A 114,404-nucleotide genomic window follows, 5' to 3' on the forward strand; every position below is an offset into this window, starting at 1 on the left:
ATCTTCGTCGTGGACCTCATCGGGGTCAGCTAGGCGTCACCAGGGCAGGCCGTCGTCGGCGGTCTCGTCGGCGACGCGCGCCGACTGCGGGCCGAGCGTGACGACGTCGCCCAGCACCAGCTGGCGACCTCGTCGTGTCTCCACATCGCCGTTGACCAGCACCTGCCCGTCCTGGATGACCGGCTTGGCCTCCGCCCCGCTCTCCACCAGGTTGGCGAGCTTGAGGAACTGACCGAGCCGGATCGACTGGTCGCGGATGGCTACGTCGTACGGCTCGGGCATGGGGCCATTGTGCTCCGCCCGCACCAGGGTCAGCCGATCAGCACGCTCACCGTGTGGATCAGCACGCCCACCAGGCCACCGACGATGGTGCCGTTGATCCGGATGAACTGCAGGTCGCGGCCGACCTGGAGCTCGATGCGGCGCGAGGCCTCCTTGCCGTCCCAGCGGTCGACCGTGTGGGTGATGACGGCGGTGAGCTCGGCGCCGTACCGCTCGACGGCGAAGACCGCCGCGTCCGCGGCGAGGCCGTCGAAGCGGGCGCGCAGCACCGGGTCGGACACGACGCGCTGGGCGAACGCCGCGACCTCGTCGGTGATCCGGGCCCGCAGCGCGCCGTCCGGGTCGGCGAGGGAGGACTGGATGCTGCGGCGCAGCGCGTTCCAGAGCGAGACGCCGGAGGCGACGACCTGGGGTTGGTCCAGCAGCCGGGCCTTGAGCCGCTCGGTCCGCTCCTGGGTGTCGGCGTCGTGCAGCAGGTCCTGCGCGAGCTGGCCGAGCATCGAGTCGAGCGCGATCCGGGCGTGGTGACGCGGGTCGTGCCGGATGTCGTCGACCCAGCTGACCAGCTCGCGGTGCAGCCGTGAGATGACCGCGTCGTTGAGGCGGGTCGGCGCCCACCACGGCGCCCGCTCGCCCAGGATCTCGGCGACCGCCTCGGGGTTGGCGACCAGCCAGCCGTGCAGCTCGTCGAGGGTGAGGTCGACCAGGCCGTGGTGCAGGTCGTCGCGGATCGTCTCCTCGAGCAGGCTGCCGAGCAGCGGCGCGATCGGCTCCTCGTGGAAGCGCGGCACCAGCACGTCGCGCACCAGCTCCTCCACGTGCTCGTCGCGGATCCGGCCCAGCCCGATCACGGCGACGTCGGCGACCTCGTCCACGGCCCGCCGCGCATGCGCGGGTACGGCGAGCCACCGGCCGACCCGCATCGAGATCGTCGCCGCGTCGACCCGGTCGCGGATGATCTCCTCCTGGAGGAAGTTCTCCCCCACGAACTCCTCGAGCGAGCGACCCAGCTCGTCCTTGCGCCGCGGGATCAGGGCCGTGTGCGGGATCGGCAGCCCCAGCGGGCGCTTGAAGAGCGCGGTGACCGCGAACCAGTCCGCGATCGCGCCCACCATCGACGCTTCGGCGCCGGCGTTGACGAAGCCCCAGAAGCCGTGGCGGCCGAGGGTGGCGACGTACACCACTGCCGCCAGCAGCAGCAGCCCGACCGCGAGCGAGCGCATCCGGCGGAGCCCCCGTCGGCGGCGCTGGTCGGCGTCGGGGTCGGGCGTGATCATCGTCAGCGTGGCAGTCATGTCCCGCCCATCCTTCCCCATTCGGCCCAACCCAGGCCGGGGTGAGAGGATCCCCCTCATGCCTCGCACCGTCATCACCTTCGGCACGTTCGACGTCTTCCACGTCGGGCACCTCAGGGTGATCGAGCGCGCCGCCGCACTCGGCGACCGTCTGGTCGTCGGCGTCTCGGCCGACGAGCTCAACCTCCGCAAGAAGGGCCGCGAGCCGGTCTTCAGCCAGGCCGAGCGGCTCGCGATCGTTGCCGCGCTCAAGCCCGTCGACGAGGTCTTCGTCGAGGAGAGCCTCGAGCTCAAGCGCGACTACATCCAGCAGTTCGGCGCCGACGTCCTGGTCATGGGCGACGACTGGGAGGGCCGCTTCGACGAGTTCCGCGACATCTGCGAGGTCGTCTACCTGACCCGTACGCCGGCGATCTCGACGACCGCGCTGATCGAGAAGATCTCCGCCGGCAGCTGAGCTCCCACCGGGGTGCGAGTGGCCCAACCAGGCAGGGTCGGATTGGCCCTGCGCAGGGTGCCCCGCCGGCCCTAGGTTTGCCGCGTGACCACCGCTCTCACACCCGACCCGATCCCGGTCGACGACCCCGTGACCCGGGGCGGTCTCGGCGTCCCCCAGGGCGCCGCCCTGACCCTCGGAGCCGTGCTCGGCACCGGCGTGATCTCGCTGCCCGGACTGGCCGCGCACGAGGCCGGGCCGGCGTCGCTGGTCGCCTGGATCGCGCTGGTGCTGCTGTCGGTGCCTCTCGCGACGACCTTCGCCGCGCTGGGTGCGCGCTACCCCGACGGCGGGGGCGTCGCGACGTACGCCCGGCGTGCGTTCGGTGGCCGGGTCGCCACGGTGACCGGCTGGTGCTTCTACTTCGCGATCCCGCTCGGCGCGCCCGCGGCGGCGGGCTTCGCCGGCGCGTACGTCGCCGACAGCCTCGGCGGTGGCCGGCAGACCCAGCTGCTCACGTCGGGGCTGCTCATCGGCACCGTTGCGATCATGAACTGGTACGGCGTCCGTGTCTCGGGCCGCGTCCAGCTGGTCATCGCCGCCACCCTGGCCGTCCTCCTGCTGGTCGCCACCGCCGTCTCGCTCCCCCACGCGAGCACGGCCAACCTGACCCCGTTCGCTCCCCACGGCTGGGGCGCGATCGGCCCGGCGGCGGCGCTGCTGATCTGGGCGTTCGCGGGCTGGGAGGTCGTGACGTCGCTGTCCTCGGAGTACCGCAACCCAGCGCGCGACATCACCCGGGCGACCGCGATCGCCCTGGTGGTCATGGGAGTGATGTACCTCGGCGTCGCCTTCGCGACGGTGGCCGTGCTCGGCAACGACGCCAGCAAGGCCCCGCTCTCGGACCTGCTCGTGCTCGGCTTCGGCGAGCCCGCCCGCGGCGTGACCACGGTCGTCGCCGTCCTGCTCTCGCTCGGTGCCATGAATGCCTACTTCGCCGGCAGCGCCCGCCTCGGCGCGGCACTCGGGCGCGACGGCTCGCTGCCGGCCTGGTTCGCCCGCGGGTCGTCGGCCGGCGAGGTGCCCCGCCGGTCGCTGGCCGTCGTCACCGCGGGGTCGATGCTGACCCTGCTCGGCGTCGCTGTGACCGGGGTGGCCATCGAGCGCACCATGCTGCTCGTGACCGGCGCCTTCGCGCTGGTGTACGTCGTCGGCACGGCCGCCGCGCTGCGGCTGCTGCCGCGCGGCACCTGGGTGCGCCGTGGTGCGGTCGTCGCGTTCGCCTCGGCCCTGCTGCTGCTCGGCCTGGTCGGCCAGCACCTGCTGCCTCAGCTCGTCGTCGGGATCGCCGCCGTCGTCTGGACGACCTGGGCCAGCCGCTCCAGGCCCGCCGTGATCGCCCCGGTCGACGCGGCGCCGTAGCCGAGGACGAGGCCGGGCGGCACCCCGCTGCCGAGCGCGTACGCCGACAGCGCCTCCACCGCGACCCCGTCGGCCGCCGCAGCGGCCGCGACCTGCGCGTCGTCGACACCCGGGTCGCGGAAGACCGCGGTCAGGTGGAGACCGGCCGCCGACGGCACCACGTCGAGCCGGTCGCTCAGCAGCCGGTCGAGCCCGTCGAGCAGCAGGTGCCGGCGCTCGGCGTACACCGCGCGCGCCCGGCGCAGGTGTGCGCCGAGCAGGCCGTCGGAGATGAAGCGGGCCAGCGCGACCTCCTGCGCCGGTTGGCCGTAGCCGTCGGCGAGCTGGCGCGCGGCCCGCAGTGCCTCGCGGAGCGAAGGCGGCGCGACGAGGTAGCCCGCGCGGAGCGCGGGGAGCAGGGACTTGGAGAAGGTGCCGACGTAGATGACCCGTCCGTGCTCGTCGAGCGCGTGCAGCGGCTCGAGCGGCCCGTCGGTGAACCGGAACTCGCTGTCGTAGTCGTCCTCGACGATCGCCACCCCGCGCCGGTCGGCCACGTCGAGCAGCGCCCGTCGCCGGTCCCGCGAGAGCGGAGGACCGTAAGGGAACTGGTGCGACGGCGTCGTGAACACCACCCGCACGTCGTCGGGCAGCAGCTCGACGACCAGGCCGTCGCGGTCGACGGGCACCGGCACGACGCGCGCGCCGTACGACGCGAAGAGGTCGCGGGCGTAGGGGTAGCCCGGGTCCTCGACGGCGACCACGTCACCGGGCGCCACCAGCACGCGGGCGACCAGGTCGAGCGCCTGCTGGGTGCCGTGGGTGACGAGCACGTCGTCGGCCTCGGCCGTCACGCCCCGGGACAGCGCGACGTAGCGCGCGATCGCCGCGCGGAGGTCGGGGTGCCCGGCGGGGTCGGCGTACCGGCCCGGCGCGTGGGCACCAGCACGCAGCTCGGCGGCGACCAGCCGGCGCCAGGTGTCGAACGGGAACAGCGACGGGTCCGGGATGCCCGAGCGGAAGTCGTACGGCGGGGCCTCGCTCGTGCCGCTGGTCGGTGTCGGCGTGAAGGTCCAGCCCGCTCGCGGCCGCAGCGCGCCGGTGCGAGCGGTCCTGGGCGTGGGGGTCGCCTGGCCCGTCACGTAGGTGCCCGCCCCCACCCGCGACTCGAAGAAGCCCTCCGCCACCAGCCGCTCGTAGGCCAGCGCCACGGTGTTGCGCGAGACCCCCAGGTCCTGGGCCAGCGCCCGGGTCGGCGGCAGCCGGTCGCCGCGCTCCAGGCGTCCGGCCCGCACCGCCTCGAGCAGCGCCCGGTAGATCGCGCTCGCCCGGTCCCCGCGCTCACTCAGGTCCACCGCCAGGTCCACGCCGTCAGCGTGCCAGACCCCACCGACATCGGTGGTCGACGAAGGCGCGGTACGCCGCGCCGGTGGTTGAGGAGGCGCGCTAGCGCCGTCTCGAAACCCCCGCAGCCTGCGGGTCGGTCTGTGGTGGCGGACCGACAGGCTGGCAACGCGGGTACGGCGGCCTCGGGTCGCCGTCGCTTCCCGGCCTGCGGGTGGCCTTCAACGGATAGCGGGGAAGATCTGGTGCACCAGGTGGATCAGATCTTCCCGCCTATCCGCGATCGGTGGTTGAGGTGCGAGCGGAGCGAGCCTCGAAACCACCCCACGGGCAACCGCCCGGGACCACGGAAGATGGATGATAGAAGTTCCCAGATCCCTGTGAATATGGGGGTTCTGAGCCTCTCAGTGTCGGTGGTGCCTGGGAGAATTCTTCTCATGACGGCCCAGACCACACCCCAGACACCAGGTCACGGTGGCGACCGCGCGGATGCGCGACCTCGTCACCGACCTGGCGTCCGCGTCGGTGTGGTCGGTGATACGGACGTCATACGGATCGTGGTCTCTATGCCTCGATTCGTATGACGTCCCGGGCACGACCGCGCGCAGGACCGCGCTCAGAGGCGCGGCGTCCGGATCTGCCGAGAACGGATGGCTGCGGCTCGGAGCTCGGGTGTCGGCTTCGCACTTCCCCGATGAGCACGCATGATGAGCGGCGTGCGCCTGTCCCGACCGACTCGGTGCGTTGTTGCGGTGATGTTCTTGACCGCAGTCATCGCTGCCTGTGGCAACGACACTTCTGGACCGCTGGAGCTTCAGGGCCACGGCGGGATGACGGCCGACCCCGTCGCACGCGGCGTGTGGTTCAGGACTTCCGGCTGTTTGTCGACCGAGAGCGAACCGGCCGACGTGATGATCACGGGCATCACCACATCTCCGACCAGCGACCACGTGTCGACGCGGGTGACGTGGAACGATGGTTCACCGGTGGTGATCGCGAAGCACGGACAACCACCCGTCGCATACAAGCCGGTGACACAGACGACTCACACGGGCGGCACCCTCGACGGTTGTTCTCTCGACGTCGCCGTCGTCCTGTCCCCGGACACGGCACCGGTCGTCGTCCGAGACGTCACCGTGGACTACGAGGTCGATGGCAAGGCGTATTCGGCGCGAACCACGCTCGACGTCACCTTGTGCCCAGCGCGCACCCGCGCGAGCGTCTCGGGTGGATGCAGCGAACCAGCCAGTCCCTGACGGCTCCATCTGCCACTATCCGAGCGTGATTGCTGGCGCTGTCCGAGATGCCGCACCCGATGAGCGGGCGTCGTGACCCGCATCCGCTCATGCCGCTGACGGGGCGCATCGTGCCGCGCAGCGGATATCTTCGCTCCGTGGCCGCCTCGTCAACCTGAGAATCCCCGCGCAGCACGGGAGCACGTGGGACTCGATGCTGGCCGGCGTCGCGTGGATCCTGTTGGTCTGCTCCGCGGTGATCGCCCTCGTGAGTGGTCGACCCAGCGACAGGTCGGAGTAGCGGCCCGACCACCAGGGCCGCCACGACCGCTGCGACGCCGGCGAGGGTCAGCCCACTCGGAGGAGCAGCGCCAGCGCGAGCAGGCCCACCCCCACAGCGAGCAGGGCCAGATGGATCAGCTTGACGACGCGCACGTCGCGAGCGGCTCGGTTCGTCGCCGCGGCCGTCGCAGGGTCCGTCAGGTCAGGTTCGGGACGGTCCTCGTCGTCGTCCCAGCGGTGGTGCAGTCGCACCCTCCCAGTGTCGCCCCGAGATCAGACCCGCGCACCCCCTAGGGTCACCCCATGCCGACACGCTCGCTGCGCCCGCTGGCGTACGCCGCGGCGACGGCCGTGCTGTCGACCGGCCTGCTGGTGCTGGCGATCGGGCAGGGCTGGCTGGGGCCGGACGTCGGCCGTGGGGCGAACTTCTGCGAGGCGGCGCGCGACGGGTGGGTGAAGCAGCCGGCGAACTCGTGGTCGAACCTGGGGTTCGTGCTCGCCGGGCTGCTGGTGGCGTGGCGCGCGGGTCGGCGCGACCAGCTCGGCGACGTGCTGCCGCAGCACCCGCCGCTGGCGACGGCGTACGCGTGCGTCGTGGTGTTCCTCGGGCCGGCGAGCGCGGCGATGCACGCGACGCAGGCCGAGCGCGGGGGCGACCTCGACATGCTCAGCATGTACCTGGTCGCGTCCTTCGCCGCGGCGTACGCGCTGATGCGGTGGCTGCGGCAGGGGCGGGTGCTGTTCGCGCAGCTCTTCCTGCTCTTCGTCGAGGGCTGCGAGCTGGTCGGGTCGTACGACGGGCAGGTGCCGGTCGTCGACTTCGCGGGCAACGTCGCGTTCGCCGCCCTGCTGCTGACGGCGGTCGTCGTCGAGGTGCGGCTCTGGCTGCGGGCGGGCCGGTCCCCCGGCCTGATGCCGCGCACCGACCTGCGCTGGGGTGCGGCTGCGCTCGGCGCGATCCTGGTCGCGTTCGCGATCTGGAACGCCACCAAGACCGCGTGGTGCGATCCGCACTCGCTGCTGCAGGGACACGCGGCCTGGCACCTGCTGGATGCCGCCTCCGCCTACCTCCTCTTCCGCCTGTGGGCAAGCGAGTTGGCCGAGATGACAGACAAGATCAGCCGTTCGGACAGTTCCCGGTAAAGAAATGAGGCGGGACGAACACCGTCCGGATTCCCGGTGCTAGACCGGTCCAGCAACACCACGCGGCTCGGCGCGGACAGCAATTGGGGAGAGTCGCTGCATGCGTTTCGCATGCCGCGCTGGGGTGGCGGTCTTGCGAGACGTGTGCGTGCTCTCCGAAGGGTGCCCCGAGGGGGGCAACAACGAGAGGTACGCACCCAACATGTCCAAGCTCTTCCTCGCACTCGGCGCCGGTGGCGCCGTCACTGCGGCCGTCGTCGCCTCGGCGGCGAGCATCGGTTCGGTCAACTCGACCGACCTCGGCGCCGGCACGACCGTCGTCGCCAGCTGCGACAGCAGCGTCGACGTCGACTACACCACGTCGTACGACAGCACCGAGGGCGGCTACAAGGTCGCCACCGTCACGCTCAGCAACCTCGCCAACGCCTGCATCGGGCAGGACGTGACCCTGACGGTCCAGGGTCCGGGCGGCTCCAAGGCCTCCCTCGACGAGCTCGACGGCGTCGTCGCCGACGACGGCGCCGCGACCCCGGCGGCCGTCCCGCTGGTGTTCACGCTCACCGACACCGTGATGGCGTCGGACGTCACCGGGCTGGCCGTCGTCATCAGCGGCTGACGCGTAACGATCGGGGGGCGGCCCAGCAGGGCCGGGCATGGTCGAGCTCGAGATCCGGGCGAGGCGGCGCAGGACGTGGCTGCGCCGCCTCTTCAGCCTGCTCGGGTGGCTCGGCACCCTGGTCCTCCTGGCGCTCGCCGTCCCGACCCCGCTCGGGCCGCCGCCCCTGGGGGTCACCGTCGTCTCGGGGCCGTCGATGCTGCCCACCTACGACCCGCAGGACCTGCTGGTCACCTGGCGTGCGAGCGACTACCCGGTCGGCACGCCGATCGTCTACGGCATCCCGGCCGGCCAGGCCGGCGCGGGCCTGAACGTCGTGCACCGGGTGGTCAAGGTCCTGCCCGACGGCACCCACCTCACGCAGGGTGACAACAACGACCACATCGACCCGTGGGAGCCGGTCGACTCCGACGTCCACGGCAAGGTGGTCGTGCGGGTCCCGCACGGCGGGCGGATGCTGCGCATCTTCGGCTCGCCGATGGTGCTCGCCGTCCTCGCGGGCATCCTGACCGCGGCGGCCGTGCTCAAGCGGCCCGAGGAGGACGAGGACCCGCCGATCCCGCCGTGGTGGCGGTCGCGCCACCGCAAGCGGCACCGCAGGCACACCCGGCCTGTCGCACCCGCCGTGTCCCGGGCGGTCGCCCTCGCTGCGGTGACCGGGCTCGTGCTCGGCGTGGTCCCAGCGCGTGCCGCCGACCTCGGCCAGGTCCGGTCGGCCGACCTCTACGCGACGTCGGTGTCCGCGGCCGTCGCGGCGAACCCGGTGTCCTACGAGCAGACGCTCACGAGCGAGACCGCCACGCAGTACTGCGCGACCGTGGTGGTGACCAACCACTCCGACCAGGCCGTGCAGTGGGAGGTGACGCTCAACATCGCGGCTGCGCCGTACAACGCCGAGTCGATCGCGTCCTCCTACAACGTCACGACGGTGACCTTCAGCGCCAACGCGTGGCGGGTGCGCGGGGTCGACTGGAACGCCGCGCTCGGCGCCGGCCAGTCCTACACCTGGGGCTACTGCGCCAACCGGCCGGCGGGCAGCCTGGTCGACGCGACGACCACCGTGAACGTCACCCAGTCCGACGCGCAGTCCTACTGCGCGACCGTCACCGTCTCGACCACGTCCACCGCCTGGATCCGGTGGCGGGCGACCCTCAACCGCAGCACGCCCGGCATCACGGACAGCGCCTACTGGCTCGCGGCCCAGCCGACGAACACCAACAACATGACCAGCATCTCGTTCGACGCCGGGACCGGCACCTGGGTGGCCCGCGGCGTGTCCAGCAACGAGTACGTCCGGTCGGGCACCAACGCGACCTTCGGCTACTGCGCCCCCGCGGGTGCCGCGGCGCCGTACGTCGATGCGACGCTCGCCGTGTCGATCACCAGCCAGGACAGCCAGCAGTACTGCGCCAGCGTCACCGCCTCGACCACGTCGGCGACCTACGTGAAGTGGAAGGCGACCATCAACCACAGCACGACGACCCTGTCCGGCAACACCTACTGGCTGAACGCCGTGCCCACGAACTTCAGCAACGTCGCCACCGTCTCCTTCGACGCGAGCACGGGCACGTGGGTCGTCCAGGGGCTGTCCTACAACCAGCTGATCAAGTCGGGATCCCCCGCCACGTGGAGCTTCTGCGCCCCGACGAACCAGTCGGCCGCGCTCGTCGACGCGACCGTCTCGGTCCAGCTCAACGGCACCAGCAGCACGCCGGGCGGCCAGTACTGCGCGACCGTCACGGTCTCGACGACCTCGACGGACTTCGTGAAGTGGCGGGCCGTCCTCACCCAGAGCACGCCGAACCTGACGGGGCCGAACTACGCGCTGACCTCGCAGCCCACCAACTTCTGGAACTCGACGTCGATCGACTTCACGTCGGGGAGCGGGACCTTCCAGTGGCGACTGCGCGGCGCCGGCTACAACGACCTGATCAAGGCCGGCTCGCCGCAGACGTTCGGCTTCTGCCGGGGCTAGTAGAAGCCGAAGCGGGCCAGCGGCTCGACCAGCTCGCGCTCCTCGTAGGACAGGTGCGACGTCATGGTGTCGGCGAGCAGGTCGACGGCGTCGCGCAGGCGAGTCAGACCGTCCGGCTCCCCTGGATCCTGGGGAGACACCAGGGCGACCAGCGCCCGGTCGACGTCGTCGAGCACGTCGGCGATCACGTGGTGCTCCGCCTCGAGCCGGTCGATGACCGGCACCAGGTCGTCGTCGCTCGCGCGCAGGTGCGGGAACATCGACGTGTCCTCGATGGTGTGGTGCGTGGTGACCACACGGCAGTAGGACTGGCAGTAGGCGCCGAGCGCCCAGTCGTTCTGCCGCATCGTCATCGCGTTGATCAGCGAGCGCGCGGCACCGACCTCGAGCGTGCCGGCCTCCACCTGCGAGATCAGGTCGAAGAGCTGCGCGAGCTCCGAGCGCAGGTGGTCGTGCACGTCGACGAGGTGCTGACCCGCGGCCCGCTCGTGGGCGGTCCACGCCAACGGCGCACCCGAGGACGCGTACGTCGGCCGGGTCGACTCGTCCCACGGCGACCGCTCGCTGCGGCGTACGCCGTCGTCGGGCGTAGGCCGCACCGCAGCGCCGCCGGAGCGCACCTCGACGGGAGCGGGATCGGGCACGGCCGCTCGTGGCGCGCCGGTCCGCTCGGCGGCGACCAGCTCGCGCACGGCCGGCGCCACCTCGGTCCCGAACCGCTGGATGGTGCCCGGGTCGTCACCGCCCACGATGAAGGTGCTGGTCCCGTGCGTCAGGGTCAGCTCGGCCAGCCACTCCGGCCAGGCCCGGTCGTCGGAGGGGTTGACGTTGTAGAGCCGCCGCACCGTGCTCGGGTCGCGGCCCGCCTCGAGAGCCGCGGCGTCGATGCGGGCGTTGCGCTCGGCCAGCTCCTCCGGCGGCACGTAGGACTGGCTCGGCAGCCAGCCGTCGCCGACCCGGCCGGTGAGGGCCAGCATCCTCGGGCCGATCGCGCCGATCCAGACCTCGACGTCGTGCACGGGCGCCGGCCCGGACCGCCAGGCACGCCGGATCACGTCGATGCCGTCGTCGAGCGCGGCCAGCGCCTCCCCCGGCGTACGACGCGGTCCGCCGGCGGCCACGATGGCGTCCCAGAACGCCCCGGCGCCGATGCCCAGCTCGACCCGCCCGCGACTCAGGACGTCGAGGCTGGCGACGGTCTTCGCGAGCACGTACGGCGGTCGCAGCGGCAGGTTGCTGACGTTGGTGGTGACCCGCAGGCTCGACGAGCGCGCCAGGATCGTCGCGATCAGCGCCCACGCGTCGAGGAAGCGCTTCTGGTACGGGTGGTCCTGGACGGTCGCGAGCTCGAGACCGGCCGCCTCGGTCAGCAGCGCGAGCTCGACGACCCGATCGGGCTGGGCGGCGTCCGGCGTGAGGAACGTGCCGAACTGGAGGTCCTGGCCGTAGTCGGGCATGCGTCCATCCTGCCTGGTGGGTCCGTAGGGTTCAGGCATGAGCACGCGGAGCGCCTGGCTGAGCTGGACCACGTTGGCACCCCTGGCCGCGATCGTCGTGCTCGCCTTCGCGTGGGGACACCACCCGGGGACGTTCGCGGCCGTCGGCATCGGGATCTTCCTCGTCGGCGCGGTGCTCTCCGCCGTCCACCACGCCGAGGTCGTCGCGCACCGGGTCGGCGAGCCCTTCGGGTCACTGCTGCTGGCCGTGGCGGTGACGGTGATCGAGGTCGCCCTGATCGTCACGCTGATGCTCGGCGGCAGCGACACCTCCGCGCTGGCACGCGACACGGTGTTCGCCGCGGTGATGATCACGCTCAACGGCATCGCCGGGCTCTCGCTGCTGATCGCGGCCGTGAAGTACCGGATGGCCGTCTTCAACCCCGAGGGCGCGGGCTCGGCGCTGATGACCGTGGTCGCACTCGCGACCCTGACCCTGGTGCTGCCGCGCTTCACGACCAGCCACCCCGGTCCGGAGTTCTCGTCGGCCCAGCTCACCTTCGCCGCGGTCGCGTCCCTCGGCCTCTACGGCATCTTCGTCTTCACCCAGACGGTCAAGCACCGCGACTTCTTCCTGCCCGTCTCGACCGGCCCCGGGTCGGGCAGCGTCGACCGACCCGTCTCCGGGCCGGTCGACGAGGACAGCGACGGCCACGCCGACCCGCCGAGCGACCGCGCTGCCCTCGCGAGCCTCGTGCTGCTGATCCTGGGCCTGGTCGCGGTCGTCGGGCTGGCGAAGGTCGAGTCCTACCCGATCGAGGACGGCGTCGACTTCCTGGGCTTCCCGCACTCGTTCGTCGGTGTCGTGATCGCGCTCCTGGTGCTGCTGCCCGAGTCGATCGCGGCCGGCCGGGCCGCCGCCCAGAACAGGGTGCAGACCAGCCTCAACCTCGCCTACGGCTCCGCGATGGCGAGCATCGGCCTCACCATCCCCGCGATCGCGGTCGCCTCGATCTGGCTCGACGGCCCACTCGTGCTCGGCCTGGAGCCGACCCAGATGGTGCTGCTGCTGGTCTCGGTGATCGTCTCGATCCTCACCGTCGTGCCGGGGCGCTCGAAGTCGCTGCAGGGCTTCGTGCACCTGTCGCTGCTCGCGGCGTTCGTCTTCCTCGCGATCAACCCGTAGGGATCAGCGAGGCACCAGGACGCGCGACGGCGTACCGAGGCGGGCCGCCGGCGCGGCCTGGGCGCGCAGGTGGATGTTCTGCAGCAGGCCGATGGCCAGCAGGCCGGCGAACATCGAGCTGCCGCCGTACGACACGAACGGCAGGGGTACGCCGGTCACCGGCATGATGCCGAGGCACATGCCGACGTTCTGGAAGGCCTGGAAGCCGAACCAACAGGCGATGCCGGCCGCGGCGAGCCGGCCGAAGACGTCGTCGGTGCGGGCGGCGATGGCGAGCGCGCGCCAGATGACGACGGCGAGCAGCGCGATCAGGACGCCGGCGCCGACGAGCCCGAGCTCCTCGCCGGCGACGGTGAAGACGAAGTCGGTGTGCTGCTCGGGCACGAAGCCGGCCCGGGTCTGCGAACCGTCGAAGAGCCCCTGCCCGAAGATCCCGCCGTTGCCGATCGCGATCCGCGCCTGCTCCACGTTGTAGCCGGCGCCCCGCGGGTCCAGGTCCGGGTTGGTGAACGCCAGGAACCGGTCGACCTGGTACTGCTTCAGGAAGCCGGCGGCCACCGCGGCCACCGCCGCGGTCACGCCCCCGGCCGCCAGCAGCCCCAGCCAGCGCCGCGGCGCACCCGACGCGGCGAGCACGCCGAGCACGGTCGCCGAGAGCACCAGCATGGTGCCGAGGTCGGGCTGGAGCAGGATCAGGGCCGTGGGCACGCCGGCGATCACGAGCATCCCGACGACGTCGCCGACCGACCCGCGCGACCCGACGACCCGGCCACGACGGACGTCGGCGCGCTCGGCGACCCACAGGGCCATCCCGATGACGACGGCGAGCTTGGCGAACTCCGACGGCTGGATCGACATCCCGCCCAGCTGGAGCCAGGACCGCGAGCCGTTGATGGTGGTGCCCATCGCGAGCACCAGCACCAGGCCGGCCACGGAGCCGAGGTAGACCAGGGGCGCGACGATGCGGACCCACCGGTGGTCGGTCAGCAGCACGGTGCCCATCAGGACCAGGCCGATCACGACGTTGACGAGCTGCTTGCGCAGGTACGCCGTGGTGTCGCCGCCCGTGAGGTCTGCGCGGTGGCTGGTCGCCGACCACACCAGCAGCGTCCCGAGGGTCAGCAACGCGAGGACGGCGACCATCAGCAGCCAGTCGAGGCGGGGCAGCCGCACGTCAGTCCCCCTTCTTCGGCGGGAGGATCGAGCCGTCCCGCATGAACGTCGGGAGCGCCGACGGCGGCGTCGTGCCGGCGATCGCGGCCTTCTTCGGGTTCACGGTCATGCCGTCGATCCCGTAGAGCGCCTCCCAGATCTTGCGCACCGCCGGACCGGAGGTGCCCGAGCCCGTGCCGGCCTGGGTGACCATCATGATCACCACGTAGTCCTTGTCGTACGTCGCGACCCACGAGGTCGACTGCTTGCCCTCGACCTCGGCGGAGCCCGTCTTGCCCCGCAGGTGGACCCGGTCGAGCGGGAAGTCGCCGAACTTCCAGGCCAGCGTCCCGTTCCAGGCGCCGTCGGAGCGCACGGTGCCCAGCAGCGCGTTGTCGACGTAGTCGATCGCCTGGCGGGTGACCTTCGCGTGCCCGACCACCTTGGGCGGGATCTTCTTGACCAGGGCACCGTCGGGACCGACGATCGCCTTGCCGACGCGCGGGGCGTAGAGGGTGCCGCCGTTGGAGAGCGCGGCGTACGCCCGCGCGAGCTGGATCGGGGTGACGATGGTGTCGCCCTGGCCGATGGTGAAGTTGGCCGAGTCGCCCTGGCGGAAGTAGTTGCCCTCGAGGCAGAACTCGTGCGCGAAGAGCTTGAGGAACGCCGTCTTCGCGGTGCCCTTGCGGTCCATCGAGCAGTAGTAGTCCTTCATCGACGCGTAGTACGACGCGCGCCAGACCCGGTCGCCGACCCGGCCGCTCGCCTCGCCGGGGATGTCGATGCCGGTCTTCTCCCCGAACCCGAAGGTGTGGGCCGCGGCGGCCAGCGGGTCCTTGGCCTTCGAGTCGGCCGGGTCCGAGCCGTACTTCTGCCAGAAGTGCAGGCCCACCCGGTAGAAGAAGGTGTCGCAGGAGACGTTGAGCGCCTCCGCGAAGCCGATGTTGCCGTAGGACTCGGACTCGTAGTTCTTGAACCAGCGGTTGCCGATCTGCAGACCGCTGGTGCAGCCGAGGCGGGTGTCGGGACCCAGGTCGTCGGACAGCGCTCCGGTCGACATGAACGGCTTCCAGGTGGAGCCGGGCGCGAACTGGCCCTGGGTGGCTCGGCTCAGCAGCGGGTTGTCCGCCTGCGCCGAGTAGAGCCGGGCCAGCTGCTTCTTGGAGATGCCGCCGACCCACTCCGACGGGTCGTACGTCGGCTGGCTGGCCATCGCCACGATGCGGCCGGTCTTCGCCTCCATCACGACCGCCGCGCCCGAGTCGGCCACGTAGTTCTTGTGCGTCACCGGGTCGTACTGCGTTCGCGCGGTCGCGATCGTGTCCGCCAGCTGCCGCTCGACGATGCCCTGGACCTTGGCGTCGATGCTGGTGACCAGGGTGTTGCCCGGCTCCCCCGCCACCTCGCCGTCGTCGCCCAGCACGCGGCCCATCGAGTCGACCGCGACACTCTTGTAGCCCGGCATGCCGCGCAGCCAGCGGTCGTACTCCTTCTCGATCCCGGCGCGACCGACCGACGAGGCGCCGTTGACGGACGTGTCGTCGTCCTGCTCGGCCTGGTCGAGCTCGTCCTCGGTGATCGGGCTCAGGTAGCCGAGCACGTGGGCGAGGTTGATGCCGTACGGCTGGGGGTAGGCGCGCACGCTCTGCTGCTCGGCGACCACGCCCGGGAAGTCCTCGGGCTGCTCGAGCACCCGCAGGGCCACCGACTTCTTCACGTCCTCGGCGACCGGCACCGGCTGGTAGGGCGAGCCGTTCCAGCACACGCCGGGCTCGGAGCCCTCGTCGCCGCAGGTCACGAGCTGCTTGCGGATCCGGTGGGCCGGCACGTCCACGACGCCGGCGACCCGCTCCAGCAGCACCTTCTGCTGGTGCTCGTCGAGCTTGCCGAGCACGGTGCGGTCGATCGAGACCACCCACGAGGTCCGGTTCGCGACCAGCGGGCGGCCCATGTCGTCGACGATCAGTCCGCGCTGCGGCTGGACGACGACCTCGCGGACCGACTGCGAGGTCGCCTGCGCGTGGTACTCGTCGCCGCCGACGACCTGGAGGTAGTAGAGCCGCACGAAGAGCGTCGCGAAGAGCGAGAACACCAGCGCCTGGATGACGAGCAGCCGCAGCCGGCCGGTGCGCTGGGTCGCGTTCTGGTTCTGGGGAGACATCAGGTGAGGGACCGGTCCGGCTCGAGCTGCCGGAACATCGCCATCACGGGCGGCAGCACCAGCGGTGTCAGCACGACGTCCCACAGCACGCCGACCAGGACCACCTCGAGCAGCTCCGGGATCGCGATCGGATCACCGAGCACCAGACCGGACAGCGCGAAGACCGACGTGCCGACGAACGACGACGCGGCGACCGTCGCGACGACGGTGCCGGCGGTCAGGGTCCCGCTGGACCGCGCGTCGCGGCGCACCCGGCCGGCGACGTACCCGACGACGACCAGGGCCAGCGCCCAGCGCCCGGCGAGGTGGTCGGCGGGCGGCGCGAGGTCGAGGGCGAGGCCGGCGATGAAGCCGAGGACGGCGGCGAACTCCGGGCCGCGGACCAGAGCGGCGCCGACGACGACGAGCAGGCAGACGTTGGGGACGATCCCGTCCCAGGACAGGTGCGGGAAGAACGACACCTGGAGGATCAGCGCGACGCCGACGGCGGCCGCCGCGACCAGTGCGCGCAGGGCAGTCATCGTGGGCTCCTCACTGCAGGTCCCCGTCGGCGCCGATGACGGCACGGTCGCTGGTGGTGCCGGTCGGGACGACGACGCCGACCAGGTCGAGGGCGCCGAAGTCGACGAACGGGTCGATGACCGCGCGCTGTGCCGTCTCGCGCAGGCTGCTGTAGACGGTGGTGACGCGGCCGACCGGTACGCCGGCGACGTACGGGCCGCCGGCCTCGCTCCCCCAGGTGACGACGGTGTCGTTCTTGGCGGGCACCGCGGTGTCGTCGACGAGCTCGAGGTCGAGGCGGCCGTCGCCACCGAGGACGCCACGGCCGTGCAGGAAGCCGACCTCCATGCTCCGCCCGACCCGGCCGCCCACCACCGAGTCGGCGTCGACGATGAGGAGCACGGTCGCGGTCGTGCGGGTGACCCGCAGGACCCGGCCGACCAGGCCGTCGTTGTTGACCACGGTCAGGTCGGGGTGCACGCCGGCCTCGGAGCCGGCGTCGATGGTCACGGTGCGCGAGAAGGACTGGGAGGGTCCGAGGCCGACCACGCGGGCCGGCACCAGGGAGTACCCGAGGCTCTGGGCGGCGGCCGTGAGGCCGTCGTACTCCTCGAGCCGGTTGCGGTCGTAGTCCTGCGTGGCGACCTGGGAGCGCAGGTCGGAGTTCTCGGCCTGGAGGTCGAGGAGGTCCTGCTGCATCGAGTCGCGGGTGCGGAACCAGTCGGGGACGGCGGTGAACGGGCGGATCGCGGTCGCCGTGCCCACCTCGACGGGGCCGAAGACCTCACCGACCGCGCGCCGGGCCGGGTCGATCGGCGAGGAGCCGAGCGAGTCGAGGCTCATCACCGTGAGGCAGGCCAGCACGAGAGCGACCAGCAGTCCCCGCGAGGGACGCTGCTGGTCGTCGGAGCCGCGCCAGCGGCGCTCCCTGCGGCGCTCGAACCCGTCGAGCCTCATCCGACCCGCCTGCGGTCGGAGACCAGGACCTGCTGGAGCGCCTCGAACTCCTGCACGCACTTGCCGGCACCCATCGCGACCGAGGTGAGCGGCTCCTCGGCGACGTGGACGGGCATGCCGGTCTCGTGCCGCAGCCGCTCGTCGAGGCCGCGCAGCAGGGCGCCGCCGCCGGTCAGCACGATGCCGCGGTCCATGATGTCGCCGGCCAGCTCGGGCGGGGTCTGGTCGAGCGTGCTGCGGACCGCGTCGACGATCGCGTGCAGCGGCTCCTCGAGCGCCTGTCGGACCTCGGCGCTGGACACCACGACGGTGCGGGGCAGCCCGGAGACCAGGTCGCGGCCGCGGATCTCCGCCTCCGGCTCGTCGAGCATCGGGAACGCGGAGCCGAGGGTCATCTTGACCTCCTCGGCGGTGCGCTCGCCGAGCATCAGCGCGTGCTCCTTCTTCATCCACGCGACGATCGCCTGGTCGAGGTCGTCGCCGGCGGTGCGGATCGAGAGGCTGGTGACGATGCCGCCCAGCGAGATGACCGCGACCTCCGTCGTGCCCCCACCGACGTCGACGACCATGTTGCCGGTCGGCTGGTGGACGGGGAGCCCAGCGCCGATCGCGGCGGCCATCGGCTCCTCGATGATGTAGACCGTGCGGGCGCCGGCCTGGTAGCCGGCCTCCTTGACCGCGCGCTGCTCGACGGCCGTGACGCCGCTCGGCACGCAGATCACCATCCGCGGCTTGGCGAAGTAGCGACGCCGGTGCACCTGCTGGATGAAGTAGCGCAGCATCTGCTCGGTGGCCTCGAAGTCGGCGATCACGCCGTCCTTGAGCGGGCGGATCGCGGCGATGTTGTCGGGCGTGCGCCCGATCATCCGCTTGGCCTCGTGGCCGACGGCGAGGATCTCGCCGGTGCTGTCGTTGATCGCCACCACGCTCGGCTCGTCGAGCAGCACGCCCTTGCCGCGCACGTAGACCAACGTGTTCGCGGTGCCGAGGTCGACGGCCATGTCGCGGCCGATGAAACTGTTAGCCATCGTGTCGCCTTGTTGCAGGTGGGGAAGAAGTGACAACAGGCTACGAAGTCACAGCCTCCGCGCTTGGGAGGACACGCGGCGTCACCTGCAGCAATGCCCCGCTGCAGCGCAGCTGGTCAGCGCGGGTCGGTGCCGTCGGCGACCGGGATCGGCGTCGACCGGACCCGCAGGACCAGGGCACCGGCTCCGGCGTCGTGCGTCGCCTCGAGCACGACGCCCGTGCGGCTGGCGTCGAGACGGGCGACCGCGCCGTCCGAGCGGTCCAGTCCCCAGCCGTCGGCGACGAGGCTGGCGGCCAGGCGGTCCAGGGCCTGCGCGGACACGCTCGCGGCGTCGAGCCGGGCCCGCACCACCACGGTGTCCCCACGCTGCCCGACGACGACCTGGGGCTCGACCAGCTGGACGTGGCCCGTCGCGATCGCCCAGGAGCCGGTCGCGTAGGCACGGACCCTCTCCACCGCCGCCGCCAGTGGCGCGACGACGTGACCGGTCCCGAGCTCCATGCGAGGAGGCTGCCCGGAGTCGCCCCGCCGAAACCGTCAGTTCCCAGCGAGTGTGGGGATCGGGGGCCCGAGCGGGAGCTCGGCGACAGTGCGCCACGACCCCGGGTGGTCGGTGCCGGCGATGAGTCGCGCTCGATCGATGCGCGTGGCGACGGGCAGCGCGACACCCACCTCGGCCGCGACCCGCCGGAGCTCGGCGGCGCTGCCCAGCCGAGCCTCACCGACGGTCAGGTGCGGGACCACGTCCTCGAACCGGCCGCCGTACGGCAGCACACCGGGGAACGCGTCGCAGACCCGCTCCGTGAGGGCGCGGAACGGTCGGTCCGGCTCGGGCGCCAGCCACAGCACGTCGTCGCCGAACCACGCGCACTCGGCGAACGCGCAGTCGAACGCCGGCACGGCCGCGCACGCCTCGCGCAGTCGGCGTACGACGTCCGGGTCGACGTCGGCCGGTGGGACGAACGGGTAGAGCACCGTGACGTGCGCCGGCACGCCCCACGCGGCGGACTGGTCGAGGCGGCTCCGGTGGTCGGCCACCGCCGGCTCGGCGGCGGCGACCGGCACGATGACCGCCGTCTGGGTCGGCTCGACCACCGTGGCGCCCGTCAGAGGTTCGGGAACCAGATCCCGATCTCGCGCTCGGCGGACTCGGGCGAGTCGGAGCCGTGCACGAGGTTCTGCTGGACCTTCAGGCCCCAGTCGCGCCCGAGGTCCCCGCGGATCGTGCCCGGAGCGGCCGCCGTGGGGTCGGTCGCACCGGCCAGCGAGCGGAAGCCCTCGATGCAGCGCTCGCCCTCCAGGACGATCGCGACGACCGGCCCGGACAGCATGAAGTCGACGAGCGGCTGGTAGAACGGCTTGCCCTCGTGCTCGGCGTAGTGCTCGGCGAGCAGCTCGGGGGTCGCGGTCCGCAGGTCGAGCGCCACCAGGGCGTACCCCTTGGCCTCGATGCGGCGGACGATCTCGCCGACCTGGCCGCGCTGGACGGCGTCGGGCTTGAGCAGGACGAGGGTGCGCTCAGTCATGGCAGGCAGCCTATAGAGACGCCGCCCGTCGTACGACGTCGGCCGGGACCGGCCCCGAGGCGTCCTCGGCCGGGATCGGGTCGCCGGCCGTGCGGCGCAGCGGGATGACGCCGCCCCACACCCCCGCGTCGATGTCCTCCTGGTCGTCGACCGGGCCCTCGCCACGGGACTTCATCGACGCCTCGTGGAGGGGGACGGCGAGCACCGCGGTCGCGGCGAGCTCCTTGCGGGTGGGCTCGCGCAGCGTCGCGTCCCGGCCGGGGATCATGTGGTCGACCGTGAGGCCGAGGGCGTGGCGGCGCTCGTCGGGGTCCTCGACGATGCGCGCCGTACCGATGACGACCGCGGAGCGGTAGTTCATCGAGTGGTGGAAGGCCGACCGCGCGGCCACCAGCCCGTCGAGCTCGGTGACGGTCACGCAGACGGTGGCGTCCGCGGCCGAGCGCAGCCAGCCGGCCGCGACCGAGCCGTGCACGTAGAGCGTGCCGTCCTGGTCCGGACCGTCGAGGTCCACCGCGAAGGCGACCGGAAGCACCACGGGGTGCCCGCCGACCACCACGCCGAGATGGGCGATCAGCGCTTCCGCCAGCAGCCGGTGCAGCTCGGTGCGGTGCTCGACCATCCGGTTGCGGCCGCGCCCGACGGTGGTGCGGGGGGTGGGCGAGAGCGGGGTGGCGGCGGTCGTGGTCACGGGACTAGCCTGACCGAGAAGTGGCCTGTGCGCACGGGCCAATCCGGCACCAGTTCGACAGGACACTCATGGCCACCCTCCCGGTGACGCTCGACCGCGACGCTCCTGGCGCCCTGGGCGTCCAGCTGTCCGGCGCGATCAGGGAGCTGGTCGTCGCCGGCACGCTCGCCCGGGGCGACCGCCTGCCGAGCAGCCGGGCGCTCGCCGCCGACCTCGGGGTGAGCCGCTCGGTGACCGAGCACGCCTACGAGCAGCTGCTCGCCGAGGGCTGGCTCGAGGCCCGTCGCGGGTCGGGGACCTTCGTCGCGGCCGGCGGGGCCGCCCCGGCCGCGGCCACCCGCCGGCCGGCACCGACTGCCGAGCACGACCTGGTGCGCCTGGACGCCGGCACTCCCTGGATCGACCCGCGGCACGCCGCCGGGTGGCGTCGCGCGTGGCGCGAGGTGTCGTCGGCCCGGCCGCCGCGGGGCTACGACGACCCGCGTGGGCTGCCCGAGCTCCGCTCCGCCCTCGTCGATCGGATCGGCCGGACCCGCGGGCTCGTCGTCGACCCGGACGAGGTCGTGGTCACCAACGGCACGACGGACGGCCTCCGCCACCTCCTCGCGGTGCTGCCGCCCGGTCCCGTCGCCCTCGAGGACCCCGGCTACCGGGCGGCGGTCGAGACCGTGAAGGGCGTCGCCCGCCCGGTCCGCGACCTGCCCGCGCTGGACCCGGTGGTGGACCTGGGCGGGGTCGCCGCGGCGTACGTCACCCCCGCCCACCAGCACCCCCTCGGCCGGGTGTTGCCCGCCGCCGAGCGGGTCGCCCTGCTCGACGCCGCCCGGTCCGCCAGGACCGTCGTCGTCGAGGACGACTACGACTCGGAGTTCCGCTACGACGTCGCGCCGGTGCCGGCACTGGCCAGCCTGGACCGGTCGCGGGTCGCCTACCTCGGCACCGCCGCCAAGTCGGTCGCGCCCTCGTTGCGGCTCGGCTGGATGGTGCCGCCGCCGGCCCACCTCGACGCGATCAACGCGCGGCGCCTGGTCACCCACGAGGGCGCACCGTGGCCGGTCCAGCGCGCGTTCCTGGCCCTGCTGCGCGACGGGTACGTCGACAAGGTCGTCCGCACCGCGCGCCGGGTCTACGCCGAGCGTGCGCCACGGGTGGCGGCCGCGCTCACGCCGTACGCCGAGCTGGCGGGGCCGCTCGCCGGGATGTACTCGACCTGGCTGCTCCCCCAGCCCGACGCGCTGCGGGCGCGGGCGGCGGCACGCGAGGCCGGCTTCGAGCTCAACCTGCTCTCGGACTACTGCCGCTCGGCGCGGCTGACCGGGCTGGTGCTCGGGTTCGGCGGGGTCACCGACGACGAGCTCGACCGGGCCCTGGCCGCGGTGACGTCAGCCCTGGCCTGAGGTGTCGGTGGCGTCGTACGCCGCGAACGCCTCGGCCCGCTCGCGCTCGATCCGGCGACCGAGGAGGTAGGCCGAGCCCCACAGCAGCGCGAAGATGCCGCCGAGCACGAACATCAGCGGGATCACGAACCCCAGGGCGATCGCGAACACCTGGACCACCCACCCGAGCACGTAGGCCCACTCCGCGCGCAGCATGCCGGCGAGCAGCAGGCAGACGACCGCGAGCCCGACGCCGACGGCGACCGCGGTCCCCGCGGGGACGTCGGCGACGCTGATCATCACCGGGGTCGTCAGGCCGAGGGTGATCGCCTCCAGGCTGAGGACGGCCGCGCACATGCCGCGGCGCGGCGACCGCGTCCGCTCGGGATCGACGTCGCTCATCGGCTGCGGTCCTTCTGCGGGCGCACCAGCAGGCTGCGCGCCTCGCCGACCGTGACGACCGAGCCGGTCACCAGGACGGCGCCCGACCCGAGGCCCTCGCCGAAGGCCGCGCCGGCCTCGGCCAGGGTCGCGGCGGCCTCGATGGCGTCACCGAGGTTCGGCGTGACCGAGACCCGGTCCTCACCGAAGACCTCACGCGCCTTCTCGGCGAGCATCTCGGCGGGCAGCGCCCGGTCGGTGGAGTTCTGCGTGCACACGACGTGGGCCAGGTGCGGCTCGAGCGCCACCAGCAGCTGCTCCTGGTCCTTGTCTGCCATCACCCCGACCACGCCGATCAGCGGGTTGAAGGTGAACGAGTCCTCCAGCGCCGCGCCGAGGGCCTCGGCGCCGTGCGGGTTGTGCGCGGCGTCGAGCACGACGGTGGGGCTGCGCCGCACGATCTCGAGCCGGCCGGGTGAGGTCACCTCGGCGAACGCCGCGCGCACGACCTCGGCGTCCAGCGGCTGCTCGGCGCTGGCGACGAACGCCTCCACGGCCGCGAGCGCGACCGAGGCGTTCTGCGCCTGGTGGGCGCCGTACAGCGGCAGGAACACGTCGTCGTACCGCGCGTGGAGACCCTGGAGCGACAGCATCTGCCCACCGACGGCGGGCGTGCGGGTGGCGACACCGAAGTCGGTGCCCTCGCGGACCGCGGTCGCGCCGACCTCGGCGATCCGGTCCGCCAGGACGGCCGCGACGTCGGGCTCCTGCTCGGCGAGCACGGCGGTCGAGCCGGCCTTGATGATCCCGGCCTTCTCGACGGCGATCACGGCCGGCGTCTCGCCGAGGTAGCGGGCGTGGTCGACCGCGATCGGCAGCACGACGGCGACCTGGGCGTCGACGACGTTGGTCGCGTCCCACGAGCCACCCATCCCGACCTCGACCACGGCGGCGTCGACCGGCGCGTCGGCGAACGCGGCGTACGCCATCCCGACGACGGTCTCGAAGAACGAGAGCGGGTGGTCCTGGTCGGCGTCGACCAGGTGGGTGTAGGGCGCGACGTCGTTGAACGCGCGCACGAAGTCGTCGTCCGAGAGCGGCTCCCCGTCGATCGAGATCCGCTCGGTCATCCGCTCGACGTGCGGGCTGGTGAACCGGCCGGTGCGCAGGTCGAGCGCGCGCAGCAGGGTGTCGATCATCCGCGAGGTCGAGGTCTTGCCGTTCGTCCCGGTCAGGTGGATGACGGGGTAGCTGCGCTGCGGGTCGCCGAGCACCTCCATGAAGGCCTCGATCCGGTCCAGGGACGGCTCGAGCTTGGTCTCCGGCCATCGGGACAGCAGGGCGTCCTCGACCTCGTCGAAGTTCTGGGCCAGGCGGGGTGCGTCAGGGGTCTCGCTCATCGTGGGTCGAGTCTAGAGACTCCTCAGTCGACCAGCAGATTCACCATGTCGACCACGGGCCGGTAGCCGATCGCCTCGTAGACGTGGTTGGAGACCGGGTTGGCCTGGTCGGTGAAGAGGCAGCAGCGCACGCCCCGGGCGAGGTGCTCGGCGGAGATCTCGGCGACGGCGCGGCTGGCGTATCCCCGGCCGCGCTGGTCGCGCGGCGTGTAGACGGGGCCGATGCGGGCGACGCCGTAGGCCGGGAGGTTGGCGCCGGTGAGGTGCACCCGCTCGCCGTGCTCGTCCTCCCAGAGCCAGATCACGCCGTCCTCGATGCGCACGAGCATGTCGTCCATCGAGAAGCTCTCCATGCCGTGCGGCTCGACGCGGCCCGCCTGCTCGGCGGCCGCCCGGGCGAAGTCGAGGAACCACTCGAGGCACAGGTCCGCGTCGGCCTCGGTGGCCTTCCGCAGCCGGCCGGCGGGGGCCGGGGGCATGACCAGCTCGCCCAGCTCGAAGAGCCGGACGTGCTCGTGGACGGAGACGGCTCCGCCGGTGAGCCGGGCGGTCTCCTCCGCGACCAGGCGCGCCGCCGGCAACGCGCCGTTGACGCCACCGAGGACCTCCCCGCGAGCGTGCACCGCGCGGGCCAGCTCGACGGCCGCATCGGCCGGCATCGGGAGGACGTACGCCGGGTGGGGCGCGAACGGTGCGGTCCGCATCGCAACGCCGGCGACGAGCCCCGCGTCGTCGCGCGCGACCGCCCACCAGCGGTGCGGCAGGTCGCCGGAGAGGCGCTCGGCCATCCGCGCCGTGACCGTCGCGATGACGGTCGTGATCACCGGCTCCACTGCCAGGTGTGCCTCGGTCTCGGCCAGGAACTGCGCGGGATCGTCGACGAACTCGATGCGGGCTGCCATGACCGAAGTCAGCCATCCCGGTGCCCGCGGTCACAACCGGTTTCTCCGGCAGAGGGCACGCGCCCTAGGATTTCGGACATGACCGAGACGCAGAGCCAGGCCACGGACACGACCAGCGCGGATCGACGCGCCGTCGTCGTACCCGAGAAGCCTGCGCTCGAGGGGCTCGAGGCCACCTGGAGCGAGCGCTGGAAGGCCGACGACACCTACGCCTTCGACCGCACCCAGCCGCGCGAGAACGTCTACTCGATCGACACTCCCCCGCCGACCGTGAGCGGCAGCCTGCACGTCGGCCACGTGTTCTCGTACACGCACACCGACCTGATCGCCCGCTTCCAGCGGATGCGGGGCAAGTCCGTCTTCTACCCGATGGGCTGGGACGACAACGGCCTGCCGACCGAGCGCCGGGTGCAGAACTACTTCGGCGTGCGCTGCGACCCGTCGCTGCCGTACGACGCCGACTTCACGCCGCCGGAGAAGCCCGACGCGAAGAAGCAGATCCCGATCAGCCGGCCCAACTTCATCGCCCTGTGCGAGCAGCTGGTCGAGCAGGACGAGCAGGTCTTCGAGCAGCTGTGGCGCACCCTCGGCCTCTCGGTCGACTGGAAGCAGCACTACACGACCATCGGCCCCAAGTCGCAGACGGTCAGCCAGCGTGCGTTCCTGCGCAACTTCGCCCGCGGCGAGGCCTACCTCCAGGAGGCGCCGACCCTCTGGGACGTCACCTTCCAGACCGCGGTGGCCCAGGCCGAGCTCGAGGCCCGCGAGTACGCCGGCGCCTACCACCGGGTCGCGTTCCACAAGCCCGACGGTGAGCCCGTCTACATCGAGACGACGCGTCCCGAGCTGATCCCGAGCGTCGTCGCGCTGATCGCGCACCCGGACGACCCGCGCTACCAGTCGCTCTTCGGCACCACCGTGACCAGCCCCGTCTTCGGGGTCGAGATCCCGGTGCGCGCCCACGCCGCCGCGGAGATGGACAAGGGCGCCGGCATCGCCATGTGCTGCACCTTCGGTGACCTCACCGACGTCACCTGGTGGCGCGAGCTCGACCTCCCGGTCCGCACCCTGATCGGCCGCGACGGCCGGATGTCGCGCGAGACGCCCGACTGGCTGGCGCACGAGCCCGCCGCGACGGCGTACGAGGAGCTCAAGGGCAAGACCGCGTTCTCCGCCCGTGAGGCGGTCGTGACCGCCCTGCGCGAGTCCGGCGACCTGGACGGCGAGCCGAAGCCCACGCAGCGGATGACGAACTTCTACGAGAAGGGCGACAAGCCGCTCGAGATCGTCGCGACCCGTCAGTGGTACATCCGCAACGGCGGCCGCGATGCCGCGCTGCGCACCGAGATGATCGACCGCGGCGCCGAGATCCAGTGGCTGCCGCCGCACATGAAGCACCGCTACGACAACTGGGTCGGCGGCCTCAACGGCGACTGGCTGATCTCGCGGCAGCGCTTCTTCGGCATCCCGTTCCCGGTCTGGTACCCCCTGGACGCCGAGGGCGAGCCCGACTACGACCACCCGCTCCTCCCCCGCGAGGCGGACCTGCCGATCGACCCGTCGACCGTGGCGCCCGGTGGCTACACCGAGGAGCAGCGCGGGAAGCCGGGCGGCTTCATCGGCGACCCCGACGTGATGGACACCTGGGCGACCTCGTCGCTGACCCCGCAGATCGCAGGCGGCTGGGAGTCCGACGACGACCTGTGGCAGCGCGTCTTCCCGATGGACCTGTGCACCCAGGCGCACGACATCATCCGCACCTGGCTCTTCTCCCGGGTGGTGCGGGCGCACTTCGAGAACCACGCCGCCCCGTGGTCGCACGCCCTGGTCTCCGGCTTCATCCTCGACCCGGACCGCAAGAAGATGTCCAAGTCCAAGGGCAACGTCGTGGTCCCGACCGAGATCCTCGACAAGTTCGGGGCTGACGCCGTCCGCTGGCGTGCCGCGATGGCTCGCCCGGGCCTGGACTCGCCCTTCGACGAGACCCAGATGAAGGTCGGCCGCCGCCTGGCGATGAAGGTCCTCAACGCCTCGAAGTTCGTCCTCGGTGGCGTCGGCGCGACCGGCGTGAACCCGTTCGAGGTCTCCGAGCCGCTCGACTGCGCCCTGCTCGGGCGCCTGGCCGAGGTGGTCCGCGCCGCGACCGACGCGTTCGAGGCCTACGACTACACCAGCGCGCTCGAGGTCGCCGAGAAGTTCTTCTGGGAGTTCTGCGACGACTACCTCGAGCTGGTCAAGGAGCGCGCGTACGCCGAGGGCGACGGCGCCGACACGGTCTCCGCGAAGGCCACCCTGGCGATCGCGCTCGACGTCCAGCTGCGGCTGCTCGCGCCGTTCCTGCCCTACGTGACCGAGGAGGTCTGGTCGTGGTGGCAGGAGGGGTCGATCCACCTCTCCAGCTGGCCGACGGTCACCGAGCTGGGCTCAGCGGCGGCCACCGACCCGGTCGCGCTCGACGCGGTGGCGGCCGCGCTGGTCGGGATCCGCGGCGCCAAGTCGAACGCCAAGGTGTCGATGCGCGCGGAGCTGTCCCGGGTCGAGATCCGTGGCCCGCGGGCGCTGGTCGACGCGGCCGAGCTCGCGGCCGACGACCTGCGCAAGACCGGCAAGATCGTCGGCGACCTGGTCTTCGTCGCCGCCGAGGGCGCGACGGAGATCACCGTGGTGGCCGAGCTGGCACCCGTCGAGGGCTGAGCCGGGTCAGTACCGGCCGCGGTGGCCGCCGTGGTGGCGGTCGCCGTACTCGTCCTCGGAGTCGTGACCGTACCCGTGGCCCTGCGAGCCGTAACCCTGCGAGCCGTGGCCCTGCGAGCCGTAGCCCTGCGAGCCGTAGTCCTGGGAGCCGTAGCCCTGGGAGCCGTAGCCGTGACCGCGGGTGTCGGTGAGGGCGTCGGTGATCGCACCGCCCAGGGCTGAGCCGAGTGCGGCGAGGCCCTGGCCGAGACCCTGGCCGAGGCCCTGGCCGCTCGCGTGGCCGTTGGAGTGACCCAGGCCGTGACCCAGGCCGTGCTTGATCCCCGCGAGACCGGGCACCGTGGGAGCCGGCACGGCGGGCACCGAGGGCACCGAGGGCGTCGGCAGCGGCGTGGCGACGGGCGTGCTCGGGACGACCGGGGTGGCCGCGTGCTGCGGGTGGGCCGGCGCCTGCTGGACGACCGGACGGACGTCGGCGTGGGCCGGGCGGGTCGGGTGTGCCGTCGCGCCCGCGGAGGGCTTGCCCTGCGGCGTGGCGACTGGGGCACTGGGCCGCTTCGTGGGTGTGGAGACCGGCGGGGCGGCGATGGCGGGACGCGGTGCGTCGCCGGCGGGCGCGGGCTTCGGCTGCAGGACGGTGCCGGCGATCATGCCCATCGGCAGGCTCCGGGCGAGGCCGCCGAGGGCGTCGGTACGCACCGCGTGCACCATCACCCCGAAGCACGCCAGGACGACGACGATCGATGCCACCAGCGGCGCACGGTGCTCTGACCGCATCCAGACCCTCCCGAGGAAAAACGGACGTTCCAGTGTCAGTTTTCCGGTCCAGACAGGTCAGAGCCAAACCCCTGGGCCCTATCTGGTCATAAATGACCCAGATGGGCTAGGCGAACCGCTGTGGGGCTGGTCGTCCTGAACCAGCGCAGGCCCGCGGTCGCGTCCGCCTACGCGGACTTCTTCTTCTTGGCCTCGGACTCGCGCGGCACCAGCGTGGGCGCCACGTCGTCGGTGACGACCTCGCCGGTCACGATGACCTTGGCGACGTCGCCGCGGGAGGGCACGTCGTACATCACGTGGAGGAGGACCTCCTCGATGATCGCGCGCAGGCCGCGGGCACCGGTGCCCCGCTCCATCGCCTTGTCCGCGATCGCCTCGATGGCCTCGGTGGTGAACTCGAGCTCGACGCCGTCGAGCTCGAACAGCTTCTGGTACTGCTTGACCAGGGCGTTGCGGGGCTCGGTGAGGATCTGCACCAGCGCGGGCCGGTCGAGCTTGGAGACGCTCGCGATCAGCGGCAGCCGCCCGATGAACTCGGGGATCAGGCCGAACTTGGTCAGGTCCTCGGGACGCACCTGCGAGAGCAGGTCCTCGGCGTCGCGCTCGACCTGGCCGCGGACCTCGGCGGTGAAGCCGAGGGTCTTCTTGCCGACGCGCTGCTCGACGATGTGCTCGAGTCCGGCGAAGGCACCACCCACCACGAAGAGGATGTTGGTGGTGTCGATCTGGATGAACTCCTGGTGGGGGTGCTTGCGACCCCCCTGCGGCGGCACCGAGGCGGTGGTGCCCTCGATGATCTTCAGCAGCGCCTGCTGGACGCCCTCGCCGGAGACGTCGCGCGTGATCGAGGGGTTCTCCGCCTTGCGGGCCACCTTGTCGATCTCGTCGATGTAGATGATGCCGGTCTCGGCCTTCTTGACGTCGTAGTCAGCGGCCTGGATCAGCTTGAGGAGGATGTTCTCGACGTCCTCGCCGACGTAGCCGGCCTCCGTGAGCGCCGTCGCGTCGGCGATGGCGAACGGGACGTTGAGCATCCGCGCCAGGGTCTGCGCGAGGTAGGTCTTGCCACAGCCGGTCGGTCCGATCACGAGGATGTTGGACTTCGCGACCTCGACGACCTCCTCCTTGCTGTGCTTGCCGGACAGCGGCTGGATCCCCGCCTGCACCCGCTTGTAGTGGTTGTAGACGGCCACCGCGAGCGACTTCTTCGCCTGCTCCTGGCCGATCACGTAGGAGTTGAGGAACTCGAAGATCTCCCGAGGCTTGGGCAGCTCGTCGAGGCTGACCTCGGTGCCCTCGTTGAGCTCTTCCTCGATGATCTCGTTGCAGAGGTCGATGCACTCGTCACAGATGTAGACGCCGGGGCCGGCGATGAGCTTCTTGACCTGCTTCTGGCTCTTCCCGCAGAAAGAACACTTCAGCAGGTCGCCTCCATCACCGATACGTGCCACGGGCGGTCATCCTCCGGTAAGTCGAGCCCGGTATGTCGAGCTGGTACAGCAGCTGTGCCTGGGGGTGGTGCCGTTCAGGGGCCGAGAGCCCCCCTGACGGTACCCCGTGCCACCCCCGAAGAGGGGGTGGACACGGGCAACGTCAGGTCATGGTGGAGCTCAGGTGAGCGCCGGGACGCCCTTGCGCGACTCGATCACCGCGTCGATCAGGCCGTACTCCACGGCCTGCTCGGCGGTGAGGATCTTGTCGCGCTCGATGTCGACGCTCACCTGCTCGATCGACCGACCGCTGTGGTCGCTGATCATCTTCTCGAGCAGCTCGCGCATCCGCAGGATCTCGTTGGCCTGGATCTCGATGTCGGAGGTCTGGCCGAACGTGCCCTCGGTGTAGGGCTGGTGGATCAGGATGCGGCTGTTGGGCAGCGCCATCCGCTTGCCGCGGGCGCCCGCACCGAGCAGGATCGCCGCCGCCGAGGCGGCCTGCCCGATGCACACGGTCTGCACGTCCGGCTTGATGAAGTTCATCGTGTCGTAGATCGCCGTCAGCGCGGTGAACGAGCCACCGGGGCTGTTGATGTAGATCTGGATGTCCTGGTCGGGGTTCATCGACTCCAGGCACATCAGCTGGGCGATGACGGCGTTGGCGACGTCGTCGGAGATCGGCGTGCCGAGGTAGATGATGCGGTCCTCGAACAGCTTGGCGTAGGGGTCGATGCGCCGGAACCCGTAGGACGTGCGCTCTTCCCACTGGGGGATGTAGTAGTTCATGCGTCAGTCCTTCTGCCGGGCCGGACGGCCGTCGTCGGCCGCCTCGCGGGCGCTCTTGATGACCTGGTCGACGAGGCCGTAGTCCTTGGCCTGGTCGGCGGTGAACCAGCGGTCGCGGTCGGCGTCGTTCTCGACCTGCTCGCGCGGCTGGCCCGTGTGCTCCGCGATCAGGTCGAGGAGGATCTGCTTGATGTGCAGGGACTGCTGCGCCTGGATCTTGATGTCCGAGGCCGAGCCGCCCATGCCGGAGGACGGCTGGTGCATCATGATCCGCGCGTGCGGGAGCGCGTAGCGCTTGCCCTTCGTGCCGGCGCAGAGCAGGAACTGGCCCATCGAGGCGGCCAGGCCCATGCCTACCGTCGCCACGTCGTTGGGGATGTAGTTCATGGTGTCGTAGATCGCCATGCCGGCGTCGACCGAGCCACCCGGGCTGTTGATGTGCAGGAAGATGTCGGCCTCGGGGTCCTCGGCCGAGAGCAGGAGCAGCTGGGCGCAGATCGCGTTGGCGTTCTGGTCGCGCACCTCGGAGCCGAGGAAGACGATCCGCTCACGCAGCAGACGCTGGTAGATGTGGCCGTCGAGGTCGTTCATCCCGCCGCCGCCGTTGAGCTGCGGCTGATGAGTCCCCGGGTGCGATGCGGAGCTGGAGTACTGGGTCACGGAAGCGACCCTAGCCGCAAGAGCCGACAGTTCCACGGCCAACCGGCCCCTGTTCGCCAACAGCGGATTTACGCCTCGACGGCCTCGCGGAGGCGGTCCAGCGTCTGGACCATCCCGGCCTCGAGCTCGTCGGCGTGCTCCGCACTGCCGCCCAGCGCCACCGGCGCGAACAGGCGCGACATCCGGGTGAGCCGGCGCGGCACGGGCCGGCGGTGCACGACCCGGGTGCCCTCCGCGACGGGAGCCAGCTCCCAGATCCAGCGCGCACCGCTGGAGGTCGTGTCCCAGGCCACCAGCCGACCCGGCTCCAGCAGGGCGACGACGTTGCGGGTCGGCCAGATCGCGGCACGGCGCCGGTTGATCCCGAGGTACCACTGCCCGACCCGCAGCCCGCCACGCTTGAGCGGGATCATCCGCACCAGCTCCGGGCTCCACTCGGGCATCCGGGAGAAGTCGGTCAGCAGCGCCCACACCCGCTCGGTCGGCGCCGCGACGACGCCCTCGGCGTACAGCTCCCGGTCGGCGCTCATGCCAGCCACCCGCGCAGGGCCTCGTGGACGTCGGGGTGGTTGAGGAGGCCGAAGTGGTCCGTGCGGCCCAGGTGCAGGACCGTCGCGTCGGGGAACAGCTCCTGGCCGTGCCGGTCGCGTCCGTACGCCGACGGCGGGCGCACCAGCAGGTCGCCGACGACGTGCCCGACGGGGTGCCGCTCCTGGGTCGTCAGGGTGGCCGCGACCAGGCGGTAGCGCGCGTGCGGCAGCGGCGGGACGTCCTCCGCCAGGCCCGCGACCAGGTCGTGCACGCCGACCGAGCGCCAGTCGAGGATCCGGCCGAACGCCGCGGTCTCCGGGAGCCGGGACAGCCCGCGGCTGCCGTGGCCGATCCCCCGCGCGATCGGCGCTCCCAGGTGCGGCGTGCCGAGCGTGACCACGTCCGAGACCCGGTCGGTCCAGGGCGCCTCGACGTCGCTGGCGACCGCACCGGCAGCCCGCAGGATCAGGCCGCCCATCGAGTGGCCGACGAGCGCGACGCGCTCGACCTCCACCGGCCACGCCTCGACCAGGCGCTGCATCAGGGCGGACAGCGCCGCACCGTTCTCGCGCAGGCCGAGCCCGGTGTTGGCCCGCAGGAGGACCGGGGTCCAGCCCTCCCCCGCGAGCATCTCGGCGTACGTCGTCCCGGTCCGCTCGCGCCAGCGCTCCCAGTAGGACTCGTTCTCGCAGAGCCCGTGCAGGAACACCACGACCCGTCCGGTCGCCCCCGGGAACGCGGCGGCGAGCCCGTCGGGGTCCAGCGGCACGTCCCGCCCGTCCGCACGCACGGCCATCGTGATCGCGAGATCGGGCCGCTCGACGGCGAGCCGGTCGCCGATCAGGCCATTGACCGCCGAGCGGACGAAGCGCCCGCGCGCCCCCGCGTCCAGGCGCGGACCCAGACCACCCGCCCGGCCCAGGCCGGCGGACGCGGCGCGCAGGCCGAGCGAGGCCCCGCCGTACACCGCGGAGGTGATCCGACGCCCCGGGTAGCCGCCGAAGCGGTCCGCCCAGGCGTCGTGGGTGTCGCGCACGCTGCGCACCACCAGCTCGTCGGCCACCTCGGTCAGCAGGGACAGCGCGTCGAGCACGCCGGGTCCCGGTGCGGGCTGGGTCATGCGGCGACCATACCCGCGGTATGTCGTGGTGGCGAGGTGGCGGGGCCCATGGATTGGTGACCAAACCGCAGGTGGGAACGCTCCCGGTCTGCGCTTGGTGACCAAACGTGCGGTCGGCCGCGTCGCCGACGGGACGCCCAGCCCGCGTCTGCGCCGCAATGACGCCGGCCCGCCAGGACGAGCCTGGCGGGCCGGCGTACGACGTTGCCCGGGAGCGGGCGTGTGGATCAGGCCTCGGCCTTCTCCTCCTCGGCGGGCTCGGCGGGCGCCTCGGCGTCGGCGTCTGCCTCGACCTCGGCCTCCGGCTCACCGATGGTGCCGTCGGGGAGCAGGTTCTTCAGCTCGACCGGGTTGCCGGACGCGTCGGTGACGACGGCCGACTCGACGATGCGGGCCAGCGCCTTGCCGCGCAGGATCTCCTGCACCAGCTCGGGGATGTGGTTGTGCTCGAACATGTGGTTCGCGAACGCCTGCGGGTCCTCGCCGGACTGCTGGGCCTTGCGGACCATGTGCTCCGAGAGCTCCTGCTGGTCGATGCCGAACTCCTCGACCTGGGCGATCTCGTCCAGGATGAACTGGGCGGTGACCGCGTCGCGGACCCGGCGCTCGAGGTCGGCCTCGAACTCCTCCTGGGTCTGTCCCTCGTCCTCGAGGTACTTCTCCATGGTGACGCCGGCGTACGCGAGCTGCTGCTCGAAGCTGGAGCGGCGGGCGTTGAGCTCATCGGTCACGATCGTCTCGGGCAGCGGGACGTCGACCGACTCCAGCAGCGCCTCGAGGACGGCGTCGCGGGCGGCGGCGGCCTGCTCGAGACGGCGGCCGCGGCCGAGCCGCTCGCGGACGTCCTCGGTCAGCTCCTCGACGGTGTCGAACTCCGAGGCGAGCTGGGCGAACTCGTCGTCGAGGTCGGGCAGCTCCTGCTCCTGCACCTGGCTGACGGCGACCGCCACGTCGACGCCCTCGCCGACCAGGTCACCACCCACGAGCTGGGAGGAGAAGACCTTCTCGTCGCCGGCGGCCAGGCCGACCAGCGCCTCGTCGAGACCGTCGATCATGCCGCCGCGACCCACGCGGTAGGACATGCCGGACACCTCGGCGCCGTCGACGACCTCGCCGTCCTTGGTCGCCTTGAGGTCCATGACCACGAAGTCGCCGTCGGCGGCGGGGCGCTCGACGTCGATGAGGGTCGCGAAGCGCTCACGCAGCGCCTCGACCTGCTCGGCGACGTCCTCGTCGCTCACCACGATGTCCTCGACCGACGCGGTCACGCCGTCGTACGTCGGGAGCTTGATCTCGGGCTTGACGTCGACCTCGGCGGTGAACTCGAGCGCCTCGTTGTCCTCGAACTTGGTCACCTCGATCTCCGGCTGCGCGAGCGGCTGGAGGTCGTTGGCCTGGAGCGCCTCGACGTACTTCTGCGGGACGACCTCGTTGACGGCCTCCTCGAGGACGGCGCCACGGCCGACCTGGCGGTCGATGACGGCCGGCGGGACCTTGCCGCGGCGGAAGCCGGGGACGTTGATCTGCTTGGCGATCTTCTGATAGGCCGCGTCGAGGCTCGGCTTGAGCTCCTCGAAGGGCACCTCGACGGTCAGCTTGGCCCGGGTCGGGCTCAAGGTCTCGACGGCGCTCTTCACAGGCTTTCTCCTACTTTTCGATGACTGGTGCTCGGTGGTGGTTCAGTCGGGGCGACAGGACTCGAACCTGCGATCTCCTGCTCCCAAAGCAGGCGCGCTAGCCACTACGCTACGCCCCGCCAAGTGGGGTCCCACGCGTGCCCGGGGCACGCTCAGGACCCTGCTTGGAGCGGATGACGGGAATCGAACCCGCGTAGCCAGTTTGGAAGACTGGGGCTCTACCATTGAGCTACATCCGCGAGCCCGGGGCCGAGGCCCCGAGAGCGGGTGCAATCGTGCCACACGCGCGGGTCCCGACCCCAACCGGCACGACCGCCCGGACACCGGCCGAGCGCCGCCGTCAGCGTCGGTGGACCAGCACCAGGGCCCGGTCGTCGTTGCGCGAGCCGAGCGAGTCGACGAGCCGGTCGGCCCCGCCGGCGAACTCGCCGCGCAGCAGCCGCTCGGCCTGGCCGAGCATCCGGTCGATGCCGAGGCCGATCTCGCGGCGCGGGGTCTCGACCATGCCGTCGGTGTAGAGGAGCAGGGCGTCGCCGCTGCGCAGCACACCGGCGATCGTGGTGAACTCGGCCTCCTCGATCAGGCCGAGGACCGGCCCCTCCCCCTCGTGGACGGTCCAGCGACCGGAGCCGGCGTCGAGCTGGGCGGCCGGCGGGTGCCCGGCGGTGCGGACCTCGAAGGCGCCGCTGACCAGGTCGAGCGAGAGGTGGATCGCGGTCGCGAACCCCTCCTCCCAACCCTGGCGCAGGAGGTACTCGTTGGCCGCCGGGAGGAAGTCGGCGGGCGGGAGCGCGCCCAGGAGACCGCCGAAGGCGCCGGACAGCAGCAGCGCGCGGGTGCCGGCCTGCTCCCCCTTGCCCGACACGTCGACGACCACGATCTCGAGGCGGTCGGACTCGGGGGCACCGACGGCGACGATGAAGTCACCGGCGAACGGCGTACCCCCCGCCGAGCGCAGCGCCGTCTCGGTGAGCCAGCCCTCGGGCAGCGGCGGGATTCCGCCCTGGCTGAGGATCCGGTCGCGCAGGTCGACGAGCATCGACTCGCCCTGCACGCCGGCGACCCCGAGCCGGGAGCGGCGGAACGACGTCAGCAGCACGATGAAGCAGAGCAGGTAGAGGATGGTGATCGCGAGGACCTGCTTCGAGGTGATCTCCCGCTGCGCGGCGATCGCCAGCATCAGCATCACCATCACGAAGACCACGAACCACGGCAGCTGACGGGGGCCGAGCAGCAGGCTGCCGAGCAGCAGCGGCACGATCAGCATGGTCATCGGCGCCGTGTCGGGCCAGATCAGGACCGGCACCGTCACGAGGACGGTGAGCGCGACCAGCGCCGCCAGCGTGTCGTTGCCGCGCGGGAGGAGCCGCCGTCGCCGACGCGCGACCTTCAGCCTGGACGGGCTGGCGGCCCGGTCCGCGTCGCTGCGTGCCGTCATCTGCTCGTCGGTCCTCGTCGTCGGCCCAGGTCCTGGGGTGGGCATCACTGTAGTGCTCGCGACCGGTACCTGCGCTGGCAATGGCCGCACCAGAACAGGTTGCGTCCCTGCAGCTCGGCCGTGCGTACCGCGTGGCCGCACACGTGGCAGGGCATCCCGTTGCGCCGGTAGACGTAGACCTCGCCGCCGTGGTCGTCGCGCCGCGGCGGCCGGCCCATCGCCTCCGGGGTGTGCTCCGGGCGGACCGTGTCGATGCGCCCGGTGCGGACCCCCTCCCGCATCAGGACGACCAGGTCGTCCCACATCGCGCGCCACTGGCCGACCCGCAGGGAGCTGCCCGGTCGGTACGGGTCGATCCGGTGCCGGAAGAGCACCTCGGCCCGGTAGACGTTGCCGACGCCGGCCAGCACCGACTGGTCCATCAGCAGGCCGCCGATCGGCGCCTTGCTGCGCCGGATCCGGTCCCACGCGATGCCCGGGTCGGCGTCCGCGCGCAGCGGGTCCGGTCCGGACCGGGCGACGATCAGATCGCGCTCGGCGCGCGTCAGCAGCTCGCAGGCCGTCGCGCCGCGCAGGTCGGCGTACGCCGTCTCGGTGGCGAGCCGGAGCCGCACCTGCCCGACCGGCTCGGGGACGCTCGCGACGCCGTCGTGCACGTCGAACTTGCCGTAGAGGCCCAGGTGGACGTGCACGAACCGGTCGTCGGGGAAGGCAATGAAGAGGTGCTTGCCCCACGACTCGGCCCCGGCGAGCACCTGCCCGTCGAGGAGCTCCGCCGAGCCGGCGAACCGCCCCTGGGGGCTGCTCACGTCGACCACCTGGCCGCCGAAGACCGCGGTCAGCTCACCGGCCAGGCGGTGGAGGGTGTGCCCCTCAGGCATCGGTGGGGCGTGCGGGCAGCGGCGGCAGGACGCCGTCGGCCTCGTACGCCGTGAGCTCGTCGATGCGACGCTGGTGCCGCTCGGCGCCGGAGAACGGCTCGGCGAGGAAGAGCTCGACGAACCGCGTCATGTCCTCGATCGAGTGCATGCGGCCACCGACCGCGACCACGTTGGCGTCGTTGTGCTGGCGCCCGAGCAGCGCGGTCTCCTCGGACCAGGCGAGCGCGCAGCGGATGCCGGCGACCTTGTTGGCGGCGATCTGCTCGCCGTTGCCCGAGCCGCCGATCACCACGCCCAGGCTGTCCTGGCCCGCGGCCCGCTCCTCGGCGACGGCCGCGGCGGCGCGCAGGCAGAAGATCGGGTAGTCGTCCTCCGCGTCGTACCAGAACGGGCCGTGGTCGACGGGCTCGTAGCCGTGCTCGGTGAGCCAGGCGGTCAGGTGGTCCTTGAGGTCGAGTCCGGCATGGTCGCAGCCGAGGTGCACGCGCATGGCGGCATTGTCTCAGCCGTGCTGGCGCACGAACGCGGCGACCTGTCCCATCAGGGTCTCGGCTGCCGGGAACACCCGCGGGTGGCGCCAGAAGCCGTGCAGCTGGCCCTGGTAGCGGCAGGCCACGAGCTCGACGCCGGCCTCCGCGACCCGGCGGGCGAGCACCTCACCCTCGTCGCGGAGCGGGTCGTGCTCCGCAGTCACGACCAGCGTCGGAGGCAGGGTGCCGAGCCGGTCGGAGAGCAGCGGCGCGAGGTCCGGGTCGGTGTGGTCGGCCGGGGTCGCGTACTGGTCCCAGTACCAGGCACCCTCGCGCGGGTCGAAGCCGTCCGCGTGCGTGCGGTAGGACTCGAAGCCAGCCGTCGGGTCGAGGAACGGGTAGATCAGCACCAGCGCGGCGTAGCGCCCCGGGTGCCGCAGAGCGTCCACGAGCGCGAGGTTGCCGCCGGCGCTGTCGCCGTGCGCGAGCAGGCGACCGTCCAGCGTGCGCTGGGCCCAGCCCGCTGCCGCCGCGACGTCGTCGACGGCAGCCGGGAAGCGATGCTCCGGTGGTCGCCGGTAGTCGACGCTCAGCACCCGCTGCCCGCTGAGGTTGGCCAGCCGGCGCGCCCGCGCGTCGTGCACCTCGACGTCGTTGAACACGAAGCCGCCGCCGTGGACGTGCACGACGACCGACTCACCCGCGCCCACGGGCGTGTAGAGACGGGCGGGTACGCCGTCGGCGTCGACGTCACTCACCTCGGCGACGTCCTCGCGCGGCTCGGCGGCGGCCGTGGCCCGGGCCTGCGCCCGCGCCGCGTCGATGTCGTAGCCCTCGGTCCAGACCGGGGTCTCGCCGGCGATCAGCTCGAGGGCCAGCCGGGACTCGGGGAAGAGCATCCTCAGACGCCGGCGACCGGAGGCAGCGTGACGACCTGGGAGGCGAAGCTGAGCCCGGCGCCGAATGCGATGAGCAGCGCCGTGTCCCCCGGCTTCGTCTGGCCCTGGCGCACCATCGCCTCGATGGCGAGCGGCACCGACGCGGCCGAGGTGTTGCCCGAGTCCTGCACGTCGCGGGCGATCGCGATGCCCTCCGGGAGCTTGAGGTTGCGGGCCAGGGTCTCGGTGATGCGCAGGTTGGCCTGGTGCGGCACGAACGCGTCGAGGTCTTCGATCGCCAACCCGGCGCCGTCGATCGCCTCGCGGGCCACGTCGGCCATCGCGAACGGCGCCCAGCGGAAGACCGCCGTCCCCTCCATCTGCACGACCATCGGATGCTCGGGGCTGTTGTGCTGACAGCCCGGCACCTGCGTGATGACGTGGGACTGGGACCCGTCAGATCCCCAGGCCACCGGCCCGATGCCCGCCTCGTCGGCCGGTCCGACCACGACGGCCCCGGCGCCGTCGGCGAAGATGAACGCCGTGCCCCGGTCGGTCGGGTCCATGAAGGTGCTCAGCTTCTCGACGCCGATGACCAGCGCGTAGCCGGCGTTGCCCCCGCGGACCAGGTCCGAGGCGACCGAGAGCGCGTGGCAGAAGCCGGCGCAGCCGGCCGAGACGTCGAAGGCCGCGGCGCGCGAGCCCAGCCGGTCGGCGACGATCGGGGCCGCGGCCGGCGTGTGCTGGGCATGGGTCGAGGTCGCGAGGATGACCGTCGAGATCTGGTCGGCCCCGATGCCGGACACCTCCAGCGCCGCGCGTGCCGCATGGGTCGCCATGTCGAGGAGCGACTCGTCCTCGCCGGCGAAGCGTCGCGTCCGGATGCCCGAACGGGTCTGGATCCACTCGTCGTTGGAGTCCAGGACCTCGCAGATCTCGTCGTTGGTGACGACCCGCGCCGGTCGGTAGACCCCGAGCCCGAGCATCGCGGTCGCCGATGCGCCGGTGCGTTGACTGATCCTCGCCATGACAGCTCCCTGACTCGGGGACGGTGTGAACGAAGGCACACTAGACCCGGGCCGGGGACGCCGTGTCGTCAGTCCTCCGCGAGCACGACCACCCGGTCGCCGGGGATGACGCGGAAGGTCTCCGACTTCGCCGGGTTGACCCGGACGCCGAAGCTGGTCCCGCTGCCGTCGGCCAGCGCCGTCGACTTGTAGCCGATCGCGGTCTCACCACGACGTACGGCGCCGGCGACGACCGTCGCGAAGTCGACCTCCGCACCCGGCTCGACGTACCACTCGGCGGGGCGCAGGTAGATCTCGCTGCCCTCGTCGCCGAGCAGCTCGGAGAAGACCGCCTCCAGACGGTGGTCCTCCGAGAGCTGGGTGACCAGCAGGCTCACGATCTCGCCGCTGACCACGACGTCGTCGACGTGGGCGACCTGCGCGAGCACGCGGTTGCGGTCGTCGAGCATCTCGCTGACGACGGGCGTGGCCGCGTCCATCCGGGCGAGGAGGTCGCGCACGTGCAGCAGCGTCACCAGCGTGCGGGCGTCCGCCGCCTGGGGCTCCAGGTCATCGGAGTAGCAGAGCACGATGACCTGGTCGAGGTCGGCGCTCAGGTGCCGCTCGAGCGTCGCCCGGTCGGTGGTCGAGGCCGTGACGACGGTGACGTCGAGGTTGGCCATCGGCGGCAGCACCTCGGGGGCGTACGACGTGACGACGGTCAGTCCCGATCCCGGGGGCGCGTACTTGTCGAGCTCGCGCAGCACGATCGGCGCGCGCTCGTTCCAGCCGATCAGCACGGCCCGCGTCGGGTGGTCGTCCACGCCGAACGAGGTGCCCAGACGGGTCCGGTCCGGCTGCACGAGGGCGTCGGGCTCGCCCCGCAGGGTCGAGTCGTCCTCGGCGACCACGATGAGCGTGCACCCGGCGACCAGGGTCTCGGGCGGCGGGTTCAGCTTCGGCCCGTCCGGCCCGATCACGCCGATCACGCCGGCCAGCTCGTAGGCCAGCAGCGCGTCGCCGTACGTCGCGTCCGCGGCCAGGCCGTGGCCCTCGAGGAAGTAGATCTCGTCGCCGCCGTAGTCGAAGAGCTCGGTGTAGACGGCCGCGGCGCCGGACTGCCGTGAGGTCTGCACGACGAGCTTGGCGACGGTCTCGCGGATGTCGAGCAGCACGGTGCGCTCGGCCCCGACCAGGCGCGCCGCCTCGAGGTTGGTGGGGTTGCGGATCTCGGCGACGATGCGCGGACCGTCGGGGCCGGCGTGGGTCAGCGCGAGCAGGGTCTTGATGACCTCGGCGTCCGGGTCCTCGGAGGTCTCCGGGGCGAGCAGGATCACCGAGCGGGCGCTCGGATGGCTGCTGAGCGCGAGGTCGTCGAGGTCCATCGGCGACCCGGACCGGCAGATCACCCGGGTGCCGCGCAGGTCGGGCACCTTGGCCCGGAGCAGCTCCTCCATCTCGACCTTGTCGCGGTCGGCGAGCACCACGATCACCGGCTTCCTGCGGCTCTCGTTGGCCAGCGTCAGCTCGCTCACGATCGTGAAGATCGAGTCCGACCAGCCGAGGATCACCGTGTGGTCCTTCTCCAGGACCGTCGAGCGGCCGCGGCGCAGGTCGGCCAGCTTGGCGTCGATGCCGGTGGCGATCACGCCGATCAGGGCGCTGACGATGAAGAGGCCGGCGATGGTCAGCACCAGCATGGTGAGCAGGAACTGCCAGGAGGCCCCGCCGTCGCCGGCCACGGTGCCCGGGTCGAGCGCGTGGAAGAGGTTCTGCATCAGGTCGCGGAAGAACGGCTTCGACGGGTCGTCGTCCGACCGCAGGCTGAAGATCGCGACGATCACGGTGAACGCCACGATGAGCACCACGGTGGTGACGCACAGCCAGGCGATCAGCGCCGGCGTCCCCCGCGCCATGCTGTTGTCGAACTGGTAGCGCAGCTTCTCGCGCAGCGTGGGCTCCTCGAGGTGCTTGCTGCGTGCGATCGGCGTCGTGCGCTCGGCCGTCGGCGATCCCATCGCCCGGGCCGTGCGCTGGCGTGCCTGTAGACCGGTCCGTGCCATCTGTCCATCCCCCACATGTTCGTTTCCCGGAGAATCGTCGCTCACCGGGGGCACCTGAGCACCCGTTTCGGTGGAACTACTGGGGCATGTCTCGCCGTGGCGTGCCACGATGCCCGCCATGCAGAACTCGCGGGCCCGCGCCGCCACCGCCGCCGCCTTCCTCACCCAGGGGCTGATCCTGCTCAGCCTCACCACGCGGCTGCCGGACTTCCAGGACAAGTGGCACCTGTCCGACGTGAAGCTGTCGCTGATCCTGCTGATGATGATCCTGCTGGCCGGCGTCGGCTCGGTGGTCGCCGAGACGCTCGCGAAGCGGCTCGACAGCGCGGTGCTGCTGCGGTCCGGCCTCCTGGTGATCGCCGTCGCGGTCCCCGTGCTGTGCCTGGCGCCGACCACGGCCGTCTACATCGCCGGCATCGCCGGGTACGGCGTTGGGCTGGGCATCGTGGACGCCTGCACCAACATGCAGGCGGTCGCGCTCGAGCACCGCTACGGCCGCCCCATCCTCCCGTCCTTCCACGGCGCCTGGACCCTCGGCGGTGTCGTCGGGGCGGTGATCGGGCTCGCCACCGCGTCGGCCCCGGTCGAGGTGAACGCACTGGTCGGCCTGATCCCGCTGGCCGTCGCCTTCGGGCCGTTCCTGCCTCGCGACCACGGCCCGACCGAGCTCGCCACGAAGGTCGACGTCCCCTGGCGCCCGATCATCCTCGTGGGCGTCGCGATGGTGCTCTTCTACATGGTCGACACCGGCGTGCAGACCTGGGGACCGCTCTTCCTCGACCACACCTTCACCACGCCCGAGAGGTACGTCGCGCTCTCGGCCCTCGCCTACCTGCTCGCCAGCGGTGCCGTGCGGATCGCCGGCGACCGCCTGGTCGCCCGGCTCGGCGTGGTCCCGATGCTCCGCGTCGGCGCGCTGGTCGGGGCCGGCGGCCTGGCGGTGGTCGTCTTCTCCCCCACCTGGCAGGTCGCGGTGCTCGGGTTCGCCGTCCTCGGCGCCGGCGTCGCGGTCGTGGCACCGCTGAGCTTCTCCGCCGCGGCCCGGATCGCGGGCGCCTCGGAGGCGGGGCAGGAGTTCGAGCCCGCCGTGCGCCAGGCGCGGGTCGACGCGGTGATCGCCCGGTTCAACCAGTTCAACTACGTCGGCGCCCTGCTCGGCTCGGTGATGACCGGGCTGGTCGGTCAGGACTCGCTGCGGATCGGCTTCGCCGTACCGATGATCCTGGTGCTCGGCATCATCCCCCTGGCCCCGGCGTTCGCGCCGAAGCTGGTGGCCGCCGTCAGTGCACCCCGGCCATCAGCTTCCTGATCGGCTTCACGAACAGCAGGAGCAGTACGCCGACAGCGATCGCGACGAGGCCGATGATCAGGAAGTAGCCGGTCTCGTCGTCCGGGTCGTAGTACGCCGCCAGCCGGCCCGACATCGCCGTGCCGAGCGCGATCGAGAGGAAGTAGAGCGCCACCATCTGGGTGTGGTACTTCGCCGGCGCCAGCTTCGTCGACAGGGACAGACCCGGTGGTGAGATGAAGAGCTCCGCGAGCGTGAAGACCAGCAGGACCGCGGCGAGCGCCCACAGGTTGACCGTGTTCTCGCCGCTCGGTAGCGGCAGGAACATCAGGAACGCCAGGCCCATGAGCACCGTGCCGATCCCGAACTTCACCGGGGTCGACGGCTGGCGGCTGCCGAGCCGGGTCCACACCGCCGCGAACACCGGGGCGAGCGCGATGATGAAGACCGGGTTGATCGACTGCACCCACGACACCGGCATGGTCCAGCCGAAGAAGTCGCGATCGACCCGCTCGTCGGAGTAGATGGTCACGACCGTGAACTGCTGCTGGTAGAGCGACCAGAAGACGGCGTTCGTGATGAACATCGGGACGAACGACCACACCCGGCTCCGCTCCAGCGCTGAGACCTGGCTGCTGGTGAGCAGCAGCGCGAAGTAGGCGAGCGCGGCGGCGATGGTGATGCCGATGACCCAGTCGGAGAGGTTTCCGGCGTCTATCCAGCCGAACGCGACGAGCGCGCCGATCGCGATGAGGAAGGCGACCAGCGCCCCGGCGTACCGGATCCGCTCGGACGGCTCGAGCGGGTTGGGCACGACGCGGCTCGCGTCGGGCAGCCGCTTGCGTCCGATCGAGTACTGCACCAGCCCGAGGAACATGCCGATCGCGGCGAGCCCGAACCCCCAGTGGAAGCCCTTGTTCTCCTGGAACCAGCCGGTCAGCAGCGGGCCGACGAACGCGCCGATGTTGATGCCCATGTAGAACAGCGAGAAGCCGGCGTCGCGCCGCTCGTCCTGCTCGCTGTAGAGAGAGCCGACCAGCGAGGTCGCATTGGCCTTCACACCGCCACTGCCGAGCGCGATGAGCGGCAGGCCGATGGCGACGCCGGCGATGTCGGGCACGACGGCCAGCGCGATGTGGCCGAGCATCACGATCGACGCGGCGTAGAAGAGCGTCCGTTCGGCGCCGATCACCCGGTCGGCGAGCCAGGCGCCGAGGATGGTGGCGAGGTAGACGGCACCGCCGTACGCCCCGACGATGCCGGTCGCCGTGGCCTTGTCGATGCCGAGACCGCCCTGGTCGGCGGAGTAGTAGAGGTAGATCAGCAGGATGCCCTGCATGCCGTAGAAGCTGAACCGCTCCCACATCTCCACGCCGAAGAGGTTGGCCAGCGGCCGCGGCTGCCCGAAGAAGCCGCGGTCCAGGTCGTCACTCGATCCGGCGGGGTCCGTCGTCGACGTGGTCATCAGACCACCGTGCCCCGTCCACGACCGGGGACACAAGTCAGGCCAGGTCAGGCCTGCGGGCCGCCCCAGAACTTGTCCGGCACCGGGACGGGACGCCCGGGCTGCTCGCCGCCGCGGGCCTCGAGGTAGCTCGCCTTCGGGACCATCACCTTGCGGCGGAAGATGCACACGATCTTGCCGTCCTGGTTGTAGCCGATGGTCTCGACGTAGACGACGCCACGATCGTCCTTGGACTTGCTCTCGGTCTTCTCCAGCACCGTCGTCTCGCCGTACAGGGTGTCGCCGTGGAACGTCGGCGCGACGTGGCGCAGCGACTCGACCTCGAGGTTGGCGATCGCCTTGCCCGAGATGTCCGCGACGCTCATGCCGAGCAGGATCGAGTAGACGTAGTTGCCGACCACGACGTTCTTGCCGAACTGGGTCGTCTCCTCGGCGTAGTTGGCGTCGAGGTGCAACGGGTGGTGGTTCATCGTGAGCAGGCAGAACAGGTGGTCGTCGTACTCGGTCACCGTCTTGCCGGGCCAGTGCTTGTAGGTCGCGNGTTGTTCTCGGACCGTTCACGAGGCGGGTGGTGCCGGGTCGTCCCACCCTCATGCCGAGCAGGATCGAGTAGACGTAGTTGCCGACCACGACGTTCTTGCCGAACTGTGTTGTCTCCTCGGCGTAGTTCACGTCGAGGTGCAACGGGTGGTGGTTCATCGTGAGCAGGCAGAACAGGTGGTCGTCGTACTCGGTCACCGTCTTGCCGGGCCAGTGCTTGTAGGTCGCGCCGACCTCGAACTCTTCGTAGCTGCGTCCGAACTGCATGGGCCGATACTGCCCGCCCGTACGCCGCCCCGTCACCCGCTGTTACGCGTGGGTAATGTCACCCGGCGCTCAGGAGCCCCCACCGCCCGCCTTGCGGCGGTGCAGCTTCGGAGCGGAGTCGGCCACCTCGGAGCCGTGTGCCTTCTCCTGGAGCGGCCCGTCCTGGTGGACGCCCTTCTCCTTGGAGTTCTTGCGGTCCAGGGCCTCACGCATCTTGGCCTTGAGGTCGTCGTTGGCACCGTTCGATTCCGGCATCGTTCCTCCTGGGGTCGGTCCGACCACCTTGTCATCCCGACCCTGAGGCGGTCGACCGGTAATCGAGCCCGAGCGGCTCAGCCGAGCTTGTACTCCTTGAGGAGCGCCCGTCCGATGATCATCTTCTGGATGTCGGAGGTGCCCTCACCGATCAGCATGAAGGCGGCCTCACGGTAGAGGCGCTCGATCTCGTACTCCTTGGAGTAGCCGTAGCCGCCGTGGATCCGGAACGAGTCCTGGACGACCTCGTTGCAGTACTCCGAGGCGACCATCTTGGCCATGCCGGCCTCGACGTCGTTGCGCTCGCCGGCGTCCTTCTTCCGGGCGGCGCGGACCATCATCGAGTGGGCGGTCTCGACCTTGGTCGCCATCTCCGCGAGCCGGAAGAGGATCGCCTGGTGCTCCGCGATCGGCTTGCCGAACGTCTCCCGCGTCTGCGCGTACGCCGCCCCGAGCTCGAAGGCCCGGTTGGCGATGCCGACGGCGCGGGCGGCGACGTTGACGCGGCCGACCTCGACGCCGTCCATCATCTGGTAGAAGCCCTTGCCGGGCTCGCCGCCGAGGATCTGGTCGGCCGAGATCTGGTGGCCCTCGAACACCATCTCGGTGGTGTCGATGCCCTTGTAGCCCATCTTGTCGATCTTGCCGGGCACCGTGACGCCCTGGGCGGTCTCGCCGAAGCCGGGCTCCTTCTCGACCAGGAACGTCGTCATGTTCTTGTAGACCGAGTCCGCACCCTCGTCGGTCTTCACGAGCACCGCGACCAGGTTCGACGAGCCGCCGTTGGTCAGCCACATCTTCTGGCCGGTGATCGAGTAGCCACCATCGTCCTGCTTCGTGGCCTTGGTCTTGATCGCCGACACGTCCGAGCCCAGCGACGGCTCCGACATCGAGAACGCGCCCCGGATCTCGCCGGTCGCCATCTTCGGCAGGTACTTCTTCTTCTGCTCCTCGGTGCCGTGCCGCATCAGCATGTAGGCCACGATGAAGTGGGTGTTGATGACGCCCGAGACGCTCATCCAGCCGCGCGCGATCTCCTCGACGCACAGGGCGTAGGTCAGCAGCGACTCGCCGAGGCCGTCGTACTCCTCGGGGATCATCAGGCCGAAGATGCCGAGCTCCTTGAGCCCGTCGACGATCTCCTGCGGGTACTCGTCGGCGTGCTCCAGCTCGGTCGCGACCGGCAGGATCTCCTTCTCGACGAAGCTCCGGACGGCCTTGATGATCTCGGCCTGGTCGTCGCTGAGGCCATCGGTCTCGCACAAACGCATTGCGGCATCCTTCGGGGCGCGGGTGTTTCGGCTGGCGTTCGAGCACACTATTACCGGCCGGTCACTTCCCACACCCTTCCGCGGGCCGCGGTGACAACCCTCACACGCCCGCCCGGCTCCTAGACTGTCGCCGGACGACGGTCACCGGGACCGGACCACGACACGGGGGGTGGGATGAACCGACCGCGCCCCAGCTGGGCCAGCCCGGACCTCCCGCTGGCGCTGCTCGTCGTGGCGGTGGTGGTGCTCGCCTTCGTGCTCCCGAGCAGGCTCGGCGGCTCGGACCCCGATCCCTCGCCGGCAGGCGGCGCACGGGTGGCCCCGCCGTCGGTCTCCCCCACCGACCAGCAGGTGGTGCCGGCCCCGACCCTGTCGCCCGGCACCGGCGCCGGCTCGTCCGCCTCGCCATCAGACGGCGCGGCGAACCCCGGCGCCCCGGGCCTGCCCAGCCGCCACCGAGACGGAGTCTGCGTCGACGTGCCGGCACCGCGGCTGACGGCCGCGTCGTTCAACATCCACTCGGGCTTCAACCGCGACCGCAGCCGGCTCGAGCTCGAGCAGATCGCCGCCGAGATCAGCGCCCTCGACGCCGACGTGGTGCTGCTCCAGGAGGTGGACCGCAACCGGCGCTGGAGCGCCCACGTCGACGAGCCGGCCTACCTCGCCGCGAAGCTCGGCATGTACTACGCCTTCGGCACCAACGTGCGCCGGTCCGGCAACAGCGAGTACGGCACCGCGATCCTGTCGACCTACCCCGTCAGCGACGCCAGCAACACCCTGCTGCCCAACGGGCCGGGCGGCCAGCAGCGCGGGCTGCTCCGGGTGGTCGTGAGCCCGTTCGGGAGCCCGATCAGCATCTACGTGACGCACCTCGAGAACACCTCGTCGACGATCCGGCTGGCCCAGGCCCGCTCGATCGCCCAGATCGTCGCGCAGGACCCGCACCCGAAGATCCTGGGCGGCGACCTGAACGCCGGCCCGGGCTCCGACGTGCTCGGCACCCTCCGCGGCGCGCTCGAGGACAGCTGGCCGGCGTCCGGCCTGGGCGCGGGCCTGACGCACCCCACGGTCGCCCCGCGGTCGCGGATCGACTACCTGCTGTACGCCGGCAGCCTGCAACCCGTCGCGTCCGTCGTGCTCCCGAGCGCGGTCTCCGACCACAGCGCGGTGCGCACCGTCTTCGAGGCCGGTACCGGCGCGCCGCAGGTCTGCCTGCCGTTCTTCGGCAACTGACAGCCCGGTGGTGGAGGGGGCTCAGCGCCGGAGCCGGCGCCACCACCCACGCTCCTCGGCCTCCGTCGCGGCCGGCGCTCCGGACTCCTTCGCGCGCTCGATCTCCTCGCCCAGCTGCCGGCTGACGATCTCGCTGAGCGCGCGGATCGCCGCCTCGGCGAGCTCGGCGTCGGTGACGACAGGAGGCTCGGTCGCGAACTCGGACTCGCGCGGCAGCAGGTCGTCGACGTCACCCGCCACGTCGAACCCGCCCGCGCGGACGTAGTCGACGTACCGCTGCGACACCTCGCGGCACCACGCCGCGTGCTCCTGCGGCAGCAGGATCCGCCGCCCCTCCGCGGCCCCGAGGATCTGGGTCGAGAAGTAGCGCTTGCCGACCTTGCCGTACACGTCGCGGCGCTTGAGCTCGTCGGGCACGGCGAGGTTCACCCGCCGGAGCACCTCCGCCTGCTCCAGCCGCAGGCCAGGGTTGCCGCTCCCGCCCGCCTCCCGGTCGAGAGCGCTCGCGTCCACGTCGAGGACGCTGCAGTAGCGGTCGAGCAGGAGGTCGTGGTCGCTGCCGGCCGGAGGGACGGGGACGACGTGGATGCGCTCCGGCGGCACGTGCCGCGACCAACGGCCGAGGATTCCGGGCAGGTCCTCCTGCCACCAGATCGACGCGTCGGTGCCCTCGGCCTCGCGGAGCCGGCGCACGTAGCGGGGGAAGGTCGAGCGCCGTCCGGACCGGAGACCCTGCTGCCACACCGACGGGATCTGCCGCGCGAGGTCGCGGCAGGTGAGGACCACGTGCACCTCCCGGTCCCCGCACGCCCCCAGCAGGCGGTCGATCTGGGCGTCGTCGGCCGGCGACAGCGACTCCTCCGAGATGAGCGCACGGGAGCCGGTGCAGTCGTCGAGCATCGCCGAGAGACCCGGCAGCACCTCGGACGCCTCGGGCGGGTCGTGCGGGAGCAGCCGGCCACGCACGTCGAGCATCAGCCAGAAGGCGGCCCGGCGCCGGAGCACCAGGTCGAGGTCCTGCTCCAACAGCTCCTGTCGCGAGCCCAGCATCACGCCCTGGAGGTACGACGTACCGGTCTTCTGCAGACCGATGTGGAGGAAGAGCGCGCGACTCACGCGACCGAGACTAGGACTCGCTCCTGTGGGTGCGTCCAGCGTCGGATGTGAGGATGCTCAGCGCTTGGCCATCTTGCCGAAGACCCGCAGGCTGGCCGAGTAGGTGGTCGCCGTCGTCGACATCCGCGCCGCGGCGAGGTCCCGCGCCATCGCGGTGGTCAGCGGCCGGTTGGCCGTGAGCACCAGGTAGGTGGACGCGCCGGTGCGGTTGATCAGCATGCTCGTCGGGGAGGTCGAGGCCTTGAACTTCGTCGGCCGGAAGACGATCCACGACTTCGCCGTACGACGCACGCCGAGCTCGGTCACCAGGGCCTGCTCGGCCCGGGTCGGCGTCGCGCTGCCCGAGACGATCTTGACGGAGACGCCGAGCCGGTGCGCCCGACGCAGCTGGGCGGCGATGGCCCGGTCGCTGAGCTGAGCGGTGGACAGCCGGATGGCGGCACCCCGCGGGGCGTTGTGCACGGCGGCGCGGACGGTGCGGGCGACCGAGCGGCGCGAGGCGGACGCCGTGGACGTCGGGTCGTTGACGCTGGTGCCGGGAGCGAAGCTGACCGGCGTCTCACCGCTCGTGGTGGCCGGCATGCTCAGCACGACCGACAGGGCGTCGTGGTCGGAGTAGAGCTCGGTGGTCGTCTGCTCCAGCACGCTGAACGAGGCGGCGGGACGCATGAAGACGTAGTCGATGGTCGCGCCGTGGTGGTCACCGGTCGGGAGGTAGGACCCGTAGACGTCGTAGCTCGGCGTCAGGCCGGCCGCGGTCAGCCCGGCGCGCGGGTAGTCCTTGGCCGTGTAGTGGACGTTGAAGTCGCCGCCGACGAAGACCGGGCCCATGCTGCTCAGCCCGCCGACGAGAGCACCGAGTCGCTGGATCGAGGGACCCATCAGCTTCGCGGTGATCGAGTTCTTCGGGGCGATGTGCGTCGCCACCATGGAGACCATCTGCTTGCCGTCGTTGGAGCGGACCGTCACCCAGTTGGCGTAGCGGATGCCCCACTCCACGTGCTGGCCGCGCTCGCGGCCGCGCTTGTTGCTGATCATCGTGGTGCCGCGGTTGATCGCGGTCCAGCGATCCGTCCGCCAGACCACGGGCGAGGCACCGGTGTACTGACCGGGCGTGCGGAAGAGGTCGTAGCCGGTCGGTGCGAGCAGGTCGTCGGCGCGGTAGGGCACCTCGTTGAAGGTGACGAAGTCGGGGCAGGTCGAGAAGACGTTGGCCAGGTCGGACAGGAACTTGGGCGCTGCCTCACCGGACTTGAGGTTCGCCTGGGTGATCCGGACCGAGGAGATCGGCAGCACCGGCGTGGGCGTCGGCGTGGGAGTCGGCGTGGTCGTGTTGCCGGGCGTCGGGGCCGTCGTGTTGCCGGGCGTCGGCGCCGTGGTGTTGCCGGGCGTCGGCGTGGTGCCGCCGTTGTTGCCCGTGCCGCCGTTGTTCGTCGTCGTCGGGCAGCCGGTGGTCTTCCTGCTGGCGGCCAGCTGCGCGGCGTCCGCCGCGGACGTCGCGTGGACGGCGACCGGGACCGCACAGGCGAGCGCGACGAGCGCGGCCCCCCACGAGGCACGACGGCGGGTCGACAGCTTCATCGAGACGGTCCTTTCAGCAGCGGAACGAGGCGTTCCAGCAGTGCCCCCGGCGGTGCACCACATTGATCTCATCAGTCACACCAGCAACACGGCAAGAGGTCGAGGAGAATTACAGATCTGTAGTTTTCCAGGGCGGTCTAGACCGACCACCCCGGCCCTCATGATCGGCCGGCGGACGGCGCTGCTGAGGCGTCCGAGAGGCCGAGCACGGCCGCCAGCGGGTCGGCGAGGTGCTCGGCGTACTCGGTCGTCATGTGCTCGCTGTCGCGCATCGGGATGTAGGAGCCGACGACCGACGGGCACCGGCGCCGGTCGCAGAACCAGCGCTCGGCGTCGACGAACCGGGCGCCCGCCGCCTCCGCCACCGGGCCGAAGCTGCGCTCGATGGAGCGCTGGGCGGAGCTCGGGGAGAAGAGGCAGTCGCCGAGGTCGTCGGCCTCGGAGAGGCACACGGCCTGCTCGCGCGGAAGCTTCGGGGTGTTGCCGAGCACCGCGACCCCGCCGGCGTACGGCGTGAGCGCCTCGATCTCTCGGCGCAGCCCCTCCCCGACGGCGCGGGTGAACGCGTCGCGGTTGCCCGCCTTCCCGACGACGTCCCCGGTCTCGGGGTCCACCACCGGCGCGAGCGGCGCGTTGGAGATCAGCACCAGGTCCGGGCGCAGGTCGCCGATCGTGTCGATCGTCCACCGGATGAAGTCCTCGCACGCCGCCCAGCGGCGACCGGTCTCCGGGTCCAGGCGGTAGGCCTGGTTGGCCGGGCACCCGCTGTAGACGAACGTGTAGGCGCGGTAGCCGTGCTCGGCGGCGATCGCGTTGACCGCGGGACTCCAGGCCCGGGCGTGCGAGTCGCCGATCACCACGATCGAGCGATCGGCGTCCGGGTCGCCGTTCGGGCACAGGTCGTGGGTGCCGGTGCGGTAGTCGCAGTCCCCCAGCGGTGCGGTGTCCTGGCGGATGTTGCGCAGCCCCGGGACCAGGTCGCCGGGCACGGGCTGCCGCTTCTTCGCCGCCAGCACCGAGGCCTGCACCAGCGCGCGGGCCGGGTCGTCGCTGAGCTTCGTGCCCGCGAACTCGTCGACGCTGATCGCCGGGTTGCCGGCATTGCGGTCGAGCTTGTGGTCGATCCAGGCGTTGGAGACCACCAGGCCGAGCACGACGATGCCGACGCTCACGGGGTAGAGGGAGACAGCACGCCACGAGGGACGCCAGACCCGGCCGCGGCGGAACGGCTCCTCCACGAACCGGTAGGTCAGTCCGCTCAGCACGAAGATCGCGACCAGGCAGATCAGCAGGTGCCCGGCGGACAGGCCGTGCCAGTGCGACCGGGCGATCACCAGCACCGGGAAGTGCCACAGGTAGAGAGAGTAGGACCAGTCCCCCACGATCCGCGCGGGCCACAGCGACAGCCCCCGGGCGACGAGGGTCCGCTCGCCCCCAGCGAGGCCACCGGCAGCGAGCACGGCGACCGCGCCCAGCACCGGGACCGCGGCCAGGACGCCCGGGAACGGCGAGTGCGCGTCGAAGGTGATCGCACCGATCGCGATCGCGGCGATGCCGGCGAGGGCGAGCAGCTCGACCCGGGGGTCAGGACGGCGTGGTCGGGAGTCGTCGAGATCGGGGTCGCGGCGCAGCATGACCACCGCGAGCAGTGCTCCGGCGCCCAGCTCCCAGGCCCGCGTCAGGGTCGAGAAGTACGCCGTGTCCGGGGAGGCGTACGTCGCCCACACGGACCAGCCGAGCGACGCCGCGACCAGCACGGCCAGCACCACCGTCGCCCGCCGGCGTACGTCGTAGCGGCGCGCCACGAGGTGGCCGGTGGCCAGCACGAGCAGCAGCAGGAGCGGCCAGATGACGTAGAACTGCTCCTCGACCGAGAGCGACCAGAAGTGCTGCAGCGGCGAGACGGGCCGGTCGGTCGCGAAGTAGTCGGTCTCGACCATGGCGAAGCGGATGTTGGAGGCGAAGAGGCCGGCCCAGACGGCGTCGACGAAGATCTCGTCGGCGCGCACGACCGGCAGGAAGACCGCGCTCGCCAGGCAGGTGGCGACGAGCACCACCGTCGCGGCCGGGAGGATGCGGCGCGCGCGGCGCGCGTAGAAGCCGAGCAGGGAGAGCCGCTCGGTGCGCACGACCTCGCGCATCAGGAGGGTCGTGATGAGGAAGCCCGAGACCACGAAGAACACGTCGACGCCGATGTAGCCACCGGAGACGGACGAGAATCCGGCGTGCGCCGCGATGACCAGGAGCACCGCCACGGCACGCATGCCCTGGATGTCGCCGCGGAACTTCGGCGCGGGTCGACCGGCGTTCGCACGAGGGGTCTCGGTCGGCGCTGGGAGCGTCACGCGGGATTCTCTCGGGTCGTCGGAGGTCGGCTAGGGTGGCCCGGTGCGTGAGGAGCCCGGCCGTCATCGGGACCGGCAACGCCGCGGGGCGACGGGAATCCTAGTCGCTCTCGGGCTGCTGGTCGCAGTCGGCGTGACCACCGCCGCCGTCGCCACGCCGCTGATGGACCGCTCCCCCGAGACCCCCACCGACGCAGCGGCCGTCCTCGACGAGGCACCCGCCGACACCCCCGCGACGAGCGCCCCCGCCGAGGCCCAGCCCTCCGAGCCGACGAGTCGAGCGATGGTCCGCACGACCCCGCCCCAGCGAGTCGTCCAGGCGAAGAAGCTGACCCGGATCCCGGCCAAGGTGATCAAGCAGCAGCAGCTGCTCGCCGCCCGCGCCGAGGCCGCCGCGCAGCCCGTGTCACTGCGGATCGGGTCGTTCAACGTGCTCGGCAGCCAGCACAGCGCTCCCGGCGGCGATCGCCGCAACTTCCCCTCCGCGTCGTGGCGTACGCCGCAGGCCGCGGCGCTGATCAAGCAGCACGACGTGGACGTGATCGGGCTCCAGGAGGTGCAGGGCGACCAGCTCACCGGGCTCGAGAACGCCACCGGCTTCGCGGCGTACCCCGGCTTCGCCTTCGGCGCCGAGGAGACCGACAACTCGATCCTCTACGACCCCGCCAAGTTCGAGTTCGTGGACGGGTCCTCGTTCACCATCACGTTCATGAACGGTCAGCGACCGCAGACGATCCTCAAGCTGCGCGAGCGCTCCACCGGGCGCGAGATGTACTTCGTCAACATGCACGCCTCGGCCGGCCACGACGCCAAGAACACCGGCACCCGGATCGCGGGCCACCTCACGGGCGCCGACGAGTTCAACCAGCTCCGGGCGAGCGGCCTGCCCGTCTTCCTCACCGGGGACATGAACGACCGCGGCGAGTTCTTCTGCCGGGTGCTCCCCCGCATCGGCGGCGTCGCGGCGGTCGGCGGCTCGATCAGTGGCGGCTGCCACCCGCCGGGCCGGATGGCCGTGGACTGGGTCGTCGGCTCCAGCGACGTCAGCTTCAGCGACTACTGGCAGGACGGCACGCCGCAGGCGCGCAAGATCAGCGACCACTACCTCGTGTCAGCGCTCGCCACCATCGGCCCGGTCGACTGACGGCTGCGCCGTCCTCGGGGTCGTCCGAGTCCTCGACCCGGCGCCCGCGCCGACGCGACCGGCGCAGCTCGCGCACGTCGCCGAGCAGGCCGGCCACCACCTCCGCCGCGGCGTCGGCCACCTCCGCGTCCGTCACCGTGTCCGGCGTACGGCGCGGCTCCAGGTCGGCCGGCACGCGCAGCAGCTCGACGTCGCCGACGACGTCGAAGGGCCGGCGGCCCAGGAACGCGATCGCGCGGTCGCCCCGGGTGCGGCACTCCTCGACCCGGTCCGGCCCGGGCCAGTAGCGCTCGCCGCCGCGCGGCACCAGCCGCTCGTCGGCGAGGAAGGTGCGGATGTAGACGCCCCGGTCGAAGGAGGACTGGAAGTCGTCGAGGTGCTCGTTGACCCGGCGCAGCAGCTCGGCCTCGACGACGCCCATCGACTGGTTGGGGAAGGAGCTGGAGAGGTCGACGCCGTCGGCGGAGATCCCGAGCAGGGCGGCGAAGCGGTGCCAGATCTCCTCGCGCGGGGCACCCGGGTCCAGCGGGAGCACGTGGATGCGCTCCGGCGGGACCGCGCGTGACCAGCGCCGCAGCACCAGGCGCAGGTCGAGCGTGCGCCAGTTCCAGATCATCTGCGGGCTCGGGGACTCGCGCCGCGAGTAGTCCTCCATCCGGGCGGTGCCCCGGTTCTTCAGGCTCTCCTGCCAGCTGGCGGTGAAGAGGCCCAGCGGCTCCCGCGCCGTGACCACGACGTGGACCTCGGCCGGCGCGAGCTGCTCGACCATCGCCTGCGCCTGCTCGGCGTTCGCGGCCGCGAAGAACTCGTGGCTGACCAGCCCGTCGCCGTCCCAGCGCGCCAGGTCGGCGCGGATCCGCGACCACGCGTCGTGCTCGCGCTCGGGCCGGCGGGTGCGCTCGGGCTCCTCGCGGACGACCCGGCTGGCCCAGAGGTGGTCGCGTCGCTCCCGGCCGGGCAGCAGCAGCCCCTGCTTGCGGACGACGTCGCGGTTGGCCCACAGGATCGTCTGGAGGTACGTCGTGGCGGTCTTCGGCAGGCCGATGTGCACGAAGACACGACGCACCATCAGATGCTGTCCTGGAACTTCTCGATCGCCCGGTCGATCCGCTCGCGGTCCTGGTCGGCCATCGGGAGCAGCAGCTCCTGCACCAGGTCCGCCAGCTCGGCGAGCCGCAGGTTGTGCCGGCGTACCTCGGCCAGGTCGGCCTCGAGACGCTCGACCCGCTGGGTCAGCTCGTGCACCCGTCCACCGGGCAGACGTGACCTCAGCCCCATTGCGCCACCAACCTTCCGACTGCGAACGACCGTGCGTCGTTCCCTGCTCCTGGATCCAGCTCGCGGACCGACTGGATTGTCCCACCGTGGTCCGTCACCAGCCGCCGCACCCGCTCGACCGTGAGCGGCCGGAGCAGGTGGGCCGGATCGGGCTCGCCGCCGCCGGTCCAGAACTCGAGGTAGAGGCGGCCGCCACCGCGCAGCGTCATCGAGGCGAACCGGCCCAGCGACTGGCGGCCGAACTCGTCGGTCGCGTCGACCACGTGCCGCGCGACCAGCGCGCGGGGACCCGGCTCGCGCGCCACCCGGGCGCCCTCGCTGAGCACCGAGCGCCACTCGGTGAGGTTCAGGGGGCGGACCTCGAGCGGGAGCTGCTTGCTGCCGGCGTGACGCGCGGCCCTCCGCAGCCCGACGGCCGCGAAGTCGTACGCCGTCGCTCGGCGTCCGCGGCGCGCCCACCACAGCGCGTCGGACCCGCGACCGGCACCCACGTCGATCAGGTGCGTCGCCGGGTCCTCGCGACGCGCGGCCAGGCGCGCGAGGTCGCTGCCCTTCCTGGGCAGCGGCCGGCTGCGTGCCACCGACCACTCCCGCTCCCACTCGCGACGGTGGTAAGCGGAGCCGCGGAACCACTGGTTGAGCTGGGTCTTCGTGCGCTCCGACGTCTCGAACTGGTACGCCGGGTCCGGCACCCGCCAGGACGGCCCGTACATCGCCTCGAGCAGCTTCTCCGGCCGCGCCGGCGCCGGGAACGTCCGGCCCGCGAGCTCGCAGGTGCCGAGCGGGTGGATCCACCCGGGCTCGTAGTCGGTGCCGACCTCACCCATGAGGTAGAGGCGGCCGGTGTCGAGGAAGCCGCCGAACACGTCGAGGCCGCGCGGGATCCCGTCGCCCTCCTCGACCCGAACCCGGAAGGCGGCGCCGCTGTAGCGGTAGGTCTCCATCCCCGCGGCCGCGACGGCGCGCTGGAGCCGGAACGACTCGCGCACCACGTCGACCGGGTCGCTGAAGCGCGAGACGTAGCCGAGGTCGGCGTCGGAGTCGTGCCCGAGGAACTGGCCCTCCCGCACGGCGCCGAGCAGGGTGCCGTACGCCGGGAAGGCGGCGACGCCCTCGCCGTTCAGCGTGTCGAGCACCGCGTCCATGGCGTCCAGCAGCGGGTCCAGGTCGGCCTGGGTGCGCACCGAGAAGGTCGGGCTGAACCGGTTGGCCTTGTCGAGGCTGATCTCCAGCCCCATCTTGTTCACGAACTCGATCCGTCGCCCGCGGTCGGCCGCGTCACCGAAGGTCAGGTCGCCCTCCCACAGCACCCGGTCCGAGACGTGCTCGCGCAGCGTCACCGTCGAGGTGCCCCGCAGGTGCGGCCGCATCACCTCGGGCCACGACACCCGCCGCACCAGGCGGCCGGTGGTGTCGCGACGCACCCAGAACGACCAGATCCGGCGACCGTCGAAGAGGGCGTCCACGGCCCGGTCGCGACCCGTGACGAGGAGCTTGACCTCCGCCTCGTCGACGGCCAGGACGCGCGCCGCCCGACCGGCCATCAGTCGAGGTCGACGTTGACGTACGGGTCGACAACGCGGGGCGGGGCGAGACGTCCGGCCGCGCCACCGCCACCGGTGTCCGTGCCCTCGCCGTCGTACTTGCCGTCCGGCGGCGGGTTGTCGAACCAGTAGTCGATGTGGTCCTGGTAGCGCAGCAGGTAGCTGCGGCTGTGCAGCGTCCCGATGTTCTCGTCGGAGTGCGTCGCCAGGTCGGAGGTGTTCGACGAGCCGTTGAAGGTCAGGTAGGTCGAGCGGTTCTTGCCGACGACGCCGTTGATGGTGAGGACCTTGATGTGGAAGTAGTTGTCGAAGTCGCCGTCACCGTCGAAGTCCTGGACGAGGTGCCGCATCGGCACCGCGCCCCGGCCGCCGGAGCCGCGCAGCACCTTGCGCACGGCGACTCCCATCACGGTGTAGACCAGCCGGACGTCGCAGCCGCTGTCCCAGAGGCGCTTGAGCCGCTTGGCCGCCACCATGCCGCGCTTGCCCCGGATCACGTCGGGGGCGCTGCGCACGATGGTGCGGCCGCGCTTGTTGCCGGCCTTGACCGCGCCACGGCAGCGCACCTGGTCGAGGGCGTCCTGGACCGGGTCGGACTTGAACCCCTTGCCGGCGTACGGCGAGAAGGTGAGTCCGTAGGGGCCGCGGGCGAAGGTCGTGTAGGGCTCCTTGGCCGGCTGGTCGCGCCACATCTGGTCGAAGACGCCGGTGGCGTACCTGAAGATGTCCTTGCGGCCGACGAAGGTGAAGATCTCGTTCCACTGGTTGTAGGCCGCCGCCACCGTCAGGTTGGCCGAGCCCTGCATCAGGACCTGGCGCGAGCCGCCGGTCTTGCCGAACAGGAAGAACTTGGAGTGGGCCGAGCCGGACGTCCCGCGGCACGAGCCGGTGCAGGTCTTGGCCACGCTGCGGTTGCGCGGCTTCTTCTTGCCGGCGTTGCCGGCGGCCAGGTCGGCGCGCAGCCGGCGGAACGACGGGTTGGGCGTGTCCTCGTCGTTGTTCGTCGCGTCCATCAGGAGCCGGATCACGACACCACGCTTCTGGGCGTTGACCAGCGCCGTCGCTGCCTGCGGCGACTGGAAGTTCCAGGTCATGATCTTGATCGTCGAACCCGGCCGGGCGTGGCTGATGGCACCGATGATCTTGTTGTTGATCCGGTTCTTCGTCTTGCGGGAGCCGAGCGGGGAGTTGAAGGTGATCCCCGGCGTGACCTGGTAGCGCTGCTTCTTCGGCTTGGCCGGCTGCTGGGCCGGGGCCGCGGCCGCTGCCGCCGAGGAAGCAGCCGTCTCCAGGCTCGTGAGTGGCCCGGCGGTCACCACGAGGGCGCCGCTCAGGACGGCCACCAGGGCGCTGCGGAGCAGGTGCACGTAGATCTCCCTCGAAGGCTGGTGAGTCGCCACCGGTCGACGTGCTTGACGAGCGTCCGACACGAGCTGGGTCCCGGGCAGAATACATGCCGCGTGCCCGCTCACCCAGCCGACGCGAGCCCGGTAGCCTCGCCCCTGTGAGCAACGCTCCCGTCAGGGTCTACATCGCGCGACTGGTCGGTCTGCCGATGTTCGACCCCCCGGGAGACCAGGTCGGCAAGGTCCGCGACCTGGTCGTGGCGGTCCGCTCGGAGGTCCACCAGCCCCGGGTCCTCGGCATGGTCGCCGAGGTGTTCGGGCGACGTCGGATCTTCGTGCCGATGACCCGGGTGACCAGCATCGACAGCGGCCAGGTGCACACCACCGGGCTGCTCAACATGCGTCGTTTCGAGCAGCGCCCCGGCGAGACCCTCGTGATCGGCCAGATGCTGGACCGCGAGGTGCGCGTCGCCGGCACGCAGACCACGGGCACCGTCTACGACGTCGCCATGGAGCAGGCGCGCAACCGCGACTGGGTGATCTCCCGGGTCGCGATCCAGGAGCCCGGCCGCGGTCTGCGCCGGCGCGGCCAGACCCACGTGGTCGAGTGGCGCGACGTCGAGGGGCTGACCCGGCGCGACGAGTCGCAGGGCGCCACCCATCTCATCGCCGCCCTCAACGAGATGCGGCCGGCCGACGCGGCCAACATGCTCCACGGCCTGCCCGCCGAGCGCCGCTCTGCCGTCGTGGCGGCACTCCACGACGAGCGCCTGGCCGACGTGCTCGAGGAGCTGCCCGAGGAGGACCAGGTCGAGATCCTGGAGCTCCTCGACTCCGAGCGCGCCGCCGACGTGCTCGAGGAGATGTCGCCCGACGACGCGGCCGACCTGATCGCCGACCTGTCCCCCGAGACCGCGGCCACCCTGTTGGCCCTCATGGAGCCGGAGGAGGCCGAGGACGTACGCCGGCTGATGTCGTACGTCGAGAACACCGCGGGCGCGATGATGACGCCCGAGCCGGTGATCCTCGGGCCGGACGCGACGATCGCCGACGCGCTCGCCCACGTCCGCAACCCGGAGCTCACCCCCTCGCTCGCCGCGCTCGTCTACGTGACCCGCCAGCCGCTCGAGACCCCGACCGGCCGCTTCCTCGGCGTCGCGCACATCCAGCGGCTGCTCCGCGAGCCCCCCTCGACCCTGGTCGCGGGCGCGCTCGACGACACGATGGAGACCCTGCGGCCCGATGCGACCATCGACGAGGTCGCCGCCCACCTGGCCACCTACAACCTGGTGGCAGCCCCGGTCGTCGACGAGAACGGCCACCTGGTCGGCGCGGTCACCGTGGACGACCTGCTCGACCACATGCTGCCCGAGGGCTGGCGCGACCGGGCCCGCTCCGGCACCGACCAGCCGCAGGAGGCGCGCCGATGAGCGACCGCACCCCGCGCCTGGACACCCCCAAGGAGACCCGCCGCCAGCCGCTGGTGCGCCGGCCGTCGTACAACGCCGACGCCTTCGGCAGCTTCGCCGAGGGGTTCGCGCGCTACATGGGCACCGCCCGGTTCCTGATGTGGATGACCGCGGTCGTCCTGATCTGGGTCCTGTGGAACGCGTTCGCGCCCGCGGACCTGAAGTTCGACGAGTTCCCCTTCATCTTCCTGACCCTGGCGCTCAGCCTGCAGGCGTCGTACGCCGCCCCTCTGATCCTGCTCGCGCAGAACCGTCAGGAGCAGCGCGACAAGGTGATCGCGGAGCAGGACCGCCTGGCCAACGCCCGGGCGCACGCCGACATGGAGTTCCTCACCCGCGAGGTGGCCTCGCTGCGGATGGCGGTCGGCGACGTCGCGACCCGAGACTACCTGCGCTCCGAGCTCCGCTCGCTGCTCTCGGACCTCGACGAGCGCGCTGCTGAGCGCGACGAGGCCAGCTAGCCACGCTTGACCAGGCGCCCCAGCCCGCGCGCGGGCGCCGCGGCCGTCCGGGCCCCCGGCGAGGTGCCCTTGAAGTACGCCTGCTTGGTCTCGCTCCGGCGCTCCTCGAGGGCGGCGGCGAGGTCCGCGGCGGGTACGCCGGCCGCTGGACGCTGCGCGAGCGGGACCAGCGGGTCGGTCTCGACCAGCACCCCGAGGTCGTGCAGCGCGTCGACCTCCTCCTCGACGTACCTCTCGTAGAAGCGCACCAGCTGCCGGTCCAGCGCCGCCGGCTCGAGCCCGCGGTTGATCAGCGCGCGCAGCGTGCGGGCCGCGGGCTGGCGGTCGGGGCGGTAGCTCGCCTTGGGCCCGGAGGCGACCATCGCGGTCCACTTCCGGACGAACTCCTCGGCGGAGTAGGACTCGTAGTGGAAGAGCTCGAGCCCGTCGGCCTCGTGCAGCGGCCACGGGCTGCCGTCGTCGGCGACGACCTTGTGGAGGGTCAGCCAGGCGCGCTCCCCCACCCGGACGCCCGACTTCCCCATCAGGTGGCCCCGGAAGTAGGCCTGGTTGGTGGGCTCGGGCACCAGGCCCAGGCCGTGCAGCAGCCTGAGGTCGGGCTCGTCGAGCTCCCGCTTGAAGAGGGTGGGCTCGCCGTCCCAGGTGCGCCGGCTGAGCGCCTCGCGGGTCGCGGCCCGCAGACCGGTCGTGCCCGCCGGAAGTGCCGACATCGCCGCCGGGTCGAGGCGGAGCACCTCGTCGCCGTCGACGTGGAAGACGAACGCGTCGCCGAGGCCCAGGCCCGCCAGCACGTCCTTGGCCAGGTTGGCGTTGGTGCACTGCCGCTCGTTGAGCTCGCGCGGCCGGGCGCCCGCCCACCAGCCGCTGCCGGCGCGCACGCAGGTGACGGCCGGGTACTCGTCCAGGTACGCCGCGACCTCGTCCTGGCGCGGCCCGTTGGGCTTGTCGAGGAAGACCACCAGGTGGTCCACACCGCCGGCCAGGTTGCCCTCGACGTACCTCCGCACGTGCTCGGGACTGTCCATGACGGTGCTCGCGGCGAGCACCAGGGGCGCGGGCAGGGGACCAGGCATGCGGTCAGGATAGGTGACCCATCTACACTCGTTGGACCATGAGCACCCCGCTTCTCGACCAGATCCAGGCCGCCCTGGCCACCGTCAACGACCCGGAGATCAAGAGGCCGATCACCGAGCTCGGGATGGTCGACTCCGTCGAGGTCGACGCGGCGGGCGTCGCGCAGATCACCGTGCTGCTGACGGTCGCCGGCTGCCCCCTCAAGGACACGATCAACCGCGACGTGACCGCCGCGGTCTCGGGCGTCTCCGGCATCACCGGCGTCGACCTCACCCTGGGGGTGATGACCGCCGAGCAGCGCTCGGGCCTGCAGGAGACGCTGCGCAACGGCCAGGCCCAGCGCGAGATCCCGTTCGCCCAGCCCGGCTCACTGACCAAGGTCCTCGCGATCGCCAGCGGCAAGGGCGGTGTCGGCAAGTCCTCGGTGACCGTCAACCTCGCGCTCGCGATGGCCAAGCAGGGCCTCAAGGTCGGCGTCGTCGACGCCGACATCTACGGCCACTCGGTGCCGGCGATGCTCGGCGTGGCCGACCACCGGCCCACCCAGGTCGACGACCTGATCATGCCGGTCCCGACGCCCAGCGGTGTCTCGGTCATCTCGATCGGCATGCTGAAGCCGCGGCGCGACCAGGTCGTCGCGTGGCGCGGCCCGATGCTCGACCGGGCCCTGGTGCAGATGCTCGCCGACGTCTACTGGGGTGACCTCGACGTGCTGCTGCTCGACCTGCCGCCCGGCACGGGCGACGTGGCCATCTCGCTCGGCCAGCACCTCCCCGGCGCCGAGGTCGTCGTCGTGACCACTCCGCAGGAGGCCGCCGCCGAGGTGGCCGAGCGCGCCGGCACGATGGCGTCGATGATGCACCAGCGCGTCGTGGGCGTCGTCGAGAACATGAGCTTCCTGCCCTGCCCGCACTGCGCCGAGGAAGGCACCGAGCACCGCCTCGAGATCTTCGGCTCCGGCGGCGGCGAGCGCGTCGCGGCGACCCTCTCCGAGCGCTTCGGGTACGACGTGCCCGTGCTCGGCCAGGTCCCGATCGACGTCTCGCTGCGCGAGGGCGGCGACGCGGGCAAGCCGATCGTCGACTCCGACCCGACCGCGCCGGGGGCCGTCGCGCTGACCGCCGTCGCCACCCGTCTGGCCGGCCGGGGCCGCGGCCTCGCCGGCATGCAGCTCGGGCTCACGCCCACCAGCAAGTTCTGAGCCGGTAGGTTCTGCGACGTGTTCGGGGTCGGCCTACCGGAGTTCGCAGTGATCGCGGTCATTGCGATCTTCGTGTTCGGCCCCGACAAGCTCCCCGACCTCGCGCGCCAGGCCGGCCGGATGGCCCGCCAGGTGCGGCAGATGGCCAACAACGCGCGCGACGAGCTGCGGGAGGAGCTCGGTCCCGAGTACGCCGACCTCGAGCTGCGCGACCTCGACCCGCGGGAGATCGTCCGCCGTCACATCACCGAGGCGATGGACAGCCTGGACGAGGACGACGAAGCACCGGTCCGGACCCGGAAGGGCCAGCGTCCCCTCGAGGACGGCGAGACCCCGCCGTACGACGTCGACGCGACCTAGCGCGACTGGACCGCAGCCAGACCCTCGTAGGGCACCAGCACCGCCCGACCGTCCTCCCCGACCCGCGCCTCCACGAAGTCGGCACCGACCCGACGAACGGTCCCGTCGAGGACCCGGCCGTCGACCAGGTGGAGCACGCACCGCTCCCCCGCCTCCGCGAGACGACGCAGCGCCGAGCCGAGGCCGAGGCGGGCCACCGGTGACCACGCCACCTCGGGCGAGGACCGCTCGGACGCGCCGCGGACGGCCACGAGGGCGGCGAGCGGGACGATCCAGTCCTGGCCACTCCCGCCGAGCAGGCACCACCCGGCGCCGACCCGCTCGAGGGTGCCGTTGACCGTCCCGACCCCGCGGACGTCCAGCACCACCTCTCCCCCGACCGAGGCCATCAGCCGGCTGGCGAGGGTGACCTGCTGGTACTCCGAGCGGCTGCGGTCGGCCAGCTCGGCGCCGCGCTCCGCGTCGTACAGGGCCTCCGCCTGCTGCTCGAGGTCGTCGAGCAGTGCGAAGAGCTCCTCCTCCCAGGCCATGGTCACCATGCTCCCGCCGAGCGGACCGGTCGAAACGAGTCACCCGGCCTGGAGCACGAAGAAGATGAAGCTGATGAACCGGGTCCGGCCCTCGAGGCTCGCGGGACGCAGGTCGCTCGGGGTGTCGTCGGCGATCGGCGGCTCGCTGATGACCGAGATCCGGAAGCCCGCCGTCGTGAAGGCCTCGGACATCGCGTGCAGCGGCCGGTGCCAGTTCGTGTAGGTGACCGTGCGACCGGCGTGCTCGGCGTCGTAGGAGAAGGGGGCGACGTCGAAGTAGTAGGCGTCGGGGTTCAGCGCCGTGTAGACGAAGGGGTGGTTCACCGACACGATCAGGCGCCCGCCGGGCCTCAGCACCCGGTGGAGCTCCGCGAGGGGCTGGCTCCAGTCCTCGAGGTAGTGCAGCACGAGCGAGGCCACGACGTCGTCGAACGCGGCGTCGTCGTACGGCAGCGGGTCGGCGAGGTCGTGGACACGCAGGTCCGCGCCGGGCCCCAGTCGACGGCGCGCCAGCTCGACCATGGCCGCGCTCAGGTCGAACCCGGTCACGACGGCACCTCGCTCCCGCAGCGCGGCCGACAACGGACCCGAGCCGCAGCCGGCGTCGAGGATGCGGCGTCCGCGCACCTCCCCGGCGAGCCCCAGCATCGCGGGGCGCTCGTAGTGCCCGTTGAGCAGGTTGACGTCGTTGTCCGCCGAGTAGGCCTCCGCGAACCCGTCGTAGTCCATGGTCGCCACGAGGCGATCCAACACCACCGCGCGCACGTCGTACGACCCTGTGGACGAACGATTGACTCCGAGGTTAAAGAGGCGTTTCCTTGATCAAACACAAGCAAACGCAATGATCTGGAGTCTCGGCCATGATCTGCACCCGACCGGTCGTCCGGCACCGCTGCCTCGCCGTCGTGGCGGCCGGCACGCTCGGGTACGGCGTCCTCGTCGCCTGGTTGCTGCCGATCGCGACGACTGCGGGCGGCGGCACCTTCGAGGCGGCGCTGGTCCGTATCTGCGCCGCCCTCGGCGTCGTCGCCGCGGGCTGGCTGTGGCTCGTCACCGTGCTCACCGTCGACGACGCGCTGCGCGGACGTGCGCGCGCCGGGGGCGGTGCGACCGCCCCGGTGCGCCGGGTGGTGCTGGCGGCCTGCGGGGTCGCGCTCGTCGGCGGGCTCGCGACCGGGACCGCCCAGGCGACGCCCGGTCGCCTGCACGAGGACCGGACCGCCCGCTCGGCGACGATCCTCGCCGGGCTCCCCCTCCCCGAGCGCGCCGTCGCACCACCGCCGCGCCGCACGGTCGTCGTGGCCCCCGGCGACAGCCTGTGGGCGATCGCCGCGCGCACGCTCGGCCCCGGCGCCAGCGACGGCGACATCGACGCGCTGTGGCGCCGGCTCTACGACCTCAACCGGGACGCCATCGGCCCGGACCCCGACGTCATCCACCCCGCTCAGCGACTGGAGGTACTGCCATGACCGCAGCTCGACCCCACGACGTCGTACCTCTGCGGCGCCCGTCGCCCGTCGCCAGCGTGCAGGGCACCCTCGCCCTGGACCTCGAGCCCCGGCAGGACCCGCCCTGGGTCGACCGGTCGCCCGGCGAGGGACCGGTGGCGGACGTGCTCCCGATCGACGGCCCGCTGCGTCGGGCGATCGAGGAGTGGGCCCGGCGCTACGCCCAGGCCGCGGTCGAGATCGTCGGCGGCGACCGGCCGGTCACCCAGCTGCTCCGGTGGAGCTCACGCGAGGTCTACGACAACCTCGAGCGCCGCGCGCTCCTCGTCGCCCGGGCAGGCGGCCACCAGCCCGGGCAGGGCCGCTTCCAGCCCGTGCGACCCCGCGTGCTCGGCGTGCACCCGTGCTTCATCAACCGGGACGTCGTCGAGGTCAGCACGCACGTGCGGTACGGCGAGCGCTCGCGCGCCCTGGCCACCCGCTTCGAGCGCACCCGCGACAACCGCTGGCGCTGCACCGCCCTCGAGTTCGCTTAACCTACGAGATGCGTGCCGTCAGGCCCGTCGGACCGCCGGGGCGGCCGTGGCACATCTTGTACTTCTTGCCCGACCCGCAGGGGCACTTGTCGTTGCGCCCGACCTTGGAGAACTCGTCCTCGGCCGCGGCGGCGGTGACCACTTCGGCCTCGCCGTCCTCGCTGGGCGCGGAGTAGGACAGGTTCTGCGGAGCCGCGGACCGCTCGAGACCCTTGGCGCGGATGGCGGGCTGCTCGGCCGACGGGAGCGTGCGGGCCATCGGCTCGACGGACTCCTCGGCCTCGACCTCGAAGTCGGCCTCGCCCTCCGGCTCCTCCTCGACCTGGACGTCGAGGTTGAAGAGGAAGCCCACGGACTCCTCCTTGATGCCGTCCATCATCGCGGTGAACATGTCGAAGCCCTCGCGCTGGTACTCGACCAGCGGGTCGCGCTGCGAGTAGGCCCGCAGGTAGATGCCCTCGCGCAGGTAGTCCATCTCGTAGAGGTGCTCGCGCCACTTGCGGTCGAGCACGGAGAGCACGACGCGGCGCTCGAGCTCGCGCATGACCGGCTCGCCGATCTCCTCCTCGCGACGGTCGTACGCCGCGTGGGCGTCGGCCTGGAGGGTCTCGGCCAGCTCGTCGCGGTCGAGGCCCTCGACACCGCCGGCTGCGTCGATCAGCTCCTGCTGGTCGACCGTGACGGGGTAGATCTGGCGCAGTGCGTTCCAGAGCGCGTCCAGGTCCCACTGCTCCGCGAACTCGGCCGTGGCACCGGTGACGTAGCCGGAGACGGTGTCGTCGAGGAAGCCGCTGATCTGCTCCTCGAGGTCCTTGCCCTCGAGCACCTCGCGGCGCTCGGCGTAGATGACCTTGCGCTGGCGGTCCATGACGTCGTCGTACTTGAGGACGTTCTTGCGGGACTCGAAGTTCTGCGACTCGACCTGGCCCTGGGCGTTGGCGATCGCGCTGGTGACCCGCTTGTTCTCGATCGGGACGTCGTCCGGGATCTTCAGGACCTGGAGCACCCGGTCGACCCACTCGGACTTGAAGAGCCGCATCAGCTCGTCCTCGAGCGACAGGTAGAAGCGCGACTCACCCGGGTCGCCCTGCCGGCCGGAGCGACCGCGCAGCTGGTTGTCGATGCGCCGGGACTCGTGGCGCTCGGTGCCGACGACGTACAGGCCGCCGACCTCGCGCACCTCGTCGTGCTCGGCCGCGACCTGCTCCTTGATCCGCTCGACCATGGTCGGCCAGGCCTCGTCGTACTGGTCGGCGGTCTCGCCGCCGGGCTCGAGGCCCTGCTTGCGCAGTTCCTGGTCGGCGAGGAACTCGACGGAGCCACCGAGCATGATGTCGGTGCCGCGGCCGGCCATGTTGGTGGCGACGGTCACCGCGCCCTTGTGGCCGGCCATCGCGACGATCTTGGCCTCGTCGGCGTGCACCTTGGCGTTCAGGACGGAGTGCGGGATGCCGCGCTTGCGCAGCTTCTGCGACAGGTGCTCGGACTTCTCGACGGACACGGTGCCGACCAGCACCGGCTGGCCCTTCTCGTGCCGCTCGGCGATGTCGTCGACGACGGCGTCGTACTTCGCCTCCTCGGTGCGGTAGACGAGGTCGGCCTGGTCGACGCGGGCCATCGGCTTGTTGGTCGGGATCGGGACCACGCCGAGGTTGTAGATCTTGTCGAACTCGGAGGCCTCGGTCATGGCCGTACCGGTCATGCCGGAGAGCTTCTCGTAGAGGCGGAAGAAGTTCTGGAGGGTGATCGTGGCCAGCGTCTGGTACTCCTCGCGGACCTCGACGCCCTCCTTCGCCTCGATCGCCTGGTGCAGGCCGTCGTTGTAGCGGCGGCCCGCGAGCATGCGGCCGGTGTGCTCGTCGACGATGAGCACCTCGCCCTCCATGACGACGTACTCCTTGTCGTTGCGGAAGAGCTCCTTGGCCTTGATCGAGTTGTGCATGAAGGAGATCAGCGGGGTGTTGACCGAGTCGTAGAGGTTGTCGATCCCGAGGTGGTCCTCCACCTTGGTGATGCCGGGCTCGAGCACCGAGATCGTGCGCTTCTTCTCGTCGACCTCGTAGTCGACGTCGATCGTCAGCGTGCGCGCGATCTTGGCGAACTCGGCGTACCACTGGACGTCGTCCTGGGTGGGGCCGCTGATGATCAGCGGGGTGCGCGCCTCGTCGATGAGGATCGAGTCGACCTCGTCCACGATCGCGAAGTTGTGCTTGCGCTGCACGCACTCCTCGATCGAGCCCGCCATGTTGTCGCGCAGGTAGTCGAAGCCCAGCTCGTTGTTGGTGGCGTACGTGATGTCGCAGTTGTACGCCTCGCGCCGCTGGTCGGGGCGCAGGTCCGGGGTGATGACGCCGACGGTCAGGCCCAGGAAGTTGTGGACGCGGCCCATCATGTCGGACTGGTACTTGGCCAGGTAATCGTTGACGGTGACCACGTGCACGCCGTCGCCCGACAGCGCGTTGAGGTACGACGGCAGGACGGCGACCAGGGTCTTGCCCTCACCGGTCTTCATCTCGGCGATGTTGCCCAGGTGGAGGGCCGCGCCGCCGGTGACCTGGACGTCGAAGGGACGCATGCCGAGCACGCGGCGCGACGCCTCACGGGCGGTGGCGAACGCCTCCGGCATCAGGTCGTCGAGCGACTCCCCGTTGGCCAGCCGCTCCTTGAACTCCGCGGTCATCCCGCGCAGCTCGTCGTCGCTCATCGCGACGAAGTCATCCTCGATGGCGTTGACAGCCGCGGTGACAGCCTCGAGCTGGCGAAGGATCTTGCCCTCGCCGATGCGGAGGATCTTGTCGAGAATGGCAGGCACGTGGATCCAACTTCCCTGGTCGCGTGAGTCGAGGCGCGTCAATCACTGAGCGGCGCCACTCTACCCAGCGGCACCCAGCGTCAGAAGCGCAGGAGCCAGGTCGCCGCGAGGCTCGACCGAGATCGTGCCGAGCCCCAGCCAGCCGGCGAGCCGACGCAGCTCCTCCGAGAGCTCCTCCGCCGTCCCGGCCGGAGCCCCGGGCTCGGCGTACGCCCCCTTCACGACGAGGGCGCCGACCCTGCGGTCGGCCTTGAGGTCGACCCGGGCGACGATCCGGTCGCCGAGCAGGAACGGCAGCACGTAGTAGCCGTGCACCCGCTTCTCGGCGGGCACGTAGATCTCGATCCGGTAGTGGAAGTCGAAGAGCGCCTCGGTGCGGGCCCGCTCCCACACAACCGGGTCGAACGGGCTGAGCAGCGCCCGCGCGGCGACCCGGCGGGGCAGCCGGGCGTCGCGGTGGAGGTAGGCCGGCCGCTTCCAGCCGGCAACGGTCACGGGCACCAGCTCGCCGTCCTCGACCAGGGTGGCCACGGCAGCCGCGGTGTCCTCGACCGGCATCCGGTAGTAGTCGCGCAGGTCCTGCACGGTCGCGACGCCGTGGGAGCGCGCGGCCCGGCGGACCAGCTCGAGAGCGGCCTCCTCACGTGTCGGCGTGGGCTGCGCCAAGACCGCGGCGGGGATCACCCGCTCGGGCAGGTCGTAGAGGATCTCGAACTGGCTGTTGCGGCCGGCGATGGCGAGGTCGCCCACGGTGAAGAGGTAGTCGAGCATCCGGCGGCTCTCGGACCAGTTCCAGCCCCAGTTGTCCTTGGCGCGGGGCAGGCCGTCGTCCAGGTCCCGGGCGGTCGAGGCGCCCCGGTCGCGCACCTCGGCGAGCAGGCTGCGCTCCAGGTCGTCGTTGGCGGCGACGAAGCCCCACTTGCCGCGCTTCGCGCGGTGGTCGTCCATCCGGTGCTGCATCACCGGCCACAGCTCGACCGGCATGAACGCCTGCACGTGCGCCCAGTACTCGACGACGCGCCGCGGACGTCGCTCGGCGGCACGGCGCAGCAGGTCGACGTCGTAGGGGCCCATCCGCGAGTAGAGCGGCATGAAGTGCGCGCGCTGGAGCACGTTGACCGAGTCGACCTGGAGGACGCCGGTGCGCTCGAGGGTGCGCTGGAAGGTGCGCATCGTAGGCTCGGCGTGCGGCTTGTCGAGGAAGCCCTGGGCGGCGAGCGCCGTACGTCGCGCCTGGGCGACGCTCATCGACTGCATGCGGCGAGGCTACGAGGTGGCGCCGACAGTCACGGCAGGTCGAGAAGCTTTTCCTTGACGGCGTACATGACCGCCTCCATGCGCGAGTGCAGCTGGAGCTTCTCCAGGATGTTGCGCACGTGGTTCTTCACCGTGTTGTCGCTGATGAAGAGCTCCTTGGCGATCTCGCGGTTGTTCATGCCCTTGGCGACCAGGCGGAGCACCTCGAGCTCGCGGTCGGTGAGCCGCAGCCCGGAGGCGTGGTCGCGCTCGGGGCGCGACATCTGCTTGAACTCGTCGATCAGCTTGACCGCCATGGAGGGGCTGATCAGCGACTGGCCGTCGGCCACGACCCGGACGGCCTGCGCGACCTCCTCGATCGAGGAGTCCTTCAGCAGGTAGCCGGCGGCCCCGCTCTTGACCGCCTCGTAGAGGTCGGCCTCCTCGTCGGACACGGTCAGCATCACGATCTTGGCCGTGGGCACGGCCTCCTTGATCGCGAGGCAGGCCTCGATGCCGGAGCGCTTCGGCATCCGGATGTCGAGCAGCACGACGTCGGGTGCGGTGCGCTCGGCGAGCGCCGTCCCCTCGATGCCGTCGCCGGCCTCGCCGACCACCTCGACACCGGGCTCGACGCTCAGCAACATCGTCAGTCCACGCCGGAACAGCTCCTGGTCGTCGACCACGAGCACGCGGATGGGCTCACGCCCCGCGTCGTTCATCGGCTCGGCCACGGGGGAATCATGGCACGACCGGACCCTTTTTGCTCTCAGGCGGGTGACCGGACGCGCGAACGGGATGGCCCGTCCGGGCCATCCCGTCCTGCGTGCGGGCCGTAGCGGCCCCGGTGGACCGATCAGACGGTCGCCTCCAGGTCGAGCGAGATCACGCCGTAGTCGTACCCGCGCCGCCGGTAGACCACCGCCGGTCGCTCGCTCTCCTTGTCCACGAACAGGTAGAAGTCGTGGCCGACCAGCTCCATCTCGTAGAGCGCCTGGTCGAGCGTCATCGGGTCGGCCGGGTGCGTCTTCTCGCGGACGACGAGCGGTCCGTCGCCGGTCACCGAGATCGGTCCGACCTGGCGGTCGGTGGTGACGACCTCGTCGACGACGGTGTCGGTCTCCGCGGCCCCGTTGGCGAGCGCCTGCCCGACCGAGACCGGTGCGTGCCGGCCGTGGTGGACCCGGCGCCGGTCGGAGGCACGGCGCATCTGCGCCGCCATCTTGTCGAGGGCGAGGTCCAGCGCGGCCATCTTGTCGGCCGCACACGCCTCGGCCCGGATCACGGGCCCCTTGGAGAGGGCGGTGAGCTGGAGGCGTACGGCGCGATCGGCCTGACGCGGGTTGCGTTCGTTCTCGACCTCGACGTTCACCCGGATTATCCGATGATCGTGCTTCTCGAGCCGCGACAACTTCTCCTCGACATGACTGCGAAAGCGATCTGACAGCTCGCAGTGTCGACCCGTGACCACAACTTCCATGTGAACCTCCCGATTGCACAGCTTGCTTCTCGGTGTTTCGGCGGTCAGCTCCGGACGCGACCTCCTGTGGGTACGCCGGAGGTAGGAGTCCGCCCGGCCGACCTGGTCTTCGACCCCACAATCGCCTGCTGAGGCGGTCGCAGCTTCTCTGCCACTACTGGCCTTCTCCCGACCGTCGTCGCATCTGACGACGAGGTCGAGGCAGGACTTACCACTAAGCCGCACCGTGATCCCACGCCCTGCTGCGAGAGCAGGTCGTGGTTACGTGGACCGTTTCGCCTGCGACTGGCATCGGCTAGCCGCCCGCGCGCCCGGATGGATCCAGGCGTCTGGACGACGCAACCACGGACCCGGACGGACTCCATGTAGAGACGTTAGTCCCCCGGGTCGACGGACGAAAGGGCGGAGCGTCCGGTGGTCGGGATCCGTCGGCGTGTCGCGGCCACCGCGGCCACCGCCGTCGCCTCCAGCCCGACCGCCTCGAGGGCCCGCTGCGCCTCCCGCAGGGTCGCCCCGGTGGTGACCACGTCGTCGCAGACGACGATCCGGGTCCGGGCCCGGCGCGCTCCCAACCGTCGCAGGAGCTCCGTCGGGCAGTGCATCGACCCGGCCAGGTTCCGGGCCCGCGCACCTGCGTCCAGGCCCGCCTGGTCGACCGATCCGCGCCGTACCCGCAGCAACGGGAGCGCGATCGCGTCGGTGCCCGACTCACGCAGCACGATCGCGGCTCCCGCCGTGAGCCGACCGGTCGGGTCGTAGCCGCGGGCGCGGGCGACGCCGGGCCGCGACGGCACCGGCACCAGGACCACCGGATCGTCGGGCAGCTCCGCGAGGGCCGCGGTGGCGGCCTGCGCGAGCAGCCGGGCGAGCGGGTCGCGCAGCGCGACCAGGCGTCGCTCCTTGTGCCCGACGACCAGCCCGCGGACGACCCCGGCGTACTCCCCCGCCGCCCAGGGCGGCACCAGCCCCGGCGGGACCGGGTCGGGCCACGCAGGGTGCGCGTCGGTCGGGAGTGACCGGGCGCAGTCCGGGCACAGCACCCGTCCGGGCCGCTCGCAGCCGGCGCACCGGCCGCCGAGGAGCAGGTCGGCGGCCGCGTCGGCGAGCTCGCCCCAGGTGTCTGACCGGGTCGGGTGGCGCACCGGTCGATGGCACCACCGACGCGGTCGCGGCTCAAGCGCCCGAGGAGGGCCTGTGGATCACCGACTCAGCCGACGTACCCGATCTCGGTCGTGCCGTCCGCCAGCGGGTCCGTGGGCCGGGCCCGGGCAGAGAGGTTGACCAGGATCTGCCGGTTGGCGCCGTACAGCGGGTCCTCGGGGTCCGGCGACCCCGCCAGGTCGCGCAGGCCGTACTCGATGGTCGTGGAGCTGCCCTCGGCCGCGGGCGACCCGTCGACCGAGGCCGTGCGGAGCTGCACCAGGTTGTCGCTGGCGCCGAACGGGCTGAGGATCGCCAGCGTCGTGGTCGAGCGCCAGGAGATCGCCCGCACCGGGAGGTCGCTGTCCGGCGCCTCCGAGATGGGTCGGGCCGGGGTGGCCCACAGCACCCGGCCGTTGCGGTTGTGGGCGATCCGGCTCACCCGCAGCTCGTCGCCTCCCTTCCGGCGTACGACGGCGACCAGCCGGGACCCGTCGCGCGAGATCACGAAGCTGCGCACCCGGGTGCCGCTGATCCCGGGGACGTTGAGGGGGTGGGTCGTGCCGTTCCTGATCCACGAGACGGCGGCACCGTCCGCGGTCCTGTCCACCACCCACAGGCGGTCGGCGAAGTCCCACCCGGGGCGCAGCAGACTGCGGGCACCGGTCAGCACGGTGTCCGCGGTCGCGCCGTCGCTGCTGCTCACGGGCCCGACGACCAGCGACCGGCCGTCGTCGGCGACCCCGGCCGCCTGCTCGGCCGTCACGCTCACCGCAACGCTGCGCAGGCCCAGCTGGGCACTGCCGAGGGGGCCGCTCACGGGTGCGAGCGTGCCGCCGGTCCCGGAGGACAGCAGCCCGCCGCGCAGCCCGTAGAGCAGCGGGCTCGCCTGGAAGCCGGCCGGGTCGTACTGGGCGCCGCCGTCGACCCGGTAGGCACTGACGCCGCCGGGCAGGGTCACCGGGTCGTCGTTGATCGTGACCTTGAACGCCTCGATACGCGGGTCCTGGCGCAGCGTCCACGCGAACTGCGCCATCATCAGCTCGATCGACTCGGCCGAGAGCTGGCCGGCGTCGCCCTTGAGTCCGATGGCGGCGACGCCGTCGGCTGAGATCGGGACCGACAGGTTGATGGTCAGGCCGGGCGGCACGAAGCTCTTGACGACGCGGTCCAGGCCCTCGCTCGGCCCCAGCAGCAGCGCCTGGGTCAGCGTGCTGGCGAGCTGCTTGCCACCTTGGACGTAGACGGGCTCCGGCACCAGGGTCTGCACGGTCGGGTCGAAGAAGTAGAGCGAGACCTGCTGGAAGCGGGTGGCGAACCAGGTCTCCGGGACGATGAGGGCGTCCGGTGCCGAGTCGATGCGCCACTCCCCGTCCTCGATCGCCATCGGGAAGCTGACGGTGCGCTGCGACCTCGCCAGCGGGCCCTGCCAGGCGCCCTGGGCGTCGATGTGGTCGGGCTCCGCGAGGGCGACCGAGACCCCCGCGGCGGTCTCGGCCACCTTCGGGTAGCCGGCGTAGGTGACGGTCTCGTCCGGCGACCAGGCCGCGGCGGCGTCCTTGGTCAGGAACTCACGGGCCGTGTTGGTCTGGATCGGCGTCGCCCGCATGGCGACGAGGAAGCCGCGCACGATGTCGGCACGGGTGTCGCCGGCCTGCGGGGGCTTGGGGTTGAAGTAGGTGCCGCCTCCGGCGGTGTCACCGCCACGGGCCTGGCTCTCGACGACCGGGCCCGAGTCGGGCATGGCGACGCAGCCGGCCAGGAGACCGGCGGTGAGCAGGGCGACGACGACGGCGACGGGGGCGCGGTGGAGGCGGCTCACGTGACCGGCTCCGTGACGTCGGAGGGGACCAGCGGCAGCGGGCTGTGCCGGAGCACCCCGCCGGCGCGGCGGGGCAGGGTCAGCCGGAACTGGGCGCCCTCTCCCGGTCGGCCCCAGGCCTGCAGCCATCCACCGTGCAGGTGCGTGTCCTCGAGCGAGATCGACAGGCCGAGACCGGTGCCGCCGCTGGTCCGCGCGCGGGCGGGGTCGGCGCGCCAGAAGCGGTTGAACACCATCGCAGCCTCCCCCGGCGCGAGGCCGACGCCGTAGTCGCGCACCGCGATCGCGGCCGCGTGGTCGTCGCCCTCGACGAGGATCACGATGTCACCGCCGGAGCGCTCGGTGCCGGTGTGGTCGATCGCGTTGGTGACCAGGTTGCGCACGACCCGCTCCACCCGTCGTACGTCGGCCTCCGCGAGGCACGGGTGGTCCGGGGCGTGGACCACGACCTCGACGTTGCGCTGGCGCGCGAGCGCCCGGGTCGCGTCGACGATCCGGTGGGCGACGGCGACGAGGTCGATGTCGTCGAGCTCGAGGACGGCGGCACCGGCGTCGAACCTGCTGATCTCGAGCAGGTCGGCCAGGAGCGTCTCGAAGCGGTCCAGCTCGGTCTGGAGCAGCTCGGCGGCTCGCGCCGTGGTCGGGTCGAAGTCGGCGCGCGCGTCGTGGAGCACGTCGCTCGCCATCCGCACCGTCGTCAACGGGGTCCGCAGCTCGTGCGAGACGTCGGAGACGAAGCGACGCTGGACCCGGCTGAGCTCCTCCAGCTGGCGGATCTGGCGCTGGAGGTTGCTCGCCATCTGGTTGAACGACGTCGCGAGGCGGGCCAGGTCGTCCTCGCCGGAGACCCGCAGGCGCTCCTGGAGCTGGCCGGCCGCCAGTCGCTCGGCGACCCGCCGGGCCATCCGGATCGGGGTGACGACCTGGCGGGTCACCAGCCAGGTCGTGCCCGCGACCAGCACGATCAGCAGCACGGCGGCGGTGAGCAGGGCCCGGGTCACCAGGGCCATGGTCTCCTCCTGCTCGTCGAGCGGGAAGAGGTAGTAGAGCGTGTAGGTCTGGGCATCCGCAGGGAGGAGCACCTGCGAGCCGACCACGATGCCGGGGGTGGACGTGGTCACGCCGTCGTCGTCGGTGGTGCGGATCGTCGTGTACGTCCAGGCGGTGGACGCCTCGTCGTCGAAATGGTCCTCCAGCGAGGACGGGACGCTGCCCGTGTCGAGCTGGGGCGTCGAGTTGACCCCGCCGTCGGCGATCCGGCCGTTGCCCCCCGTCGGGCCCGCGAGCACGACGGAGAAGCCACGGGTCTCACCCGTCTGGACGATCGGGTCGACCAGGTCGAGCTTCTGGCTCGCGACGTCGGCATCGGTGCCCGAGGCGGCCTCGAGGCGGTCGCGGGCCTCGGCCGTCTCGTCGTTCGACTCGGCCACGACGGCGGCGACCCGGTGGTCGAGCAGGCCGTCCTGCACCTGTTGGAGCAGGTACCAGCCGACGACCGTGATGACCGCGACCGAGAGCAGCACCGTGCTCACCACGACCCGCGCCTGGATGGATCGGCGCCAGAAGGTCAGGGCACGGCGTACCGGCTCAGGGAGCCAGTGCGACCCGCGAGGGCGCAGGTGCAGCATGGGCGGACCTCACGCCGTCCCGGCCTTGTAACCGACGCCCCGGACGGTGACGACGATCTCGGGGCTCTCGGGGTCGTGCTCGACCTTGGAGCGGAGCCGCTGCACGTGCACGTTGACCAGGCGGGTGTCGGCGGCGTGCCGGTAGCCCCAGACCTGCTCGAGGAGCACCTCGCGGGTGAACACCTGCCACGGCTTGCGGGCGAGGCAGACGAGCAGGTCGAACTCGAGCGGCGTCAGGCTGATCGGGACACCGGCGCGCGCGACCGCGTGGCCGGCGACGTCGATGGTGAGGTCGCCGATCAGGAGGTTCTCCTGCGCCGGTGTGTCGAAGCGCCGGATCCGGGCCCGGATCCGGGCCACCAGCTCCTTGGGCTTGAACGGCTTCACGACGTAGTCGTCGGCGCCGGACTCGAGCCCGACGACGACGTCGACGGTGTCGCCCTTGGCCGTGAGCATCACGATCGGCACCCCGGACTCGGCGCGGATCTCCTTGCAGACGTCGATGCCGTCCTTGCCGGGCAGCATCAGGTCGAGCAGCACCAGGTCGGGTCGGTAGGCGCGGAACGCCTCGACCGCCTCGTCACCCCGGGTGACCATGCGGCTCTCGAAGCCCTCCTGGCGGAGCACGATCGTCAGCATCTCCGCCAGCGACGCGTCGTCGTCGACGACCAGGATCCGACCCTTGGTCGCCTGGTCGCTGACGGCGCCCGACGAGGCGCCCACGGGCTCGGTCATGTCATCCATAGTGCCTCAACGCACCAGCCCGAGCCGGTGAAGGCTCGGGCTGGTGCGTCGGGTCGCGACTGCGATCAGTAGCGGTACTGCTCGGACTTGTACGGGCCCGCGACGTCGACGCCGAGGTACGACGCCTGCGAGTCCGTCAGGGTCGTCAGCTTCACGCCGAGCGCGTCGAGGTGCAGACGCGCGACCTCCTCGTCGAGGTGCTTCGGCAGGACGTAGACGCCGACCGGGTAGTCCTCGGGCTTCGTGAAGATCTCGATCTGCGCGAGCACCTGGTTGGTGAACGAGTTCGACATCACGAAGGACGGGTGCCCGGTCGCGTTGCCGAGGTTCATCAGCCGGCCCTCGGAGAGGACGATGATCGCCTTGCCGGACGGGAAGGTCCACAGGTCGACCTGCGGCTTGACGTTCTTGCGCTCGGCGACGCCCGGCGCCTCGAGGCCGGCCATGTCGATCTCGTTGTCGAAGTGACCGATGTTGCCGACGATCGCGTTGTGCTTCATCGACTTCATGTGCTCGATGGTGACGACGTCCTTGTTGCCGGTCGACGTGATGATGATGTCGGCGTACGGCAGGGCCTCCTCGAGGGTGGTGACCTGGTAGCCGTCCATCGACGCCTGCAGCGCGCAGATCGGGTCGATCTCGGTGACGATGACGCGCGCGCCCTGGCCCTTGAGGGACTCGGCGCAGCCCTTGCCGACGTCGCCGTACCCGCAGACGACCGCGACCTTGCCGCCGATGAGGACGTCGGTGGCGCGGTTGATGCCGTCGATGAGCGAGTGCCGGCAGCCGTACTTGTTGTCGAACTTCGACTTGGTCACCGAGTCGTTGACGTTGATGGCCGGGAAGAGCAGCGTCCCCTCGTTCATCATCTCGTAGAGGCGGTGGACACCGGTCGTGGTCTCCTCGGTGACGCCCTTGATCGAGTTCGCGATCGGGGTCCAGTGGTTCGGCTTCTCGGCGAGGACCGAGTTGAGGACCTCGAAGATGATCCGCTGCTCGGTGCTGGTGGCCGTGGCCGGGTCCGGCGCGACGCCGCTCTTCTCGGCCTGGACGCCCAGGTGGACGAGCAGGGTGGCGTCGCCACCGTCGTCGAGGATCATGTTCGGCTGCTCGGTGCCCCAGTCGAGGATCTGCTGGGTGCACCACCAGTACTCCTCCAGCGTCTCGCCCTTCCAGGCGAAGACCGGGACGCCCTGCGGGTCCTCGGGGGTGCCGGTGGGGCCGACCGCGATCGCGGCGGCCGCGTGGTCCTGGGTCGAGAAGATGTTGCACGACGCCCAGCGCACCTCGGCACCGAGCGCGACCAGCGTCTCGATGAGCACCGCGGTCTGGATCGTCATGTGCAGCGAGCCGGCGATACGGGCACCGGCGAGCGGCTTCTCGGCACCGTAGCGCTCACGCATCGCCATCAGGCCGGGCATCTCGTGCTCGGCGAGCTGGATCTCGGTGCGGCCGAAGTCGGCCAGGTTGAGGTCGGCGACCTTGAAGTCCATTGCTGCTCCTGGGGGTCCGAAACGTGCGTCTGCCTGGACTTCCGAGATTAGAACGCGTCGCACCGAGACGAAGAATCCTCAGCACCCCCGGCTGGAAGAAGCCGGCCGACCCGCGATGAGCTCAGCGCCGCGGTCAGTGGTGGTTGCTGCTGGTGACGCGACTACCGGGAGACGTGGTCACCGTGGGCGGTGGTTGCGGGGGCGATTTCCAGTGCCTGGTCGGGTTGCGGGTTGGCTCGGGTCGACCGTGGTGGCCCGGGTGGCATGAGGATGGCCCCGCCAGCGATGCCGGCGGGGTGGGGGTCAGCGGGTTCGTCGTCGGTGTTCGGTGGTGAAGTCGGTGAGGTCGACGGGGTGGACCCGGCCCTTGGGGCTGGTCCACACGAAGCCGGTGCGGGAGGTGCGGTGGTAGGTCCAGGTGCTGAAGGTCTTGACACGGTGGTGGAAGCGGCACAATGGCGCGAGGTTCCAGCTCGTGGTCTTCCCGCCCTGGCTGTAGGCGGTGATGTGGTCGAGGTCGCAGCCCCGGGCGTCCTTGTTGCAGTGCGGGAACACACAGGTCGGAGTCAGCAGGATCGCCTGCTCCCGCTGCCGCTGCGTGGGCGTGTACCGGTCGACGGTGATCTCCTCGGAGAGGTCGAGGACGGGCCGGACGCTGACCCGGCTGCCGGCCTGGGTGCACCACTCGACCAGCTGGTCGATGGTGGCGTACGGGACGTGGCCGCCCTCCAGACTCACGATGCCGTGGGCCTCGTCGGGCTGGTGGTGGGCGTAGATGACGACCTCGCGCGGCACAGCGGCATCGCCACCGAGCTGTCCGGCGGCCATGGCGCGGCGGACATCCAGGTCGAGCTCCGGGTGCTCGGTCAGCAGGGCGTGGGCGCCGGCCTTGATCTGTGCGTCGAGGGCCAACGCGTCGGTGTACTCCAGGAGCCCGGTGATCGGCACGAGGCCCCGGTTGAGACGGGCGTCGGTCAACGCGATGTCGAGGTGAGCCTGGCGTTCGCCCTCGGCGTGCTCGGGGTCGGCCACGGCGGCGGCGGTCTCGACCTCCGACTCGACCTTCGCCCACGAGCACGACGCCAGCACCGGTGCCAACTGCCGGTCGACGGAGGCCGCCGCGGTGGGGTTGAGGCGGTGGGTGCGGTCGGTGACCCGGCGGACCTTCCACACCGGGATCTCACCGGCCATGGTCTTCGCCCAGATCTGCGGGAGCCGGTACTTGGCCTCGAGGGCGGCGCCGAGGAAGTTGCGGCCCTGGTAGGCGGACATGCCCACGGCGGCGGCGAACTCCGCGACCGCGAACTCCGACATCCCGGGCGCGCCCTCGCCGGCCAGGGTGATGGGCTGGTCGCCGAACATGACCAGGTCGCCGAGCTCGTCGACCACCGCGTCCTCGACCGGCGCGGGGTGGGCCTCGGCCCACGCGGCGGCGAGCTCGAACCGGGCGGCCTCGGCCATCCGCGCGACCTGGGTCTGCTCGGTCGCACGCGCCAGTAGATCCCGCAGCTGCGGGTCCTGGGTGGGGGTGCGTCGAGCCATGCTCGATCCTACCATGATTCGAACGTGTGTTCTAGTCATTCGTGAGGTTGGTTCGAACTATTTCGAGCAGACCCGCAGCCCGGCAAGCGAGCGCAACCCACCGCCGACGTCACCGGCGTAGCCAGCCTGTCGGCGCCCCCAGGCAACAGGGAGTCCCCGAGACCAACCTCAGGCCGACATCCGCCGCAGCAGCCAGAAGGTGATGGCGAGGAGGGCGGCGGAGAGGGCGAGGAGCCAGCCCAGCTCGATCCACTGGAAGGTCCAGTAGCGGTGGTCGGGCTGGTAGCTGATGACCTGCGTGTACCCGTGCTGGCTGAGCCACTCGATCGGGTCCGGGGGAGCGTCGCTGCCGGGCCCGGCCTGGGCGTGGAACCCGTCGCCGTCCATCTGGACGCCCAGGGCTGCCAGCTGGGAGTTGATGTCCGAGTCGCTCACCCGCACTCCGCCTGAGGTCCACCACTGGCCGGTCACGACGTCGTGCGGGTCGGGCTCGCCCTTCGTGGTGGTCAGCGGCGTGAGGTAGTGGAGCCGGAACCTCGACGCGGCGAACGCCAGCCCGAACCAGAGGGCGAAGACCGAGCCGAGGGCGGGGACGGTACGTCGCCACAGCAGGCCTGCGAGCACGCCGCCGGTGAAGGCGAGCAGTGCCCAGCCCGCGACCGCGGGACCGGCCGTGGGGAAGAGCGAGCCCTCGAGCCGGCGCGCGATGCCGGCGTCGGCCAGCGGCTGGGCGCGCCAGGTCTCCAGTGCGCCGATCCCGACCATGAGCGCGACGACGCCGACGGCGCCGGGGACGATGAGCGCGATCGCCAGGCGCATCCTGCCGATCCCCTGGGTCCAGGCGTAGCGGAAGGTGCCGGTCTCGAGCTCGCGGCCGAACAGCGGCGCACCGGCGAAGACCCCGATGACGCCGGGCAGCAGCAGCAGGAACGGCCCGAGGAAGCCGGTGTTGCCGTACTTGTCGACGAAGCCCATCCACTGGATCTGGCAGGCCGAGGACGACACCGGTGGCTGGCACTGGTCGACGTCGGCGTACGCCGAGCGCAGCTGGTTCCCGGTCACCAGGAGGTAGACCGACAGTGCGGCGAGGAGCAGCAGGGTGCCGACCAGGACGGAGCGGTAGCGGCGCCACGCGACCCAGGCCAGACGGGTCCAGGGGACGGGGTGGACCAGGGTGGGAGGTGCGGCGAGGACGGTCATGATGCTGCTCCTGTCAGGGCGGGAGCGGCCGGCTGCGAGCCCGCTCTCAGGTAGGCCATGGCGAGCTCCTCGATGCCGACGGTGCGGGCGTCGCAGCCGTCCGGCAGCGGTACGCCGGGGGCGTGCAGCCGGACCAGCCGGCCGCCCAGCGCGGCAGCGTCGCCGGAGTCGACGACGTCCCAGGGAGTCGACGCCGGCTCGCGCCCCGGCTGGGTGATGACGACGCGGTGCTGCGCGAGGAGGTCCTCGACGGAGCCGTCGATGCGCACCCGTCCCTGGGCGATGAGCACCAGGTGGTCGGCCACCCGCTCGAGCTCGGAGAGCAGGTGGGACGACAGCAGCACCGAGACGCCGTCGTCCGCCATCGCGGTCATCACGGTGGACATGAAGTCGTGCCGGGCGAGCGGGTCGAGGGAGGCCGTCGGCTCGTCGAGGACCAGCAGTCGTGGGTGCCGTCCCAGCGCCAGGGTCAGCGCGAGCTGGGCCCGCTGGCCGCCGGAGAGGCTGCCCGACTTCTGCTTCGGGTCGATCGCGAGGTCGCCGAGACGGCGGTGCGCGTAGGCCTCGTCGAAGTGCTGGTTGAGGTGCTGGGTCAGCCGGATCATGTCGGCGACCGAGAGGCTCTTGTAGAGCGGCATGTCCTGGGCGACGAAGCCGGTGCCGGCCAGCGCCTCGATCGACCCCGCCCGCAGGCCGTCGAGCACCGTGACCTCGCCGGCCGAGGGAGCGGTCAGCCCCATCACCAGGTTGAGCAGGGTGCTCTTGCCGGCGCCGTTCGGGCCGACCAGCGCCACCAGGTGGCCCTCGGGTACGGCGAGGGTGCAGTCACGCAGCGCCCAGGTGGCGCCGTAGCGGCGACCCAGGTCCGTGGTCTCGATGATGTTCATGCGACGCCTCCGCGACGCCGTTCAGAAAAATCCCGCTCGGGGACATCCCGCAACGTGCTCACGACCAGCGCGACGACGCCGTCCTCGTCGAGTCCGGCCGCGTCCGCCTCGGCCAGCCACCGGCGCAGCGACCGGCGCAGCCCGGCGAGCTCGGGCAGCGTCACCGGGTCCAGCGACGACTCGACGAACGTGCCCGTGCCGGGGCGTCCGGACGCGAGCCCCTTGTGCTCGAGCTCGCGGTAGGCCTTGAGGACGGTGTTCGGGTTGATGGCGAGGCCGGCGACGACCTCGCGCACCTTGGGGAGCTGGTCGCCGGGCTGGAGGAACCCGAGCCGCAGCGCCTGCTCGACCTGCTGGACGAGCTGCAGGTAGGTCGGCACGCCCGAGGTGGGGTCGAGCCGGAACTCGATGCGCGACGTCTGCTCGGCCGCATCCTTTCCTGCTTTATCTACTGTCATAGTTAAAGAGTACATGCGGACGGCCCGTCGTCAAGGGTCGTGACGGTCGCCACGCTGGGTCGTTGAGGGTGCATGCGCGCTCGAGTCGACCTCGTCATCCTGGCTCTGCTGATGCCCTTCCTGGTGTCGCTGCCCGTCGCCGGCACCACGGCAGCGGCGGCGACGGGTCGGCTCGCGATCGAGGTGCTCTCCAACCGCTCCGACCTGATCTCGGGCGGCGACGCCCTGGTGGCGGTGCGGGTGCCCCGCGGCGTCCGGCCGGGCACGGTGCACGTCCTCGTCGGCAAGCGCGACGTCACGAAGCGCTTCGACCGCATCTCCAGCCACCGGCTCGTCGGCCTGGTGCGCGGCCTCGCCGTCGGCCGCAACGTCGTGCGCGCGACGGCGCCGCGGGCCACGCCCGCGCGCACCGTGATCGTCAACCACCCCAACGGCGGGCCGGTGTTCTCGGGGCCGCAGACTCGGCACTACCGCTGCCAGGCGGGCGCTCGCGACGCGCGGTGCAACCAGCCGGCGACGTACGACCTCCTCTACCGCTCGACCAACCCGGTGCAGGGCGACCTCCAGCCGTACGACGTGAAGAACCCGCCCTCGGACGTCGCGACCACGACGACCGACCGTGGGGTCGAGGTGCCGTTCATCGTCCGCCGGGAGCAGGGCTTCCAGGACCGCGACCGCTACACGATCCTCACGCTCTTCCGCCCCGGCAAGCAGTGGACGGCGACCAGGCCGCAGCGGCAGTGGAACCACAAGCTCCTGGTCACGCACGGCGGCGGGTGCGGTGCGTCGTACGAGCCGGGCGAGCCGCCGCTGGTCGACTACTCCGGCACCCTCGACGGCGTCCCGGGCGTCACGTCGAGCTACATCACGGCGCTCGGCAAGGGCTTCGCGGTGCTGTCGACCGCGCTCGACAACACCGGCCACAACTGCTCGGTCGCGCTGAACGCCGAGTCGGTGATGATGGCCAAGGAGCGCCTCGTCGAGCGCTACGGCACCCTCCGCTACACGATCGGCACCGGCTGCTCCGGAGGCTCGATCGCCCAGCACACCGTGGCGAACGCCTACCCCGGCATCTACCAGGGCCTGATCACCACCTGCTCCTACCCCGACACCTTCACGGCCGGCGCGCAGTTCGCCGACTACCACCTGCTGCGGCTCTACTTCGAGGACCCGTCACGCTGGGCGCCCGGCGTTGCCTGGCTGCCGACCCAGATGGCGCAGGTCGAGGGACACGTCTCGCACCTCAACGCCGTGGTCGCGGACGAGGGGCTCTTCAAGGCCGCGCTCAACCCGGTGCACGAGTGCTCCGGCACGGTCGCGACGAAGCCGGGCGACCCGAGCACCCGCTACGACCCGGCGACCAACCCGGGCGGCGTCCGGTGCTCGGTGCTGGACCTGCTCGTCAACCAGCTCGGCCGACGGCCGAAGAGCGTGTGGACGCCGCAGGAGCAGGCTGCGGGCCATGGCTTCGGCGGTCTCCCGTTCTCCAACACCGGTGTCCTGTACGGGCTCTCGGCGCTGAAGGCGGGCACGATCACGCCCGCGCAGTTCGTCGACCTCAACGCCAAGGTCGGCGGCCTCGACGTCGACTCCCAGCCGATCGCCGACCGGATCGCCGGCGACCCGGCCTCGATCGCCAACGCCTACCGCACCGGGCTGATCAACGAGGCCAACCACCTCGACGAGGTCGCGATGATCAACCACGGCGGCCCCGACCCGGGCCTGGCCCACGACTACGCCCACGCCTTCTGGACCGAGGAGCGGCTCCAGGCCGACCAGGGCAACACCGACAACCGGGTGATGTGGTTCGGCCCGACCCCGCTGATCGGCGACGTCAGCTGGGCGACCGAGGCGCTGACCAAGATGGATGCGTGGCTGAGCGCCGTCGAGAAGGAGGGCTCGGGCAAGGCGCTCTCGCGCAAGGTCGTCGACGACAAGCCCGCGAACGTCACCGACCGGTGCGTCGTCGATGCGGCCGCGCAGGCCTGCAGCGTCGAGCAGCTCCAGACTCTCCAGACCCGGCTCTCGACCCCGCGCCAGGAGGCCGGCGGACCGAAGGCCAACGACATCGTCGCCTGCCGCCTCCAGCCGCTGGACCGCGCCGACTTCGCCTTCATGCTGGTGCCGTTCACCGACGACGAGTGGGCCGCCCTCCAGGCGGTCTACCCCCGCGGCGTCTGCGACTGGTCGCAGCCGGGCGTCGGCCAGGGGCCGGCCCAGACCTGGCTGCGGTACGACGCGCGCGGCGGCGGCCCGGCGTACGGCGGCCGCAACCTGCCCGGCGTACCCGCCCGCTCCGCGACGGGTGTCGTCAGCCCGGTGTGGGCGGCGATGCTGCGCAAGTGAGGCCTTGACGACGACGCGCGTCAGGCGGCAACGTGCGCGCATGGAGCGCGTGCCCCACGAGAACGTCGCCACGGTGCTGGTCGACCCGGTCGTGCTGCGCGAGCTCGAGGTGCACCTGATGACCCTCGACCTGCGGCTGTGGCCGATCGCCACCGCGCCGATCTGTCCCGACGGACCGCGGCAGGCCTTCCAGGTCCGCAACCGGATGCTGATGTCGCGTCGCGGCGCCTGGGACGACGCCGCCACCTGGACGCCGGCGTGGATCTCCTTCGGCGACAGCTGGTACGACGGCGCCGAGCCGCTCCCGTGGGTCGCGCACCAGACGCTCTACCGGACCCTCGAGCAGTACGACGGCCGGGTCCGCTACCGGCCCGGGCTCGGTGGCGTCCCGCGCCTCGCCGTACCCCAGGAGCGCAGCGCCTGAGCAGCAGGCCGTGCCGCGTCAGGACTAGACCGGCGACAGCCACGCGTTCGGGCGCGTGAGATTCCCGGGTCGGCCGAACATTCCTAGGCGTGTGGGAGATCGCAGCCACGTGGCAGCTTCCGGGGCTGTCGGCACGGCGGCAGGCATTCGGGCGGGCTCGCCACGGGGGCGCCCGCCCGAATGCCTCTCGCTCGGAGCCACACCCGCCATGAAAGGCAACGATCTCGGGATGATTGACCTCGACCGTGTCTGTGTCACGTACGACGACTGCCAGCCCCTCAGGGATGTCTCCCACTCCTTCAGGCCCGGCGCCGTGACCGTCATGGGGCCGAGCGGAAGCGGCAAGTCCACGCTGCTGCGGGTCATCGCAGGGCTGCAGGCGCCGACCTCGGGTCGGGTCGAGATATCGAGTCTGCCCGTGGCGGCACCGTCGTGGCGTTCCGCGGGCGACCCGCGGGTGACCCTCATCCATCAGGACTACCGGCTCGTGCCGTTCCTGACGATCGGCGACAACCTCCGGATCGCCAGGGAGACCCGCGGTCTCGAGTCCCCGGACGGGGCCCTGCTCGACGTCCTCGGACGTGTGGGTCTGGCCGAGGTCGACCTCGCGCGGATGCCCGCGACGCTGTCCGGTGGCGAGCAGCAACGCGTTGCCATCGCACGCAGCCTGCTCGCCGGATCGGAGGTCCTCCTGGCCGATGAGCCCACCGGAGCGCTGGACGCCGCCAACAGTGCCGCGATCGCGCAGCTGCTGCTCGACGTCGGCCGCCGCGACGGCCTCATCGTCGTGATCGCGACGCACGACCACGACGTGGCCGACATCGTGGGTTCCCGCCTGTCCCTGCGAGACAGTCACCTGCAGGCTGCCTGATGTCGAAGGCGCACAGCCGCGGCCTCACGTTCTCGCTCCTGCGGTACCGAAGGCGTGAGGCTGTGGTCCTCGTGCTCCTCGGCCTGCTCCTGGGCGCCACCGTGTGCGGGCTCGAGTCCGTGCGCCTGTCGGCACTGAGCGCCCAGGAACGAGCGGTGCGGGCCGACCAGGGTGGGGCGGCTTTCACGGTGCAGGCCGGCGGGCCGCAGGCGCGCAAGGCGCTCGCCGGGGTGCCGAGCCTGATCCGGGTCAGCGATGCCAGTGGATCGGTCTCCCTGGAGGCGGCCACCACGCCGACGGCTGTCCGAGTCGTCAACGAGCCGGGAGTCGCCCTCGGTCGCATCATCGACGGCCGAGCCGCGGGAGCCGGCGAGGCGACCGTGTCGCTCGCCGTGGCCCAGGCCCTCGACGCCGATCTCGGCGACCAGGTCGAGATCGCCTCGGAAGAAGGAGCGACGCGGAGGGCCGAGCTGGTCGGCATCACCGTCAACGAGGTCGACGGGGACGATGCGACGGCGGTCGTCGTCGATGTCGACCTGGGTGTCGCCCAGACCGACATCTGGCTCAGCGAGTCCGACCCCTATCTCGAACCGTCCCTCACGAAGCTGATGGATGCCAGGACGATGACCTACCGGCCGACCGCCTCCCTGGTCGAGCAGGCACGGACGAACCTGCCACCGGGGCTGTCGAGCCTGAGCTATGCCCCGATCGGCATGGCGCTCCTGCTGGGGGTCCTGCTGATCGGAACCCTTGCCGCGATGGCCCCCGTGGCGCGCGGCGACGTCAGCACGCTCGTCCAGGCGTCGATGTCACCGCGCAGCGCGTGGGGCCTGATCGTCCGCGTGGCGGTCGCGACGCTCGTCGTGGGGATCGCGACCGGCTTCGCACTGGTCAGCACGACGCTGTGGGTGGCTCGCTACCGCGTCTCGGAAATCATCGGGCATCGGTGGGAGGGGATCGAGCTCGCCTGGCTCGCCCTGCTCGGCCTGGGCGTGACGGTGCTGGCGGCTGCGGCGGCGACGATGCTGGTCCTGGGGCGCGCGGCTGCATCGGATGCCCGCACCGTCCGGTCGCCACAGGTGCGCGCCGGCGGATGGCGATCGGCCGCAGTGGTCGCCGGTTGCGGCGTCCTCGTCCTCGTCGTCGTCACGGTCCAGAAGGCCACGTCGGCCTCCAGCAGCATCGCCGGATACGTCCCCCTGGCCGTCCTGATGGTCACCGGCGCGACACCCTGGCTCGTCGGCGCCCTCGTGGCCCGGCGGCTGCCTCCCGCGTCTCGCGCGGTGGTCAGGCAGTTCACCGCCCACCTCCTGGTCGCCACCGCGCTCGCGGGCATCATCGCCGCGGGGACTGCCGGGAGCGGGTCGCGGACCGTGCACAACGCCAACGTCGCGGAGCACCTGAGCAGGGCGCCGCAGCCACCGGGCTCCTTCCTGATCTACGAGGTGCCCGACCGGGCGGCGACCCTGCTCGTCGAGAGGTACCGGAGCCTGGGCGGTCATGACGTCGACCAGTTCCAGCTGCCCGACGAGGCGCACCGGCGTCTCCGCGTGACGAGCACGCGACTGATCGACTGCATGTCCGAGGCGCAGACGCTGAACCCCGACACGGTCCCCGACGGATGCTTTTCCCAGGAGACCATGGCGCCCGTCAACAGCGTCGTTCTCGCCCTCGACGGTGAGGGCGGACCCAGGTCCGACCCGGGCCTGGTCGACCAGGGTGCCGTCGGGCTCCTGGAGTACGTCGCACTGACGCCTGAGGCGGCGTCGACCGGTCACACCGAGGCACAGCCCGACAGCTCGCTCGGCGGCAACATGCCCGGACTCGTCGTCGCGCCCGACAGCGAGATCGCTCGCCGCTACGACCTGCGGTCCGGAGGGCGGCGACTGGTGGCACTGCTGGACTTCCAGTCCCTGTCGCGACGCGACCAGGCCCTGGTCCGCGGTCTGGTCTCCAGGGTGGCGCCGGGCGCCCAGACGGCCGACGCGGCCGATGCCAGCTCGTTCGATCGCGAACGCGCCCGCGCGACCGCGACGGAGGTGCTCGGCGCCGCGCTCGTGCTGCTGGCCCTGGTTGCTGGTGGGTCCGCCCTCGTCGCCGGACAACGACGGACGCTCAGGACCCTGGTCGAGATCGGTGCGGTCGAGCGCCACCGCCTCCGCCTCCTGGTGCTCACCGTCTGCGTCCCCGTCCTCACCATGGCCCTGGCGCTGCCTCTCGCGGCGTGGGGGACCTGGCTGTCCGGATTCGCAGAACCGGGCGCATGGGGAGCCCTGTGGACGTTGCCCGTCGTCGCCGGACTCATCGGCTCCGCCGTCGTCGGCCTCCTGCTGGTCCGGGTGCCGTCGAGGATCGGCGAGTAGAGCCAGGGCCCCGGGGCCCGACCCGTCAGTACCGGGTCGTCTCCGACACGTCCGGCAGGTCGGAGGGCTCGACTCGCGACGACTCCTCCAGGGCCGTGAACTCGACGACGGCCGGCGCCGCGAGACCGAGCTCTCGACTGTCACGCACGAGGACCTCCTCGGAGCCGAGGAACGCCCCGGTCGTCGGATCCGCCAGCAGCAGGACCTTGCGGCTCGGGTCGGCACCCTGGGCGGAGAACGCGACCGCCGTGCGTCCGAGCCGATCCCGGGTCGTGCCGAGGAAGAGGAATCCCGGCTCGGCGGCGAGTGTCCGCCACAGCGCGGCCTCGAGGGACGGCTCGAGGACGTAGTTGTAGTGGAGGAACGTGAAGCCCGCGAAGAGGCAGTACGCGCGCGTGGCGCGACAGGTCGCCTCGTCGTCGATCATGCTCCGGGCGAGTGCGGACGGTGCGAGCGGCAGCTCGGCCGCATACCTCGGGCCCGTCAAGGGCCCGTCGAACGTCTCGTCGGACCGAGAGGGCGTGGTCGACCACTGACCGATGCTGTCGGTGAGCTGCCCGTCCTTGCCCAGGGGGCGGCTGCGTCGCTCGATCGCCCGGACGGTTCCGTCGGGCTGGAAGTACTGCATCGACACCGTGGGCACGATGACGCTGCGCCCGGGCGCCCCTTGCGCACCCTCGTCGGTCGACAGCAGCCACGAGCTCCTGCCGATCAGCTGCACCGGTCCGCTGGCGGGAGCCGGCTGCTGCTCCGCGCGGTCGGCGAGGTCCTCGAGCTCGGGCGCCGCATCGGTGCCGGCGACGGAGAGGACCCCCTCGCCGTCCTGGAGGGTGAGCATGGCGGGTGTCCGGGCGGCGGCCGCCGGAGCGGAGCCGGGCCACGGCCGGACCACGACGATGGCCAGCGCGAGCACGCACGCGACCGCGAGGACGGCGACCGCTCGCCCGATCGTCACGCGCCGCCTCGGCTCTCGCGGACCGGGAGCGCCCTGGGCCGGGTCGGACAGGATGCGGGCCAGGTCGCGCTCGGCACGCTCCCGCTCACCGGGCCGCTCCGCCAGGTCGCGCGGCACCACGTCCAACCCGTGCAGGAGCGTCCGCAGCTCGTCTGCGACCAGCTCGGGATCCTCGAACTCGTCGGTCATGTCGTGCTCGCTTCGAGGATCGTCTGGAGGTTGCGCCTGGCTCGTTGCAGCCTCATGCTGACGGCCGCCGGTGAGCACTCGAGGATGAGGGAGATCTCCGACACCCGATATCCGTCGGCGACCAACGAGAGCACCTCGCGGTCGGTCAGGGAGAGTAGGTCGAGCCATGCTGTCGGACCCTCGACCACGAGGTCCGCGACGTCCGGAGCAACGCCGCGACGTCCCGCGACGCCGGCGACCGCCTCCACCAGTCGAGCGAGCCGGCTCGCGCTGCGATGGGCGTTGCGGACGTGCCCGTCCGCCACGCGGTAGGCGAGGCTCTGGAGCTGGCGGTGCTCGATCTCGGTCCGAGGAGCATCGACGTCCTTGACCCAGATGGTGTGCATCGTCTGCGCCGCCGCATCCATGGCGGCGTCGGGATCGAGGAACCTCTTCGTGTAGCGGAGGATCTTGGGATGCGTATGACGAAAGAAGTCTTCGAAGTCCCGAGGTCCCACGCCGGAAGGGTAAGCGGGCAACCTTTCCTTCGGAGCGGTTTCGACGATCGTTCGCTCAGCAGCTGGCACTGGACGACAGCGTGACCGTCTCCGCCGCCGAGTAGGAGGCGGTGATCGACGGCTTCTTCACGCCGTCCTCGAGGCAGACCGATGACGAGGAGTCGTTGTTGTAGAGGCGCGCGACGGTCGAGCGGTTGTTCCAGAGCGAGCCGACCGTCCCTCCGAGCACCTTCGACCCGGTGCCCGTCTTGTAGCGGAACGAGCCCAGGTAGTTGGCCTGGCTCCAGACGCAGAACTGACCGGTCTCGCACTGACTCAGCGACAGGGTGCCCGCGTCCACGGCGACCTCGACCGTGCCGTCGGCGTAGTAGGTCCGGGCGCCGACCTGCGCCGTCACGACCTGGCTCGCGTCGGGGGCAGCAGCAACAGCAGGGGTTCCGATCAGCGCGATGACGGCCGCCGGCAGGAGGATCAGGGTCTTGAAGATCGTGATGGTCATACGCGGAACTGTCCGGAACTGCGGCCGGTCTAACGCCTGCCGGCGAACCATCTCGAACGGGCCGTGTCGAAAGGCCCCCGCTGGATCAGCAGGGGCCTTTCACAGGTCACGGACCTGCATGCCTGTGGCCAGGGGCGGGGTCGAACCGCCGACCTATCACTTTTCAGGCGATCGCTCGTACCAACTGAGCTACCTGGCCAAGCGACGGAAACCATACAGGAGCGGTCGGGGACCGGCGAAAATCGGGCCGACCCTCACGATGCGGCGTCGACGGCCTCCTCGACCACGACGTCGTGGACGCCGATCAGGCGGTCGACCTTCGCGGCCACCCGCCGCGCCTGCCACGCGTCGCCGCGCACGCCGATCACCACGAGCACGTCGTCGCCGGAACCGACGACGTACTCGAAGTGGCCGATGCTGAACGGGCCGAGGACCGACGCGAGCCGGGTGAGCATCGCGTTGCCGTCGACCGCCCGCGCGCGCAGGATCGTCACCGCAGCAGGCTAGGTCCCGCCGCCGACCGTCGGTTCGTCGGTGGCGACGGACGACCGGGGGGAGGCTCGTCGGATCGGACGAACAACGCGGGAGGGTCCCCTCCTAGCGTGTGCCGCGTGAGCAACCTCGATGCCCTCCAGGCCGGGATCGCCGAGAAGCTGCCGGCGCTCCTCGAGAAGTACGACGTCCCGGGCGCTGCCTGGGCCGTCCTCTCCGACGGCGAGGTCGTCGACGGCGCCGCCGGCCTCCTCAACAAGGCCACCGGCGTCGAGGCGACGGCGGACTCCCTCTTCCAGATCGGCTCGATCACCAAGCTGTGGACCGCCACCCTGGTCATGCAGCTGGTCGACGAGGGCACGGTCGACCTCGACGCCACGGTGCGCACCTACCTGCCGGAGTTCCGCATCGGTGACGAGTCGGCGGCCGAGGTCATCACGGTCCGGATGCTGCTCAACCACACGGCGGGCTTCGAGGGCGACATCTTCACCGACACCGGCGTCGGCGACGACTGCGTCGAGAAGTACCTCGGGGTCCTCCACGAGGTCCCCCAGCTCTTCCCGCCGGGCGAGCAGTTCTCCTACAACAACGCTGGCTTCTGCGTGCTCGGCCGCCTGGTCGAGGTGCTGCGCGAGAAGTCGTACGACGCCTGCCTGCGCGAGCACCTCTTCGCGCCGCTCGGCCTGACCCACGCCGCGGCCGGCCCGTACGAGGCGATCATGTTCCGCGCCGCCATGGGCCACGTCGAGCTGGAGCCCGGGACGGGCTACCAGCCCGCACCGATCTGGTCCTTCGCCCGATCGAACTCCCCGGCCGGCTCGCAGCTGTCCATGCGGCCGCGCGACCTGATCACCTTCGCGCAGATGCACATGCGCGACGGCCAGGCCGCCGACGGCGCCCAGGTGCTGGCCCCCGGCACCCCCGCCCAGATGCACGCCAAGGCGGTCGAGCTGCCCGAGCTCGGCCTGATGGGCACCTCGTGGGGCCTCGGCTTCGAGCGGTTCGACACGCCCGACGGCGACATCATCGGCCACGACGGCAGCACCATCGGCCAGAACGCCTTCCTGCGGATCGTGCCCGACTCCGGCGTCGCGGTCGCCCTCCTCACCAACGGCGGGGACGTCCTCTCGCTCTACCAGGACCTCTACGACCACGTGCTCGGGGCGCTCACGGACACCCGGCTCCCCGCGCTGCCGGTGCCGCCCGCCGACCCGCAGCGGATCGACGCCCACCGCTACGTCGGCACCTACTCGGCGGAGGTCTTCGACCTCAACGTCACCCAGGACGCCGACGGCCGGATCTGGATCGAGACCGTCCCGAAGGGTCTCTTCGAGGAGCTCGGCGAGCAGCCCGAGCGCAAGGAGCTCGTGTACTACCGCGACGACATGCTCATCCCGGTCGAGGCCGACCGGGGCATGTTCATGCCGCACGCCTTCCTCGGTGACGACGGCGACGGCCACGCCCTCTACCTCCACCTCGGTCGCGCCGTCCGGCGCGCCGGAGCCTGACCCACCCACCCCGAGAAGGAACCGCCATGAAGCTCGCCGCCCCAGCACTGGGAGTCTGCATCACCGCCGTCCTGCTCGCCGGTTGCGGCGGCAGCGACGGCAGCTCCTCCTCCGACGGTGGGGGGACCAGCGAGTACGCCGACGGTGGCACGTTCACCATGTCGATGGCGGGTGACCCGGGCAAGCTCGACCCCCAGTCCTCGGCCAGCACCCAGCTGTTCGCCGTCAACCAGCTCGGCTACGACAACCTGGTCTGGGTCGACGGCAAGACCGGTGAGATCCAGTCGCAGCTCGCGACCGACTGGAAGGTCGACGGCAAGACGGTCACGCTGACCCTCGGCAAGGGCATCACCTGCTCCGACGGCAGCGACTTCACCGCCACCACCGCCGCGGACAACCTCAACTACGTGGGCGACCCCAAGAACAAGAGCCCCTACCTGGGCGTCTTCCTGCCGGCAGGTGCGACCGCGAAGGGCGACGATGCAGCAGGCACGGTGACGATCACGCTGACCGACCCCGCGCCGTTCGTGCTCAACGGCCTCGCCAGCCTGCCCATGGTGTGCGAGTCCGGCATGAAGGACCGCACGTCGCTGGCCGACCACACGGACGGCACCGGCCCCTACGAGCTCACCGAGGCCGTGCCGGGCGACCACTACACGTACAAGATCCGCGACGGCTACACCTGGGGTCCGAACGGAGCCACCACGGACGAGAAGGGCATGCCCGACACGATCGTCATGAAGATCGTCCAGAACGAGGGCACGGCCGCCAACCTGGTGCTGTCCGGTGAGATCAACGCGGTCACGATCCAGGGCCCGGACGCGAAGCGGCTCGAGGCAGCGAAGCTCTTCTCCACCAGCACGCCCGCGATGGTCGGGGAGCAGTGGTACAACCACAACGACGGTCACGGGACCAGTGACGCCGCCGTCCGGATGGCCCTGACCCAGGCGCTCGACCTCAAGGAGCTCGCCTCGGTCGCGACCGCCGGTGCGGGCACGCAGGCCACGACGTTCGCCGCGATCCAGCCCGTCGCCTGCCCGGGTGACTCGATCACCCCGGCCCTCCCGGCCCACGACGCGGACGCCGCCAAGACCGCGCTCGCCGGCCAGAAGCTGACGTTCCTCTACTCGAGCGCGGCCGGCAGCGCCGTGGCGGCCGCGGCCGAGCTCGCCGTCCAGGAGTGGACGGCGGCGGGCGCCGACGTGACGGCGAAGCCCGTCGACGAGACCGCGCTCCAGGGCGCGATCTTCGGCACCGGTGACTGGGACATCGCGTGGGTCCCGCTCAACGTCAACAGCCCCGACCAGCTGGTCCCGTTCCTCTCCGGCCCCGGCCTGGCCGACGGCGGCACCAACTTCTCGGGGATCGACAACGCCGACTACACCGACGGTGTGACCGCCGCGTCCGCGATGAACGGCACCGACGGCTGCGACACCTGGCTCGGTGCCGAGTCCAAGCTGGTCGCCGCCGCGGACATCGTGCCCTTCGCCAACAACGAGGTGAAGACCTTCGGCAACGGGGCCGAGTTCGAGTACCCGGGCACGTTCATGCCCACCAGCGTCCGCATGCTGGCGAAGTAAGCGATGGCCTCGGCGAGCTCGGCGATCGCCGCCACCCCACGCGTCGGGAGGCTCGGCTCCCACGCGTGGCTGCGCTTCGGCGTACGGCGTCTCGGTCGCCTGCTGATCTCCCTGTGGGTGCTGGTGACCGCCTCGTTCCTGATGATCCACCTGATCCCGGGCGACCCGGTGCGGGCGGCCCTCGGGCCCACGGCGCCGGCCACCCTGGTCGCGGCGAAGCGTGACGAGATGGGGCTCGACGACCCGATCCTGGTGCAGTACTGGCACTACCTGCAGGGTCTGTTCACCGGGGACCTCGGCACCTCGATCGTGTCCCAGCTGCCCGTCTCCGACATCGTGTCGCAGCGGCTGCCGGCGACGCTCCAGCTGGCCCTGCTGGCGTTCGTCGTGGCGGTCGCGATCGCCGTCCCGCTGGGCGTGACGATGGGGGTTCTCACCCGGCGCGGCCACGGTCGGCGCACCGAGCTGGTCTTCACCACGAGCAGCGTGGTCCTGGGGATCATCCCGGACTTCCTCGTGGGGGTCGGCCTCGTCTACGTCTTCGGCGTCAACCTGGGCTGGCTGCCGGTCGCCGGCAACGACACGCCCTCGGCGTACGTCCTGCCGGTCTTCGCCCTGGCCATCGGGCCCGCCGCGATCCTGGCCCGGATCATCCGGGTCGAGATGGTGACCGTGCTCGAGGCCGACTTCGTCCGGACGGCGCGCGCCAAGCGGCTGCCGAAGCGCACCGTCTACCTCGGCCACGCCCTGCCCAACGCGCTGACCGCGTCGCTCACCCTCGGCGGCCTGATCCTCAGCGCCATGGTGGCCGGGACCGTGCTGGTCGAGAACGTCTTCGCCTGGCCGGGCCTCGGCAGCACGATCGTCTCGTCGATCCTCAACAAGGACTACCAGGTCGTGCAGGCCGTGGTCCTCGTGTACGGCGTCGGCGTGCTGCTCGTGAACACGCTCGTCGACGTGGCGCTCGCGCTGCTCGACCCTCGCTCGATGATCCGGGAGGACTGAGGACGTGCAGCGCTGGAAGGGCGTCATCCGCACACCGGTCGGACTCGCGGCGACCCTGCTCACGGGAGCCGTGCTCGTGCTGGCCGTGGTCGCGCCGATCATCTGGAGCGACGACGCCGACGCGATCGACACCAGCAACATCCTGGCCGGGCCGTCCGCCGACCACTGGGCCGGCACCGACAACCTCGGCCGCGACATCTTCTACCGCACCCTGGTCGCTACCCGGCTGTCCGTCGAGCTGGCGCTCGCCGCCACCGCGATCGCGGTCGTCGTCGGGCTGATCCTCGGCACGGCGTCGTTCCTGCTCGGACGGCGCAGCGGCAAGCTCGTCAACGCCGGTGTGAACATCGCCGTCGCCTTCCCGGGCATCCTGCTCGCCCTGTTCTTCGCCGTGATCTTCGGCGTCGGTGCCACCGGCGCGGTGCTCGCCATCGGTCTTGCGGGTGCACCGAGCATGGGCCGTCTCACGCGCACCCTGGTGGCGTCCGTCTCCGCCCGCGACTTCGTCGACGCCGCCCGCGTCGCCGGCGTCGGTCGGATGCGGATCCTGCTGCGCCACGTACTGCCCAACATCTCCGAGCCGCTGGTCGTCAACGCCACCATCGGTGCCGGCGGCGCGCTGCTGTCCTTCGCCGGCCTCTCGTTCCTCGGACTGGGCGTCCAGCAGCCGTCGTACGACTGGGGTCGTCTGCTCTTCGACGGCATCGGCTCGATCTACGTGAACCCGGCCGCGGCCCTGGCGCCCGGCGCCGCGGTGATCGTCGCCGGTCTGGCGTTCAACCTCTTCGGCGAGTCCGTGGCCAAGGCCCTGGGCGTCGGCGTGATCGGCGGCATCAGGCTGCCGTCGACCGCCGCGGCGGTCGCGACCGCCGCACCTGCTGAGGAGTCGCACGCCAGCACCGATGACGTCGTGCTCGACGTCCGCGACCTCGAGGTGGTCTTCCCTGGCCCGGCCGGCCCGATCCGACCGGTCCGCGGCATCTCGTTCGCCGTACGACGTGGCGAGGCGGTCGGCGTCGTCGGGGAGTCGGGCTCCGGCAAGTCCCTGACCGCCCTGGCCGTCTCGCGCCTGGTCGGTGACCCAGGCCGCGTCGACGCCTCCTGCCTCGAGCTGCTCGGCACCGACCTGCGCACCGCCGACACGAAGGCGCAGCGGCAGCTGCTCGGCACCTCGCTGGCGATGGTCTTCCAAGACCCGATGACGTCGTTCAACCCGACCCGTCGGATGGGCAGCCAGCTCGCCGAGGTCGCCCGGCACCACCAGGGCATGGACCGGAGGTCGGCACTGGCCCGGGCCGTCGACCGGATGCGCGCCGTGCGCATCACCGAGCCCGAGCGTCGCGCCCACCAGTACCCGCACGAGTTCTCCGGTGGCATGCGCCAGCGCGCGATGATCGGCATGGGCCTGATGGGCAGCCCCGCGCTGATCATCGCGGACGAGCCGACCACGGCGCTCGACGTCACCGTGCAGCAGCAGGTGCTCGACCTGCTCGCTGCGATCCGGGCCGCCGACGACGTCGCGCTGGTGCTCATCAGCCACGACGTCACCGTGGTCGGCGAGGTCTGCGACCGGGTGCTGGTCATGTACGCCGGCCGGATCGTCGAGGACCTCCCCGCGACCGAGCTCGCCACCGGTGCCCGGCACCCCTACACGCGGGCCCTGGTGGCCGCGGTGCCCGCCATGGACACCGACCTGGACGAGCCGCTCGCGGTCATCCCCGGCCGTCCGGTCGACCCCGCCGACGTGCCCGAGGGGTGTGCGTACGCCGCCCGCTGCCCGCTCGCGTCGGCGCGCTGCCTCACCGAGGACCCCGCGCTCGAGACCGACGTCGCCGGTCGGCGGGTCGCCTGCTGGCACGCGGGGGAGCCGGTCGCCATCGAGATCGAGGACCGCGAGATCGACGAGCTCGAGGAGGTCGAGGCATCGTGAGCGAGCTCCGCTTCGAGGGCCTGACGGTCCGCTACGGCGCGACCACCGCCGTCGACGACGTCAGCCTCACCGTCCCGGAGGGGCAGATCGTCGGCCTGGTCGGCGAGTCCGGCTCGGGCAAGTCGACCCTCGCCCGCGCCGCCGTCGGGCTGGCGCCGATCGAGTCCGGCCGGATCCTGCTCGACGGTCGGCCGGTGCCCACGACGGGCCGCCGCCGGCCGCTGCAGATGGTGTTCCAGGACCCGTACTCGTCCCTGGACCCGCGGATGAGCATCGGCGAGAGCGTCGCGGAGGCGATGCCTCGCGGTGCCTCGCGGCTGGAGCGGCGCGCCGAGGTCGAGCGGCTCCTCGAGCTCGTGCACCTCGACCCCGCCCGGGCAGCCGCCCGGCCCGCCGAGCTGTCCGGCGGCCAGCGTCAGCGGGTCGCGCTGGCGCGCGCCCTGGCCGGTCGCCCCCAGGTCGTCATCGCCGACGAGATCACCTCCGCACTCGACGTCTCGATCCAGGGCGCGGTGCTCAACCTGGTCCGCGAGCTGCAGGCCGAGCTGGGCCTCTCGATGCTCTTCATCTCCCACAACCTCGCGGTGGTGCGGTACGTCGCGACGCACGTCGCCGTCATGCGGGACGGCCGCATCGTCGAGCAGGGCACCACCGCGCAGGTGCTGGCCGAGCCCGAGCACGTCTACACGCGAGAGCTGCTCGCCGCCGTACCCGGCACGAACTCCAGGAGCCCCCGATGACCCGACGCACGCGCATCGACGACCTCGCCGCCCTCGCCGTCCCGTCCCAGCCGGTGATCTCGCCCGACGGCGCGCGCGTCGTCTACGTGCTGCGCACCCTCGACGCCGACGAGGACCGCAACGTCGACCAGCTCTGGGTCGTCCCCGCGGCAGGAGGCGCACCGCGCCGTCTGACCACCGGCACCAGCGACACCGCCCCGGCCTGGTCGCCGGACGGCGCGCGGCTCGCCTTCCTCCGCGACGGTCAGGTGCACCTGCTCGCGACCGACGGTGGCGAGCCGGAGCAGGTCACCGACCTGCCCCTCGGCGCCGGCGCCCCGGTCTGGAGCCCCGACGGCGAGCACATCGCGTTCACCTCCGCGGTCGACCCCACCGGGGGCAACGGCCCGCTCGCCACGGAGGGCGTCGACTACCAGGCCGACGGCGCCGGCCTGTTCGGCGCCGTGCGCAGCCAGCTCCACGTCGTCGACCTCGGAGCCGACCTCGGGGCTCACGAGTGCCGGCAGGTCACCGACGGTGACCACGCCGGCCAGCCCGCCTGGTCGCCCGACAGCCGCACCCTCGCCTTCACCCGCAAGGTCGGGACGGACAGCGACCTCACGTTCCGGACCGCCGTGCACCTGCTCGACGTCACCGACCCGAAGGCCGAGCCACGCGTGGTCGCCTTCGAGGACGGGATCGCGGGCACCGTCTCGTTCGCGGCCGACGGCAGCAGCCTGCTCGTCGTCGGTCACCCCGCGCTGGCGCTCGGACACGCCCACCTGCTGCGGGTCCCGCTCGACGGCAGCGAGCCCGAGGACGTCAGCGGGCACCTCGACCGCAACGTGATGCCCGGCGGCCCGGCCTACCCCGGCGCCCGCCCGGTCGAGACCTCCGACGGACGGCTGCTCTTCGCGATCCGCGACCGCGGCTGCACGCACCTCTGGGACGAGGAGGGCCCCGTCCTCGCCGGCGCCGGCCGCGTCGTCTCCGGACTCTCGGTCGCCCGCGGCACCGCCGTCGTCTCGCTCGCCACCCCCACGTCGTACGGCGAGATCGTCGCGGTCGACATCGCGTCGGGATCCGAGACCGTGCTGACCGACCACGGCCCCAGCACCGCCGACCTCTTCGTCCGCGAGGAGCGGACCTTCACGATCTCCGACGGGACCGAGGTGCAGGCCTGGCTGGTCCGCGACCCCGAGCGCACCGGCCCGCTGCCGCTGCTGCTCGACGTGCACGGCGGCCCGCACAACGCCTGGAACGCGGCGGCCGACGAGATGCACTTCTACCACCAGGAGCTGGCCGCGCAGGGCTGGGCGGTGCTGCTGGTCAACCCCCGCGGCAGCGACGGCTACGGCGCGGACTTCTACAACGGCGTGCAGGGCGCCTGGGGCGTCGCCGACCACCTCGACCTCCTCGAGCCGATCGGCACCCTCGTCGCCGAGGGGCTGGCCGACGCCGCCCGGCTCGCGGTCACCGGCTACAGCTACGGCGGCTTCATGACCGCCTGGCTCACCGCGCACGACGACCGGTTCAAGGCCGGTGTCGCCGGCGGCATCGTCAGCGACCTGGTCAGCGAGTACGGCGCCAGCGACGACGGCGCCCTGATGGCCCGCTACGAGCTGGGCGGCACGCCCTGGGACGCCCCGGAGGCGTACGCCGCGATGTCGCCGATCACGCGCGTCGACCGCGTGCAGACCCCGACGCTCGTGCTGCACGGCCAGGACGACCTCACCTGCCCGGTCGGGCAGGCCCAGCAGTGGCACACCTCGCTGCGCGACCGCGGCGTGCCGACCGAGCTGGTGCTCTACCCGGGCGCCTCGCACGTCTTCATCCTGCTCGGGCCGCCGTCGCAGCGCCTCGACTACGCGCGCCGCGTCGTCGACTGGGTGGAGCGGTACGTCGAGCGCGGCGGCCGGCCCCGGGTCGACCGCGCGCACTGGCAGCGTCGACTCGAGGTGCTGGCGACGAAGCACCACGTGCCCGGCGCCCAGCTGGGCATCCTCGACGGAGACGACGTCGTCGACGTGGCCCACGGCGTGCTCAACAACCGCACCGGCCAGCCCGCGACGGTCGACTCGGTCTTCCAGATCGGCTCGATCAGCAAGGTGTGGACGGCCACCGTCATCATGCAGCTGGTCGACGAGGGCCTGATCGCGCTCGACACCCCGGTCGTCGAGGTCGTCCCCGAGCTCCAGCTCTCCGACCCCGACGTCACCAAGCAGCTCACGATCTGGCACCTGCTGACCCACACGAGCGGCATCGACGGCGACGTCTTCACCGACACCGGTCGTGGCGACGACGCGCTCGAGAAGTACACCGAGCTGCTCGCTGACGTCGCCCAGAACCACCCCCTGGGCGCCACCTGGTCCTACTGCAACTCCGGCTGGTCGCTGCTCGGCCGCGTGATCGAGAAGCTCACCGACCAGACCTGGGACCAGGCCATGCGCGACCGGCTCTACACGCCGCTCGGCCTCACCCACACGATGACGCTGCCCGAGGAGGCGATCCTGCACGCCGCCGCCGTCGGCCACGTGGACGGTGAGAACGGTCAGGAGCCCACGCCCGTCTGGGACCTGCCCCGGTCGGTCGGTCCCGCCGGCCTGATCAAGTCGACCGTCCGTGACGTGCTCGCCTTCGCGCAGCTGCACCTGTCGGGCGGCGTCGCCGCCGACGGCACGCGGGTGCTGTCGGCCGAGTCGACCGCACTGATGACCACCCACCAGGCGGACCTGCCGGACAAGCTCATCCTCGGCGACTCCTGGGGCCTGGGCTGGATCCGGTTCGGCTGGGACGGCGAGCGGCTGATCGGCCACGACGGCAACACCCTCGGTCAGGCCGGCTTCCTGCGGCTGCTCCCCGGCTCCGCCGGTGGCGGCGTCGCCGTCGCGCTGCTCGCCAACGGCGGCAACACCCGCGACCTCTACGAGGAGCTCTACCGCGAGATCTTCGCGGAGGTCGCCGGCCTCGAGATGGCGCACCCGTTCACGCCGCCGACCGAGCCGGTCGACGTCGACATCACGCCGTACGTCGGCACCTACGCGCGCTCGTCGGTGAAGATGGAGGTGTTCGTCGGCGACGACGGACCGCGGCTGCGGACCACCGTCCTGGGGCCCTTGGCCGAGATGGTGCCGGACCCCGTCGACGAGTACCCGCTCGTCCCCGTCGGCCCGGCGCTGTTCGCGCTCAGGCCGCCGGAGGCCGACACCTGGGCGCCGGTCACCTTCTACGAGCTGCCGACCGGGGAGCGCTACGTGCACTTCGGCGTGCGCGCGACCCCGAGGGTCGACTGATGGACCTGACCACGATGCTCGACGACGTCCGCGAGCTCGTCGAGTGCGAGTCGCCCTCGGCCGATCTCGAGGCCGTCGCCCGCTCGGCCGACGTCGTCGCCCGGCTCGGCACGCGCCGCTTGGGGGTCGAGCCCGAGCGGATCGTGCTGGACGGTCGCACCCACCTGCGCTGGCGCCTCGGCGCCGGCCCGTCCCGGGTGCTCGTCCTCGGCCACCACGACACGGTGTGGCCGATCGGCTCGCTGGCCACGCACCCGTGCACCGTCGAGGACGGCGTGCTGCGCGGTCCCGGCTGCTTCGACATGCTCGCCGGCCTGGTGATGGCGTTCCACGCCCTCGCCGGCACCGATGGCGTCACCCTGCTCGTGACCGGCGACGAGGAGCTCGGCTCCCCGAGCTCGCGCGGCCTCATCGAGGAGGAGGCGCGCGCCGCCGAGGCGACGCTCGTCCTGGAGGCGTCCGCCGACGGGGGCGCGCTGAAGACCGAGCGCAAGGGCGTCTCCCTGTACGACGTCCGCGTCGTCGGCCGCGCCGCCCACGCCGGGCTGGAGCCCGAGGCGGGCATCAACGCGACCATCGAGCTCGCCCACCAGGCCATCGCGGTCGCCGGGCTCGGCCGTCCCGACCTCGGCACCACGGTGACGCCGACGGCGAGCCGCGCGGGCACGACCACCAACACGGTCCCGGCCGAGGGCTCGTTCTCCGTCGACGTACGGGTGCGGACCGTCGAGGAGCAGGACCGGGTGGACGTCGCGATGCGGGCCCTGCGGGCCGTGCTTCCGGGGGCCGTGCTCGAGGTCCACGGCGGTCCGAACCGGCCGCCGCTGGAGGCCTCGGCGTCGGCCGCGCTGTTCGAGCGGGCGTCCGCGATCGCCGTACGCCTCGGCCTGCCGACGCTCACCTCGGCGGCTGTCGGCGGAGCGTCGGACGGCAACTTCACGGCCGGCGTCGGCACCCCGACCCTCGACGGCCTCGGCGCCGTCGGCGGCGGTGCCCATGCCGACGACGAGCACGTCCTCGTGGACGAGCTGCCCGGTCGCACCGCCCTGCTCGCCGCCCTCGTGGCCGACCTGCTGGCGCAGCCGACGAACTCGGTCCTCACGGCTGGTGCCGCACGACCATGACGACCCCGGAGGACCTGAGCAGCATGGGAACCGTGACCAACCTGACGGGTGTCGGAGCAGTGGACGCCGATCTCGACCGCGCCGTGCAGGCCGCCGACGCGGCCGCGCTGGCGGCCGGGGTGTCGGTGCGAGAGGTCGCCGACCTCGCCGAGCTGGCGGGCGTCGTCGCGCTCTACGCCGACATCTGGGGACGCGACGCCAACCCGCCGATGACGCTCGAGCTGCTGCGTGCCTTCACCAAGGCCGGCAACTACGTCGGCGGCGCCTTCGAGGGCGACCGCCTGGTGGGCGCGTGCGTCGGCTTCTTCCACGCGCCGGCCGAGGACGCCCTGCACAGCCACATCGCCGGCGTCTCCGCCGACGTGCTCGGCCGCCACGTCGGGTTCGCGCTCAAGCTGCACCAGCGCGCCTGGGCGATGCTGCGCGGCGTCTCGGAGATCGCCTGGACCTTCGACCCGCTGGTCAGCCGCAACGCCTACTTCAACCTGGTCAAGCTCGCCGCCCGTCCGGACGAGTACCTGCCGAACTTCTACGGCGCGATGCTCGACACCATCAACGGCGACGACGACTCCGACCGGCTGCTGGTGCGGTGGCGCCTGCGCGACCCGGCGGTCGTCGCCGCGTGCGCCGGCAGCCCCGCACCCGCGCTGGTCGCCGACGAGCTCGCGGCCGGTGCCGTCGTCGCCCTCGGCATCGGCGCCGACGGCGGACCGGAGCCGGGGCAGCTGGACGGCACGACCAGCCTCGTCGCCGTCCCACCGCACATCGGCGCGCTGCGCGCCGCCGACCCGGCGCTGGCGCAGAAGTGGCGTCTCGCGGTCCGCGAGGCGCTGTCCGCCCTGGTCGACGACGGGGCCCGGATCACCGGCTTCGACCGCGCCGGCTGGTACGTCGTCACGAAGGAGCACCAGTGAAGCTGACCGGAGTCGAGCTGCGACGGGTCAGCATGCCGCTGGTCTCGCCGTTCCGTACGTCGTTCGGGACCCAGACCGCGCGCGAGCTGATGCTGCTGCGCGTCGTCACCGACGAGGGCGAGGGCTGGGGGGAGTGCGTCGCGATGGCGGACCCGCTCTACTCCTCGGAGTACAACGACGCCGCGGCCGACGTGCTGCGCCGCTTCCTGGTGCCCGCCCTGGCGGCCGCCGGCCCGCTGGAGGCCCACACCGTCGCGACGGCGCTGGCGCCGTTCAAGGGTCACCGGATGGCCAAGGCTGCCTTGGAGATGGGCGTCCTGGACGCCGAGCTCCGGGTGCAGGGCCGGTCGTTCGGCAGCGCCCTCGGTGCCGTGCACGAGCGGGTGCCGTGCGGGGTGTCGGTCGGGATCATGGACAGCATCCCGGCGCTGCTCGACGCCGTCGGCGGCTACCTCGACGACGGCTACGTCCGCATCAAGCTCAAGATCGAGCCCGGCTGGGACGTGGAGCCGGTGCGCGCCGTCCGCGAGCGGTACGGCGACGACGTGCTGCTCCAGGTGGACGCCAACACGGCGTACACGCTGGCCGACGCGCGCCACCTCGCGAAGCTCGACCCCTTCGACCTCCTCCTCATCGAGCAGCCCCTCGACGAGGAGGACGTGCTCGGTCACGCCGACCTCGCGAAGCAGATCCGCACGCCGGTCTGCCTCGACGAGTCGATCGTCTCGGCCCAGTCCGCGGCCGCCGCGATCCGGCTCGGGGCGGCGGCGATCGTCAACATCAAGCCCGGTCGTGTCGGCGGCTACCTGGAGGCGCGGAGGATCCACGACGTGTGCGTCGCGAACGGCGTGCCGGTGTGGTGCGGCGGCATGCTCGAGACCGGCCTCGGCCGGGCCGCCAACGTCGCCCTGGCCGCCCTCCCCGGCTTCACGCTCCCGGGTGACACGTCCGGGTCCGGTCGCTACTACCACCGCGACATCACCGCGCCCTTCGTCCTCGAGGACGGCCACCTGTCGGTGCCGACCGGACCGGGTCTCGGGGTGACGCCGCTCGAGGATGCGCTGGCCGAGGTCACGACGGCGACCGAGTGGCTGGCCGTCTGATCGTCGTACGCTGACGACCGCCATGACGACGGTCCCCACCCCCCGCCCGCGCGCCGGACTCGGCCGCGTCCTCGACGACCTCGGGGCTACCCTGCTCGACCTCGTCCACGGCGACGCCGACCGCGTCGACGACATCGGCGGCGTGGTGATCCACGACCCCGTCGACGCACCATTGCTGCCACCGCAGGCGCTGGTGCTCGGGGTCGGCGTCGACGGTCCCGAGCAGGTCGGCGCCCTGCTCGAGGTGCTGGGACCGGCCGGGGCCGTGGGCCTGGTGCTTCGCGCGCCCGTCCAGGCGACGCCCGAGGTCCGCGCCGCGGCCGACGCCGCCGGGGTCGCCCTGCTCGGGCTCAGTCGCGGCGTGCCCTGGGCCCACCTCGCGGCGATGCTGCGCTCGCTGCTCGCCGAGGGCGACGTCCGGGTCGCCGACGAGGAGACCCTCGGCGGGCTCCCGTCCGGCGACCTCTTCGCCGTCGCCAACGCCATCGCCTCGCTGCTCGACGCGCCGATCACCATCGAGGACCGCAGCTCGCGGGTGCTGGCCTTCTCGGGCCGCCAGGACGAGGCCGACCCGTCGCGGGTCGAGACGGTCCTCGGGCGGCAGGTGCCGGAGCGCTATGCCCGGATCCTCAACGAGCGCGGGGTCTTCGGCGACCTCTACCGCACCGACGGGCCGGTCTACATCGACCCGGTCGCCGACCAGGGTGACGCGTTCTCGATGCCACGGGTCGCGATCGCGGTCCGGGCGGGCGACGAGGTGCTCGGCTCCATCTGGGCCGCCGTGCCGGGTCCGCTCAGCGCGGAGCGCACGCGCGCGCTGGTCGACGCCGGCAAGCTCGTCGCCCTGCACCTGCTCCGGGTCCGGGCCGGCACCGACGTACGCCGCCGGGTGCGCGCCGACCTCGTCAGCTCGGTCCTCGAGGGCGGCGCGGGCGCGCGGGAGGCGCTCGAGAGGCTCGGCCTCCTCGACACCCCCATCGTGGTCCTCGGCGTGACCTCGGTGGATCCCGCGTCGTCGGAGGACGCGTCGCAGGCGCACGAGCTCCAGCGGCTCGCGGACGCCTTCGCGCTGCACCTCAACGCCGTGGTCCCGCGCTCGGCCGCGGCCCTGCTCGGCGGCGTCGTCTACGGGCTCGCCGCGACCAGCGGCACGCCCGCCGAGAGCGAGCAGCGCGCCGGCCAGCTCGCCGCCGTGTTCCTGGACCGGATCGGCGACCGGTCCCGTCCCGTCGTCGCGATCGGCGGCGTGGCCACCTCCGTGGCCGAGATCGTCGCGGCCCGCACCTCCACCGACCGCATCCTGCGGGTGCTGCGCGAGCGCCCGCCCGGCATCCGGGTCGCCCGCCTCGCGGACGTGCAGACCGACGCGCTGCTGCTCGACCTGCGCGACCTCGCGGCCACGCGCAACGACCGGCCGACCGGCCCGCTCGACCGGCTGATGCGCTACGACCGCAAGCACGACGCCCACCTCGTCGACACGTTGCGCGCGTGGCTCGACGCGTTCGGCGACGTCGCGCTCGCCTCCGAGCGACTCTTCGTGCACACCAACACGTTCCGCTACCGGCTCCGCCGCGTCGCCGAGGTGGGGGAGATCGACCTGCGCGACCCGCGGCAGCGGTTCGCGGTGATGCTCGAGCTGGCCGTTCTGGGTGAGTGAGGGGCGTCGCCCACCGGCCACCAACCGGATTCGTGCGACCTCTCGGCCCGCTCTATGCTGTGCCGAGCACGTCCGGCCCCCATCGTCTAGCGGCCCAGGACCCCGCCCTTTCACGGCGGTAGCACGGGTTCGAATCCCGTTGGGGGTGCCACACCTCGTCGCAGGCCGGGACCGCGGTCGCGAGCTCATTCACGTGCTGGTCACGCGGGCGTCGTCCGGGTGGGCCGATACGGACGTTGAATCGTTGCAAATGCTCCCTAGGTTCCTTGCGGTTCTCGGCCCTCCCCCTGCCCAAGGAAGCGACTGCATGCCCATCTCGCGCTCACGTCGTTCGCGCACGCCTCGCGTCATCCCCTCCCTCGTCGCCGCCGCGCTGGCCGCGGTCGGCCTCGCCGCCGCACCGGCCGGTACGGCGACGGCCGCACCGGCGGCGACCGACTACACCCAGCTCGTCAACCCGTTCATGTCCACCCAGGGCGACAACGGCCAGAACATCCCGGGCGCCCAGGTGCCCCACGGCCTGGCCAAGCCGAACCCGATGACCTCGCCGGGGCGCACCCACTCCGGCTACGACTACGCGCAGAGCAGCATCAGGGGCTTCACGCTCTCCAACCTGGACGGGGTCGGCGGCTCCGGCGGCGGAGGTGACCTGCTGGTCGTGCCGACGTACTCGACGTACACCGCACGACCGGCGACCAGCACGTACGCGCTGCCCTTCTCGCACACCGACGAGACGGCGGAGCCCGGCTACTACCAGGTGGGCCTGCAGGCGCCGCAGGGCACGATCGGCTCCGAGCTGACCGCCACGGTCCGCACCGGCCTCGAGCGGTTCACGTTCCCCCAGGCCGGCAAGGCCTCGCTGGTCCTCGACCTGCAGAACAACTTCACCGGGCGGCTCAGCTCGGACCTCACCGTGAAGACGCTCGACGACGGCCGGGCGGAGCTCTTCGGCAACGTCGCCGGCACCTTCAACGGCTACAACTACAAGCTCTACTTCGACTCGGTCACCAGCGCCCCCGTGGCCAGCGTGAAGACCTGGGGCGACGGCGCCGCCTTCGGCGCGACGAAGCACCGCACCGGCACCGACACCGGCGCCGTGGTCACCTTCGACGTGACCGCCGGCCAGAAGGTGCAGCTCAACACCACGCTGTCGCCGATCAGCGTCGCCCAGGCGCGTCAGGACCAGGCGGCCGAACTGACCGGCAAGTCCTTCGACGACGTCCGCGCGGACGCGCACGACGACTGGCAGGAGACGCTGGGCAAGGTCGCGGTCACCTCCGACGCCACCAGCGACCCCGACGGGGACCTGGAGAAGATCTTCTACACGAGCCTCTACCGGATGCTCGCCACGCCGACCAACGCCACCAGCACCGACGGCACCTACCGAGGCGTCGACGGCGCGGTCCACCGGGCCGACGGCTACACGCACTACGACGGCTGGGGCACCTGGGACGACTTCCGCAAGTACTCGGTGCTCGCCACCATGTACCCGGACATGTACGCCGACGTGGTCCAGTCGCTCGTCGACATCTACGCCGACGACGCCAACGTGGGCAACGCGACCCTGAGCAGCCGCACGATGGCCGTGCCGACCGTCCGCTTCGAGCGCTCGGCGATCGTCATCGCCGACGCCGTCTCGAAGGGCGTGCACCTGGACCGGCTGGCGCAGGCCTTCCCGGCGCTCGTCGCCAACTCCAACACCTACAGCTCGGCCAACCAGGCCCTCGGCTACATCGCCGGCGACCCCGGCACGACCGTCGCGACGTCGTACGACGACTACGCGCTCTCCGTGATCGCGAAGGCGCTGGGCAGGACCGCCGACGCCACGTCGTACGCCGCTCGCTCGGGCAACTACAAGAACGTCCTGAAGCCGGCCGCGTGGACGGCCGAGGACAGCACCCCGGTCGCGGTCCTCTCCTCGCGCAACGCCGCGGGCGCCTTCGCCAACGACGACCTGGAGCAGTTCCAGGCCGCCGGGCTCTACCAGGGCACGCTCTGGCAGTTCAACTGGTACCCCGCGCAGGACATGGCCGGTCTGATCTCCGCCATGGGCGGCACCGCCGCCACGCAGAAGGCGCTCAGCCACTACTTCGGCGAGCAGGCACCCGACGACGGCACCAAGATGCTGAAGTCCAACGCCAACGAGGTCGACCTGCAGACGCCGTACCTCTTCAACTACCTGGGCCAGCCGGCGAAGACCCAGAAGTGGGTCCGTGACCTCTACACGAAGGCGACCTGGCAGCAGTACATCGCCACCGGCGGCACCGACGGCAACAACCCGCCGTCGAGCAACGGCAAGCTGACGCCGCCGATCAGGACGAAGGTCTTCAAGAACGAGCCGCTGGGCTTCCTGCCCACCATGGACGACGACACCGGCGCGATGTCGGCGACGTTCGTGGCGGCCGCGCTCGGCCTCTACCCGGTGACGGCCGGCTCGTCGCAGTACCAGGTCGGCTCGCCGTTCTTCCCGCGTGTCGACATCACGCACGACGACGGCACCAGCTTCAGTGTCGTCGCCGACGGCGTCTCCCCGGACGACTACTACATCCAGGACGCCACGCTCGACGGCAAGGCCTACGGCAACACCTGGGTCGACTACGACGACATCGTCGGCGACGGCTCGTTCGACGTCACGATGGGCGACGCCGCCTCCACCTGGGGCTCGACCAGCAAGCCGGCGTTCTCGCTGAGCACGGCGGGGGCGGACACCCCCGCGACTGCCACCGTGACCTCGGACCGCACGACGGTCGCCGCGGACGCGGAGGGCGACGTCGACGGCACCATCAGGATGACGCTGAACGGCGCGTCGTTCGCGGGCGCGAACGGCGACGAGCTCACCGGCTCCGGCAAGGTCGTCGTCGCCGGTCTGCCCAGCGGCGTCACCGCCACCGCGACCCGGACCAGCGGCACCGCGCTGACCGTCCACGTCACCGGCACGCTGCCGAAGCTCGCGAGGTCGAGGTTCGCCGTACGGCTCACCGACGCGGCGCTCGCCGGCGGCGTCGCCGCGGCGTCGGTCACCGGCACCGGCCTGTCGATGCGCGACCCGTTCGCCGTCGTCGTCACCGACCACTGGCGCGCGCAGCTGCGGGCGACGTACGACGAGGCGCGGCTGGTCGTGGCCGGCAACTACGACGGCTCGACGTACGCCGCGCTGGTCAGCGCGCGCAACAGCGCCCGGACCGTCCTGGCCGACACGACGGCGACCGACGACGAGATCAACAACGCCGACGCCACCCTCAGCGGGACGCTCGACGGTCTGGTCCTGAGCCAGGGCGGCTATCGCAGGCTCGAGGCCGAGAAGCACGACTCGTGGTCGGGCGGGGCGGACCTGCACGACGAGGCCTCCGGCATCGGTGGTGTGCGTCCCGGCTCGTGGATCGCGTTCAACGGCGTCACGTTCGGTGCCGACCAAGTCCCGGACCAGATCCAGGTCCGCTACTCGGGCGCGTCCGCCGACGGCTACGCGAACGCCGCCGTCGAGGTGCACCTCGGTGCGGCCGACGGGCCGCTGCTGGCGAAGGTCGCGACCCCGCCGACGGCGTCGAGCTTCGGCACGTACGCCACGGCGACCGCTGACCTCACGAACGTGGAGGCCCTGCTGGCCGCTGCTCCGGCGACCGTCTACTTCACGTTCACCGGCACCAACCCCACGTCGACGGACACCTCCCAGCACTGGGTCGGCAACTTCGACTTCATGCAGTTCGCCGAGTCCGGCGCGCAGGCGCCGGTCGACAACGACGTCGTCCTCACGCCCGAGGGCCGGGCCGAGTGGGGCGGCGACGGGGTCAGCGTCGGCAGCGGCACCCTGAAGACCGAGACCGACACGGGCTCGGCGGGCAGCTTCACCGCCATCGCCAACACCCACAACGGTGACTGGGTCCGCTGGTCGGGCGTGGACTTCTCCCGCGCTCCGTCCCAGTTGTCGGTGCACTACATCAACAACTCGGGGCGGGTCGCCCCGGACGCCAACATCGACGTCTACCTGGACTCGAGGTCGGGCACCAAGCTCGTCAACGTCCCGCTGCCGGCCACGGGCTCCTCGTGGTCCTCGGACGGCACGGCGACGGTGGACCTCCCGAGCGGTGTCACGGGCAAGCACGACGTCTACATCGTCATGCACGGCACCTACACCGCCGAGCGTCCGTACGTCGGCAACTACGGCAACCTGACGTTCGTCGTCCCCGACGCCCCGAAGTCCGACGGGCTGAAGGTCGAGTTCGAGAGCCGTACCGCCTGGGCGGGCCCGGAGCTCAAGACCGAGTCCTTCAGCTGGAACGACGGCACGACCGGCACCGACGTGGGCGGGACCCACGAGGGCGACGTGCTCGAGTACGACGGCCTGGTGTTCGACGACACGGCGACCTCGCTCTCCGTGCACTACGTCAACAACTCGTCGCGCTGCGGCAACAACTCCCGGATCGACGTCTACCTCGACGCCAAGGCGGGGTCGCCGCTGCTCACGGTCCCGCTCCCGGTGACGGGCTCGGGCTGGTCCAGCGCCGGCACGACCAAGGTGACCCTGCCGACCGCGATCAGCGGGACGCACAAGGTGATCCTCGTCCTGCGCACCGACGTGCCGGACGCCAACCACCCGTTCGTGTCCAACCTGGACTCGTTCACGTTCAACTACGGCGTCGACAAGGCGGCGCTGCAGGACCGCTACGACCTGGACGAGCCGAAGCTCACCGACGGCGATCGCTACGTCGGCGTCGACTTCCGGCTGTTCTCCGACGCGATGACCGCCGCCAAGGAGGTCCTCGCCGACGAGACGGCCATCGGGTCCGACGTCTCCACCGCGCTGCGCACCCTGCAGCTCGCCGACGGCCAGCTGGCGCCCCGCGCCCAGCGGTCGCTGGTGGCAGCCGTGCGGGACGCGGACGAGGTCGTCCCGGCCCGGTACACGCAGGCCACGGTCGCGACGCTGACCTCGGCGGTGTCGGACTCGAAGGCGATGCTCTCGGCCGCGACCGCCACCGACGAGGAGTACGCCGCTCAGGCGGGCACCCTCGAGGCAGCGATCGACGGCCTCGAGCTCAAGGCGTCGAGTGCACCCGACGCGCCGCAGGCGGTGTCGGCGACGACCTCCGGTCGGAGCATCACGGTGTCGTGGGCGGCCCCGGCGTACGACGGGAACTCGGCGATCACCGGCTACACGGTGCAGCTGACCGGGGTGACGCCGACGACCGTCGACGCCGCCACCACGTCGTACACGTTCACGGACCTCCCGCGCGGGCGTCAGTACCGGGCGAGCGTCAAGGCGACCAACGCCCTGGGCTCGTCCGCCGCGAGCGAGTACGCCGTGGACCTGCCCATCGCGAGCGTCAAGCCCGAGGTCCCGGCCAAGCCCGGCATCGCGGCCGCGGGCCAGGCGGTCACCGTCAGCTGGACGGCGCCGGACGACGGCGGCTCGACGATCACCGGCTACACGGTGCAGCTGAGCGACGGCACCGAGGCGGAGGTCGCCGGGACCGAGACGAGCCACACGTTCTCGGGCCTCGCCGCGGGTGACTACTCGGCGTACGTCGCGGCGCGCAACGTGAACGGCAGGTCGAGCTTCTCGCCGGTCTCCGCCACGGCGACCGTCCTCCCGGCGCCGACGGTGTCCGGCGTGACGGCCACCGCGCCGTCGTGGTCGCAGGTGAAGGTGGCCTGGACGACGACCGGCTCGACCCGGTTCGTCCTCGAGGTGCAGCTGAGCCGGGCCGGGAAGGTCATCGCCACCCGCCAGGCCTGGTCGGACGCGTCCGACGTCGTGTTCACCGGCCTCGACGCGGCCACGGCGTACCAGGCGACGGTCGCCCCGGTCGGCGGCTCCGTCGCGGCCACGGCGGCCGTCCGGACCCCGGCTCGACCGAAGGTCGCGAGCCACGCGGTCCAGGTGAAGGGCGTGGCCAAGGTCGGCAAGCGGCTGGCGGTGAACCTCCACGCCGGGTCCTGGAGCGCGGGGACGCGGTTCAGCTACGTCTGGCTGGCGAACGGCAAGGTCGTCGGGCGCGCGGCGACGCTGCGGCTCACGCCGGGCCTGAAGGGCAAGAAGGTCGCCGTCCGCGTCACCGGCGCGCACGGTGACTGGACGCCCAGCACGGTGACCAGCAAGGCGGTCAAGGTCAAGCGCTGACCCGGCCGAGACGCATCGGCGCCCCGACCCGCGAGGGTCGGGGCGCCGATCTGTCTCTGCGGCCTGGTGCGTCTCAGTCGACCCGGACGACGAAGCCGGCGTAGCCGCGCAGCACGGCGGCGACGCCGGCGTCCAGGGCGCGGGCCGCCCGCTCGACGGTGAACGTGGACGCGTCGTACCTCCAGGCGTTCCCGGTGCCGCTGCCGCCGCCCCGGGCCGTCGTGCCCTTCCACACCGCGGCCGTGACGTTGAACGTCGGCTCGGCGAGCTCGGCGCCCAGCAGCAGGAACTCCTGGTCCGGCCAGCTCGCGGTCACCACGGAGAGGGGGTCGGCGAGCGGGTCGCCGGCGCTGACCACCAGGTCCGGGTGGAGATCGATCGCCTTCTGGATCGCTGCGAGGTACGTCGCCGGGTCGTGGGCGGGCACGACGGTCACGCGGACGTCGTGGGCGGCCGCCCAGGCCTCGACCGCCTGGTGGAGGTGGCGAGCCGGCTCGTTGTCGTCCGTCGCGAGGAGGGCGATCTCGTAGCCGGCGGGGACCGTCACGCGCGACCAGGAGCCCGGCGACGGCGTCATGGTGCCGCCGGGTGGCGGCGGCGCCGTCGGGGTCACGAACCCGGGCCCGAGCCTGCCGGTGCCGGGGGAGGCCACGACCGGCCCTCCATCGGCGCCCATGATCGTGGTGGGGCTCCCCGTCGGGCCGGCGGAGCCGGACCCGGAGGACGGTGCCGGCGAGGCCGACGGCGCGGTGGCCGAGCTGTCCGCCGTGGAGGACGAGCAGGCCGACGCCGCGACCAGCACGGTGGCCAGCACGGCGAGGGCGGGGAGCCGGCGGGAGACGCGGGGCGACACGGGACACCTCTTCGCAGGTGGGACGGGACGCCGCCGTTTCTACCCGAGCCGTCGAAACGTTCCAAAGCGGTTGCTGGCGGCCCGGATGCGTTCGCCGGCAGGTCGTCTCGCGTTCACGTGTCGTCGACAACCTCCGCTCTGCCATGCGAAAGATCTCCGTGCTGCTCGGGCCCCTCGCCGTCCTGTTCCTCCTCCTCGTCCCGCTCGCCCGAGCCGACGCACACGGCTTCAGCTCCGTCGTGTACGCCGACGTCACCGCGCCGTCCGCCGGTCACGTCCGCGTCGACCTCGAGCTCGAGTACGACCTGATGCTCTACTCGGTCGCCGACGCCCAGGACGACGACGCCCTGGTGAAGGCCGGTCAACCGGCGTGGGACGCGGCCGACTTCGACGGGATGGCGAAAGCCGTCGAGGACCACGAGGACTCGGTGCTCGCCTACGTCGACGACCGGTTCGGCGTGGCCGTCGACGGCACCGCCTGCCGCCCGACCCCGGTCGAGGACTACCGGGTCGACATGCGGGACGTGCCGTACCTGCACGTGGTCCTGGACTACGCGTGTCCCGAGACCGCCCGGGCCCACGAGATCCACAGCACCCTCTTCCCGGACGACGAGGGCTACGTCACCGGCACCAAGACGATCGTCACCTACGACCTCGACTTCGTCGACGGCAGCGCCGCGCTCGACTCCTCGCAGACGTCGTTCTCGACCGACCAGTCGACGGCCGAGCGGTTCTGGGAGTTCTTCAAGCTGGGCGTCGAGCACCTGCTGACGGGGATCGACCACCTCCTCTTCCTGCTCGCCCTCATCGCCGGCTCGCGTCGCCTGCGCGAGATCGTGCTCGCGGCGACGACCTTCACCCTGGCGCACTCGGTGACGCTGATGCTCGCGGCGTTCGGCGTGGTCGCGGTCTCGCCCAGCGTCGTCGAGCCGATCATCGCCCTCTCGATCGCGGTCGTGGCCGCGTGGCACCTCTGGCGGCTGGCGACCCAGGGTGAGCACGCCCTCGACCTCGACGTCAGCAGCGACAGCCACTTCGCGCTCGACCGCGCCGGGTGGATCCGCCTCGCGGTGGTCTTCTGCTTCGGCCTGGTGCACGGACTCGGGTTCGCGGGCGCGCTCGGCATCCAGCAGGCGTGGTCGTGGTCCCTGCTGTGGTCGCTGGTCGTCTTCAACCTCGGCATCGAGGCCGTCCAGCTCAGCCTCATCGTGCTGCTCTTCCCGATGTTCGCGCTGCTGCGGCGCAAGGCGCCGACAGCCGACCTCGTCGTGACCGGCGCCATCGCCGCGACCGTGACCGTCTTCGGGCTGGTGTGGTTCGTCCAGCGCCTCGCCGCCGGCTGAGCGCCCTCCGCCCCCGGACTCGTACGGCGTGTCTGCGGGTTTCACCGGCTGACCGCCGAAACCCGCACGCCTGTCAGCCGGAACCCGCACGACACGCGGCATGGGTGCGGCGTGTCGCGCGGGCCTTGGCCGACAGGTCGCGAGCCCCCGGCGCCGTACGGCGTGTCTGCGGTTTTCACCGGCTGACCGCCGAAACCCGCACGCCTGTCAGCCGGAACCCGCACGACACGCGGCATGGGTGCGGGTGTCGCGCGGGCCTTGGCCGACAGGTCGCGAGCCCCCGGCGCCGTACGGCGTGTCTGCGGGTTTCACCGGCTGACCGCCGAAACCCGCACGCCTGTCAGCCGGGACCCGCACGACACGCGGCATGGGTGCGGCGTGTCGCGCGGGCCTTGGCCGACAGGTCGCCGTACGCCGTACGCACGCGCCGCACCCCTGAGGTGACCGTTCGACGGGTGGCCACCCGGACGCCCTCCGTCCGTTCACCCGGTGGTCGCTCGACGGCGAGATGTTGAGCCGTCAATCTCCTCCCTCACTCGGACCCGAAAGGGAATCGCACCCCATGACGTTCATCTCCTCCCGTCGCCGCGTAGGCGTCGGACTCGCGACGGCCTCGCTGGCGGTCGGCGCCGTCGTCGGCACCGGCGCCACCCTGGCGGCCAACGGCGCCGACCCCGCCGCGTTCTCCGTGTCGGCCGTCGTCCTCGGCGTCGGCACGGACGAGACCTCGCGCACCGTCGCCTGGTACTCCGCCACCGACCCGGCCGCCGGCGAGTCCGTCGAGCTGGCCACCAAGGCCGACTTCTCGGACAAGTCGGTCGTCCCGGCCACCGTCACGGCGAACACCACCACGGACGCCAAGACCGGTCAGGCGCTCACCAACTTCAACGGCAAGGTGACGCTCAGCGGTCTCAAGGCGAACACCACCTACTACTACCGCGTGGCGGAGAAGGGGTCGTCGTCCAACCAGTCGGCCAGCTACTCCTTCAAGACCGGCACGTTCGGCAACGGTGACTTCCAGTTCCTCTTCTTCGGCGACCCGCAGATCGGCTCCTCGGGCGACCCCGAGGCCGACGGGGACGGCTGGGAGTGGGCCCTGGACCAGACCCAGAAGCAGAGCCCCAAGGCCGAGCTGTACGTCTCGGGCGGCGACCAGGTCAACACGGCCAACAACGAGACCGAGTGGGACAACTTCCTCCAGCCCGACGAGCTGCGCTCGATCCCGTGGGCGGCGACCATCGGCAACCACGACGTCTCCGGGTACGCCTACGAGCAGCACTTCGCCCTCCCCGGCACCGTTGACCGCAGCGACTCGCTGTACACCAACGCGGCGAGCAAGGC

The 114,404-nt window shown here is 71.7% G+C and carries 98 protein-coding genes, 4 tRNA genes and 1 pseudogene (2 of these 103 running past the window's edge); 37 read left to right on the forward strand and 66 right to left on the reverse strand.

Translation table 11 applies throughout. The features are described from left to right. Positions 1-33, forward strand: the 3' end of a protein-coding gene (locus ASC77_RS08650) for an FKBP-type peptidyl-prolyl cis-trans isomerase (RefSeq protein ID WP_082574596.1). Its footprint begins 336 nt before the window's first position; only the last 33 of its 369 coding nucleotides appear in the window; its start codon lies beyond the left edge, outside the window; its stop codon occupies positions 31-33. 3 nt (positions 34-36) lie between these two features. Here ASC77_RS08650 and ASC77_RS08655 read toward each other — a convergent pair whose 3' ends face one another. After that, complete coding sequence (locus tag ASC77_RS08655) at positions 37-282, reverse strand: RNA-binding S4 domain-containing protein (RefSeq protein ID WP_056151099.1); 246 nt, start codon at positions 280-282, stop codon at positions 37-39. 29 nt (positions 283-311) lie between these two features. Further along, entirely contained in the window at positions 312-1,577 is a 1,266-nt protein-coding gene (locus ASC77_RS08660; protein ID WP_056151101.1) for a DUF445 domain-containing protein, read from the reverse strand. A gap of 58 nt (positions 1,578-1,635) precedes the next feature. On the opposite strand from ASC77_RS08660, the gene ASC77_RS08665 reads away from it, so the two are divergent. Further along, positions 1,636-2,034 carry an adenylyltransferase/cytidyltransferase family protein gene (locus tag ASC77_RS08665; RefSeq protein WP_056151103.1) on the forward strand — a complete coding sequence of 133 codons (399 nt, stop codon included), beginning with the start codon at positions 1,636-1,638 and terminating at the stop codon, positions 2,032-2,034. Between the two features lie 84 nt (positions 2,035-2,118). After that, a complete protein-coding gene (locus ASC77_RS08670) occupies positions 2,119-3,435 on the forward strand; it encodes an APC family permease (RefSeq protein ID WP_082574597.1) in 1,317 nt (438 codons plus the stop codon). Here ASC77_RS08670 and ASC77_RS08675 read toward each other — a convergent pair. After that, complete coding sequence (locus ASC77_RS08675) at positions 3,342-4,781, reverse strand: PLP-dependent aminotransferase family protein (RefSeq protein ID WP_056151105.1); 1,440 nt, start codon at positions 4,779-4,781, stop codon at positions 3,342-3,344. The genes ASC77_RS08670 and ASC77_RS08675 overlap by 94 nt on opposite strands. A 681-nt stretch (positions 4,782-5,462) precedes the next feature. Between ASC77_RS08675 and ASC77_RS08680 the strand changes: the two genes are divergently transcribed. After that, entirely contained in the window at positions 5,463-6,014 is a 552-nt protein-coding gene (locus tag ASC77_RS08680) for a hypothetical protein (protein ID WP_056151107.1), read from the forward strand. A 327-nt stretch (positions 6,015-6,341) separates the two neighbouring features. Here the strand turns inward: ASC77_RS08680 and ASC77_RS08685 are convergent, their stop codons facing one another. Continuing rightward, entirely contained in the window at positions 6,342-6,527 is a 186-nt protein-coding gene (locus ASC77_RS08685) for a hypothetical protein (protein ID WP_056151109.1), read from the reverse strand. 51 nt (positions 6,528-6,578) lie between these two features. Here ASC77_RS08685 and ASC77_RS08690 point away from each other — a divergent pair, with 51 nt between their 5' ends. From ASC77_RS08690 to ASC77_RS08700, 3 genes are all read left to right on the forward strand, one after another. Next, the gene (locus ASC77_RS08690) at positions 6,579-7,418 is read left to right on the forward strand and encodes a ceramidase domain-containing protein (RefSeq protein WP_056151111.1); all 840 of its coding nucleotides are present in this window, start codon (positions 6,579-6,581) and stop codon (positions 7,416-7,418) included. 202 nt (positions 7,419-7,620) lie between these two features. Beyond that, on the forward strand, positions 7,621-8,034 hold the full coding sequence (locus tag ASC77_RS08695; RefSeq protein ID WP_056151113.1) for a hypothetical protein: 414 nt from the start codon (positions 7,621-7,623) through the stop codon (positions 8,032-8,034). 37 nt (positions 8,035-8,071) lie between these two features. Beyond that, entirely contained in the window at positions 8,072-10,009 is a 1,938-nt protein-coding gene (locus tag ASC77_RS08700) for a cellulose binding domain-containing protein (RefSeq protein ID WP_056151115.1), read from the forward strand. Here ASC77_RS08700 and ASC77_RS08705 read toward each other — a convergent pair. Continuing rightward, positions 10,006-11,466 carry an LLM class flavin-dependent oxidoreductase gene (locus ASC77_RS08705; RefSeq protein ID WP_056151117.1) on the reverse strand — a complete coding sequence of 487 codons (1,461 nt, stop codon included), beginning with the start codon at positions 11,464-11,466 and terminating at the stop codon, positions 10,006-10,008. The two genes, ASC77_RS08700 and ASC77_RS08705, sit on opposite strands and share 4 nt — an antisense overlap. 37 nt (positions 11,467-11,503) lie before the next feature. On the opposite strand from ASC77_RS08705, the gene ASC77_RS08710 reads away from it, so the two are divergent. Further along, on the forward strand, positions 11,504-12,631 hold the full coding sequence (locus ASC77_RS08710) for a calcium:proton antiporter (RefSeq protein ID WP_056151119.1): 1,128 nt from the start codon (positions 11,504-11,506) through the stop codon (positions 12,629-12,631). A gap of 3 nt (positions 12,632-12,634) precedes the next feature. Here ASC77_RS08710 and rodA read toward each other — a convergent pair whose 3' ends face one another. From rodA to ASC77_RS08755, 9 genes are all read right to left on the reverse strand, one after another. Next, positions 12,635-13,804, reverse strand: a complete 1,170-nt coding sequence (gene rodA, locus ASC77_RS08715) for a rod shape-determining protein RodA (protein ID WP_056151121.1) — start codon at positions 13,802-13,804, stop codon at positions 12,635-12,637. Position 13,805: 1 nt separating this feature from the next. Further along, complete coding sequence (gene mrdA / locus ASC77_RS08720; protein ID WP_056151123.1) at positions 13,806-15,944, reverse strand: penicillin-binding protein 2; 2,139 nt, start codon at positions 15,942-15,944, stop codon at positions 13,806-13,808. Continuing rightward, positions 15,944-16,465 carry a rod shape-determining protein MreD gene (mreD, locus tag ASC77_RS08725; RefSeq protein ID WP_056151125.1) on the reverse strand — a complete coding sequence of 174 codons (522 nt, stop codon included), beginning with the start codon at positions 16,463-16,465 and terminating at the stop codon, positions 15,944-15,946. Before mreD ends, mrdA begins: the two co-directional genes overlap by 1 nt. A gap of 10 nt (positions 16,466-16,475) precedes the next feature. Continuing rightward, complete coding sequence (mreC, locus tag ASC77_RS08730; RefSeq protein ID WP_056151127.1) at positions 16,476-17,402, reverse strand: rod shape-determining protein MreC; 927 nt, start codon at positions 17,400-17,402, stop codon at positions 16,476-16,478. Continuing rightward, entirely contained in the window at positions 17,399-18,430 is a 1,032-nt protein-coding gene (locus tag ASC77_RS08735; RefSeq protein WP_200944941.1) for a rod shape-determining protein, read from the reverse strand. Before ASC77_RS08735 ends, mreC begins: the two co-directional genes overlap by 4 nt. A 116-nt stretch (positions 18,431-18,546) precedes the next feature. Next, positions 18,547-18,933, reverse strand: coding sequence for a hypothetical protein (locus tag ASC77_RS08740; protein WP_056151131.1), 387 nt, complete (start codon positions 18,931-18,933; stop codon positions 18,547-18,549). Positions 18,934-18,969: 36 nt separating this feature from the next. Then, positions 18,970-19,527, reverse strand: a complete 558-nt coding sequence (locus ASC77_RS08745; RefSeq protein WP_056151132.1) for a 2'-5' RNA ligase family protein — start codon at positions 19,525-19,527, stop codon at positions 18,970-18,972. Between the two features lie 11 nt (positions 19,528-19,538). Further along, positions 19,539-19,958: a nucleoside-diphosphate kinase gene (gene ndk / locus ASC77_RS08750; protein WP_056151135.1), complete on the reverse strand. Its 420-nt coding sequence runs from the start codon at positions 19,956-19,958 to the stop codon at positions 19,539-19,541. A gap of 10 nt (positions 19,959-19,968) precedes the next feature. Next, positions 19,969-20,649, reverse strand: coding sequence for a pyridoxamine 5'-phosphate oxidase family protein (locus ASC77_RS08755; RefSeq protein WP_235547550.1), 681 nt, complete (start codon positions 20,647-20,649; stop codon positions 19,969-19,971). A 68-nt stretch (positions 20,650-20,717) separates the two neighbouring features. Here ASC77_RS08755 and ASC77_RS08760 point away from each other — a divergent pair, with 68 nt between their 5' ends. Next, a complete protein-coding gene (locus ASC77_RS08760) occupies positions 20,718-22,046 on the forward strand; it encodes a PLP-dependent aminotransferase family protein (protein WP_056151137.1) in 1,329 nt (442 codons plus the stop codon). On the opposite strand, the gene ASC77_RS08765 is transcribed toward ASC77_RS08760, so the two are convergent. From ASC77_RS08765 to ASC77_RS08775, 3 genes are read right to left on the reverse strand one after another with little or no spacing between them, the layout of a single operon-like run. After that, on the reverse strand, positions 22,032-22,427 hold the full coding sequence (locus ASC77_RS08765; RefSeq protein WP_056151138.1) for a DUF4233 domain-containing protein: 396 nt from the start codon (positions 22,425-22,427) through the stop codon (positions 22,032-22,034). The genes ASC77_RS08760 and ASC77_RS08765 overlap by 15 nt on opposite strands. Continuing rightward, on the reverse strand, positions 22,424-23,806 hold the full coding sequence (gene folC, locus ASC77_RS08770) for a bifunctional tetrahydrofolate synthase/dihydrofolate synthase (protein WP_056151140.1): 1,383 nt from the start codon (positions 23,804-23,806) through the stop codon (positions 22,424-22,426). Before folC ends, ASC77_RS08765 begins: the two co-directional genes overlap by 4 nt. Before the next feature lie 23 nt (positions 23,807-23,829). Then, complete coding sequence (locus tag ASC77_RS08775; RefSeq protein WP_056151141.1) at positions 23,830-24,708, reverse strand: GNAT family N-acetyltransferase; 879 nt, start codon at positions 24,706-24,708, stop codon at positions 23,830-23,832. A gap of 69 nt (positions 24,709-24,777) precedes the next feature. On the opposite strand from ASC77_RS08775, the gene valS reads away from it, so the two are divergent. Continuing rightward, positions 24,778-27,402, forward strand: a complete 2,625-nt coding sequence (valS, locus tag ASC77_RS08780) for a valine--tRNA ligase (RefSeq protein ID WP_414813180.1) — start codon at positions 24,778-24,780, stop codon at positions 27,400-27,402. Between the two features lie 6 nt (positions 27,403-27,408). Here valS and ASC77_RS08785 read toward each other — a convergent pair whose 3' ends face one another. The 15 genes from ASC77_RS08785 to ASC77_RS08855 form a co-directional block, all read right to left on the reverse strand. Further along, complete coding sequence (locus ASC77_RS08785) at positions 27,409-28,152, reverse strand: hypothetical protein (RefSeq protein ID WP_056151146.1); 744 nt, start codon at positions 28,150-28,152, stop codon at positions 27,409-27,411. 194 nt (positions 28,153-28,346) lie between these two features. Then, on the reverse strand, positions 28,347-29,630 hold the full coding sequence (gene clpX, locus ASC77_RS08790) for an ATP-dependent Clp protease ATP-binding subunit ClpX (RefSeq protein ID WP_056151148.1): 1,284 nt from the start codon (positions 29,628-29,630) through the stop codon (positions 28,347-28,349). 159 nt (positions 29,631-29,789) lie between these two features. Continuing rightward, positions 29,790-30,398, reverse strand: coding sequence for an ATP-dependent Clp protease proteolytic subunit (locus ASC77_RS08795; protein ID WP_056151150.1), 609 nt, complete (start codon positions 30,396-30,398; stop codon positions 29,790-29,792). A 3-nt stretch (positions 30,399-30,401) separates the two neighbouring features. Further along, positions 30,402-30,989, reverse strand: a complete 588-nt coding sequence (locus ASC77_RS08800; protein WP_056151152.1) for an ATP-dependent Clp protease proteolytic subunit — start codon at positions 30,987-30,989, stop codon at positions 30,402-30,404. Between the two features lie 137 nt (positions 30,990-31,126). Then, positions 31,127-31,588, reverse strand: a complete 462-nt coding sequence (locus ASC77_RS08805) for an SRPBCC family protein (protein ID WP_056151154.1) — start codon at positions 31,586-31,588, stop codon at positions 31,127-31,129. Next, complete coding sequence (locus ASC77_RS08810) at positions 31,585-32,709, reverse strand: lipase family alpha/beta hydrolase (protein ID WP_056151156.1); 1,125 nt, start codon at positions 32,707-32,709, stop codon at positions 31,585-31,587. Before ASC77_RS08810 ends, ASC77_RS08805 begins: the two co-directional genes overlap by 4 nt. Before the next feature lie 227 nt (positions 32,710-32,936). Further along, positions 32,937-34,346, reverse strand: a complete 1,410-nt coding sequence (tig, locus tag ASC77_RS08815) for a trigger factor (protein ID WP_056151157.1) — start codon at positions 34,344-34,346, stop codon at positions 32,937-32,939. A gap of 46 nt (positions 34,347-34,392) precedes the next feature. After that, positions 34,393-34,465, reverse strand: a tRNA-Pro gene (locus ASC77_RS08820). Positions 34,466-34,511: 46 nt separating this feature from the next. After that, positions 34,512-34,585 (reverse strand) — tRNA-Gly (locus tag ASC77_RS08825). Between the two features lie 101 nt (positions 34,586-34,686). After that, entirely contained in the window at positions 34,687-35,784 is a 1,098-nt protein-coding gene (locus ASC77_RS08830; protein WP_056151159.1) for a PP2C family protein-serine/threonine phosphatase, read from the reverse strand. A 44-nt stretch (positions 35,785-35,828) separates the two neighbouring features. Beyond that, positions 35,829-36,665, reverse strand: coding sequence for an Fpg/Nei family DNA glycosylase (locus ASC77_RS08835; RefSeq protein ID WP_056151161.1), 837 nt, complete (start codon positions 36,663-36,665; stop codon positions 35,829-35,831). Beyond that, entirely contained in the window at positions 36,658-37,155 is a 498-nt protein-coding gene (locus ASC77_RS08840; protein ID WP_056151162.1) for a ribose-5-phosphate isomerase, read from the reverse strand. Before ASC77_RS08840 ends, ASC77_RS08835 begins: the two co-directional genes overlap by 8 nt. Before the next feature lie 12 nt (positions 37,156-37,167). After that, positions 37,168-38,034, reverse strand: a complete 867-nt coding sequence (locus tag ASC77_RS08845; RefSeq protein ID WP_056151164.1) for an alpha/beta hydrolase — start codon at positions 38,032-38,034, stop codon at positions 37,168-37,170. A 2-nt stretch (positions 38,035-38,036) separates the two neighbouring features. Next, positions 38,037-39,041, reverse strand: coding sequence for a beta-ketoacyl-ACP synthase III (locus ASC77_RS08850; RefSeq protein ID WP_056151165.1), 1,005 nt, complete (start codon positions 39,039-39,041; stop codon positions 38,037-38,039). A 68-nt stretch (positions 39,042-39,109) separates the two neighbouring features. Further along, positions 39,110-41,083, reverse strand: a complete 1,974-nt coding sequence (locus ASC77_RS08855; protein ID WP_156391004.1) for a CASTOR/POLLUX-related putative ion channel — start codon at positions 41,081-41,083, stop codon at positions 39,110-39,112. 118 nt (positions 41,084-41,201) lie between these two features. On the opposite strand from ASC77_RS08855, the gene ASC77_RS08860 reads away from it, so the two are divergent. Next, positions 41,202-42,392: an MFS transporter gene (locus ASC77_RS08860; RefSeq protein ID WP_056151169.1), complete on the forward strand. Its 1,191-nt coding sequence runs from the start codon at positions 41,202-41,204 to the stop codon at positions 42,390-42,392. Here the strand turns inward: ASC77_RS08860 and ASC77_RS08865 are convergent. The 5 genes and pseudogenes from ASC77_RS08865 to ASC77_RS08880 form a co-directional block, all read right to left on the reverse strand. After that, on the reverse strand, positions 42,364-43,836 hold the full coding sequence (locus ASC77_RS08865) for a peptide MFS transporter (protein WP_056151171.1): 1,473 nt from the start codon (positions 43,834-43,836) through the stop codon (positions 42,364-42,366). The genes ASC77_RS08860 and ASC77_RS08865 overlap by 29 nt on opposite strands. Before the next feature lie 47 nt (positions 43,837-43,883). Then, on the reverse strand, positions 43,884-44,376 hold a 493-nt coding region (locus ASC77_RS08870), incomplete at its 5' end, for a MaoC family dehydratase (protein WP_156391080.1). 1 nt (position 44,377) lies between these two features. Continuing rightward, positions 44,378-44,643, reverse strand: a pseudogene (locus ASC77_RS26085) (MaoC/PaaZ C-terminal domain-containing protein); the annotation flags it as partial. A 69-nt stretch (positions 44,644-44,712) separates the two neighbouring features. Further along, a complete protein-coding gene (locus tag ASC77_RS08875) occupies positions 44,713-44,898 on the reverse strand; it encodes a DUF5302 domain-containing protein (protein WP_056151174.1) in 186 nt (61 codons plus the stop codon). Positions 44,899-44,975: 77 nt separating this feature from the next. After that, positions 44,976-46,169, reverse strand: a complete 1,194-nt coding sequence (locus ASC77_RS08880) for an acyl-CoA dehydrogenase family protein (protein WP_056151176.1) — start codon at positions 46,167-46,169, stop codon at positions 44,976-44,978. Positions 46,170-46,343: 174 nt separating this feature from the next. Between ASC77_RS08880 and ASC77_RS08885 the strand changes: the two genes are divergently transcribed. Continuing rightward, positions 46,344-47,402, forward strand: a complete 1,059-nt coding sequence (locus ASC77_RS08885; RefSeq protein ID WP_056151177.1) for an endonuclease/exonuclease/phosphatase family protein — start codon at positions 46,344-46,346, stop codon at positions 47,400-47,402. A gap of 21 nt (positions 47,403-47,423) precedes the next feature. Here ASC77_RS08885 and ASC77_RS08890 read toward each other — a convergent pair whose 3' ends face one another. The 3 genes from ASC77_RS08890 to ASC77_RS08900 all read right to left on the reverse strand — a co-directional run bounded on the left by ASC77_RS08890 (position 47,424) and on the right by ASC77_RS08900 (position 52,444). Continuing rightward, positions 47,424-48,518, reverse strand: coding sequence for a hypothetical protein (locus tag ASC77_RS08890; protein ID WP_056151179.1), 1,095 nt, complete (start codon positions 48,516-48,518; stop codon positions 47,424-47,426). 57 nt (positions 48,519-48,575) lie between these two features. Beyond that, positions 48,576-50,099, reverse strand: coding sequence for an endonuclease/exonuclease/phosphatase family protein (locus ASC77_RS08895; protein WP_056151182.1), 1,524 nt, complete (start codon positions 50,097-50,099; stop codon positions 48,576-48,578). A gap of 158 nt (positions 50,100-50,257) precedes the next feature. Continuing rightward, positions 50,258-52,444 (reverse strand): acyltransferase family protein, encoded by a 2,187-nt coding sequence (locus ASC77_RS08900; RefSeq protein ID WP_056151184.1) that lies wholly within the window; start codon positions 52,442-52,444, stop codon positions 50,258-50,260. A gap of 133 nt (positions 52,445-52,577) precedes the next feature. On the opposite strand from ASC77_RS08900, the gene ASC77_RS08905 reads away from it, so the two are divergent. Further along, on the forward strand, positions 52,578-53,588 hold the full coding sequence (locus ASC77_RS08905) for an endonuclease/exonuclease/phosphatase family protein (RefSeq protein WP_056151186.1): 1,011 nt from the start codon (positions 52,578-52,580) through the stop codon (positions 53,586-53,588). Here the strand turns inward: ASC77_RS08905 and ASC77_RS08910 are convergent. From ASC77_RS08910 to ASC77_RS08920, 4 genes are read right to left on the reverse strand one after another with little or no spacing between them, the layout of a single operon-like run. Continuing rightward, entirely contained in the window at positions 53,536-54,654 is a 1,119-nt protein-coding gene (locus tag ASC77_RS08910; RefSeq protein ID WP_156391005.1) for a hypothetical protein, read from the reverse strand. The genes ASC77_RS08905 and ASC77_RS08910 overlap by 53 nt on opposite strands. A 2-nt stretch (positions 54,655-54,656) precedes the next feature. Continuing rightward, positions 54,657-54,833 carry a DUF6752 domain-containing protein gene (locus ASC77_RS26545; protein WP_156391006.1) on the reverse strand — a complete coding sequence of 59 codons (177 nt, stop codon included), beginning with the start codon at positions 54,831-54,833 and terminating at the stop codon, positions 54,657-54,659. Between the two features lie 23 nt (positions 54,834-54,856). Next, on the reverse strand, positions 54,857-56,410 hold the full coding sequence (locus ASC77_RS08915; RefSeq protein ID WP_056151190.1) for a class I SAM-dependent methyltransferase: 1,554 nt from the start codon (positions 56,408-56,410) through the stop codon (positions 54,857-54,859). Continuing rightward, entirely contained in the window at positions 56,410-57,777 is a 1,368-nt protein-coding gene (locus tag ASC77_RS08920) for a phospholipase D-like domain-containing protein (RefSeq protein WP_056151192.1), read from the reverse strand. The genes ASC77_RS08915 and ASC77_RS08920 overlap by 1 nt, the downstream gene beginning before the upstream one ends. A 137-nt stretch (positions 57,778-57,914) precedes the next feature. Between ASC77_RS08920 and ASC77_RS08925 the strand changes: the two genes are divergently transcribed. Together ASC77_RS08925 and ASC77_RS08930 are read left to right on the forward strand one after the other, a co-directional pair. Further along, the gene (locus ASC77_RS08925; RefSeq protein WP_056151193.1) at positions 57,915-59,186 is read left to right on the forward strand and encodes a magnesium transporter MgtE N-terminal domain-containing protein; all 1,272 of its coding nucleotides are present in this window, start codon (positions 57,915-57,917) and stop codon (positions 59,184-59,186) included. Further along, positions 59,183-59,686: a DUF1003 domain-containing protein gene (locus ASC77_RS08930; protein ID WP_056151195.1), complete on the forward strand. Its 504-nt coding sequence runs from the start codon at positions 59,183-59,185 to the stop codon at positions 59,684-59,686. The genes ASC77_RS08925 and ASC77_RS08930 overlap by 4 nt, the downstream gene beginning before the upstream one ends. On the opposite strand, the gene ASC77_RS08935 is transcribed toward ASC77_RS08930, so the two are convergent. Continuing rightward, complete coding sequence (locus tag ASC77_RS08935) at positions 59,683-60,759, reverse strand: hypothetical protein (protein ID WP_056151197.1); 1,077 nt, start codon at positions 60,757-60,759, stop codon at positions 59,683-59,685. The two genes, ASC77_RS08930 and ASC77_RS08935, sit on opposite strands and share 4 nt — an antisense overlap. A 38-nt stretch (positions 60,760-60,797) precedes the next feature. Between ASC77_RS08935 and ASC77_RS08940 the strand changes: the two genes are divergently transcribed. Together ASC77_RS08940 and ASC77_RS08945 are read left to right on the forward strand one after the other, a co-directional pair. Then, positions 60,798-61,961, forward strand: a complete 1,164-nt coding sequence (locus ASC77_RS08940; RefSeq protein ID WP_200944942.1) for an Mrp/NBP35 family ATP-binding protein — start codon at positions 60,798-60,800, stop codon at positions 61,959-61,961. Positions 61,962-61,979: 18 nt separating this feature from the next. Further along, positions 61,980-62,321, forward strand: a complete 342-nt coding sequence (locus tag ASC77_RS08945; RefSeq protein ID WP_056151199.1) for a sec-independent translocase — start codon at positions 61,980-61,982, stop codon at positions 62,319-62,321. Here ASC77_RS08945 and ASC77_RS08950 read toward each other — a convergent pair. Together ASC77_RS08950 and ASC77_RS08955 are read right to left on the reverse strand one after the other, a co-directional pair. Then, positions 62,318-62,851 (reverse strand): hypothetical protein, encoded by a 534-nt coding sequence (locus tag ASC77_RS08950; protein ID WP_056153904.1) that lies wholly within the window; start codon positions 62,849-62,851, stop codon positions 62,318-62,320. The genes ASC77_RS08945 and ASC77_RS08950 overlap by 4 nt on opposite strands. Before the next feature lie 39 nt (positions 62,852-62,890). Beyond that, positions 62,891-63,580 (reverse strand): class I SAM-dependent methyltransferase, encoded by a 690-nt coding sequence (locus tag ASC77_RS08955; protein ID WP_200944983.1) that lies wholly within the window; start codon positions 63,578-63,580, stop codon positions 62,891-62,893. 131 nt (positions 63,581-63,711) lie between these two features. Here ASC77_RS08955 and ASC77_RS08960 point away from each other — a divergent pair, with 131 nt between their 5' ends. Further along, positions 63,712-64,320, forward strand: a complete 609-nt coding sequence (locus ASC77_RS08960; RefSeq protein WP_056151203.1) for a LysM peptidoglycan-binding domain-containing protein — start codon at positions 63,712-63,714, stop codon at positions 64,318-64,320. Next, a complete protein-coding gene (locus tag ASC77_RS08965) occupies positions 64,317-64,835 on the forward strand; it encodes an Rv3235 family protein (RefSeq protein ID WP_056151205.1) in 519 nt (172 codons plus the stop codon). The genes ASC77_RS08960 and ASC77_RS08965 overlap by 4 nt, the downstream gene beginning before the upstream one ends. Position 64,836: 1 nt before the next feature. On the opposite strand, the gene secA is transcribed toward ASC77_RS08965, so the two are convergent. The 13 genes from secA to ASC77_RS09030 form a co-directional block, all read right to left on the reverse strand. Further along, on the reverse strand, positions 64,837-67,647 hold the full coding sequence (secA, locus tag ASC77_RS08970) for a preprotein translocase subunit SecA (protein ID WP_056151207.1): 2,811 nt from the start codon (positions 67,645-67,647) through the stop codon (positions 64,837-64,839). Positions 67,648-67,707: 60 nt separating this feature from the next. Further along, a complete protein-coding gene (locus ASC77_RS08975; protein WP_056151210.1) occupies positions 67,708-68,904 on the reverse strand; it encodes a winged helix-turn-helix domain-containing protein in 1,197 nt (398 codons plus the stop codon). 29 nt (positions 68,905-68,933) lie between these two features. Further along, positions 68,934-69,617 carry a response regulator gene (locus tag ASC77_RS08980; protein ID WP_235547553.1) on the reverse strand — a complete coding sequence of 228 codons (684 nt, stop codon included), beginning with the start codon at positions 69,615-69,617 and terminating at the stop codon, positions 68,934-68,936. A gap of 122 nt (positions 69,618-69,739) precedes the next feature. Then, positions 69,740-70,363, reverse strand: coding sequence for a ribosome hibernation-promoting factor, HPF/YfiA family (gene hpf / locus ASC77_RS08985; RefSeq protein WP_056151212.1), 624 nt, complete (start codon positions 70,361-70,363; stop codon positions 69,740-69,742). A gap of 374 nt (positions 70,364-70,737) precedes the next feature. Continuing rightward, positions 70,738-71,505 (reverse strand): ComF family protein, encoded by a 768-nt coding sequence (locus ASC77_RS08990; RefSeq protein WP_056151214.1) that lies wholly within the window; start codon positions 71,503-71,505, stop codon positions 70,738-70,740. A 65-nt stretch (positions 71,506-71,570) separates the two neighbouring features. Beyond that, positions 71,571-73,325, reverse strand: a complete 1,755-nt coding sequence (locus ASC77_RS08995) for an LpqB family beta-propeller domain-containing protein (RefSeq protein ID WP_056151216.1) — start codon at positions 73,323-73,325, stop codon at positions 71,571-71,573. After that, the gene (gene mtrB / locus ASC77_RS09000; RefSeq protein ID WP_056151218.1) at positions 73,322-74,953 is read right to left on the reverse strand and encodes an MtrAB system histidine kinase MtrB; all 1,632 of its coding nucleotides are present in this window, start codon (positions 74,951-74,953) and stop codon (positions 73,322-73,324) included. The genes ASC77_RS08995 and mtrB overlap by 4 nt, the downstream gene beginning before the upstream one ends. 9 nt (positions 74,954-74,962) lie before the next feature. Further along, entirely contained in the window at positions 74,963-75,688 is a 726-nt protein-coding gene (gene mtrA / locus ASC77_RS09005) for an MtrAB system response regulator MtrA (protein ID WP_056151221.1), read from the reverse strand. Between the two features lie 74 nt (positions 75,689-75,762). Then, positions 75,763-77,190, reverse strand: a complete 1,428-nt coding sequence (gene ahcY / locus ASC77_RS09010; RefSeq protein WP_056151222.1) for an adenosylhomocysteinase — start codon at positions 77,188-77,190, stop codon at positions 75,763-75,765. A gap of 303 nt (positions 77,191-77,493) precedes the next feature. Then, positions 77,494-78,732, reverse strand: coding sequence for an HNH endonuclease signature motif containing protein (locus ASC77_RS27170; protein WP_056151224.1), 1,239 nt, complete (start codon positions 78,730-78,732; stop codon positions 77,494-77,496). 168 nt (positions 78,733-78,900) lie between these two features. Continuing rightward, positions 78,901-79,932, reverse strand: a complete 1,032-nt coding sequence (locus tag ASC77_RS09020) for an ABC transporter permease subunit (RefSeq protein ID WP_056151226.1) — start codon at positions 79,930-79,932, stop codon at positions 78,901-78,903. After that, entirely contained in the window at positions 79,929-80,819 is an 891-nt protein-coding gene (locus ASC77_RS09025; RefSeq protein WP_056151228.1) for an ABC transporter ATP-binding protein, read from the reverse strand. Before ASC77_RS09025 ends, ASC77_RS09020 begins: the two co-directional genes overlap by 4 nt. After that, positions 80,816-81,277, reverse strand: coding sequence for a GntR family transcriptional regulator (locus ASC77_RS09030; protein WP_056151230.1), 462 nt, complete (start codon positions 81,275-81,277; stop codon positions 80,816-80,818). The genes ASC77_RS09025 and ASC77_RS09030 overlap by 4 nt, the downstream gene beginning before the upstream one ends. A 72-nt stretch (positions 81,278-81,349) precedes the next feature. On the opposite strand from ASC77_RS09030, the gene ASC77_RS09035 reads away from it, so the two are divergent. The 4 genes from ASC77_RS09035 (at position 81,350) to ASC77_RS09050 (ending at position 87,281) form a co-directional block, all read left to right on the forward strand. Then, positions 81,350-83,623, forward strand: coding sequence for a DUF6351 family protein (locus ASC77_RS09035; RefSeq protein ID WP_056151231.1), 2,274 nt, complete (start codon positions 81,350-81,352; stop codon positions 83,621-83,623). A 40-nt stretch (positions 83,624-83,663) separates the two neighbouring features. Further along, positions 83,664-84,047, forward strand: coding sequence for a hypothetical protein (locus ASC77_RS09040; RefSeq protein ID WP_056151233.1), 384 nt, complete (start codon positions 83,664-83,666; stop codon positions 84,045-84,047). A 109-nt stretch (positions 84,048-84,156) separates the two neighbouring features. After that, entirely contained in the window at positions 84,157-84,918 is a 762-nt protein-coding gene (locus ASC77_RS09045) for an ABC transporter ATP-binding protein (protein WP_156391007.1), read from the forward strand. Then, the gene (locus tag ASC77_RS09050; protein ID WP_056793408.1) at positions 84,918-87,281 is read left to right on the forward strand and encodes a hypothetical protein; all 2,364 of its coding nucleotides are present in this window, start codon (positions 84,918-84,920) and stop codon (positions 87,279-87,281) included. The genes ASC77_RS09045 and ASC77_RS09050 overlap by 1 nt, the downstream gene beginning before the upstream one ends. Positions 87,282-87,306: 25 nt before the next feature. On the opposite strand, the gene ASC77_RS09055 is transcribed toward ASC77_RS09050, so the two are convergent. The 5 genes from ASC77_RS09055 to ASC77_RS09075 all read right to left on the reverse strand — a co-directional run bounded on the left by ASC77_RS09055 (position 87,307) and on the right by ASC77_RS09075 (position 89,915). Further along, positions 87,307-88,425, reverse strand: a complete 1,119-nt coding sequence (locus tag ASC77_RS09055; RefSeq protein WP_056151239.1) for a CU044_5270 family protein — start codon at positions 88,423-88,425, stop codon at positions 87,307-87,309. After that, complete coding sequence (locus ASC77_RS09060) at positions 88,422-88,991, reverse strand: RNA polymerase sigma factor (protein ID WP_156391008.1); 570 nt, start codon at positions 88,989-88,991, stop codon at positions 88,422-88,424. The genes ASC77_RS09055 and ASC77_RS09060 overlap by 4 nt, the downstream gene beginning before the upstream one ends. Continuing rightward, positions 88,978-89,421, reverse strand: coding sequence for a peptidase inhibitor family I36 protein (locus ASC77_RS09065; protein ID WP_056151244.1), 444 nt, complete (start codon positions 89,419-89,421; stop codon positions 88,978-88,980). The genes ASC77_RS09060 and ASC77_RS09065 overlap by 14 nt, the downstream gene beginning before the upstream one ends. A gap of 125 nt (positions 89,422-89,546) precedes the next feature. Continuing rightward, a tRNA-Phe gene (locus tag ASC77_RS09070) sits at positions 89,547-89,620 on the reverse strand. Positions 89,621-89,675: 55 nt separating this feature from the next. Next, positions 89,676-89,915, reverse strand: a complete 240-nt coding sequence (locus ASC77_RS09075; protein WP_056151247.1) for a hypothetical protein — start codon at positions 89,913-89,915, stop codon at positions 89,676-89,678. A gap of 117 nt (positions 89,916-90,032) precedes the next feature. Here ASC77_RS09075 and ASC77_RS09080 point away from each other — a divergent pair, with 117 nt between their 5' ends. From ASC77_RS09080 to ASC77_RS09135, 12 genes are all read left to right on the forward strand, one after another. Next, complete coding sequence (locus ASC77_RS09080) at positions 90,033-91,421, forward strand: serine hydrolase domain-containing protein (protein ID WP_056151248.1); 1,389 nt, start codon at positions 90,033-90,035, stop codon at positions 91,419-91,421. A 26-nt stretch (positions 91,422-91,447) separates the two neighbouring features. Further along, positions 91,448-93,001, forward strand: a complete 1,554-nt coding sequence (locus ASC77_RS09085; RefSeq protein ID WP_056151251.1) for an ABC transporter substrate-binding protein — start codon at positions 91,448-91,450, stop codon at positions 92,999-93,001. Positions 93,002-93,004: 3 nt separating this feature from the next. Beyond that, the gene (locus ASC77_RS09090) at positions 93,005-94,006 is read left to right on the forward strand and encodes an ABC transporter permease (protein ID WP_082574600.1); all 1,002 of its coding nucleotides are present in this window, start codon (positions 93,005-93,007) and stop codon (positions 94,004-94,006) included. A 4-nt stretch (positions 94,007-94,010) separates the two neighbouring features. Continuing rightward, positions 94,011-95,936 (forward strand): dipeptide/oligopeptide/nickel ABC transporter permease/ATP-binding protein, encoded by a 1,926-nt coding sequence (locus ASC77_RS09095; protein WP_056151253.1) that lies wholly within the window; start codon positions 94,011-94,013, stop codon positions 95,934-95,936. Continuing rightward, on the forward strand, positions 95,933-96,676 hold the full coding sequence (locus tag ASC77_RS09100; protein ID WP_056151255.1) for an ABC transporter ATP-binding protein: 744 nt from the start codon (positions 95,933-95,935) through the stop codon (positions 96,674-96,676). Before ASC77_RS09095 ends, ASC77_RS09100 begins: the two co-directional genes overlap by 4 nt. Further along, positions 96,673-99,948 carry a serine hydrolase gene (locus ASC77_RS09105; RefSeq protein ID WP_056151257.1) on the forward strand — a complete coding sequence of 1,092 codons (3,276 nt, stop codon included), beginning with the start codon at positions 96,673-96,675 and terminating at the stop codon, positions 99,946-99,948. The genes ASC77_RS09100 and ASC77_RS09105 overlap by 4 nt, the downstream gene beginning before the upstream one ends. Then, positions 99,948-101,072 (forward strand): M20 family metallopeptidase, encoded by a 1,125-nt coding sequence (locus tag ASC77_RS09110; protein ID WP_056151260.1) that lies wholly within the window; start codon positions 99,948-99,950, stop codon positions 101,070-101,072. Before ASC77_RS09105 ends, ASC77_RS09110 begins: the two co-directional genes overlap by 1 nt. Positions 101,073-101,095: 23 nt before the next feature. Continuing rightward, complete coding sequence (locus tag ASC77_RS09115; protein ID WP_235547554.1) at positions 101,096-101,986, forward strand: GNAT family N-acetyltransferase; 891 nt, start codon at positions 101,096-101,098, stop codon at positions 101,984-101,986. Beyond that, positions 101,983-103,089 carry an o-succinylbenzoate synthase gene (gene menC, locus ASC77_RS09120; protein WP_056151262.1) on the forward strand — a complete coding sequence of 369 codons (1,107 nt, stop codon included), beginning with the start codon at positions 101,983-101,985 and terminating at the stop codon, positions 103,087-103,089. Before ASC77_RS09115 ends, menC begins: the two co-directional genes overlap by 4 nt. Positions 103,090-103,111: 22 nt before the next feature. Next, positions 103,112-104,746: a PucR family transcriptional regulator gene (locus tag ASC77_RS09125; RefSeq protein WP_056151265.1), complete on the forward strand. Its 1,635-nt coding sequence runs from the start codon at positions 103,112-103,114 to the stop codon at positions 104,744-104,746. A gap of 75 nt (positions 104,747-104,821) precedes the next feature. After that, positions 104,822-104,897: transfer RNA gene (locus tag ASC77_RS09130), tRNA-Glu, on the forward strand. 156 nt (positions 104,898-105,053) lie between these two features. Further along, positions 105,054-110,867, forward strand: coding sequence for a glycoside hydrolase domain-containing protein (locus ASC77_RS09135; RefSeq protein ID WP_056151266.1), 5,814 nt, complete (start codon positions 105,054-105,056; stop codon positions 110,865-110,867). Positions 110,868-110,940: 73 nt separating this feature from the next. On the opposite strand, the gene ASC77_RS09140 is transcribed toward ASC77_RS09135, so the two are convergent. Next, on the reverse strand, positions 110,941-111,720 hold the full coding sequence (locus tag ASC77_RS09140; RefSeq protein WP_056151268.1) for a hypothetical protein: 780 nt from the start codon (positions 111,718-111,720) through the stop codon (positions 110,941-110,943). 143 nt (positions 111,721-111,863) lie between these two features. Here ASC77_RS09140 and ASC77_RS09145 point away from each other — a divergent pair, with 143 nt between their 5' ends. Further along, positions 111,864-113,063 carry a HupE/UreJ family protein gene (locus tag ASC77_RS09145; RefSeq protein ID WP_056151270.1) on the forward strand — a complete coding sequence of 400 codons (1,200 nt, stop codon included), beginning with the start codon at positions 111,864-111,866 and terminating at the stop codon, positions 113,061-113,063. Positions 113,064-113,625: 562 nt separating this feature from the next. Continuing rightward, positions 113,626-114,404, forward strand: partial view of a purple acid phosphatase family protein gene (locus tag ASC77_RS09150; protein WP_056151272.1) — the 5' end (the start) only. 1,048 nt of this gene lie beyond the right edge of the window; the window shows 779 of its 1,827 coding nt (coding positions 1-779); it begins with the start codon at positions 113,626-113,628; its stop codon lies beyond the right edge, outside the window.

This window comes from Nocardioides sp. Root1257 (assembly GCF_001425175.1).
Lineage (GTDB): Bacteria > Actinomycetota > Actinomycetes > Propionibacteriales > Nocardioidaceae > Nocardioides.

Excerpts from the sequence above, each read along its gene's own strand:
- ASC77_RS08680 (WP_056151107.1), top strand. The coding sequence starts at position 5,463 with ATGATGAGCGGCGTGCGCCTGTCCCGACCGACTCGGTGCGTTGTTGCG.
- ASC77_RS08660 (WP_056151101.1), bottom strand. The coding sequence starts at position 1,577 with ATGACTGCCACGCTGACGATGATCACGCCCGACCCCGACGCCGACCAG.
- ASC77_RS08740 (WP_056151131.1), bottom strand. The coding sequence starts at position 18,933 with ATGGAGCTCGGGACCGGTCACGTCGTCGCGCCACTGGCGGCGGCGGTG.
- ASC77_RS08850 (WP_056151165.1), bottom strand. The coding sequence starts at position 39,041 with ATGGCGAGGATCAGTCAACGCACCGGCGCATCGGCGACCGCGATGCTC.
- ASC77_RS08965 (WP_056151205.1), top strand. The coding sequence starts at position 64,317 with ATGACCGCAGCTCGACCCCACGACGTCGTACCTCTGCGGCGCCCGTCG.
- ASC77_RS09050 (WP_056793408.1), top strand. The coding sequence starts at position 84,918 with ATGTCGAAGGCGCACAGCCGCGGCCTCACGTTCTCGCTCCTGCGGTAC.
- mtrA (WP_056151221.1), bottom strand. The coding sequence starts at position 75,688 with ATGACCGAGCCCGTGGGCGCCTCGTCGGGCGCCGTCAGCGACCAGGCG.
- mreD (WP_056151125.1), bottom strand. The coding sequence starts at position 16,465 with ATGACTGCCCTGCGCGCACTGGTCGCGGCGGCCGCCGTCGGCGTCGCG.
- ASC77_RS08800 (WP_056151152.1), bottom strand. The coding sequence starts at position 30,989 with ATGAACGACCTCGACGGCCACATCTACCAGCGTCTGCTGCGTGAGCGG.
- ASC77_RS08860 (WP_056151169.1), top strand. The coding sequence starts at position 41,202 with ATGCAGAACTCGCGGGCCCGCGCCGCCACCGCCGCCGCCTTCCTCACC.
- ASC77_RS08760 (WP_056151137.1), top strand. The coding sequence starts at position 20,718 with ATGGCCACCCTCCCGGTGACGCTCGACCGCGACGCTCCTGGCGCCCTG.
- ASC77_RS09145 (WP_056151270.1), top strand. The coding sequence starts at position 111,864 with ATGCGAAAGATCTCCGTGCTGCTCGGGCCCCTCGCCGTCCTGTTCCTC.
- ASC77_RS08885 (WP_056151177.1), top strand. The coding sequence starts at position 46,344 with ATGAACCGACCGCGCCCCAGCTGGGCCAGCCCGGACCTCCCGCTGGCG.
- ASC77_RS08915 (WP_056151190.1), bottom strand. The coding sequence starts at position 56,410 with ATGGCCGGTCGGGCGGCGCGCGTCCTGGCCGTCGACGAGGCGGAGGTC.
- ASC77_RS27170 (WP_056151224.1), bottom strand. The coding sequence starts at position 78,732 with ATGGCTCGACGCACCCCCACCCAGGACCCGCAGCTGCGGGATCTACTG.
- ASC77_RS08960 (WP_056151203.1), top strand. The coding sequence starts at position 63,712 with ATGATCTGCACCCGACCGGTCGTCCGGCACCGCTGCCTCGCCGTCGTG.
- ASC77_RS09055 (WP_056151239.1), bottom strand. The coding sequence starts at position 88,425 with ATGACCGACGAGTTCGAGGATCCCGAGCTGGTCGCAGACGAGCTGCGG.
- ASC77_RS08700 (WP_056151115.1), top strand. The coding sequence starts at position 8,072 with ATGGTCGAGCTCGAGATCCGGGCGAGGCGGCGCAGGACGTGGCTGCGC.
- hpf (WP_056151212.1), bottom strand. The coding sequence starts at position 70,363 with ATGGAAGTTGTGGTCACGGGTCGACACTGCGAGCTGTCAGATCGCTTT.
- ASC77_RS08865 (WP_056151171.1), bottom strand. The coding sequence starts at position 43,836 with ATGACCACGTCGACGACGGACCCCGCCGGATCGAGTGACGACCTGGAC.
- ASC77_RS08810 (WP_056151156.1), bottom strand. The coding sequence starts at position 32,709 with ATGACCCAGCCCGCACCGGGACCCGGCGTGCTCGACGCGCTGTCCCTG.
- ASC77_RS08940 (WP_200944942.1), top strand. The coding sequence starts at position 60,798 with ATGAGCACCCCGCTTCTCGACCAGATCCAGGCCGCCCTGGCCACCGTC.
- ASC77_RS08935 (WP_056151197.1), bottom strand. The coding sequence starts at position 60,759 with ATGCCTGGTCCCCTGCCCGCGCCCCTGGTGCTCGCCGCGAGCACCGTC.
- ASC77_RS09025 (WP_056151228.1), bottom strand. The coding sequence starts at position 80,819 with ATGAACATCATCGAGACCACGGACCTGGGTCGCCGCTACGGCGCCACC.
- ASC77_RS09105 (WP_056151257.1), top strand. The coding sequence starts at position 96,673 with ATGACCCGACGCACGCGCATCGACGACCTCGCCGCCCTCGCCGTCCCG.
- ASC77_RS09090 (WP_082574600.1), top strand. The coding sequence starts at position 93,005 with ATGGCCTCGGCGAGCTCGGCGATCGCCGCCACCCCACGCGTCGGGAGG.
- ASC77_RS08955 (WP_200944983.1), bottom strand. The coding sequence starts at position 63,580 with ATGGACTACGACGGGTTCGCGGAGGCCTACTCGGCGGACAACGACGTC.
- ASC77_RS08975 (WP_056151210.1), bottom strand. The coding sequence starts at position 68,904 with ATGCAGTCGATGAGCGTCGCCCAGGCGCGACGTACGGCGCTCGCCGCC.
- ASC77_RS08665 (WP_056151103.1), top strand. The coding sequence starts at position 1,636 with ATGCCTCGCACCGTCATCACCTTCGGCACGTTCGACGTCTTCCACGTC.
- ASC77_RS08840 (WP_056151162.1), bottom strand. The coding sequence starts at position 37,155 with ATGCGCGTGCACCTCGGCTGCGACCATGCCGGACTCGACCTCAAGGAC.
- ASC77_RS08775 (WP_056151141.1), bottom strand. The coding sequence starts at position 24,708 with ATGGCAGCCCGCATCGAGTTCGTCGACGATCCCGCGCAGTTCCTGGCC.
- ASC77_RS08795 (WP_056151150.1), bottom strand. The coding sequence starts at position 30,398 with ATGAACTACTACATCCCCCAGTGGGAAGAGCGCACGTCCTACGGGTTC.
- ASC77_RS09125 (WP_056151265.1), top strand. The coding sequence starts at position 103,112 with ATGACGACGGTCCCCACCCCCCGCCCGCGCGCCGGACTCGGCCGCGTC.
- ASC77_RS08705 (WP_056151117.1), bottom strand. The coding sequence starts at position 11,466 with ATGCCCGACTACGGCCAGGACCTCCAGTTCGGCACGTTCCTCACGCCG.
- ASC77_RS09115 (WP_235547554.1), top strand. The coding sequence starts at position 101,096 with ATGGGAACCGTGACCAACCTGACGGGTGTCGGAGCAGTGGACGCCGAT.
- ASC77_RS08765 (WP_056151138.1), bottom strand. The coding sequence starts at position 22,427 with ATGAGCGACGTCGATCCCGAGCGGACGCGGTCGCCGCGCCGCGGCATG.
- mrdA (WP_056151123.1), bottom strand. The coding sequence starts at position 15,944 with ATGTCTCCCCAGAACCAGAACGCGACCCAGCGCACCGGCCGGCTGCGG.
- ASC77_RS09110 (WP_056151260.1), top strand. The coding sequence starts at position 99,948 with ATGGACCTGACCACGATGCTCGACGACGTCCGCGAGCTCGTCGAGTGC.
- ASC77_RS08735 (WP_200944941.1), bottom strand. The coding sequence starts at position 18,430 with ATGGCTAACAGTTTCATCGGCCGCGACATGGCCGTCGACCTCGGCACC.
- ASC77_RS08805 (WP_056151154.1), bottom strand. The coding sequence starts at position 31,588 with ATGAGCGCCGACCGGGAGCTGTACGCCGAGGGCGTCGTCGCGGCGCCG.
- mtrB (WP_056151218.1), bottom strand. The coding sequence starts at position 74,953 with ATGCTGCACCTGCGCCCTCGCGGGTCGCACTGGCTCCCTGAGCCGGTA.
- ASC77_RS09065 (WP_056151244.1), bottom strand. The coding sequence starts at position 89,421 with ATGACCATCACGATCTTCAAGACCCTGATCCTCCTGCCGGCGGCCGTC.
- mreC (WP_056151127.1), bottom strand. The coding sequence starts at position 17,402 with ATGAGGCTCGACGGGTTCGAGCGCCGCAGGGAGCGCCGCTGGCGCGGC.
- ASC77_RS08835 (WP_056151161.1), bottom strand. The coding sequence starts at position 36,665 with ATGCCTGAGGGGCACACCCTCCACCGCCTGGCCGGTGAGCTGACCGCG.
- ASC77_RS08950 (WP_056153904.1), bottom strand. The coding sequence starts at position 62,851 with ATGGCCTGGGAGGAGGAGCTCTTCGCACTGCTCGACGACCTCGAGCAG.
- ASC77_RS09085 (WP_056151251.1), top strand. The coding sequence starts at position 91,448 with ATGAAGCTCGCCGCCCCAGCACTGGGAGTCTGCATCACCGCCGTCCTG.
- ASC77_RS09035 (WP_056151231.1), top strand. The coding sequence starts at position 81,350 with ATGCGCGCTCGAGTCGACCTCGTCATCCTGGCTCTGCTGATGCCCTTC.
- folC (WP_056151140.1), bottom strand. The coding sequence starts at position 23,806 with ATGAGCGAGACCCCTGACGCACCCCGCCTGGCCCAGAACTTCGACGAG.
- ASC77_RS08845 (WP_056151164.1), bottom strand. The coding sequence starts at position 38,034 with ATGCTCTTCCCCGAGTCCCGGCTGGCCCTCGAGCTGATCGCCGGCGAG.
- ASC77_RS08695 (WP_056151113.1), top strand. The coding sequence starts at position 7,621 with ATGTCCAAGCTCTTCCTCGCACTCGGCGCCGGTGGCGCCGTCACTGCG.
- ASC77_RS08875 (WP_056151174.1), bottom strand. The coding sequence starts at position 44,898 with ATGCCGGAATCGAACGGTGCCAACGACGACCTCAAGGCCAAGATGCGT.
- ASC77_RS08855 (WP_156391004.1), bottom strand. The coding sequence starts at position 41,083 with ATGGCACGGACCGGTCTACAGGCACGCCAGCGCACGGCCCGGGCGATG.
- ASC77_RS08880 (WP_056151176.1), bottom strand. The coding sequence starts at position 46,169 with ATGCGTTTGTGCGAGACCGATGGCCTCAGCGACGACCAGGCCGAGATC.
- ASC77_RS09020 (WP_056151226.1), bottom strand. The coding sequence starts at position 79,932 with ATGACCGTCCTCGCCGCACCTCCCACCCTGGTCCACCCCGTCCCCTGG.
- ahcY (WP_056151222.1), bottom strand. The coding sequence starts at position 77,190 with ATGGACTTCAAGGTCGCCGACCTCAACCTGGCCGACTTCGGCCGCACC.
- ASC77_RS08895 (WP_056151182.1), bottom strand. The coding sequence starts at position 50,099 with ATGAAGCTGTCGACCCGCCGTCGTGCCTCGTGGGGGGCCGCGCTCGTC.
- ASC77_RS09030 (WP_056151230.1), bottom strand. The coding sequence starts at position 81,277 with ATGACAGTAGATAAAGCAGGAAAGGATGCGGCCGAGCAGACGTCGCGC.
- ASC77_RS08655 (WP_056151099.1), bottom strand. The coding sequence starts at position 282 with ATGCCCGAGCCGTACGACGTAGCCATCCGCGACCAGTCGATCCGGCTC.
- ndk (WP_056151135.1), bottom strand. The coding sequence starts at position 19,958 with ATGACTGAGCGCACCCTCGTCCTGCTCAAGCCCGACGCCGTCCAGCGC.
- ASC77_RS09135 (WP_056151266.1), top strand. The coding sequence starts at position 105,054 with ATGCCCATCTCGCGCTCACGTCGTTCGCGCACGCCTCGCGTCATCCCC.
- ASC77_RS08710 (WP_056151119.1), top strand. The coding sequence starts at position 11,504 with ATGAGCACGCGGAGCGCCTGGCTGAGCTGGACCACGTTGGCACCCCTG.
- ASC77_RS09040 (WP_056151233.1), top strand. The coding sequence starts at position 83,664 with ATGGAGCGCGTGCCCCACGAGAACGTCGCCACGGTGCTGGTCGACCCG.
- ASC77_RS08930 (WP_056151195.1), top strand. The coding sequence starts at position 59,183 with ATGAGCGACCGCACCCCGCGCCTGGACACCCCCAAGGAGACCCGCCGC.
- ASC77_RS08830 (WP_056151159.1), bottom strand. The coding sequence starts at position 35,784 with ATGACGGCACGCAGCGACGCGGACCGGGCCGCCAGCCCGTCCAGGCTG.
- ASC77_RS08690 (WP_056151111.1), top strand. The coding sequence starts at position 6,579 with ATGCCGACACGCTCGCTGCGCCCGCTGGCGTACGCCGCGGCGACGGCC.